The organism is Streptomyces axinellae (genome assembly GCF_039532135.1).
GTDB lineage: Bacteria > Actinomycetota > Actinomycetes > Streptomycetales > Streptomycetaceae > Streptomyces > Streptomyces axinellae.
The window spans coordinates 227,912-341,153 of record NZ_BAAARJ010000004.1 but is presented as its reverse complement, the minus strand read 5'-3'; the positions used below and the strand labels follow the sequence as shown (position 1 = coordinate 341,153).

Below are 113,242 nucleotides of genomic sequence, written 5' to 3'. Positions count from 1 at the left end.
GCCCCGGGACTCCGGCACAGGGGCTCGACCCGGGCGGACCCGGGAGAACCGAACGCCGAACAGCGACGGTCCCGGCGCCGGCCGGCGACAGACTCAGGCACCGGCCGGCGGCGGTCTCACCGAAGGGAGCCCCCGGCGCTCACGCGCCGACCGGCGCCGCGCCCTCCTCCTTGACCAGAGGGGCGACCTCGCGCGTGACCTTGCGCTCGACGAAGAACGCCGCCGTGGGCACGGTGCCCGCCAGCAGCACCCAGATCTGCTTGCCGAGGGGCCACTTCGCCTTCTGCCCCAGGTCGAACGCGAAGATCAGGTAGAGGATGTAGAGCCAGCCGTGCGCGATGCCGACCACGCTGGTGAAGCCGGCCGCGCCGTCCATGCCCAGCAGATACTTGCCGATCACGCCCAGGGTCAGCAGCACGAGGAGCACGGCGGTGACGTAGGCCATGACGCGGTAGCGCGTCAGCACGCTTCGTTTCATGCGATCGAGCGTAGCCGCATCCCCGGGGCGGTCTTCCGGCCCCCCTCGGTCCGCGGAAGCAGTCCTTCCGCTCGCTTTCCGCCCACTTTCGGGGCGGGGCCCGGGCCGCGGAGGGCGGCGGTCAGCGGCCGGAGGGCTCCGCGAAGTCCCCGGCCGCCACCCGCAAGGGGCGCAGCAGCGTGAAGACCTCGTCCAGCTCTTCGGTGTCGTAGGCGCCCAGCCCGAAGTCCATCGCCATCAGGTCCTCGGTGGCCGCCTCGCACACCTCGCGGCCCTTGGGCGTGATCGCGGCGAGCGTGCCCCGGCCGTCGTTCGGGTTGGGCCGCTTTTCCACGAACCCCGCCGACTGGAGCCGGTCGACGGTGTTGGTCACCGAGGTGGGGTGCACCATCAGCCGCTCACCGATCTTCGACATCGGCAGCTCGCCCGCCTTGGAGAAGGTGAGCAGCACCAGGGCCTCGTACCTGGCGAACGTCAGCCCGTAGGGCTTGACCACGGCATCGACCTCGGCGAGCAGGATCTGCTGAGCCCGCATGATGGAGGTGATCGCGGCCATGGACGGCACGGATCCCCATCGCTGCTTCCAGTGTTCGTCGGCGCGGGCGATCGGATCGAACGACAGACTGAGCGGCTTGGACACGCATCGACCCTACCGGCCGGTCGCATGCGGGCCGAAGGCGTCTCACGCTCCGGGCGCACCCCGGCGCGGAGGATCGGCGCGCAGGATCGGGGCCCGGCCCTCAGCTCTCGGACAGGTGGCGGTCCACGGTCTCGACCTTCGAGGTGAGGCCGTCGGTGACGCCGGGCCTGATGTCGGCCTTGAGGACGAGCGAGACGCGCGGTGCGCGTGCCTCCACGGCGGCCACCGCGCGCCGCACCACGTCCATGCACTCCTCCCACTCGCCTTCCAGCGAGGTGAACATGGCGTCCGTGCGGTGCGGCAGACCCGAGGCGCGGACCACGCGCACGGCGTCGGCGACGTACTCCCCCACATCCTCACCGACACCGAGCGGCGTGACGGAGAAGGCGACGATCACGAGGCGACCGTGCTCTGCCCGGGTGCGCCGGTCTGCTCCTTGCGGGCGCGCGCGGCGATGACGCCGGACTCCTCTTCCTTGCGCAGCATCTTGTCCGCGAAGAAGCCGCCGGTGGGCAGGACGGAGAGGACGAAGTAGAGGGCGGCGCGGCCGAAGGGCCACTTGATGCGGTTCCACGCGTCCGCCCAGAACACGACATAGAGGATGAAGAGCACGCCGTGGACAGCGCCCATGACCGGCACGGCATTGAAGTCCGTGGTCCGCTTCAGTACGGAGCAGACCAGCAGCAGGAGGAAGGAGACCCCCTCGGGAACGGAGGTCAGACGCAGACGGCGGAGGGCGGAGACGGCCTTGGGCGGCAGGCCGCTAGGGGTTTCCAGTATGGCCACGGCAGGTCCTCATATCGTTTGTGAAGGCACGCACAAGCGCTTTCCATTGTGGCAGCCCTCCTGTCGGTCACGCCCCACAGGGTAGGTTTCGCCGTGTGGCTCAGTTCCAACTCCACGGCACCAAGGTGCTGGCCGTCACACTCAGCGGCGGCGAATCGGTGAAGGCGAAGAACGGCTCCATGGTCGCCTACGAGGGCGAGATGTCGTTCAAGAAGATGAGCGGCGGCGGCGAGGGTATGCGCGGCATGCTCACCCGCCGGCTCACGGGCGAGCAGATGACGGTGATGGAGGTGAAGGGGCAGGGCGTCTGCTATTTCGCCGACCGCGCCAGCGACATCAGCCTGGTCCGGCTCAACGGCGAGAAGCTGCACGTCGAGGCGAGCAACCTGCTGTGCGTGGACGGCGGCCTGCGCACCGGGACGACCTTCACGGGGCTGCGCGGCGCCTCGCAGGGCAACGGCCTGTTCACCACCTCGGTGGAGGGCACCGGGCAGGCGGCGGTCATGTCGTCGGGGCCCGCCGTGCTGCTGCGGGTGACGCAGAACACCCCGCTCCAGGTCGATCCGGGCGCCTACGTGGCCCACCAGGGCAACCTGCGGCAGAGCCTCCAGTCGGGCGTCAACTTCCGCACGCTGATGGGCGAGGGCTCCGGCGAGTCCTTCCAGGTCCGCTTCGAGGGCGACGGCCTGGTCTACGTACAGCCGAGCGAGCGGAACACGCTGGGAGGCGAGGTCTGATGCCGTTCCGGGAGATCTCATCGAAGCTGGTCGAGGCCCAGGTCGTGCCGGGTCAGCGGATGTTCAGCCAGCGCGGCGCGATGGTCGGCTACAAGGGCGAGGTGCGCTTCACGCCCAACATGCAGGGCGGCCAGGGCGGCGTGATGTCCATGATCGGGCGCCGGGTCGCGGGGGAGGCCACCCCGCTGATGACGGTCGAGGGCAACGGCACCGTCATGTTCGGGCACGGCGGCCACCACGTCGAGGTGATCAACCTGGACGGCGACACCCTCTGCGTCGAGGCCGACCGCCTCCTCGCCTTCGACGGCAGCCTCCAGCAGGGCACCCTCTTCCTGGGCAAGGACGGCGGGATCATGGGCATGGTGCGCGGGCAGGTCTCCGGACAGGGGCTGTTCACCACGACGCTCACCGGCAAGGGCGCGGTGGCCGTCATGGCGCACGGCGGCATCATCCAGCTCCCCCTCACCCCCGGCCGCCCGGTCCACGTCGATCCGCAGGCATATGTCGCCCACTTCGGCGACGTCCGCAACAAGCTTTCCTCGGCCCTGGGCTGGCGCGACATGGTCGGCCGCGGCTCGGGCGAGGCGTTCCAGCTCGAACTGTCCGGGAACGGGGCAGTTTTCGTCCAGGCCAGCGAGGAGAAGCTGTGACGACCGACGCGCCCCTGATCTTCGACGCAACGACGCTCCCGTCGAACGACAACGTCAATCCGTACGCCTTCAGCGTGGACCTCAACGGCCAGTGGTTCCTCCAGAAGGGCAAGATGATCGCCTATTACGGGCAGATCGACTTCCAGGGGGTCGGCCACGGCCGGCTGGACAGGCTGATCGCCTCCAGCTTCCACTCCCCGCTGCACGCCGCGGACTGGGTGGTCGCCGAGGGGCACGGCAAACTGCTGCTCGCCGACCGGGCCTTCGACGTCAACTCCTACGACCTGGACGACGGCAATCTGACGGTCCGCTCCGGCAACCTCCTCGCCTTCGAGCCGTCGCTCTCGCTGAAGCAGTCGATCATCCCGGGCTTTCTGACGCTGATCGGCACGGGGAAGTTCGTGGCCGCCTCCAACGGCGAGGTGCACTTCGTGGAGCCGCCGGTGCGGGTGGACCCGCAGGCGCTGGTCGGCTGGGCGGACTGCCCCTCGCCCTGCCACCACTACGACCACGAGTACCTCAAGGGCGTGATGGGCGGTATCCGCGCGATGACGGGGATGGGAGGCGCCTCCGGCGAGGAGCACCAGTTCGAGTTCGTGGGCGCGGGCACCGTCCTGGTCCAGTCGACCGAGGTGCTGATGGCCGAGCGCGATACGGGCGCGGTGCCGCAGCAGGCGGGCGTGCCGGGCGGCGGGCCGGGGGGTCACGGCGGACAGGGCGGCCACGGCGGCCAGCAGTCCCCGCAGTTGCCCGGCCAGCTCGGCAGCCTCCAGCGCCGGTTCGGGCTCTGACTCCGTTCACGTACCGGTAACGCTCCCGCCACGGCAACGCTCCGGTGTTTTAACACCACACCGAGTAAGCACGTGTGTACGACGCTAGGTAGTCTCAGGGCATGGACACCGACAACGGCACCCGTTGGCTGACGGAGGACGAGCAGCGTGCGTGGCGTACTCACCTGGACGTCAGCAGGCTGCTCAGCTACCAGATGGAGCGCGACCTTCAGCCCTTCGGACTGACCCTCAACGACTACGAGATCCTCGTGAACCTCTCGGAGTCGGCGGACCGCCGCATGCGGATGAGCGACCTCGCCTCGGTGACGCTCCAGTCCAAGAGCCGCTTGTCGCACCAGATCACGCGCATGGAGAAAGCGGAACTGGTCCGGCGCGAGAGCTGTGAGTCCGACCGGCGCGGCCTGTTCGCCGTGCTGACCGAGCGGGGCTGGCAGACCGTGCGCGAGGTGGCCCCGCACCATGTCTCCTCTGTCCGCCGCCACTTCATCGACCGGATGGCCCCGGCGGATCTGAGCCGCCTGGAGGCGACCTTGCGCCCGGTCGCCGAAAAGCTCAGGGCCGAGCGGGGGCGGATCTGACCTCCGGGGACCGAGGAGTCCCGACGGGCCAGGAAGCACTGGGGGCAGGAGGCAGGGGCAGGACAAGAGCCGGGGCCGGGCCGGAGCATGGGGAGGAGGCTCCGGGGCCGGTCCGGTCTCACCCCTCGGCCGCCAACGGGAGCCGGAGCACGAAGCGGGCCCCCGCGCCGGGGACGCCTTCCTCGGTCAGCGAGCCGCCGTGGCGGACGGCCACATCCCGGGCGATGGCGAGCCCGAGCCCGGCGCCGCCCTCATCCCGGCTCCGCGCCCCGTCCAGGCGTACGAACCGCTCGAAGATGCGCTCCCGTTCCGCCTCGGGCACCCCTTCCCCGTCGTCGGCGACGGCGAGGACGAGGGCCCCGTCCTCCTCGGTGAGGGAGACGCGCACCTCGGTCGCCGCATGCCGCTGCGCGTTGTCCAGCAGGTTGCCCAGCACCCGGGCCAACTGTCCCTCGGACCCGCGCACTTCGCCCTGTGCCGGCACCCCCTCGATCCGCACCGGATGCGGGTCCCCGACGCGCTGCGCCATCTCCTCCCGCAGCAGCGCGGCCGGCGACAGCCGCGCCTGGGCCGGTCGCTCCCCGGCGTCGAGCCGGGCGAGCAGCAGCAGGTCCGTGGCGAGGGCCTGGAGTCGGATGGTGTCCTCCACCGCGCCCTCCAGGTCGAGCAGTTCGGGGTGCGCGGCGGCCACCTCCAGCTGGGTGCGCAACGAGGCGACGGGGCTGCGCAGTTCGTGGGAGGCGTCGGCGATGAAACGGCGCTGGCGCTCGACGGAACTCTCCAGCGCGGCGAGCGTCTCGTTGGTCGTACGGGCCAGCCGGGCGACCTCGTCGCGCGAGTCCGGTTCGGGCACGCGGCGGGAGAGGTCGGTGCTGGCGGTGATGGCGCCCATCTCCTGCCGGATGCCCTCGACCGGCCGCAGCGCCCGCCGGGTGACCAGCCAGGTGACCCCCGCGACGACGACGAGCAGCACCGGCAGTCCGAACAGCATGGAGCGGGTGACGGAGGAGACGGCCTCCTGCTGGGCGTCCAGCGAGGCGCCGGAGTAGACGGTGACGGGCGTCCCGTCGCGGGTGCGGCTCTGGACACCCGCGACGCGGAACTCCTGGGTACCGACGGTGTCGTCCTTGTCGTAGGTGACCTCGCCGTCGTCGTCCACGGGGAGGGTGACGACCTCGCTCTTCTCGTCCGTGTCGATGTCCTGCCGGCCGGCGTCGGCGTCGGCGGCGTCATCGGAGTCGTCGTCGGAATCCGAGTCCGCGTCCGCGTCGTCCGACCCGGCATGACCGCCCCGCTTGTCACCTCCGCCACCCGTGTCGTCCCTGGCGGGGCTGCCGGGCTTGTCGGGGCGGGCGAAACCGGCCATCGGGGGCCGCCCTTCCAGGGGGTCGCTGGCGCCGAGCACCTTGCCGTCGGCATCGACGACCTGCGAGGGATCGTCGCCACCCAGCCCGTCCACGTCCCGGACTTCACGGTCGGGAACGTCGCCGACCTGGGCGGCCGTCGCGCGGGCCGCGTTCTCCGCGTTCAGCTTCGCCGTGTCGGCGAGCCCGGCGCGCAGGGTGCTGACGACGAAGAACCCGGCGGCGACCAGCGCGAGGGCCACCACGAGGGTCGCGCCGAGTGCGGCACGGGCGCGCACCGACCCCTTACGCACCGCGGCCACCGGCGCCCGCGCCCGCGTCGGCCAGCCGGTATCCGGCGCCGCGCACCGTGCTGATCCAGCCGGCGCCCAGCTTGCGGCGCAGCGCGCTGACGTAGACCTCCACGATGTTGACGTCGCCCTCGTAGGCGAAGTCCCAGACGTGTTCGAGGATCTCGGACTTGGAGACGACCTCGCCGCCGCGCACCGCGAGATATTCCAGTACCGCGAACTCCTTGGCCGTCAGCTCCACTTCGCGCTCGCCGACCGCGACCCGCTGCGCCCCGGGATCCACGCTCAGCTCGCCGAGGCGCAGCACCGTCCGGGCGCCCCGCGTGCGGCGGCGCAGCAGGGCGCGCACCCGCGCGAGGAGGACGACGTAGGAGAACGGCTTGGTCAGATAGTCGTCGGCCCCGGTATCCAGGCCCTCCGCCTCGTCGTACTCCCCGTCCTTGGCGGTCAGCATCAGCACGGGCGTCTCGTCGCCCGCCGCCCGCAGCGCCGCGCAGACGCGGTAGCCGTTCATGCCCGGGAGCATGATGTCGAGCACGATCAGGTCGTACTCGCTTTCGACCGCCCGGTGGAGCCCTTCGGTGCCGTCGTGGACGACGTCCACCGCGAAGCCCTCGGCCATCAGTCCCCTGGCGAGCGACTGGGCCAGTCGGCGCTCGTCCTCCACGATCAGCAGGCGCATGGGCCCAAGCCTGCCAAATCGCAGCTGAAGACGGCTTCAGGTAGCTTCAGCTTACGTTCAGCAACGGCAAGCCACCGTGGAGTCATCGAAAGCGAGAACGCGAACGACCCGAGGAGTCGAACGTCATGAAGCGCAAGGTCATCATCGCCACTGTCGCCGCCGCCGCACTGGTCGGAGGGGGTACGGCAACCGCGTTCGGGGCCGCAGGCAGCAACAGCGACGGCGGCGCGCAGTCGCAGTCCCACTCGAACGTGCGGGCGGCGGACCACGACGACGACCAGAACGGCGACGACCGCGACAGCGACGACCGCAAGGACGACCGCGACGACGACGGCCGCGACGGGCATGACGGCCATGACGAAACCGGCAGCCGGGCCGACCGCGCCGAGGAGACCGGCTCGGCCGACGTCTCCCTGAGCCGCGCGATCCAGGCCGTGCACAAGGCCGCACCCGGCGACATCAGCGAACTGGAGCTGGACACCGACGGCAACCGGCTCGTGTGGGAGGCCGACGTCCTCGGCAAGGACAACAAGTGGCACGAGGTGAAGATCGACGCCACCAAGGGTCAGGTCGTCAAGAACCGGATCGACGCGCACAAGGACGACGACCGCTCGGCGCCGCGCGCCGCCAAGCTGGACGCCGCGGCTGCGGGCAAGAAGGCAGCCGCCGTGACCAAGGGCTCCGTCACCTCTCTCGACCTGGAGCGCAACGGCCAGTGGGAGGCCGAAGCGGTCGACAAGCAGGGCACCGAGCACGAGCTGAACATCGACGCCGCCTCCGGCAAGGTCACCCACCACGAGACCGAGACGGCCGACAGCGACGACTGAGCGGCCGGCCCGGCCGGGCAGCCACGGCCCGCCGGTCGCTGCCCGGCAGCACCCGAGCCCCGCACCGGACCGGCCCCCGTCCGGCCCGGTGCGCCCGTCGAAGGCGTCACCCCTCGGTGACGCCTTCGACCAGTTCATCGGCGGCGGCGTACGGGTCCAGCGAGCCACTGAGCACCCGCTCGGCCAGCACATCGAGGCGCTGGCCGCCCCGCAGCTCGCCCATCCGCTCGCGCAGCGCGGTCACCGCGATCGCCTCGATCTCCTTCGCGGCCCGCGCCGCGCGCCGCTCGCCCAGGACGCCGCGCTCCGCCATCCAGCCCCGGTGCTTGTCCAGCGCGGCGAGCATGTCCTCCACGCCCTCGCCCCGGGCCGCCACGGTCTTGACCACCGGGGGCCGCCAGTCCCCCGGGCCGCGGGCCTCCCCCAGACCCAGCATGTGGTTCAGCTCCCGCACGGTGGCGTCCGCGCCGTCCCGGTCGGCCTTGTTGACGACGTAGACGTCGCCGATCTCCAGGATTCCGGCCTTCGCCGCCTGGATCCCATCACCCATGCCGGGGGCGAGCAGCACCACGCTGGTGTCGGCCTGCGCGGCGATCTCCACCTCGGACTGGCCCACGCCCACCGTCTCCACCAAGATCACGTCGCATCCGGCGGCATCCAGCACTCGGATCGCCTGCGGCGCGGCCCATGCCAGGCCCCCCAGATGGCCCCGGGTGGCCATCGAACGGATGTAGACCCCCGGATCGGAGGCGTGATCACCCATCCGCACCCGGTCCCCGAGCAGCGCGCCGCCCGAGAACGGCGAGGAGGGGTCCACAGCGAGCACCCCGACCCGCCGCCCCTGCTTCCGGTAGGCGCTGACCAGCGCGGACGTGGTGGTGGACTTGCCGACTCCTGGTGAACCCGTCAGCCCCACGACGAAGGCGTTGCCGCAGCGCGGAGCGAGGGCCGCCATGACCTCGCGGAGCTGGGGGGAGGCACCCTCCACGAGTGAGATCAGGCGCGCGACGGCCCGCGGCCTCCCCTCCCTGGCCGCCGTCACCAATGCCGCGACATCCACCATTTGCGACGCTCCGATCCTCACGCTCTGCCCAGGGCCGGTAAGCCTCTTACGGGATCTCCTGCGGGGTGTTCTGCGGACGGCCCGAGGGCCACCCGGCGGTCGCCCGCGAATTCGCCTGCGAATTCACCTGCGAGTTCGCCCGCGGAACCGCTCGCGAGCCGAGGCGCTTACGGGCTGGGTCTCTTACGGGACGCGGACGATCAACGCGTCGCCCTGCCCGCCCCCGCCGCACAGGGCAGCCGCCCCCAGGCCGCCACCCCGCCGCTTCAGCTCCAGCGCGAGGTGCAGCACCAGCCGCGCCCCCGACATCCCGATCGGGTGGCCCAGCGCGATCGCACCACCGTTCACATTCACCTTTTCGGGTCCCACTCCGAGGTCCTTCATTGACTGGTGCGCCACCGCGGCGAACGCCTCGTTGATCTCGATCAGATCGAGGTCCGCCACCGAGCGCCCCTCCTTCTTCAGCGCGTGCGCAATGGCGTTGGAGGGCTGCGACTGAAGGGAGTTGTCCGGCCCGGCCACGTTTCCGTGGGCGCCGATCTCGGCGATCCACTCCAGGCCCAGTTCCTCGGCCCGCGCCTTGCTCATGACGACGACGGCCGCCGCGCCGTCGGAGATCTGCGAGGCCGAACCCGCCGTGATCGTCCCGTCCTTGGCGAAGGCGGGCCGCAGCTTGCCCAGCGACTCGGCCGTGGTCCCGGCGCGGATGCCCTCGTCCTGTGAGACGAGCACCGGCTCGCCCTTGCGCTGCGGGCCCTTCTGGTCCGGGTAGGTGGCGACCGGGGTGATCTCGGCCTCGAACAGCCCGTCGCGCTGCGCCCGGGCGGCCCGCTGGTGGGACTGTGCGGCGATCTCGTCCTGTTCGGCGCGCCCGATGCCCAGCCGGGTGTTGTGCTTCTCCGTCGAGGCGCCCATCGCGATGCCCTCGAAGGAGTCGGTCAGCCCGTCGTGCGCCATGGAGTCGAGCATCTCGATCGCGCCGTATTTGTGGCCCACGCGGGAGTTGGGCAGCAGGTGCGGCGCGTTGGTCATGGACTCCTGGCCGCCCGCGACGACGATGTCGAACTCGCCCGCGCGCACGAGCTGGTCGGCCAGCGCGATCGCGTCGAGGCCGGAGAGGCAGACCTTGTTGACCGTCAGCGCGGGAACGCTCATCGGAATACCCGCCCGCACGGCGGCCTGACGCGCCGGAATCTGACCCGCGCCGGCCTGGAGCACCTGACCCATGATCACGTACTCCACCTGGTCACCGGCCACCCCGGCACGCTCCAGCGCGGCCTTGATGGCGAATCCGCCCAAGTCGGCCCCGGAGAAGGACTTCAGGGAGCCGAGCAGCCGCCCCATGGGCGTGCGGGCACCGGCGACGATCACGGAGGTGGTGCTGCTGGACGTAGCAGTCATGCGGGGAATTCCCTTCGGGCGGGAAGTTAACGAGGGTTACCACTCAACATACTGAGCGGTACCAGTCCGGGTCACCGGTCGGTGAGTGTGACCGTGCGCACGTTGCGTAACCGCGCGCGGAGCGCTGCACTGTCTCCCATGCTGACGCGTATCGACCACATCGGAATCGCCTGCCGCGACCTTGAGGCGACCGTCGATTTCTACTCGCGCACCTACGGCTTCCAGGTGTTCCACACCGAGGTCAACCAGGAACAGGGCGTGCGCGAGGCCATGCTGCGGATCAACGGGACGGACGACGGCGGCGCGTCCTACCTCCAGCTCCTGGAGCCCATCCGGGAGGACTCGGCGGTGGCCAAGTGGCTGGCCAAGAACGGCGAGGGCGTCCACCACATCGCCTTCGGCACCGCCGATGTGGACGCCGACTCCGAGGCCATCCGCGACAAGGGCGTCCGAGTCCTCTACGACGAGCCCCGCCGCGGCTCGATGGACTCCCGCATCACCTTCTTGCACCCCAAGGACTGTCACGGCGTCCTCACCGAACTGGTCACCGCCGCGGACCCGGACACCGCGAGCCACTGACCGGCGACGGACAGCTCGATGGCGCGGTGGGGGCGTTGGCGCGGTGGCGTGGAAGCACCGGAATTCCGCGGCCCACGCCCGGGGAATTGTCACAAGTCCTCACCGGATTGGTGACCGCGGCCACTCCGGCCGGCGCACGCCAGATGCCCGCCGACGCACGCCGGACGCTCGCCCACGGGGGCCGGTGAGCCGCCGATGAGCCGCCGATGAGCAGGACGCGGTAGACACGGCCCCACAGCCTGGGGCGCGCACACAGAGTCGGCCGCGGCGACCACGGGGAGCAACGGGCCACGGCGCGCGGAGCGCTCGCCTCCGGCCCTCCTCCTCAACGGACCACTGACGTCCGCTTCCGGGCCCGGTAGAGTGGCCCCTCGGCCGGGGCGGGCCCTCCCCACCCGACGAGATCTCCGGGCTGGGGGCTCGGTCCACGTTCCGCCGATGATCTGACACCATTTCCGGGAGACGCCGTACACACGGAGTCCACGGAGGGATCTCGGATCATCTCCACGACGACCAGGGGACGGATGGGACCGCGCAGTGCGGGGCAACGACCGCTACGAGGCTGACGACCACCTCTCGCAGTTCGAAGCCGAGATGGATCGGCTCAAGAAGGAGCGCGAGAAGGCCGTCGAGCACGCCGACGACCTCGGCTATCAGGTCGAAGTGCTGCGCGCCAAGCTGCATGAGGCGCGCCGCGCTCTCGCCACGCGCCCGGCCGGTTACGACAACCTCTCCCACCAGGCCGAGCAGTTGCTGCGCAACGCGCAGTTGCAGGCCGACCAGATGCGCGCCGACGCCGAGCGCGAACTGCGCGAGGCACGAGCCCAGACCCAGCGCCTGCTCCAGGAGCAGGCCGAGCAGCAGGCCCGCCTGGAGTCGGAGCTGCACACCGAGGCCGTACGCCGCCGCCAGCAGCTCGACCAGGAGCTGGCCGAGCGCCGCACCACGGTCGAGAACCACGTCAACGAGAACGTCGCCTGGGCCGAGCAGCTGCGCGCCCGCACCGAGCAGCAGGCCCGCCGCCTCATGGAGGAGACCAGGGCCGAGTCCGAGCAGTCGCTCACCCAGGCCCGCGCGGAGGCCCAGCGACTGGCCGAGGAGTCCCGGCAGCGGCTCACCTCGGAGGCCGAGCACGCGCGGAGCGAGGCCGAGTCGATCTTGCGCAGGGCCAGGGCGGACGCCGAGCGCCTGCTCAACGCCGCCTCCTCGCAGGCCCAGGAGGCCACCGACCACGCCGAGCAGCTGCGCACCTCCACGGCAACCGAGTCCGAGGCCAGCAGGCGCGAAGCCGCCGAGCTGGTCCGCAAGGCCGAGGAGCGGATGCGCGAGGCGGACACCGCGCTGCGCGAGGCCCGCGCCGAGGCCGCCCAGAAGCTGGAGGAGGCCGAGGAGGAGGCCGGCAAGCGGCTGGCGGACTGCGAGTCGGAGAACGAGCAGCGCAGCCGTACCGCCAAGGCCGAGGTCGCCCGCCTGGTCGGCGCGGCCACCAAGGATTCCGAGGCGCTCAAGGCCGAGGCCGAGCAGCTGCGCGAGGACGCCCGCGCCGAGGCCGAGCGGCTGATCGCCGAGGCCCGCGAGAAGGCCCGCACCACCACCGCCGAGGAGTCGGCCAACCAGCTCGCCGAGGCCGCCCGTACCGCCGAGGACGTGCTGAACAAGGCGTCCGAAGAGGCTCAGGCCACCACCAAGGCGGCGGCCGAGGAGGCCGAGCGGCTGCGCCGGGAGGCCGAGGAGGGGGCCGACCGGCTGCGCGCCGAGGCCCACGATGTGGCCGAGCACCTCAAGGGCGCGGCCAAGGACGACACCAAGGAGTACCGCGCCAAGACCGTCGAGCTGCAGGAGGAGGCGCGCAGGCTGCGCGGCGAGGCCGAGCAGCTGCGCGCCGAGGCGGTCGAGGAGGGCGAGAAGATCCGCGGCGAGGCCCGCCGCGACGCCGTCCAGCAGATCGAGGAGGCCGCCAACCGGGCCGAGGAACTGCTGGCCAAGGCCAAGGCGGACGCCGAGGACACCCGCTCGGACGCCGCCACGGAGAGCGAGCGGGTGCGCACGGAGGCCATCGAGCGCGCCACGACGCTGCGCAGGCAGGCCGAGGAGGCGCTGGAGCGGGCCCGCACCGAGGCCGAGGAGCTGCGCTCGCAGGCCGAGGAGCAGGCCGAGCAGACCCGCGCGGAGGCCGACGAGGCCGGGGCGCGCACCCGCGAGGAGGCCGAGCAGGCGGCCCGCGAGCGGAGGACCGAGGCCGAGGCGGAGCTGACCCGGCTGCGCGAGAGGGCCGAGGCCAAGCTCGCCGAGGCCGAGACCGGGCTGTCCGAGGCGCGCACCGAGGCGGAGCGGCTGCGGGACGAGGCCAGGGCCGAGACGGAGCGGCTGCGCACCGAGACGGCCGAGCGGGTGCGGGCGCTGCACCAGCAGGCCGAGGAGGAGGCCGAGCGGCTGCGCACCGAGGCGGCGGCCGACGCCTCGCAGTCCCGCGCCGAGGGCGAGTCGGTGGCCGTCCAGCTGCGCAGCGAGGCCGCCGCCGAGGCCGAGCGGCTGCGCGAGGAGGCACAGACCACCGCCGACCGGGTGCGCGCCGAGGCGGACGCGGCGGCCGAGCGGACGAACGCGGAGGCGGCCGAGGCGCTCAGCGCCGCCCAGGAGGAGGCGGCCCGCCGCAGGCGCGAGGCCGAGGAACTACTGGCGTCGGCCCGCGAGGAGGCGCACCAGGAGCGTACGCAGGCGCGCGAGCAGAGCGAGGAGCTGCTGGCCGGGGCCCGCAAGCGGGTCGAAGAGGCGCACACCGAGGCGGAGCGGCTGACCGACGAGGCCGAGCGGCGCGCGGCCGAGCTGATCTCCTCCGCCGAGGAGACCGCGCAGCAGGTGCGCGACTCGGTGGCACACCTGCGCGAGGAGGCCGAGTCCGAGATCGCGGGCCTGCGGTCGGCCGCCGAGCACGCGGCGCAGACCGTGCGCAGGGAGGCGCAGGAGGAGACGGACGCTGCCAAGTCGCTGGCGGAGCGCACCGTTTCGGAGGCGATGGAGGAGGCCGAACGGCTCCGCGCCGACGCCGAGCGGATCAGGGACGAGGCCCGCGAGGAGGCGGCCACCAAGCGCACCGAGGCCGCCGAACAGGCCGACCAGCTGATCGCCAAGGCCCAGGAGGAGGCGCTGGCCACCCAGGCCGCCGCCGAGCAGCAGGCCGACCAGATGGTGGGCGCGGCGCGTGCCGAGTCCGAACGCCTGGTGACCGAGGGGCGCGCCGAGGGCCGGGAGTTGGTCGAGCAGTCCCGCGCCGACGCCGACCGGCTGCTGGAGGAGGCGCGCAGCGACTCCTCCGCGATCCGCGAGCGCACCGAGGAGCTGCGCACCCGCATCGAGTCGGAGGTCGAGGAGCTGCACGAGCGGGCCCGCCGGGAGGCGGCCGAGGCGATGCAGTCGGCGGGCGAGCGCTGCGACAAGCTGGTCAAGGCGGCCGAGGAGCAGCTGGCCGAGGCGCAGGCGCAGGCCGAGCAGCTGCGCTCGGACGCCGACGCGGAGGCAGGCAAGGTGCGTATCGCCGCGGTGAAGAAGGCCGAGGGCCTGCTCAAGGAGGCCGAGCAGAAGAAGGCCGAGACGCTGCGGGAGGCCGCGCGGCTGCGCGAGGAGGCCGACGAGGAGGCCCGGCACACGGTCGAGGCCGGCCAGCGCGAACTGGACGTGCTGGTGCGGCGCCAGAAGGACATCAACGCCGAGATCTCCCGTGTGCAGGACGTGTTGGAGGCGCTGGAGTCGTTCGAGGCACCGGGCGGCGGCTCCTCGGATCCGGGCCCGGCCGCGGGCTCCGGTCCGGGTCCCGGCTCAGGCTCCGGCGGCTCGGGCCGCGGCTCTGGATCGGGGGGCAAAAAGGGCGGTGGCGGACCCGGCGCAAACGGTGGTGTGACAGCGGGCGTTGGCGCTGGTACAACTCGTTCGAGTGGCAAGGGTACAGAGAGTTAGCCACTCGAAGGAGGGCACATTCTCCAGATCAAACGGGCATAAGCTCGATGACACGCCGCTTCGGCCCCTAGGATTCCCCTTATCACTCCCCGTCTGATAACCCGTCTGAATCGACAGGAACCCCATGAGCGACACTTCCTCCCCCTTCGGCTTCGAGCTCGTGCGGCGTGGCTACGACCGCGGGCAGGTGGACGACCGCATCACGAAGCTCGTCGCCGACCGTGACAGCGCACTGGCCCGTATCACCTCTCTGGAAAAGCGCATCGAGGAACTCCACCTCGAAACGCAGAACGCCCAGGCACAGGTCAACGACGCGGAGCCGTCGTACGCCGGGCTGGGTGCCCGCGTCGAGAAGATCCTCCGTCTCGCCGAGGAGGAGGCCAAGGACCTGCGCGAGGAGGCCCGCAGGGCCGCCGAGCAGCACCGCGAGCTGGCCGAGGGCGCGGCCCAGCAAGTGCGCAACGACGCCGAGGCGTTCGCCGCCGAGCGCAAGGCGAAGGCCGAGGACGAGGGCACCCGCATCGTCGAGAAGGCCCAGGGCGAGGCCACCGCGCTGCGCAACGAGGCGCAGAAGGACGCACAGTCCAAGCGCGAGGAAGCCGACTCCCTGTTCGAGGACACCCGCGCCAAGGCAGCCCAGGCGGCGGCCGACTTCGAGACGAACCTGGCCAAGCGCCGCGAGCAGTCCGAGCGTGACCTGGCATCCCGTCAGGCGAAGGCCGAGAAGCGGCTCGCCGAGATCGAGCACCGGGCCGAGCAGCTGCGGCTGGAGGCGGAGAAGCTGCGCACGGACGCGGAGCGCCGCGCCCGGCAGACCGTCGAGACCGCACAGCGCCAGGCCGAGGACATCGTCGCCGACGCGAACGCGAAGGCCGACCGGGTGCGCAGCGAGTCCGAGCGTGAGCTGGCGGCGCTCACCAACCGCCGTGACAGCATCAACGCGCAGCTGACGAATGTGCGCGAGATGCTGGCCACGCTCACTGGCGCCGCTGTGGCCGCCGCCGGTCAGCCGGGCGAGGAGGCGGCCGACGGCGACGAGCAGCTCGGCCGCGGCGTCCCCGCCCAGCAGTCCCGCTGAACGCAGACGGCGCTTACGCCGCGGTATCCGTACCGCGACGCGGCCCCGCACAGCACGGCACCGCATCACGCGGCACGCACCGCGTGGCACCGCATCACGCGGCGCGCGGAGCCCGGAGGATCCCGGGCTCCGCGCGCCGCGTTGTTTCCCGGGCGGCCGGGCGGGCACACGGGTGTGGTTTCCGGCCCGCCGGGGCGGGCACACGGGGTGGGCCGGGAGGGATCCGGGTGGCTCGGGCGAGTCCCGATGCCGCATGGCTCACAAGTGGCGGGGAGGTGCGCGCGCGCTTAGCGTCGAAGGCATGATCGAGCTGCGGGACCTGACCAAAAGGTACGGCGAGAAGACCGCCGTCGACGGTCTCAGCTTCACGGTGCGCCCGGGTATCGTCACGGGCTTTCTGGGGCCGAACGGCGCCGGCAAGTCGACGACCATGCGCATGGTGCTGGGGCTCGATACACCGACCCACGGGAGCGTGCGCATCGACGGCGAGCCCTACAACCACATGCGCGAGCCGCTGCACAGCATCGGAGCGCTCCTGGAGGCGAAGGGCGTACACCCCGGCCGCACGGCCTACAACCATTTGCTGTGCATGGCACAGTCCAACGGCATCCCCGAGCGCCGGGTCGGCGAAGTGCTGGAGATGGTGGGGCTCCAGGATGTGGCGCGCAAGCGGCCGAAGGGTTTCTCGCTGGGCATGGGGCAGCGGCTCGGCATCGCCGGAGCGCTGCTGGGCGATCCGCGGATCCTGATGTTCGACGAACCGGTCAACGGCCTCGACCCCGAGGGCATCCACTGGATCCGCACGCTCATGCAGCACTTGGCCCGCGAGGGCCGCACGGTGTTCGTCTCCAGCCATTTGATGAGCGAAATGGCGCAGACCGCACAGCATTTGGTCGTCATCGGACAGGGCAGGCTGCTGGCCGACACCACGATGTCGCAGTTCATCGCGGAGAACTCGCGTACCCGCGTGCGCATCCGGACGCCGGAGCCCGAGCGGATGCAGGATGTGCTGGTCGCCGAAGGGCTGCGGCCGGTGGCCGGCCATGAGGGGTCGCTGGAGGTCGAAGGCGGGGATGCGGCACGCATCGGTGAACTGGCGGCCTCGCACGGGCTGGTGCTGCACGAGCTGAGCCCGCAGCGCGCCTCGCTGGAAGAGGCGTTCATGCGGCTGACCGCGCAGAGCGTCGAATACCACGCCTTCGCCCCCTCCGACGGCCCGGACTCGGGCGGTCCCGCGGGACCCGGCGGGCCTGGGGAACCCGGCGGTCAAGCCCCGCAGCCCGGTGGTCCCGCCGCCCCGCCCGGCCGGCCGTCCCAGCCCGCCTGGGGGCAGAGCTGGAAGAAGGGGCGTGAGCGATGACCCACACGATGCGCGTGCTGAAGTCCGAGTGGACGAAGGTCCGTTCCGTACGCTCCACCCTGTGGACGCTGGCCACCGCCTTCATCGTCACGGTCGGCCTGGGCGCCCTGATCTGCGCGCTGACCGAGTCCGGCTTCGGCGACAGGTCGCCGGCCGACCGGCGCACCTTCGACGCCACATTCATCAGCTTCGCCGGAATGGGGCTCGGCCAGCTCGCGATGATCGCGTTCGGCGTCATGGTCGTCTCGGCCGAGTACAGCACCGGCATGATCCGCAACTCGCTGGCCGCGGTGCCGCAGCGCAGCACTTTCCTGTGGTGCAAGATGCTGGTGGTAGGGCCGTTGGTACTGGTCATCGGCATGATCACCAGCTTCGTCACCTTCTTCCTCGGCCAGGCGCTGCTCGGCTCGCACGGCGTGGGGATCGGCGATACCGGCGTCCTGCGCGCGGTGATCGGCGGCGGCATCTACATGGCGCTGATCTCGCTCTTCTCCGTCGGCATCACCTTCGTACTGCGCAGCCCACTGCTGGCGTTCGCGATCCTCATGCCGTGGTTCTTCCTGGTCTCCAACATCCTGGGGCAGGTCCACGCGACGAAGAAGGTCGCCGAGTACCTCCCCGACCAGGCGGGCACGGCCGTGATGTCGGTGGTGCCCGAAACGCTCAACCGCCCCTACGGCCCCTGGGAAGGGCTGTTGATCATGGCGGCCTGGACCGCCGCCGCACTCGTCGCCGGCTTCATCGTCCTCAAGGAGCGCGACGCCTGAGCCCCTTGACGGCTCGCCCCGGGCCTTCGTGCCCATGTCGGGCTCATGCCGTGCCAGATCCGCGTCATCGCTCTCGCCGGGTTCATCGCACCTTGACCGCGCTGCTCGGCTCGGGGCCGCCCAGCGACCGGACGCCTCCCTCATACGGGGCACCCCACGGCCTCGCGGGCTCCTTCGAAGGGGGGAAGATCGTCACCGACAGCGGCCGGCGGCCGGGCGCGGGTCTCCATGCAGGGCTGCTGGGGCTGCCCGGGCTGTCGGGCGGGCCGGCCGTGTTCCCGCTCGTGGTCCTCGCGTGGCGTACGCGCTGCTCCACAAGGAGGCTGTGCAGCCCCCGCCCGCCGGGACTGGTGCCCCGTCAGTAGCGCGGCGCGTTCCGGGAGCGCTGGAGTCTGACAGTCCGGCGGTCCCGCGCGTTCCAGCACGCGCGGTGCCAGTGTCGCCGGTCTGCCACATCCCCCTGGCTCGGCCAGGCCACCACATGCGGCACACCGGGTGGAATCTCCTGATCACAACCGGGGCAGCGGTAGTGCTTGGTCGCCGCACCGCCGCTTATCTGCCGGACCGACCACTCCTCTCCCTGCCAGTCCTCCGTGTGCTCCAGGCCGTAGCGCATCCGGGCCTCTCCCTCCTCCTCACCTCGTCGCGCCGCCGGAGCGAAGCGTGCGGCCTTGACCGAACGGGCAGCTCCGCCACGGGAGCGGTTACGTCGCGGGGACACTGGGGCACCTCGGGGGTCAACGGGGACGGGGGCGAACGGCCGGCGGAGAGGCCGTGATGTATTCCAGCCTACGCAAACGGGCCCGGGGGCCTGTCGGCTGTCCACAGGCGGGGGGAGATTGGCGTTCATCGGACCAATGCCATGCCGGACCGTGCCCTCGGCCCGGCTGAGGCGTTATTGCTGGATGGGATGCCACCTCGGCGCGGGCGCCGGGCCCAGGCCCCCCGGAGCGGCCCAGGAGCGGACTCGGAACGGTCGCGCGGGTGGCCACAAGGGCAGTCACAAAGGCGGTGAGGCATGCGAGTTGGGGCTTTTGTCCTGGGAGCCCAATTCCCGGGCCAGGGGCAGAGCGAGGCGCTGGAGCGGGTGGTACGCGCCACCGAGGCGGCGGAGGAGTCCGGCCTGGACGCCGTCTGGCTCGCGGAGCACCATTTCGTCCCGTACGGGGTGTGCCCCTCGGCGGTGACGCTCGCGGCGCTGCTGCTGGGGCGCACCCGGCGGATCGGCGTAGGGACGGCCGTCACCGTGCTGCCCAATGTGCACCCCGTCGCGCTGGGCGAGCAGGCGGCGCTGCTCCATCTCCTCTCCGAAGGCCGCTTCGCCCTCGGCGTCGGCAGGGGCGGACCCTGGGTGGATCTGGAGGTCTTCGGTGGCGGTCTGGCCGCCTTCGAGAAGGGCTTCCCGGAGGCGCTGGACCTGCTGCTGCGCTGGCTGTCGGAGGAACAGGTGGGCGCGGACGGTGAGCGGTACCGCTTCCGCCCCGTGTCCGTGGTGCCCCGCCCGCGCCGGGTGCCCGTAGCGCACGCCCCGGCCGGCCGCGCGGACGGGGACAGCGGCGCCGGCCCGCGCGTCGTGGTGGCCTGCACCTCCCCCGGCACGGTCCGGCTCGCCGCCGCACGCTGTTTGCCGATGCTGCTGGGCATGCACAGCGGGGACGAGGAGAAGGCGGAGATGGCCGCGATGTGGCGGCGCGAGGCGCTGGCCCGCGGCCATGGAGCGGATGCGGTGGAGGCGGCGGCGGACTGGCATGTGTCGGCCGGTCTCGTGCAGGTGGGTGACTCGCACGGGCAGGCGCGGGAAGAGCTGACGAGGGCGATGCCCGGCTGGCTGCACGAGGGGCTGGGCGCCCATGTGACGGTGGACGGGCGTGAGCGCAGCATGCGCGACCCGCTCGGCTACACCGAGCTGTTGTGCGACCTGCATCCGGTGGGCGCGCCGCAGCTGTGCGCCGACCGGCTCGCGGCGACCTCGGAGCGCACCGGGATCAGCCGCTTCGCTCTGCTGGTCGAGGGCACGGGCGAACTGGGCGGCACGGAGCGCAACATCCAGCGGCTGGGCGAGGATGTGCTGCCGCTGCTCGGACAGGGCGGGTAGGCGGGTGAGTCCGCAGGAGCGGCAGGACCAGCCGGACCGGCGGGTCCGGCAGACCGGTGGTCCCGCGTGCGGCTGAGGCGCGTTGCGACGGTGGCAGTCCACCGTCGCAACGGCGCATAGCGGAACAGCGCGGTCTCAGCAGTCCCGTAGCTCCGGAGACTGGTTGAGCAGTTGGCCCCTGATAGAGGTGAAGCGAGCGTGCCGCTCGTCAACGGACGGGTCGAGCGGGAAGACGGCTACCCGGTGGCAGTTCTGGAAGGCGAGCCGCACTCCGAAGTGCCGCTCCAGCGCCCCCCGGATCGCATCACTCGCCAGTGCGCGCAGCAGTTGTCCTCGGTGCTGCTCATCCGGCGGCGGCGTCTGGTTGTCGGCGAACTCGCCGCCGTCCACCTTCAGCTGCGCGACCAGCGAGCTGATCATCTCCCAGGCGTACGGCAAAGAAGTGCGGACGCAGTCGACGAACGCCGCCTCATCCACCTCGCCACGCTCAGCCTGTTCCAGAAGCGCAGGTGGGACGTCGAGCGACATGGGCTCTCCTCTCACGGACCCGGCCGGGGCCGGGGTCTCTTGGGGTGATGGGACCTCACCGTGTAGTCGCGCGACCTCAGACGGCAACGCCCTTCTTCACCGTAAGGCCCGCATGCCGTGGCCAGCATGAGAATGGGAATACTCGCGCCACTGTCGAACAGGTCCATCAAGGGGCGAATCGCGCGGAGCGCCGCGCGTCAAGTAGCGTGACCGACCATGCGTCTCGTCATCGCCCGATGCTCTGTCGACTACGCCGGCAGGCTCACCGCACACCTCCCGTCCGCCCCCCGGCTCATCCTGGTGAAGGCCGACGGATCAGTCTCCGTCCACGCCGACGACCGTGCGTACAAGCCCCTCAACTGGATGTCTCCGCCGTGCACTCTCAAAGAGGGAGACGATCAGCGCTGGACGGTGGAGAACAAGGCCGGCGAGAAGCTCATCATCACGATGGAGGAGATCCTCCACGACTCGTCGCACGAACTCGGGGTCGATCCCGGACTGATCAAGGATGGCGTGGAAGCACACCTTCAGGAGCTGCTCGCGGACCGCATGGAGACCCTGGGGGACGGCTGGACGCTGATCCGGCGCGAGTTCCCCACCGCCATCGGCCCCGTTGACATCCTGTGCCGGGACGCGGACGGCGTCACCGTCGCCATCGAGATCAAGCGGCGCGGCGAGATCGACGGTGTCGAACAGCTCACCCGCTATCTGGAGCTGCTCAACCGCGATCCCCATCTCGCGCCGGTCAAGGGCGTGTTCGCCGCGCAGGAGATCAAACCGCAGGCCCGCGTGCTGGCCACCGACCGCGGCATCGACTGCGTGACGCTGGACTACGACGCACTGCGCGGCATCGAGGACGACAAGCTCCGGCTGTTCTGAACCACCCTCCGGAGGGCCGGTCACCGTCTTCCGGCGGCTCGTCCTCCGGTGGGCGCGGCTACGCGGCCTCGCCCGGCGTTCCCTGCCCGCTCGGCGCGTCCCCGCGCCGGGTGCTGCCGGTCGGTCCGCCGCTGCCGCCCGCGTCGCCGCCCGACGGCCCGGGCGGCGGCTTCTGTGTCGTCGGCTCGTCCGTCGGCGTGGGCGTGGGGTCGGACGAGGAGGGCGGGTCCTCCGGGGTGGACGGCGGATCGTCGGGGGAAGAGGGCGGGTCGTGAGGCGAGGACGGCGGCGTGCCCGGGTCGTTCGAGGGGTCCTCCGAGGCGCTGGCGGAATCTCCGCCGCCGGGCGAACTCGGCTTCCGCGTATCGGGCTTGCTGCTCCCGGCCGGGCCCCCGCCGCCCTGGGGAGCGCGCGTGCCGGGGCCTGCCGCGGGCTGCCCCGACTGGCTTCCGGTGCCGCCGTCCTCCGGCGGGCGGTCGGCCGTGACACCGTCCTCGTCGTCGTCCTCCTGGGAGGTCGAGCGGTCGGGCCGTACCGTGTCCGGCTTGCCGTCGTCGGACGCGGCTCCCAGGGTGACGATCGTGCCGAGAACGGCGGCGAGCAGGGCACCGGCCCCTGCCGCCGCCACATTCCGCTTGCTGCTCGTGAAGGCCGACCAGCGCGAGGGGCCTCCGTGCGCCCCGCCGCGCTTCCCCGCGCCGTGACCCGCTGCTCCCTCCCCCGTGCCGCCTGAAGCGGCGACCAGCGTCTCGCCCTTCGCGGGCCGCGCGGTGGCGGCGGAGGCCACCGACGTTGTCGCTCCGGCCGGCACGGCCCCCGCCGTCACGACCCCGGTCGTCACCACCGGGGCGACCGGGGCGACCGGAGCGGAGGGCACGCCCTCGTGCGGCGTCGGGGCCACCTCTCCCGCGTTCGCCCCGCGACCGGCGTCGCGCCCCGGCGTGGCCGGGGACAGGGGCGCGGGCGCCGTCTCGGAGGCCGCCACCGACGGCGGGGGCACAGCCGCGCCGGAGGATGCCGGTGCCGGTCCTGCGGCGCGCGCGGCGCTCGTCCCGCCCGCGAGCCGGTCGGTCACCAGCGCCAGGGCCCGGCGCCCCGCGACGATGCCGCGCTGCTCCGAGAGCGTCCCGCGCAGGGCTATGGCGGCCTCCAGCTCGGCGTGGGCCCGGTGCGGGTTGCCGGTGGTCAGCGCGAGGACGCCCAACTCGTGGTGGAAGTACGCCTCTTCAGCGATCTCCCCGGAGGCCCTGGCCGACTCCTGGCCGCAGCGCAGCGCACGCTCCCAGGCGCTCCAGCGCAGCCCCGCCGCGAACACGGGTGCGGCGGTGCGGGACAGCAGCACGGCGGCGCTGGGGTTGCCGCTTCGCTGGACGCCCCGTATGGCGGCGAGGAGGGGCGCGGTCTCGATGGCGACGCGGCCCGCCGTGACCGAGGGGTGGCCCGCCCACCAGGTGTAGTGCTGGGCCGCGGAGAGTGCGTAGTCCTCCGCGCCTTCGGCGTATCCCGCCTCGGTGAGCTGCTCGGCGACTCCGGGGGCGAGCTTGAAGTGCTCCCCCTTCGGGGCGATGAGGCCGTGGGCCAGCAGGTCGGGGAGGCAGTCGTCGGCCTGCTGGTCGCCGGTGAGGGCGGGCAGGTGGGCGGGCTGCGGCAGTTCACCGTCGAGCGCGAGGGCCAGACGCAGGGTCTGAAGCCCGGATTCCGGCAGGGCGGCGGCCAGCAGGGGCGCGAGCGCGGTGTCGTCGGTCAGCGCGGGGATGACCCCGGAGCTGCCCTGGAGGCGCAGCAGCGCCCCGGCCTGTACGAAGCGCAGCGCCAGCCCTTCGGAGCCGAACCACAGGTCGCCCGCCCAGTCCGCCTCCTGGTCGGTGAGCGGGCGGTGCACGGCGTGCTCCAGCAGCTCCAGGCAGGCGGTGCGGCTCAGTCCGGCGAGGAAGACCTCCTCGATGTGGGACTCGGGCGCCGGCTGGGCCACCTCCGGGGTGGCGGCCAGCAGGAACGCGCATTCGGGCGTGGCGCGCAGCACCTCATCCAGGGCGGTGCCGCCGAACTCCAGGTCGTCCACGACCACGACGGCGCCCACGGTGCTCAGCGCCTGCCGCAGCTCGGCCTTGCCCGGCCGGTACAGGGGAGCACGGTGGACGGCGGAGAACAGCTCGTACATCAGGTCGCTGGGGGTGCGGTGGTATCCGTTCAGGCGCACGACGCCGTCGGGGGCGAGGGTGGCGACATCCTCGGCGACGGCGTCCAGCAGGGCGCTGCGCCCGGAGCCGGCCGGGCCGGTGAGCCGTACGGAGCGGCCCCGCGCGAGGAGCCTGGCGAGCCGTTCGCGCTCCTCGTCACGCTCCAGGAAGGGCGGGGGCGGCGGGGGCGAGGCGGAGGCGACGAGGTCACGGGCGCTGAAGGGGGCGGGGCGTTCGCCCGGGGAGAGCTTGACGGGGCGGTCCAGCTGTTCACCCGGCGGGCACGGCTCGACCTCGCTGCCGTCGATCGGGTTGACCGTCAGCAGGTATTCGTCAGCGACCAGCTGCACGGCCCGCGCGCGCCCCTGGCTGCCCGCGCCGTGCACGCCGCCTTGCACTCCGCCGTGCTCGTAGCGCTCACTGCCTTGTGGATCCATGGTGTCGCCCCCAGAGAACGGTGCCGCGCCTCAACAGCCGGGGCGGCGCAGCTCAAGGACCATTGTCCAGGAACCGGCGGCACGCGGTGCGGGCCCGTACGTCATGGCTTTGTGAGGATTCGGATGTCGGAATTCCGGGAACCGGACGCAACCGCTCCGGTGTCTTCCACGGGTTCCTCCGGCGCCGCGGTCTTTTCCGGCATCCTCCGGCCGGAGGGTACCGCCGCCGTTTCGATAGCGAGAATCCGGTGGAGCCGTGTGGCCATCAACAGGCGCTGCATCTGCGGGGGCACTTCACGCAGTACGAGCCTCCTGCCACAGCGTCCGGCGCGGCGGTGTGCGCCCATGATGACGCCGAGGCCCGTGGCATCCCACGAGTCCAGTTCGGCGAGGTCGAGCACGAGATCACCGTCACCCGAATCGACGGCGGCGTGCAGGACCGTTCGGGCGTCCGCCGCGCTGCGGACGTCGAGACGACCTCCGACGACCAGCTCGGCGTGGTCGCCCCTGATGTGCATATGCGCTCCTGGGTTGGTGTCCGGTGCGGTTGATCTCGGTGTCCGGTGCGTGAACTTTTACACAGTTTTTTCCATGGCTCCCCTAGCCCCCCATGGCCCGCATCGTCCCCGTGGTCCCCGCGTTTCCCACCACAACTGACTCCGGCGGCTGCGGCGAAGTTGCCGTCCGTTTCCCGACCGATACCGACTTTCACCCGGCCGGGCGAGAGCGGCGGACACAGGGGCGACGGTCGTACCGGCGGCGAGCGGAGAGGGCGGCCGGCCGGGGAGCCGGTGGACGGCGACGGGCGGACCCGGGATCGTCCCGCCGTATACACCGTCTCCCCGCGGAGCAGCAGTCGAACAGCCGGGTGCCGTGCGACCGGATGCCGAGAACTCCGCGCCGGCTCCGCGGTACTCGCCGCCCGGCGCTCGCCACCGCGTGCCCGGCACTCAACCCCTCAGTGCTCGTAGAAGCCCTGCCCGCTCTTGCGCCCCAGGTCACCCGCGTCCACCATCCGCCGCATCAGCTCGGGCGGCGCGAACTTGCCGTCCTTGGACTCGGTCCAGATGTTCTCGGCGGCGTGCAACAGGATGTCCACGCCGGTGAGGTCGGCTGTGGCCAGGGGGCCCATGGCGTGGCCGAAGCCGAGCCGGCAGGCCGTGTCGATGTCCTCGGCCGAGGCCACCCCGGATTCGTAGAGCTTGGCGGCCTCGACCACGAGTGCGGAGATGAGGCGGGTGGTGACAAAGCCCGCCACGTCACGGTTGACGACGACGCAGGTCTTGCCGACGGACTCGGCGAACTCCCGTGCGGTGGCGAGGGTTTCGTCGCTGGTCTTGTGGCCGCGCACCAGCTCGCACAGGCCCATCATGGGCACGGGCGAGAAGAAGTGTGTGCCGACGACACGTTCGGGGTGCGCGGTGGCCGCCGCGATCTTGGTGATGGGGATCGCGGAGGTGTTGGAGGCGAGGACGGTCCGCTCGTCCACGATCTTGTCGAGTGCCGCGAAGATCTCCCGCTTGACCTCGATCTTCTCGAAGACGGCCTCGACCACGAGGTCGGCACCGGCCACGGCATCCAGGTCCGTGGTGGTGGTGATGCGGGCGAGCGCGGCCTCGGCGTCGGCGGATTCCAGTTTGCCCTTGCTGACGAACTTGTCGTAGGACGCCTTGATTCCGCCGGTGCCCCGGGCGAGCGCCTCGTCCGTCACATCGCGGAGGACCACGTCCCAGCCCGCCTGTGCGGAGACCTGCGCGATTCCGGAGCCCATGAGTCCGGCCCCGATGACGGCGAGCTTCTTCGCCACGTTCTTCACCCTCACTTCGTCCCACCGGGCGGTCGCGCCCCCGCGCGTACCCGCTACGCGGTTTCCGCCGTACACACCCGTGAATAACCGTCCGTTGGGCGGACATTAGCGCTTTCAGGCAAGGCATGGGCGGCGAAGAGACACGTATCACGTCTCACATGGCGGACATCACACCGGGGGGCGCGCAGCGCGTGGGGCCGCATCACCCGGCCCTGGAAGCGTACTTGGGCAGTGCGCCCACGACCACCCCGGCCCGGCCCCCGCAGACGCCGTGCGCGTGGAGGCCGGCGCTGCCCCGGCGGGGCGCACCCGGGTTCCCGTCCCGGTACGCCCCCGCGCCCTTCTGCTGCCGCTCCGGCACTCTTCCGCGACCGGCTCGGACCCCTTCCGCGACCGGCTCGGCACCCTTCCCCGACCGGCCCGGCGGGCTACGCTCGCAGCATGGTTAACCTCACGCGGATCTACACCCGAACCGGCGACAAGGGCACCACCGCGCTCGGCGACATGAGCCGCACCGCCAAGACGGACGCCCGCATCGCGGCATACGCGGACGCCAATGAGGCCAACGCCGCGATCGGAGTGGCCCTCGCCCTCGGCGACCTCGGCGAGGAGATGCGCACGGTCTTGGTGCGCGTGCAGAACGACCTGTTCGACGTGGGTGCCGACCTGTCCACGCCGGTCGTCGAGAACCCGAAGTATCCGCCGCTGCGGGTCGAACAGAGCTACATCGACAAGCTGGAGGCGGACTGCGACCACTTCCTGGAGGACCTGGAGAAGCTCCGCTCCTTCATCCTGCCCGGCGGCACCCCCGGCGCGGCCCTGCTGCACCAGGCGTGCACAGTCGTGCGCAGGGCCGAGCGCTCCACCTGGGCCGCGCTGGAGGAGCACGGCGAGACGATGAACCCGCTGACCGCGACCTACCTCAACCGCCTCTCGGACCTGCTGTTCATCCTGGCCCGAACCGCCAACAAGGCCGTGGGCGACGTGCTGTGGGTGCCGGGGGGCGAACGGTGACGGCGGGACAGGGTGCGGCGCTGCTCATCGACCTGGGCGGCGTGCTCGTCGCGGACAAGCTGCCCGCCGCCGCTGCCAAGTGGGCCGCCCGCCTGCGCATCTCCGAGCGGGACTTCATCGCCGCCGTCTACGACGGCAACGACGAGCAGGTGCTCATCGGCCGGATGAGCAACGCCGAGTGGTGGGCGCTCGTCGGCGAGCGCCTCGGGCTGGACGAAGCGTCCGTGAGCGAGGTGCGCGCGGACCTGGCCGCCCGGCCCGAGTGGGACGAGGAGTTGCTGGCCGCCGTGGCGGGGCTGCGGGGCAGGGCCCGCACCGCGTTCGTCAGCAACGCGTGGCCGGATGCCCGGCCCAACCTCGCCGACCGGCTCGGGGCCGCCGACGCGGCCGTGCTCTCCTGCGAGGTGGGTTTCGCCAAACCGGATCCGCGCATCTACACCCACACGCTGGAGTTGCTGGGCGCCACCGCCGCCGGCTCACTGTTCGTGGACGACATGACCGCAAACGTCGAAGCCGCGCGCGAGCTGGGCATGTCGGGACATGTGCACACGGACACCGCCGGCACCCTGGCCGCCCTTGAGGCGTTCGCCGCGTCGCTGCCAGGAGGCCACTGATCAGCTCTGCGGGTGAGCGGCTAGATTTCCCCCATGTCGATACCGGGGGCCCAGCCGCAGCAGCCGTACTCGCAACTGCCGACCTCCACGGCGATGCCCGCGTACCCGTACCAGAACCCGTACGCCACCCCGCCGGGCCTGCCCGGTCCGCCCGCACCGCCCGGCCCGCCCCCCGCTCCCCCGGCCCCGCCCTCGCGCGGCGCCGGACCGCGCTGGCTGTGGGCGCTCGGCGGGGCCGTGCTCGCCTCGGTCACCTGGGCGGGGAGCCTGATGGCGACCGGCGCGCTGGACGGCAAGGGCTCCGGACCGTCGGCGTCGGAGGCCGACTTCCAGGGCTACCGCTTCCACCACGACATGTGCGAGACGGCGAAGATCAAGTCGTTCCTGGCCGAGTACGAGCTGTCCGAACCCTCGAACGACGAGCCGGACGGCTACTCCTCGCGGCAGAAGGGCCTCAACGTCAGCCAGTGCTCACGCACCCTGCTGCAACGCGGCGAGACCTCCAGCACACCCGCGACCACCTATGTGTCCACCACGGTCAGATGGCACAAACGCTCCGACCCCACCGGTGAGTTCGCCTCCGAGCAGCGCACCTGGAAGGATCAGGGCAGCGGCTCGTACAAGTACACGGTCACGCCGGTCGGGGGCTTCGGTGACGAGGCGTATCTCGTGCGCGAACAGCGCGGCTCGACGCTGGGGAGCGCGACGCTGGCCGTGCGCGCGGGGTGGCTGACGTACGAGATGCGGTGGAGCTGGTTCGCAGGCGGCCCGGACGAGAAGTTCAAGCCGCCGACCCCGGCGACCCTCGTCCGCATGCTGAAGACCGACACCCGCGCGACGCTGGCCGCCTTGAAAAAGCCGGACTCCAAACAGCCACCGACCCGCGACCCCGCCGCGTGACGGCCGGGGGGCCGTCTCGATGGCCTCGCCCAAGAAGTTCCTCCGCGCCCCGGACGGGCCCCTCGACGCCGGGGCGACCTGGTCTTTCCGTGCGGCCCGGATGACGAGCCGACGCTCGAACTCGCCGCTTACCGGAGGGACTTGGTGGACGAGGGCCGCTCGGTGTGCGGCTCGGACAAGGACCGCGCGCCCGGATCGTGCTCGTCCGCGGCGCCCTTGGCCCGCTTCGGCCAGATCGTGTAGCTCAGCGCGATGGCGATGAAGATCACGCACACCGCGCCCACCCGCGTCTGCCATTCGTGAAGCGGCGCGCTCTGGTCCGGGTCGCCCACATACCAGGCCGCGAGCTGGAGCAGCACGGCGGCGATGGCGCCGCCGCCGAGCATGCGCGCCGCCATCTTCCACTCGTGCCATGCGCGCGCCGCCCCGTAGCGCGGGGGTCCGGCCGGGCGCGGGCCGCCGCCGAGGCGGTGTGCGGCGTGCCCATCGGCCCACTTGACCATGTAGTGCCCGTAGGCGGCGGTGAAGCCCACATAGACGGCGGCCAGGCCGTGCTTCCAGTCCGGCTCGGCCCCGTTCCTCAAATCGATGGCCGTCACCACGAACAGCACGACCTCCAACAGAGGCTCGCACAACAACACGGCCGCACCCGCGCGCGGCATCCGCGCGAGATAGCGCAACGCGAGCCCTATCGCGAGCAGCACCCAGAAGGCGGCCTCGCAGATGATGATCAGCGTCACGATCACAGTGAGCGCCCTCCTGTTTTCTCCGGGAATCCGGTACGGCCGTGCGGCAGGGGCGAATCGAGCGGTATCCGGTGCGAGCGAGCCGGCCGGCGTCGGGGCGCGGTCGGCGTCGGGGCCGGGGCCAGGGCCGGGCGGCGTCGTATCGGACGAGCCCCACCAGCCTCGCCCGGGGGCGGCCCCCGCCGCCTCGTCGCGCATGACGATTCCCGGAGCCGCGCACTGCATCGAAAGGTGCAGTCGCGCCCTCCTCCGTCCGGCCGGACGGAGGACGAGTGCGGCACGGGCGGCGATCTAGTGTGGCCACGTCGTACTCCGGCCCGCCGGACGCGAGCCGCCCTGGGGCACGGGCCCGGGCCCGTGCCGGGCCTTCGCAGGAGAATGGGGCCATGACCACAGCCGCCGCAGGCGCGCCGGGCGCGCGCCGCCCCCACCGTGTCGATGTGCTGATCGCGCTCGCCGGTGCGGCGGGCGGCCTGCTGCTGTGGACGTTCGGCCTCACCAACGAGCCGCTGCTGGCCCGCGGCCCGCGCTGGCTGGCGCTCGTGCCGCTGGCGGCGATGTGCCTGGCGGTGCTCGGCCGACGTACGTGGCAGCCGTACGCGCTGGTGCTGGCCATCCTGGCGGAGGCCGCCGATCTGATGACGGGATCGCTGCTGGTGACGCTGGTGCTGTTCACGGACGTGCTGTACGCCGCCGTGCTCTACGGCTCGGCGCGGCTCTCCCGGGTGGCGCTGCGCGGCTCGGTGATCTTCGCCATCGTCGTCGCGGCGGGGCTGCTGGCGGTCTTCCAGCGGGCCGACATGCTGCTGATCGCGGGCGTCTGCGCCAGCCTCGTCCTCTTTCCCGCCTGGACCGGCCTCATCATCCGCGACCACCGGGACGAGGCGGCGGCGGAGCGGCTGCGGGCCGAACAGACCGCGCTGCTGGCCGAGATGGACCGGGTCCAGGCGATCAACGCCGAACGCTCCCGCATGGCCCGCGAACTGCACGATGTGGTCGCCAACCACCTCTCGGCGATCGCCATCCACTCCACGGCGGCGCTCTCCTTCCGGGATTCCCCGCCGGACGTCCGGGCCAAGCGGTCCGGCCCGAACGACGACGGTCCGCCCGACGGCGCGGGCGGCACGGGCGGCACGGGCGGCACGGGCGGCGATCCCACCCGGGAAGCGCTCGGCGTCATTCGCGAGAACAGCGTTCAGGGCCTCGCCGAGATGCGCCGTCTCATCGGGCTGCTGCGCGATGCCGAGGGCGTGCGGGAGCCCGTCGCCACGCCCTCCCTCGACGGGCTGGAGGCCCTGCTGGAGCGGGCTCGCGCCACCGCCGGGAGCGACCGCACCTTCACGCTGCGGGACCATCGGGCGCCGGACGGCGAACGGCTGCCCGCGCCCGTCGAACTGGCGGCCTACCGCGTCATCCAGGAGGCGGTCACCAACGCGCTCAAGCACGCCGCGCCCGGCCCCGTCACCGTCGAGCTCGACCGCGCCGACACGCTGCGCCTGAAGGTCACCAGCCCGCTGCCGGCGCGAGCCGGACGCGACAGCCCGCGCGCGCCGGGAGCGGGTGCGGGTCTCATCGGTATGCGCGAACGGGTCGAGCTGCTGCACGGGGAGTTGACGGCCGGTCCGGCGCCGGGCCCGGTCGCCGGGAAGGTGTGGGAGGTGCGGGCCGTACTCCCGGCGACGGCGGAGCCGGCCGACCGGAGCCGCCACCAATGACGCCGCTCAGGACCACCGCCGCGCACACGGAAGCGTCGGAACACCGGGCCACTCCGTGCGGCACCACATCCGCGAAGCACCAGCACCAGCACCAGCACCAGCACCAGCACCAGGAGGGCATCCGGTGACGAACTCCGGCGCCGTACACAACGGACCTGCCCGGGACCTCCGCGTCCTGGTCGCCGAGGACCAGCAGGCCGTACGCGCGGGCCTCGTCCTCATCCTCCGCAACGCGCCGGGGATCCAGGTGGTCGGCGAGGCGGGTGACGGCGAGGAGGCCGTACGGCTCGCGGGCGAACTCTGCCCCGATGTCGTGCTGATGGACATCCAGATGCCCCGTCTCGACGGGATGAGCGCCACCCGCCGCATCACCGGCGACGGCCTGGCCGATGTGCTGGTGCTGACCACCTTCGACCTGGACGAGTACGTCTTCGGGGCGCTGCGCGCCGGGGCCTCGGGCTTCCTCCTCAAGGACAGCGACGCCGCGACCGTGATCGAGGCGGTGCGTACGGTCGCCCGGGGCCAGGGCATGATCGCCCCCGCCGTCACCCGCCGCCTGATCGCCGAGTTCGCCTCGGGCGCCCCTGGTTCCGCACACGCTCCCGTCGAGGCGCCGCCCGGCCTCGGCGACCTGACGCGCCGGGAGCGCGAAGTGCTCGGCTGCCTGGGCGAGGGCCTGTCGAACGCCGACGTCGCCCGCCGCCTCAGCATGGCGGAGGCCACCGTCAAGACCCACGTCAGCAGGCTGCTCGCCAAGCTGGGGCTGCGCAGCAGGACCCAGGCGGCCGTGCTGGCCCAGGAGTTGGGCATCCCCGCTCCCTGACCGACGCCCGAGCGGCTCCGCTTCCCCCTCTCTCCCTGCGCCTCCCCCTCTCCCTCTCCGCTCCCCTTCTCTCTCCCCGGCTCTGCCTCCGCCTGGAACCGGCCCCGACGAACCGGCCCCAATTCACCACAACCCGGCCTTGACCAGGCAACATCCCGGGCCCCCTGCCACCTCGCCCGCCCCCGTGCGGACAATTGAGCGAGTCTCGTACACCGCACAGGGGGAGGTCAGCCGTGTCCGGCGTGATCACCGGCTTCGCCGTCATCGCCGTCGTCATCGGCACCGGCTACGTCCTCGGCCGCTACCGCTTGCTGGGCGACAACGGCCGCGAGGTCCTGACGAAGCTGGCCTTCCATGTCGCCAGCCCCGCGCTGATGTTCGAGACCCTGGCGCACGCCGACCTGTCGCTCCTGGTCTCCGCACCCCTGGCCATCACCGCACTGTGCACCTTCGCCATGGCCGGCCTCTACGCCGCGGTGGGCGCGATCCGCCGCTGGCCTCTGGGACAGACGACCGTGGGCGCGCTGTGCGCCAGCTATGTGAACGCGGGCAACCTCGGCATCCCCATCGCCGCCTATGTGCTGGGCGACGCCTCGCTCGTCGCCCCGGTGCTGCTGTTCCAACTGCTGGTGATGACGCCCATCGGGCTGACCGTCCTCGACGCCTCGGCCTCCAGCGGCGGCGACAGCGTGCTGCGCCGTATCACCAGCCCCTTCCGCAACCCGATCGTGCTGGGCTCCCTCAGCGGGGTGGCCGTAGCGGTGACCGGCCGCGAACTGCCGGACCCCGTCATGGAGCCCTTCCAGCTGATCGGCGCGATGTCGGTGCCGGCGGTGCTGCTCGCGTTCGGCATATCGCTGTACGGGAGCACGCTGCCGGGACGCGGCAGTGACCGGGGGCCGATGCTGCTGTCGGTCGCGCTCAAGGCCGCGGGCCAGCCGGCCACCGCGTGGCTGCTGGGGACGGCCTTGTTCGGGCTGCACGGCAGGGAGCTGTTCGCGGTGGTCGTCACCGCGGCACTGCCCTCGGCCCAGAACCTGTTCACCTACGCCAGCCGCTACAACGTGGCCACCCGCCTGGCCCGGGAGTCCATCCTGCTCTCGACGATCCTCGCGGTGCCCGTACTCGTGGTGATCGCGGCACTCCTCGGCTGAGCGCCGGGCGCCGCCCGCCATGCGCCATCCGCCGGGGGCCGTCCGCCAGCCGCCGGACGAGGCGGACGCCAGCCGCCGGGCCGAGAGCGTCCTGGCAACGGCGAGGAACAACCCGGATCGGGCGGGCTGCGGGCCGCTCAGGCCACGTTCACGCGCTGCCCCGGCGGCGCCGCCTCCAGCCAGGCCAGGAAGCCCGTCAGCGCGTCCTCGCTGAGCGCCAGCTCCACCCGCGTCCGCTCGGTCCCCACCGCGCACGCCAGCACGATGGCGTCCGACAACAGCGCCTGCTCCTCCTCGCCACGAGGCGACCTGCGCTCCAGAACGTCAATGGCCCCGCGCACAAGATGGCGGCGGGGCCTGGGGGCATAGGAGAAGACGCGGAACCACTCGATCCGGTCACCGTTGTAGCGGGCGATTCCATAGGCCCACCCTTTGCCGGAAGGTTCCTCCGCCTCCTGCTGGGACACCTCCCAGCGCAGGTTGCAGTCGAACGTACCTCCGGAGCGCTGGATGAGCCGCCTGCGTACCCCGAAGGCGAAGAGTCCCGCCAACACCAGCAGGACGACCGCGCCGCACAGCAACAGAGCGAGGACCATCTTCACCGACCTCCTCGCTTACTCCGAGACCCCGAACCTCGCGGGTCACTCCAACCGCTTCTGTATGGCGTCAGCCGCGGACGGCCCCGGAGAATTCCGGAACCACCCGCGGCTGAGTGTCATCGTGACGCGACAGTTATGCCGCGGCAAATGTCAGCGAACGGCCGTCACCGCTCGCAACCGGACATCGGCGCGCAGCTCCGCGTCGGCGTCCGCCTGGGACTTGGCCTGCTCCAGCGCGCGCTCCGCCCGCTCGACATCGATCTCGTCGGTCAGCTCCGCGATCTCGGCCAGCAAGGAGAGCTGGTTCTCGGCGAAGGAGATGAAGCCGCCGTGCACGGCGGCGACGACGGTGCCATCGCCGCTCTCACCTGTCGTACGGATGGTGACGGGGCCGGACTCCAGCACACCGAGCAGCGGCTGGTGGCCGGGCATGACGCCGATATCACCCGAGGAGGTGCGCGCGACGACCAGGCTGGCCTTGCCCGACCAGACCTTGCGGTCGGCGGCGACCAACTCGACGTGCAGCTCAGCCACTGTGGCTCCTCAGACTGGGATGGGGAAAGGATAAGGGGTGCGGCGCGGGGGCAGGTACGCATACCCGCCCCCGCTGCGGAGCACTGCCCGCGCACGACCGCACACAACGGCGCGCTGAGGCGCGCGGATGCACGGCCGTGCGCGGAGGGGAGTCAGGAGACGCCCAGCTCCTTCGCCTTGGCCTTGAGGTCGTCAAGACCACCGCACATGAAGAACGCCTGCTCCGGGAAGTGGTCGTACTCACCATCGGCGATCGCGTTGAAGGCCGTGATCGACTCGTCCAGCGGAACGTCGGATCCGTCGAGGCCGGTGAACTGCTTCGCCGCGTGGGTGTTCTGCGACAGGAAGCGCTCGATGCGGCGCGCACGGCTGACGGTGAGCTTGTCCTCCTCGGACAGCTCGTCGATACCGAGGATGGAGATGATGTCCTGGAGGTCCTTGTACTTCTGCAGGACCCCCTTGACCCGCTCGGCACAGTCGTAGTGCGCCTGCGAGACGAAGCGGGGGTCCAGGATCCGGGACGTCGAATCCAGCGGGTCCACCGCCGGGTAGATGCCCTTCTCCGAGATCGGCCGGGACAGGGTCGTGGTCGCGTCGAGGTGCGCGAACACGTTGGCCGGGGCCGGGTCGGTGAGGTCGTCCGCGGGCACGTAGATCGCCTGCATCGAGGTGATCGAGTTACCGCGGGTCGAGGTGATGCGCTCCTGGAGCACACCCATCTCGTCCGCCAGGTTCGGCTGGTAGCCCACCGCGGAGGGCATCCGGCCGAGCAGCGTGGAGACCTCGGAGCCGGCCTGGGTGAACCGGAAGATGTTGTCGATGAAGAACAGCACGTCCTGGTTCTGCACATCGCGGAAGTACTCCGCCATGGTCAGACCGGCCAGCGCGACCCGCAGACGGGTGCCCGGCGGCTCGTCCATCTGACCGAAGACCAGCGCGGTCTGCGGCAGCACGCCGGACTCGGCCATCTCCTCGATCAGGTCGTTGCCCTCACGGGTGCGCTCGCCGACCCCGGCGAACACGGAAACGCCCTCGTGCAGCTTGGCCACACGCATGATCATTTCCTGGATGAGCACCGTCTTGCCGACGCCGGCGCCGCCGAACAGGCCGATCTTGCCGCCCTTGACGTACGGGGTCAGCAGGTCGACGACCTTCAGGCCGGTCTCGAACATCTCGGTCTTGGACTCAAGCTGGTCGAAGGCGGGGGCCTTGCGGTGGATGGACCACCGCTCGGTGATCTCCGACTCGGCCTCCGGCTCGTTCAGGATCTTGCCCAGGGTGTTGAACACCCGGCCCTTGGTGACGTCGCCGACCGGCACGGTGATGCTCTCGCCGGTGTCGGTCACCACGGCCTGGCGGACCAGGCCGTCGGTGGGCTCCATGGAGATCGCCTTGACGAGGCCCTCGCCCAGGTGCTGCGCGACCTCCAGCGTCAGGGTCTTCTTCTTGCCCTCTTCCGCCGGGTCGGCGACCTCGACGTGCAGGGCGTTGTAGATCTCCGGCATGGCATCGACGGGGAATTCCACGTCGACGACCGGGCCGATGACCCGGGCTACGCGGCCCGTCGCAGCGGCCGTCTCAACTGTGGTGGTCATGGTTAGCGGTCACTCCCCGCGTTAGCGTCAGCCAGCGCGCTCGCCCCACCGACGATCTCGCTGATTTCCTGGGTGATGTCGGCCTGGCGGGCCGCGTTGGCAAGCCGCGTCAGCGACTTGATCAGATCTTCCGCGTTGTCGGTCGCCGACTTCATCGCCCGGCGCGTGGCGGCGTGCTTGGAGGCCGCCGCCTGGAGCAGGGCGTTGTAGATCCGCGATTCGACATAGCGCGGCAGCAGCGCGTCCAGCACGTCCTCGGCCGACGGCTCGAAGTCGTACAGCGGCATGACGGCGGAGCCGGGCTTGGCCGTCTCCGCGTCCGCCGCCTGGGCGTCCGTCCCGAGGTGCAGCGGCAGCATCCGGTTGTCCACCGGGGTCTGCGTGATCATCGAGATGAACTCGGTGTAGACGATGTGCAGCTCATCCACACCGCCCTCGCCGGTCTCCGCCGTGATCGCCTCGATCAGCGGCGCGGCGACGGCCTTGGCGTCCGCGTAGGTCGGGTTGTCCGTGAAGCCGGACCACGACTTCTCGACCTGCCGGCCGCGGAAGCCGTAGTAGGACACGCCCTTGGTGCCGACGATGAAGCTGACGACTTCCTTGCCCTCGCCGGCCAGCCGCTTGTTGAGCCGCTCGGCCGCCTTGATGGCGTTGGAGTTGTAGCCGCCCGCGAGACCCCGGTCGCTCGTGATGAGCAGCACGGCAGCCCGCGTGGGACGCTCCGCCTCGGTGGTCAGCGGGTGCTTGGCATCGGACCCCTGTGCGACGGCGGTGACCGCGCGGGTCAGCTCCGTCGCGTACGGCTCGGAGGCCGCCACCCTGCGCTGCGCCTTGACGATGCGCGAGGCGGCGATCATCTCCATCGCCCGGGTGATCTTCTTGGTCGCAGTGACGGACTTGATCCGCCGCTTGTAGACCCTGAGCTGGGCACCCATGCTCAGTCCTCGCCCAGGAGCTTGCCGTCCGAGGTCTCGAACTGGGTCTTGAACGCGTCCACCGCGTCGCCGAGGGTCTGGATGGTGTCGTCCGACATCTTCGCGCCCTCGCGGATGCTGGTCAGCAGCCCCTGGTGCTCCCGGTGCATGTAGTCCAGCAGCTCACGCTCGAAGCGGCGGATGTCCTCGACCGGCACGTCGTCCATCTTGCCGTTCGTACCGGACCACACGGACACGACCTGGTCCTCGGTGGCGAACGGCGCGTACTGCGACTGCTTGAGCAGCTCGACCATCCGCTTGCCGCGCTCCAGCGCGCCCTTGGAGGCGTCGTCGAGGTCGGAGCCGAAGGCGGCGAACGCCTCCAGCTCGCGGTACTGGGCCAGGTCCACCCGGAGCGAGCCGGTGATCTGCCGGATCGCCTTGTGCTGGGCCGAGCCGCCGACCCGGGAGACGGAGATACCGACGTTCAGCGCCGGGCGCTGGCCCGCGTTGAACAGGTCCGATTCCAAGAAGCACTGGCCGTCGGTGATGGAGATGACGTTGGTCGGAATGAACGCCGACACGTCGTTCGCCTTGGTCTCGACGATCGGCAGACCCGTCATCGAGCCCTTGCCCATGTCGTCGGAGAGCTTGGCGCAGCGCTCCAGCAGCCGGGAGTGCAGGTAGAAGACGTCGCCCGGGTACGCCTCACGGCCCGGCGGGCGGCGCAGCAGCAGGGAGACGGCGCGGTAGGCGTCGGCCTGCTTGGTGAGGTCGTCGAAGACGATCAGGACGTGCTGCCCCTGGTACATCCAGTGCTGGCCGATGGCCGAGCCGGTGTAGGGGGCGATGTACTTGAAGCCGGCCGGGTCGGACGCCGGGGCCGCCACGATGGTGGTGTACTCCAGCGCGCCCGCCTCCTCCAGCGCGCCGCGCACGGACGCGATGGTGGAGCCCTTCTGGCCGACGGCGACGTAGATGCAGCGGACCTGCTTTTCGGGGTCACCGGAGCGCCAGTTGTCGCGCTGGTTGATGATCGTGTCCACGCACATCGCGGTCTTGCCGGTCTGGCGGTCACCGATGACGAGCTGCCGCTGGCCGCGGCCGATCGGGGTCATGGTGTCCACAGCCTTGTAGCCCGTCTCCATCGGCTCATGGACGGACTTGCGCTGCATGACCGTGGGCGCCTGGAGCTCCAGGGCACGGCGGCCTTCGGCCTCGATCTCGCCGAGCCCGTCGATCGGGGCGCCCAGCGGGTCCACGACACGGCCGAGGTAGCCGTCGCCGACCGGGGCCGACAGGACCTCGCCGGTACGGTGCACCGGCTGGCCCTCTTCGATGCCGCTGAACTCACCGAGGACGACGGCACCGATCTCGCGCTCCTCGAGGTTGAGGGCGAGGCCGAGGGTGCCGTCCTCGAACTTCAGCAGCTCGTTCGCCATGACCGAGGGCAGCCCCTCGACCTTCGCGATGCCATCGCTGGCAGCGCTGACCGTACCGACCTCTTCGCGCGAGGCCGCGTCCGGCGTGTACGACTGGACAAAGTTCTCCAGCGCGTCCCGGATCTCATCCGGCCGGATCGTGAGCTCCGCCATCTGGGTTCCCTGCTCTCCTTGTTGGGCCCGTAAGTTCCTTCGGGCTCCGGGGGGCGTCTTCTCCCCCGTCATCCCTTGTACGGCCCAACTCGGGCCGCGTTCGTGCTTGTTGAGTTGGTGTTCAGCCGGCCATGCGCCGCTGAGCGTCGTCGAGACGGTCGGCGATGGAGCCGTTGATGACCTCATCGCCCACCCGCACCGTGATGCCGCCGAGGACCTGCGGGTCCACATCGAGGTTCAGGTGAACCTGGCGGCCGTACAGCGAGGCGAGTGCGTCGGCGAGACGCTGCCGCTGGCGGTCACTGAGCGGCACCGCGGAGGTGACGACGGCGACCGAACGGTTGCGGCGCTCGGCGGCGAGCTGGGTGAGGGCGTCGAACCCTCCCTCCAGGCTACGTCCCCGCGGCTGTGTCACAAGGCGCGTCACCAGCCGCTCCGTGGCCGGCTGGGCCCTGCCGCCCAGCAGCGTGTGCAGCAGGGCGGCCTTCGCCTCGCTCCGTGCCCTCTGGTCGGAGAGGGCGGAGCGCAGCTCGGCGGAGGAGGAGACCGTCCGGGCGAACCGGAACAGCTCGTCCTCCACGTCGTCCAGCGAGCCGTCCCGCTCGGCCGCCACGAGGTCGGCGGAGTCCGCCAGCACCTCGATGGCATCGACCAGGTCGCGGGGGGAGGACCAGCGGGAGCGCACCATGCCGGACACCAGATCGACGGCGGGCCCGCCGACCTGCTCGCCCAGCACACGGGAGGCGAGCCCGGCCTTGGACTCCCCGTCCCGCGCCGGGTCGGTGAGGACCCGGCGCAGCGAGACCTCGCGCTCCAGCAGCGTGGTCACGGCCGCCAGCTCGTCGGCGAGCGCGGCTGCGTCGACCGACGTGGAGTCGGTCAGCGCGGCCAGGCTCTCACGTGCGGCGGCAAGCGCCTCACGGCTCGCTCCATTCATCGGTCACGCTCCTCAGCTCGCTCGCTAGCGCTCGCTCGCTTCGTCGCCGTTCCGGCCTTCATCGGGCGGCCCCGTTGGCGTCCGCCCGCTCCTCGAGCTGGTCGAGGAAGCGGTCGATGGTGCGGCTCTGCCGGGCGTGGTCCTCAAGGGACTCGCCGACGAGCTTGCCCGCCAGGTCGGTCGCGAGCTTGCCCACGTCCTGGCGGAGCAGCTGCGCGGCCTGCTTGCGGTCGGCCTCGATCTGGGCGTGGCCGGCGGCGATGATCTCCTCACGCTGCCGCTGGCCCTCGGCGCGCATCTCAGCGATGAGGGTCGCGCCCTGCTCCTGCGCCTCGGCACGCAGCCGCGCCGCTTCGTGGCGGGCCTCCGAGAGCTGGTCCTTGTACTGCTGGAGTACGTCGGACGCTTCCTGCTGAGCCGCCTCGGCCTTCTCGATGCCGCCCTCAATGGCTTCACGACGCTCTTCCAGCACCTTGTTGATGGTGGGGAGGAGCTTCTTCCACAGGAAGAAGAAGACGATGGCGAAAGCGATCAGGCCGATGACCAGCTCTGGAATCGGCGGGACAAGCGGGTTCTGCGGAACCTCTGTCTCCGCCATGTGTACCAGGGCGTTCACGTCAGTGCCTTCCGTCGGGATTGGATCATTCGCTCCGGGCGTCAGCTCTTGAAGATGAAGCCCATGACGATGCCGATCAGGGCCAGCGCCTCACAGAAGGCGAAGCCGAGGATCTGGTTCTGCCTGATCAGACCGGCGGCCTCGGGCTGGCGGGCCAGGGCCTGGGTGCCGTTACCGAAAACGATGCCGACGCCGATGCCGGGGCCGATGGCGGCCAGACCGTAACCGACGGAACCGAGGTTGCCGGTCACGCCCTTGGTGGCGGCGAGGTTGACCATTTCGAGAGCAGCGGACATGCCGTTACTTCCTTCTCTGTACGGACCGGCGGGGATTGGTCGCCGGACATCTTGGGGGTGTGCGGGAGAGGCGGACTCAGTGTTCCTCAGCGAGCGCGCCCTGGAGATAGGTGCAGGTCAAGAGGACGAAGACATACGCCTGGATCACCTGGATGAAAAGCTCGAAGGCGATCATCACGACGGTCATCACGAAGGAGACGGCCGAGTAGGCGATCCCGATACCGTTGAGCATGTACCAGCTGGCGATGGTGAAGAGCGCCACGAGCATGTGCCCGGCAAACATGTTCGCGAAGAGCCGGACCGCGTGGGTGAAGGGGCGCACCAGCAGGTTGGAGAACAGCTCGATGAGCATGACCAGCGGCAGAACGGCCCCGAGCGACTTGTCGTAGCCGGTGAAGTTCTTCCAGGCGCCGACGAAACCGTTCCGCTTGAAGGTGAGCCCGACCCAGGTGACGTAGACAACCAGCGCGAGACCGAGCGGAATCGAGAAGATCGAGGTCACGGGGAACTGTGCGAGCGGGATGACCGCCCAGAGGTTCATCACCCACACGAAGAAGAAGAGGGCGACCACGAAGGGGACATACTTCTCGCCCTCCTTCTTGCCCATGGTCTCGTAGACGACGCCCCTGCGGATGAAGTCGTAGCCGGCCTCGCCGACCATCTGGAGCTTGCCGGGCACCAGCTTGGGCTTGTTGAAAGCGGCCCAGAAGAACCACACGATGGCGAGCGTGCCGACAAGGGCCAGCAGTATCGGCTTGTTGAAGGCGATACCGCCGACGGTGAACATCGGCTCGAAGACGAACGAGTGGAGCCCTGGAGCCTCGAAGCCGCAGCCACTGAAGAGGTGGCAGTCGGTCTTGAAGGCGAGCATCTGGTCAGCACTCACCGCGGGCTCCTTCTGCATGGCGCATGAAAACGGCTACCTCGTTGTGTCGGCGCGGCGTGCTGCCACGGAACGGCACTGGTCTTGGTCTTACGAATCGGGGGCGGCGGCTGATCAGGGTGCGAGGGTGTCCGATCCGTCCCGTGGAATCCGGAACCGTTGGAAACCCCGCGGCCCCCGTCTGCTGCGCCGCAGTTGGAACCGGACGATAGCAGTTGCTCGAACGAGCGCTTATCCCGCCCCTACGAGACCCTGGCGTCAGGGGCCTCACGAATTCGCCCCCGAGGCAGCGGTCTTTGCACCGCCGTCGGTCGCGTCCGCGGACTTGCCGCCGCTGCCGGAGTCCGGCTCCACGTACATGATCTTCGCCTTCAAATGCGCCCTGCCCTGGGCGGCAACCCATACGACGGTGCCACCGAGCAGTGTGAGAGCGAAGGTCTGGGTGTCGAAAAGGGTCGTATCCCTGAAGACCACCAGCACGATGAACAGCAGCAGGATCTGCGTCGTATAGAGCAGCAGACCCATCGCCTGAAAGAGGTGGGGAAAGGATTTGGCGGTCCGCTGGAGGACATAAAGACCCAGGCCCATGAAGAGGATGACCACCAGCGCTCCGGCCGCCGCGCCAATCGCTCCCTTACCGCCTGCGAACACACCGCTGAGGACTGCGGCCACGACACCGGCGACGGCGGTCGGGACGGCGCACTGCAGCAGCATGCGAGCGTCGTTCGACTGCATGTGGTGTACTCCGGGAAATCAGGGGTCGTCTGTCGTCGAGGGACGAGCGTAGCCCCGGCACTGAGGACAAACCTCCCGACGAAGCGACCGCGAGAGTGCGGGACTTCGGTTGGTCACCGGGTTTCGTGAACGGTATCACAAACTATTTGATGAGGTCTTTACCAAGTTCGTGTGCCCCCCGTCACACGCAGGTGTGAGGCTCATGTGCCCGGCTGACGCCAGCCGTTATGTCTGCTATCGCCGGAATGCGAGGGGCATTCCCCGTATCAGCGGCGGGTGTTGATCTTTTTCGGCCGGGTGAAGCCACGGCGGTCGCCCACGGCGGTGGCACCGTTCAGACCGGCCAGAGCGGGCTCCCGCTCCTCGCCGTCCGCGCCTTCCCCCGAGTCCCCGCCGTCCGCGTCCTTCCCCGCGCCGTCGCCCTCCTGGGCCTCGTCGGAGGCGTCGGCCGCGCGTTCTGATAGCACATCGCGCGGACGCCGGTACCTGGGCGGAAGCACCGCCTGGGCCCAGTGGGGCACCCGGGGCGTGAAGCGCGGCAGCAGCAGGACCACCAGCCCGGCGGCGCTGAGCAGCACGATGGTGAGCACGATCGCCAGGCTGGAGGAGCGCACCGAGAACGCGACGGCGCCGAAGGCGATCAGCGCCGACCAGAAGTACATGATCAGCACGGCACGGCTGTGCGAGTGCCCGATCTCCAGCAGCCGGTGGTGCAGGTGCCCCCGGTCCGCCGCGAACGGGGAACGGCCGTTCCAGGTGCGCCGTACGACCGCCATCACCAAGTCGGCGAAGGGCACCGCGATGATCGTCAACGGCAGCAGCAGCGGCATGTAGAGGGGCACCATCGTGTGCACGGCCGACTTCTCCGAGCCGGCGTGCTCGACCAGCAGATCGGGGTCCACCTGGCCTGTGATGGAGACCGCGCCGGCGGCCAGCACCAGCCCGATCAGCATCGATCCCGAGTCGCCCATGAAGATGCGCGCGGGGTGCATGTTGTGCGGCAGGAAGCCCAGGCACATGCCCATCAGCACCGCCGCGAACAGCGTCGCCGGGGCCGCCGCCTCGACGCCGTAGCCGTACCAGATGCGGTACGCGTACATGAAGAACGCTGCGGCGGCGATGCACACCATGCCCGCCGCCAGCCCGTCGAGACCATCGGCGAAGTTCACCGCGTTGATGGTGATCACCACCAGCGCGACGGTCAGCAGCGTGCCCTGGAGCGGGGTGAGGGAGACATTGCCCACGCCCGGCACCGGCAGCCACAAGATGGTCAGGCCCTGGAGCACCATGACACCGGCGGCGATCATCTGCCCGCCGAGCTTCACCAGGGCATCGACGCCCCATTTGTCGTCCAGGACACCGATCAGCCAGATCAGCCCGGCCCCGGACAGCAGCGCGCGGGGTTCGTCGGAAAGGGTGAACAGCTCGCCGATGTTGGTCAGTTGCGAGGCGACGAGCAACCCGGCGCACAGCCCGCCGAACATCGCGATACCGCCCAGCCGCGGCGTCGGCTCCCGGTGCACGTCGCGGGCCCGGACGGCCGGCATCGCACCCGCGGCGATGGCGAACTTCCGCACGGGCCCCGTCAGCAGATAGGTCACCGCAACCGTGACGCAGAGCGTCAGCAGATATTCACGCACGGGCTCCCCAGGGGTTTCGCGAATTGCTCAGGCCAACACGATAGGACACGGCGACCTGCTCAGCCGCTGTGCGGCGGACCACACAGTAGGACACGGGGATTCCTGTCCGCCGGTTCTGTTCCGCTGGTTCTACGTCCACGCCGGAACGCCCGTCAACGCGGTCACCACCGGGTCGAGCGCCCTGACGATTTCGTCGCCGACCGTGCGGAAGTACGGGATCGGGGCGCCGTAGGGATCGTAGATCTCGTCCGCCTCCGGACTGGGCGCCAGCAGCCAGCCGCGCAGCGCGGCGGCGGCCTGCACCAGGGCGCGGGCGCGCTCCACCACGTCCTCGGCGGTGTGTGCGTCGGGCAAGGTGGCTGGATCTATGGCGCGAACCAGCCGGGTGAATTCCTTCAGCGTGAAGGTGCGCAGTCCCGCCGAATGACCCATCGAGATGACCTGCGCCCGGTGATCGCGGGTGGCGGTCAGCACCAGATCGGCCCTGATCACGTGCTCGTCCAGCAGTTCGCGCCCGGTGAACCCGTCGGCGTCCGCGCCGTGTTCGAGCAGCACGGCCACGGCGTTCTCCTCCATGGGCGCGCCCTCGTGGCCCCACGTACCGGCGCTCTCCACCACGAGTCCGCCCGTGCGGCGGTCACCGAGTCTGGCGGCGAGGGCATGCCGGGTGAGCCGCTCGGTGAGGGGCGAGCGGCACACGTTGCCTGTCGAGACGTGGAGGATACGGAACGCGCCATCGGCGCTGCTTATGCCGCCGGACTCCGCCGGGCCACGCCCTTCGGGGGCGGTCACTACGGGGCCACCTCCAGGCCCGGTACGACCTTGCGCAGCTCGTCGGCCCCGATGGCGCCGGCCCGCAGCAGGACGGGGACCTCGCTGGTGACGTCCACGATCGAGGACGGCACGGAGTCGGGGGTCGGCCCGCCGTCGAGGTAGACGGCGACGGACTCGCCCAGCATCTCCTGTGCGGCGTCGCAGTCCATCGGCGCCGGGTGCCCCGTCAGGTTCGCCGAGGAGACGGCCATCGGTCCGAACTCGCTGAGCAGCTCGATGGCGACCGGGTGCAGCGGCATCCGTACGGCCACTGTGCCGTGGGTCTCCCCCAGGTCCCAGGTCAGCGACGGCTGGTGCTTTGCGACCAGGGTGAGCGCGCCGGGCCAGAAGGCGTCCACCAGCTCCCAGGCCATCTCGGAGAAGTCCGTGACCAGCCCGTGCAGGGTGTTGGGGGAGCCGACCAGCACGGGAGAGGGCATGCCCCGCCCCCGGCCCTTGGCCTCCAGCAGGTCGCCGACGGCGTCGGCGCTGAACGCGTCGGCGCCGATGCCGTAGACGGTGTCCGTCGGCAGCACGACGAGTTCCCCGCGCCGGACCGCCGAGGTGGCCTCACGAAGGCCGGTCCTGCGGTCGGTCGTGTCGGTGCAGTCGTATCGCCGTGCCATTACGGCACCTCCCTGCGTGCGGTGGCAAAACGGGGCCGGTTGTTCAGGTCGGGGTGGTCCGCGGCGTCAGCCCAGCCGCGGTCCTCGGTGAAGATCCAGGGCACCTGGCCGCCCTGGGTGTCGGCGTGCTCGATGACCACGACGCCGCCCGGCCGCAGCAGCCGGTGTGCCGCGCGCTCCAGGCCGCGGATGGTGTCGAGGCCGTCCTCGCCGGAGAACAGCGCCATGCCGGGGTCGTGGTCGCGAGCCTCGGGAGCCACATACTCCCACTCGGTGAGCGGGATGTAGGGCGGATTGGAGATCACGAGATCGACCTGGCCGTCCAGCTCGGGAAGCGCGGTGAGCGCGTCCGCGTGGTGCAGGGTGACCCGGGAGCCCTCGACGTTCTTGCGCGCCCACCCGTACGCGCCCTCGTCCAGCTCGACGGCGTGCACCCGCGAGCGCGGGACCTCCTGGGCGAGCGCCAGCGCGATGGCGCCGGAGCCGGTGCACAGATCGACGATCAGCGGCTCGACGACATCCATGGCCCGTACGGCGTCTATCGCCCAGCCGACCACCGACTCGGTCTCCGGACGCGGCACGAAGACCCCCGCGCCGACCTGGAGTTCGAGGTAGCGGAAGAAGGCGCGCCCGGTGATGTGCTGGAGCGGTTCGCGGGCCTCGCGGCGTGCCACGGCCTCCCAGTAGCGCGCGTCGAAGTCGGCGTCGGCCACCCGGTGCAGTTCCCCGCGTCCGACGCCGTGCACGAAGGAGGCCAGCTCCTCGGCGTCGAAGCGCGGCGAGGGCACGCCGGCGTCGGCCAGCCGCTGTGTGGCCTGGGCCACCTCGGCGAGCAGCACGTTCACTCCGATCCCCCTTCCGGGGCCAGCCGGGTCACTGTGCGGCGGCCAGCTTGGCGGCCGAGTCCGCGTCGACGCACGCCTGGATGACGGGATCCAGTTCGCCGTCGAGCACCTGGTCGAGGTTGTACGCCTTGAAGCCGACACGGTGGTCGGAGATCCGGTTCTCCGGGAAGTTGTAGGTGCGCACCCGCTCGGACCTGTCAACGGTGCGGACCTGACTGCGGCGCGCGTCGGACGCCTCACGCTCGGCCTCCTCCTGCGCCGCGGCCAGCAGCCGGGCGCGCAGGATGCGCAGGGCCTGCTCCTTGTTCTGGAGCTGGCTCTTCTCGTTCTGGCAGGAGACGACGATCCCGGTCGGCTCGTGGGTGATGCGCACGGCCGAGTCGGTGGTGTTGACCGACTGCCCGCCGGGCCCCGAGGAGCGGTAGACGTCGATGCGCAGGTCGTTGGGGTTGATCTCGACATCGACGTCCTCGGCCTCGGGGAGGACGAGGACACCGGCGGCCGAGGTGTGGATGCGGCCCTGCGACTCGGTCGCGGGCACCCGCTGCACGCGGTGCACTCCACCCTCGTACTTCAGCCGCGCCCACACGCCCTGACCGGGCTCCGAGGCGCCGCCGCCCTTGGTCTTGACGGCGACCTGGACGTCCTTGTACCCGCCGAGATCGGACTCGTTGGACTCGATCAGCTCGGTCTTCCAGCCGTGGCGCTCGGCGTAGCGCAGATACATCCGCAGCAGGTCACCGGCGAACAGCGCCGATTCGTCGCCGCCCTCGCCCGCCTTGATCTCCAGGATGACGTCCTTGTCGTCGCTGGGGTCCCGGGGGACGAGCAGCAGCCGCAGCTTCTCCGTCAGCTCCTCACGGCGCCGCTCCAGCTCCTTGACCTCGTCGGCGAACTCGGGGTCCTCGCCCGCCAGTTCGCGTGCGGTGCCGATGTCGTCCCCGGTCCGCTTCCACTCCTGGTACGTGGTGATGATCGGGGTCAGCTCGGCGTAGCGCTTGTTGAGCCGGCGCGCTCCCGCCTGGTCGGCGTGGATCGCAGGGTCCGCGAGCTGCTTTTCGAGGTCGGCGTGCTCGCCGATGAGTTCCTCGACCGCCTCGAACATCGTGGCCATCCTTAGAGAAGAAGTGAGACGCCCCGAACCGGAGGAACGGGCGCCGGAGCGCGGAACACCAAAAGAGCGCCGGCCGGGCTGCCCTGCCAGGGGCAGCCGCGGGCCGGCGCTGCGGTGTCGCTACTTCTTGCCGGTGCCGCTCTTGCCGAAGCGGGCCTCGAAGCGGGCCACACGGCCACCGGTGTCGAGGATCTTCTGCTTGCCGGTGTAGAAGGGGTGGCACGCGGAGCAGATGTCCGCGCGGATCTGGCCTTCCGGCATGGTGCTACGCGTGGTGAACGAGTTGCCGCAGGTGCAGCTGACCTGGGTCTCGTAGTACTCCGGGTGGATGTCGCGCTTCAAGGTCTCTCCTAGGTTCGGGAGGGCACCGGGTCGGGAGACGGGTTGTCACCCGTGAACCGGGGCCGACGGTCCAGTTTGCCACTGGTGGCCGCACCCCCCAAAACCGGGGGGAGAAGCCCGTTATTCCGGACTTCCCGCGCGCCCGCTCCCGGTCCCCTGCGTCTTCTTTCCGCCCTTGTCGCCCTTGTCCCCTTTGACCACGTTCCCTATGTCGGTCCGGTCCCCCGCCGAGCCCTTGGTCGCGGACTTCGGGACCGGCTTGTCGGCCTTGACGGCCTTCCACACCTGCGCCGACTTGGCCTCCAGCGGTATGACGCGGTTCGGGTCGTTGGGGTCGTACTGGACCGGCAGCGTCGTCATCTGGATGTCGTCGGACTTGATGCCCTTGAGCATCTGGGCCAGACCGCTCAGATCGCCGACCGAGTCCAGATCGGAGTCCGTGGTGAGCGCGGAGGTGGAGGTGTCGGCCAGGTCGTAGAGCTTCTTGGGGTTGCTGAAGAGGCCGACGTTGTTGACCTGGTCCATGAGCGCCTTCATGAACGCCTGCTGAAGCTGGATCCGGCCCAGGTCACTGCCGTCGCCCACGCCGTGCCGGGTGCGCACCAGGCCGAGGGCCTGCTCTCCGTTGAGGGTGTGGTGGCCCGCCTGGAGATCGAGGTGGCTGTCCTTGTCCTTGATCGACTTGTTCGTGGTCATCTCGACGCCGCCGAGCGTGTTGATCAGCTTCTTGAAGCCGGAGAAGTCGACCTCCATGTAGTGGTCCATGCGGACCCCGGAGAGGGACTCGACGGTCTTCACGGCGCAGGCGGGCCCGCCGACCTCGTAGGCGGAGTTGAACATCGCACGCTGCGCGGGCACCTTCTTGTTGCCGGCAGACTCGTCCCCCTGGCAGCTGGGCCGCTGTATGAGCGTGTCACGCGGTATCGAGATGACGCTGGCCCTGTCGTGCTTCTTGTTGATGTGCACGACCATCGCCGTGTCCGAGCGGGCGCCGCCCTGGTCCTTGCCGTACTTCGCGTTGTCACCCGCACGGCTGTCGGAGCCCATGACGAGTATGTCCATCGAGCCGTTCGGGACGTTGTGGGGGCGGTCGGTGCCCAGTGCGGCGTTGATATCGACGCCGGAGATGTTGCCGTCCAGCTTGAAGTAGACGAAGCCGAGGCTCGCGCCTCCGAGCACCACGGCGCCCGCGGCGGTCCAGGCGGCGGCGCGCATGACGCGCTGACGCCCGCTGCGTGGCTTGCGACGGCGGCCACTGGCACGTATGCCCCGGGCGCGGCGCTCCGCCGCCGTATCGCCGTCGTTGCTGTCGCCCGCCATGTCACTTCCCTCAGTCCTGCCGTTTGGCGCTGTTGTCCGGTGTGGACGCTGAATCCTCGCGGAAGGGTTGCACAGCAAGTCACCAGCTCGCGTGAGCCACGCGTCACGGGACACAGCCACTCCGACGGGGCCGCTACTCCGCACTGATCCCGTTCTACCTGCGACGACGTACCCGCGCCTGGCGAAAGCACACCGGCCCTCCGGCGCCCCGCCCTGTGGCCAAGCTCTCAGCAGGGAAAACAGGCGGCGAGGGCCGCTCCACCGTGTGTGGTGGAGCGGCCCTCGCCTGACCCGTCCGGGCGAGCGACCCCTGGGGGGTACGGCCATCCGGGGTCGTCGAGCCTCAGTCCTGCCCGTTGCCGGGAGTCGGCGTCGTCTTCTGGAACCTCTCCTCACCGCGCCGCTCGCAGTGCCCGGCCCCGGGGGGGCCTGACACGCTTCGCGCCGCCGCGCCGGGCTCCGCCCGTCGAGCCTCAGTCCTGCCCGTTGCCGGGAGTCGGCGTCGTCTTCTGGATCTGGAGCAGGAACTCCGCGTTCGACTTCGTCTGCTTCATCTTGTCCAGCAGCAGCTCGATGGCCTGCTGCTGGTCGAGGGCGTGCAGGACGCGGCGGAGCTTCCAGACGATCTGGAGCTCGTCGCTGCCCATGAGGATCTCTTCCTTACGGGTGCTGGAGGCATCCACGTCGACGGCGGGGAAGATCCGCTTGTCGGAGAGCTTGCGCTCCAGCTTCAGCTCCATGTTGCCGGTGCCCTTGAACTCCTCGAAGATCACGTCGTCCATGCGGGAGCCGGTCTCCACCATGGCCGTCGCGACGATCGTCAGGGAGCCGCCGTCCTCGATGTTGCGCGCGGCGCCGAAGAACTTCTTCGGCGGGTAGAGCGCCGTGGAGTCCACACCACCGGACAGGATCCGGCCCGAGGCCGGCGCCGCCAGGTTGTAGGCGCGACCCAGACGGGTGATCGAGTCGAGCAGCACGACCACGTCGTGCCCCAGCTCCACCAGCCGCTTGGCCCGCTCGATCGCCAGCTCCGCGACCGTGGTGTGGTCCTCGGCCGGGCGGTCGAAGGTCGAGGAGATGACCTCGCCCTTGACCGAGCGCTGCATGTCGGTGACCTCTTCGGGACGCTCGTCGACGAGGACGACCATCAGGTGGCACTCGGGGCTGTTGTGGGTGATCGCGTTGGCGATCGCCTGCATGATCATGGTCTTGCCGGTCTTCGGCGGGGCCACGATCAGACCGCGCTGCCCCTTGCCGATCGGCGAGACCAGGTCGATGATCCGCGTCGTCAGCTGACCGGGCTCGGTCTCCAGCCGCAGCCGCTCCTGCGGGTAAAGGGGAGTCAGCTTGGTGAACTCGGGCCGGGCCTTGCCGCCTTCGGGCGCCATGCCGTTGACCGAGTCGAGCCGCACCAGCGCGTTGAACTTCTCGCGGCGCTCGCCCTCCCGCGGCTGGCGCACCGCACCGGTGACGTGATCGCCCTTGCGCAGCCCGTTCTTGCGGACCTGCGCCAGCGAGACGTACACGTCGTTCGGTCCCGGCAGGTAGCCGGAGGTGCGCACGAACGCGTAGTTGTCGAGGATGTCGAGGATGCCCGCGACGGGGATCAGGACATCGTCCTCGGCGATCTGCGGCTCACCGCCGCCGCCGAAGTCCTCCCGGCCGCGCCGGCCGCGCCGGTCGCGGTAGCGGCCCCGACGGCCCCGGCGCCCGCCGGCCCCGTCGTCCTCGAAGTCGTCCCTGCGGTTGCCGCCGCCCTGGGCGTTGCCCTGGTTCTGCTGGCCGCCGCCACCGCCCGCGCCACCGCCGTCGTTCTTGCGACCGCGGTCACGGTCGCGGTCGCGGTCGCGGTCCCGCTGACGGTCGCGCTTGGACTGGCGGTCCTGCTGCTGCTTGCCGTCGGCCTGGCCGGCGCCCTTGTCGGAACGCTCGCCCCTGCCCTCGGACTTGCCGCCCTCGGACTTCCCGTCCGTGCGGCCCTCGGCCGTGTCCGCGGCGGCCTCAGCCTTGGCGCGGCGCGGGCGCCCCTCCTGGGCCTTGGCAGCGTCGGCGGCGCCCTCGTGCTGGCCGGGGATGTCGATCTGCTGCTGGCCGTCCTGCGCGTCCTGCTGGGGCTCGGCCTCGCCGGTACGGGCACGGGAGGTGCTGCGGCGCTTGGGCCGGGCCTCCTCGGCTCCCGCGTCCGTCTTGGCGGCGGAGGTCCTGGGCTCCTTGGCGCTCTTGGCTTCCTTTGCGTCCTTGGCCTCGGCGCCCCCGGCGGCCTTGCCGCCGTTCGCGTCCTTGGCGTCGCCGGAGGCGGCCTTGGTGCTCTTCGCGGACGCGGAAGTAGCGGCGGTGGAACCGGACTTGGGCTCCGCGCCGCCACCTGCCTGGCGCTCCTTGATGACCTCGATCAACTGGCTCTTGCGCATGCGCGCGGTGCCCTTGATACCGAGGCCGGAAGCGACCTGCTGCAGCTCGGCCAGAACCATGCCCTCAAGCCCCGTGCCGGAGCGCCGACGCCTGGGTGCGGCACCGGAGGCAGTCGAGGCGGAAGCGTCCGTAGCAGCAGGCGCCGCGGCACCGTCGGCTGCGGCATCGGCGTTCACGCCCATCAGATCGGTGGTGTCGCTCACGAAGGGTCCTTCCCTGGAGCGGACGTCGGCCAGTCTGGCTCGGCGACCGGTTGTGCTGTCCGGCTAGAGTCCTGTGCTCGCGGACCTGACCGGGGCGGTGGTCCCGCCTGGATGTATGGCGGGGAGATCAGTACATGGGTTCGGCGTGAAACATAGACAGGAGTGTCTTTCACGTCGGCTCCGGAGCGTGTTCGGCGCTGCCCGGCAGTAGTCCAAGCAGTATGGGAAGCTCCGGGGAGAAGAGGTGCTCCCAGCTGGGGCTACCAGGGGAACACGCAAACACCGCACTCTTCGGGCCGTCACACTTTTCCGCGTGCGACCCACGAGACTGCGAGTGCAGACTTGAGGTTAACACTACCGGATCCAACAAACATTCCCCCTCTCGAAGACCGGCAATCGGCTGTCACCAGGGCGCGCTGCCCGCGTCCCCCGGCGCGCTCCCGGCGCTGTCCGTCCCCCCGGAACGGCCTGCTCCGGAGCCCGCTCCGCCGCCGGGCCCGGCAGCTCCCGCCCCCGTTCCGGCCGCGGCCGGGCCGCCGCCACCTGCGGTGTTGAGCGGCAGCACGCTCGCGCCCGCGGTGTCGAGGGCCAGCGGATTCGCCGTCCAGCCCTCTCCTGCCAGCCGGGAGACCTTCTCGGCCTCGCCCTCGTTGCCGGCCAGCGCCAGCACCGTGGGACCGGCGCCGGAGATCACCGCGGGAACCCCGTCGGCGCGCAGCCGGCTCACCAGGTCGGCGCTCTCGGTCATCGCGGGGGCCCGGTACTCCTGGTGCAGCCGGTCCTCGGTGGCCGCCAGCAGCAGCTCGGGGCGGCGGGTCAGCGCCTCGACCAGCAGCGCGGCGCGGCCGGCGTTGAAGGCGGCATCGACGTGCGGCACGGTGCGCGGCAGCAGGCCCCGCGCGGTCTGCGTGAGCAGCGGTTTCGCTGGGACGAAGACCACCGGGACCAGCGATTCGGCCGGGTCCAGCCGCAGGGCGCGGGCCGCGCCCGCGTCCGTCCAGGCCAGGGTGAAGCCGCCCAGCAGACAGGCCGCCACGTTGTCAGGGTGGCCCTCGATCTCGGTGGCCAGCTCCAGCAGCGCGGTGTCGTCGAGCCTGGCCTCTCCCCCGGTGGTCACGGCGCGGGCCGCCATCACGCCCGCGCAGATAGCGGCGGAGGAGGAGCCCAGTCCGCGGCCGTGCGGAATGCGGTTGGCGCATACGACCTCAAGGCCGCGCGGCTGCCCGCCCAGCAGGTCGAAGGCGGTGCGCAGAGAGCGTACGAGCAGGTGGTTCTCGTCGCGGGGCAGGGTCTGGGCACCCTCGCCCGCGATGTCGACATGGAGTCCGGAGTCGGCGACGCGGACGACCACATCGTCGTAGAGCCCCAGGGCGAGGCCCAGGGCGTCGAAACCGGGGCCGAGGTTGGCGCTGGTGGCGGGGACGCGCACCCGGACGGCGGCGGCGCGGAACGCGGGACCGGCCATCTCTCGATGACTCTCCTTGGTTTGGTTTGCGGAGCACCCCTTTGACCGCGGCTGAGCCGGACCGGTCACCACTCCGCGCACGGCCCCAGGGCGGACGTACGGGAGCCGGGGGTGAAACTCAGCCTATCGAAGGTGGGTTCACTGGCGACATAGGGCGCACAGGAGGCGCACGATGCGTGTCGTGAGCCGCCCTGTGCCCCCCTTCTCCCTCCGCGCTCGCGCGGACCGGAAACAGCAGGTCACCCGGGCTGCCTGCCGCCGGGCGCCGGGGCGCGGCGGCCCCGGGCGTCCGGGTGCGGCGTCAGGCCAGGCCGAGGCGCTCGGCGGCGGAGTCCGCGTCCACGGGGACGGTGACCGGCTGCGGGGCGCCGGCGACGGCCCAGTCCGGGTCCTTGAGGCCGTTGCCGGTCACGGTGCACACGATGCACTGGCCGGGATCGACCTTGCCCTGCTCGGCCGCCTGGATGAGGCCGGCGACGGACGCGGCGGAGGCGGGCTCCACGAAGACACCCTCCTGCGCGGCCAACAGCCGGTAGGCACGCAGGATCTGACGGTCGGTCACCGAATCGATGAAGCCGCCGGACTGGTCGCGCGCCTCCTCGGCGAGCGTCCAGGAGGCCGGATTGCCGATGCGGATCGCGGTGGCGATGGTGCTCGGCTCCTTGACCGCCTCGCCCCGCACGATGGGCGCGGCGCCGGATGCCTGGTAGCCCCACATGCGGGGGGTACGGGTGGCGACCCCGTCCCGCGCGTATTCGCGGTAGCCCTTCCAGTAGGCCGTGATGTTGCCCGCGTTGCCGACCGGGAGGACGTGGACGTCGGGGGCGTCCCCGAGCATGTCGACGATCTCGAAGGCCGCGGTCTTCTGCCCCTCGATCCGGGCCGGGTTGACCGAATTGACCAGCGCCACCGGATACTTCTCCGACAGTCCGCGCGCGAGGCTGAGGCAGTCGTCGAAGTTGCCCTCGACCTGGAGGATCTTCGCGCCGTGCACCAGCGCCTGGCCCATCTTGCCGAGCGCGATCTTGCCCTGCGGCACGAGGACGGCGCAAACCATGCCGGCCCGTACGGCGTAGGCGGCGGCCGAGGCCGAGGTGTTGCCCGTGGAGGCGCAGATGACGGCCTTGGCGCCGTTCTCCTTGGCCTTGGTGATGGCCATCGTCATGCCCCGGTCCTTGAAGGAGCCGGTGGGGTTGGCGCCCTCGACCTTGAGGTGGACCTCGCAGCCGGTCAGCTCGCTCAGCACCTGCGCCGGCACCAACGGGGTGCCGCCCTCACGGAGCGTGACGGGGGCCGTGTCCGCGCTCACCGGGAGGCGGTCGCGGTACTCCTCGATGATGCCGCGCCACTGCGGGCGCCCGGCGGCGTGGCCGGAACGCGTTCCCACGTCGGACATCTGGGACATCGGAGGTTCCATGACGGTCACTTTCGTTGGCTCCCTTTACTCACCTGTGTCCGGTGCCGCTCGGTGCCGCTCACCGGCGTGCGCTCTCATTCGCCCTCGACGCGCATGAGGCTCGCGACCCCGCGTACGGTGTCGAGCCCGCGCAGCGCCTCGACCGTCGCGCTCAGCGCGGCGTCGGTGGCACGGTGGGTGACGACGACGAGCCAGGCCCCGTCGTTCGCTCCCCCCTTGCCGTCTTTGGCGTCTTTGGCGTCCTTGCCCTTCTGGCGCACGGTGTCGATGGAGACGCCGTGCTCGGCGAAGACCGTCGCGACCTGAGCGAGTACGCCCGGTTTGTCCGCGACGTCCAGGCTGATGTGGTAACGGGTGACCACCTCACCCATGGGGGAAACGGGCAGCTGGGCGTAGGCGGACTCGCCCGGCCCCCGGCCGCCGCTGAGCTTGTTGCGGCAGGCGGCCACGAGGTCGCCCAGCACCGCGGAGGCGGTGGGAGCGCCGCCGGCGCCCGGCCCGTAGAACATCAGTTGCCCTGCGGCCTCGGACTCGACGAAGACCGCGTTGTACGCCTCGCGCACGGAGGCAAGCGGGTGGCTGAGCGGGATCATCGCCGGATGCACCCGAGCGGTGACCGAGCGCCCGTCGGCGGCGCGCTCGCAGATGGCCAGCAGCTTGACGGTGCAGCCCATGCGCCGCGCGGAGGCGAGGTCGGAGGCGGTGACATCCGTGAGGCCCTCGCGGTGCACATCGTCCAGGCGTACGCGTGTGTGGAAGGCGATGCCCGCGAGGATGGCGGCCTTGGCGGCGGCGTCGAAGCCCTCGACGTCGGCCGTCGGGTCGGCCTCCGCGTAGCCGAGCGCGGTGGCCTCGTTCAGCGCCTCGCTGTACCCGGCGCCGGTGGAGTCCATGCGGTCCAGGATGAAGTTCGTGGTGCCGTTCACGATGCCCAGGACGCGGTTGACCGTGTCCCCGGCCAGCGACTCGCGCAGGGGCCGCACCAGCGGGATCGCGGCGGCCACGGCCGCCTCGTAGTAGAGGTCGGCGCCGTGTTTCTCGGCCGCCTCGTGCAAGGTGGCGCCGTCCTCGGCCAGCAGCGCCTTGTTGGCCGTCACCACACCGGCGCCGTGTTCGAAGGCCGAGGTGATCAGGGCGCGGGCCGGTTCGATGCCGCCGATGACCTCCACGACGACGTCGATGTCCTCGCGCGCGGCGAGCGCGGCGGCGTCGGTGGTCACCAGTTGCTGGTCGATGCCCGCGCGGACGCGGTCGGGACGCCGGACGGCGACCCCGGCCAGTTCGACCGGGGCGCCGATGCGCTGGGCGAGGTCCTCGGCGTGCGTCGTCATGATGCGTGCCACCTCTGAGCCGACAACCCCGCAGCCCAGCAGCGCCACCTTCAGCGGACGCGTACGCATCATCTGACCTCTTCTTCCGTCTGGCTCGTCACAGCGCTTCTGTCACAGCGTTTCGTGGTGTCAAGTCTCACTTACCGGAACGGAGATTCCACGCCTGGTCCAGTATGTGGGACATATATCTCGCTAACCGACATCGAGCCGCAGGAGATCTTCCTCCGTCTCGCGCCGCACGATCGTCCGCGCCTGCCCGTCCGCGACCGCCACGACGGGCGGGCGCAGCGCGTGGTTGTAGTTGCTGGCCATCGAACGGCAGTACGCGCCGGTAGCCGGTACGGCCAGCAGATCGCCGGGCGCCAGGTCCGCGGGCAAGAACGCGTCCCGCACGACGATGTCGCCGCTCTCGCAGTGCTTGCCGACCACCCGGCTGAGCATGGGCGGCGCGTCGGAGGCGCGGGAGACCAGCGCCACGCTGTACTCCGCGTCGTACAGCGCCGTGCGGATGTTGTCGGACATGCCGCCGTCCACGCTCACGTAAGTGCGCAGCCCCTCCAGCTCCTTGATGGTGCCCACCTCGTACAGCGTGAAGGCCGTCGGCCCGACGATGGCCCGGCCCGGCTCGACCGACAGCCGGGGGACGGCCAGCCCGGCCGCCTCGCACTCGCGCGCGACGATGTCGCCGAGCCTCTTGGCGATCTCGTGCGGCTCGCTCGGGTCGTCCTCCGGCGTGTAGGCGATGCCCAGGCCGCCGCCGAGGTCGATCTCGGGCAGCTCGACGCCGTGCTCGTCCCGGATCTGGCTCAGCAGCCCCACCACGCGGCGCGCCGAGACCTCGAAGCCCGCCATGTCGAAGATCTGCGAGCCGATGTGCGAGTGGATACCGGTCAGCTCCAGGCTGTCCAGCATCAGCACCCGGCGCACGGCCTCCGCGGCCGGACCGCCCCCGGTCTCCGGATGGGAGGAGCCCCCGGCCAGCGCGAGGCCGAACTTCTGGTCCTCGTGCGCCGTGGCGATGAACTCGTGCGTGTGCGCCTCCACGCCCACCGTGACCCGGATCTGCACGGGCTGCCGCCGCCCGAGCCCCTTGGCGATGTGCGCGACACGGGCGATCTCCTGGTACGAGTCGAGCACGATGCGCCCGACCCCCGCCTCGACGGCCCGGGTGATCTCCTCGGTGGACTTGTTGTTGCCGTGCAGCGCGATGCGCTCGGCGGGCATACCGGCGGCCAGCGCGGTCGCCAGCTCGCCGCCCGAGCACACGTCGAGGTTCAGTCCCTCTTCGTGCAGCCAGCGCACGACGGCACGGGAGAGGAACGCCTTGCCGGCGTAGAAGACGTCGGCGCCGGGCCCGAACGCCTCCCGCCAGGCCCGGCAGCGCGCCCGGAAGTCCGTCTCGTCCAGCACATAGGCCGGAGTGCCGAACTCCTCGGCCAGCTCCCGGACATCCAGGCCGCCGACGGTGACCGCGCCCTCGTCGCCCCGCCGGACGGTCCGGGCCCATACGCGGGGATCGAGCCCGTTGAGGTCGGCGGGCGGAGCGGTGTAGTGGCCCTCGGGAAGTACGTCGCCGTGACGGGGCCCGGCGGGGTGTGCGGAACGGCTCATTTCTGTTTCGTGTCCCTAGATGTGTGCGGGTGCGGTCACGCCGAGCTGGGACAGGCCGCCTGCCAGCACCGCTCCGGTGGCCTCGACGAGGGCCAGTCGGGCGCGGTGGGCGGCCCCGGGTTTCTCGTCGCCCCGGGGCAGCGGCGGACACGCGTCATGAAAGTCGGCGAAGGCGAGCGCGACGCCGTCGAGATGCCGCGCGAGCGGGCCGGGCGCGGTGATACGCGCCCGGTCGGCGAGGAGGGAGAGCAGCCGGCGAGGCGCGGGGTGCGCCGCCCCGGAGAAGGCGGCACCGGCCGCCGCAGGCTCGGGTGCGAGGCCGAGGCGCACGGCCCCGCGCAGCAGGGAACACGTACGGGCGTGCGCGTACTGCACCCGGAAGAGCGAGCCGGCACGCTCGGTACGTACGGCGAGAGCGGCCGGGTCCTCCCCGGTGAGGGCGGCCCAGCGGGGGATGTCACGGCCGGGCGCATCGAGCCCGGCGGAACGCACGCCCGGCGACCGCGCCGCCCCTCCATCCGGGCCCCCTGTACGGTCGGCCGACTCCCGCTCCGCGACGAGAGACCGGAGCAGCTCGGTGCGGGCACCCGCATCCAGCGTGACGTTCACGAACCCGCCCCCCACGACCTCGGCACGCTCGATCCCGAGCTCCCGGACGAGCCGCTCACACAGTACGGCGGCCACCTCACGCGACGGCCACCCGGTGTGCGCGGCGACCTGGAAGGCGACCCCGGTCGCGTAGTCCCCCCCGCCCCTGCGCGGCGGCGACTCGACCACGACACGTGCCTTCTCGGGAAGGCCCGACACCTTCCCTGCCGAAAGCGCGCACCCCAGCGTGTGCTGGACAGTGCGGGAGAGCTGTGCGGGGGTCACAAGAGCAAGCGTATGGGAGACGGGGTGGGTGCACGCGAACAGGTTTCGACTACTGGACGGCAACGGGTGTGAGGCACAGGTTCCGGGCCCCGGAGCGCGACCTCCCTTGGGTTCGAGCGGCCGATGCGGGACCGGAGGAAGGGGAGCCGAGGGAAGGGAGCCAAGGAGGGAAGCCGAGCGAAGGAAGCCGACGGAATGAGGGAGACGCCGGAACGAACGGAAGAACGGAACGATCCGGAACGAGCCGGAAAGAAGAGAGACGCTGGAACGAAGAGAAACGCCGGAACGGAGACGCAAGGGCCGACGCCCCGTGGCAGCGGGACTCAACGACCCCGGAACGGCCTCCGGGCGACCTCGGACGCTACGGCTCAACGACCTCCGACACGGCATCGCGGGCGTCGCCGGCGCCCAGGCAGCCCCCGGTCCGCGCGGAGTCCGCGGGGTCCGGGATATCCGTGGAACCTCTCAGCTCCGGCGTATCACCCGCGCCGAGGGAGACACCGGCCCCGCGCGGGCCCGAGGCCCCCGCCCTCTCCCCGCCGTCCTCCCGACCGCCACGCACCAGCCGCTGAACCATCCGCACCAGCTCAGCGGGCTCGAACGGCTTCGCGAGAAACGCGTCCACCCCGTGCGGCGAGCCGACCGCTCCCCCGCCGTCCAGCTCGGTGCACGCGCTCACGAGCGCCAACGGCAGATGCCGCGTACGCGGATCCGCCCGCAGCCGCTCCGCCGTCCGCAGCCCGTCCAGCCGGGGCATCATGGCATCGAGCGTGACGACATCGGGCCGGGCCCGATGCACCACGTCCAGGCACTCGGCACCGTCGACGGCGGTCACCACCTCGAAGCCCTCAAGCTCAAGGTTGACCCTGATCAACTGCCGGATGACCTTGCTGTCGTCGACGACAAGCACCCGGCCGGACATACCTGGCACGTCCCAAAGAGTAGGCGCGCCCCTCAACCCGCGTCCGGCTTTTGCCCATTTCCACCCCGCCCTCCCCCACCCCCCAAACCCGTTCCGGCCCACCCCCGATGAGCTGGTAGTGTTCTACCCGTCGCCGCCACAAACGGCCACGCCCCCGTAGCTCAGGGGATAGAGCAACGGCCTCCGGAGCCGTGTGCGCAGGTTCGAATCCTGCCGGGGGTACTTTTCTTCAAGTACCGGAACGCCTCGTGTCCAGCCTCTTCGCTGGTGCGGGGCGTTTTTGCGTGGTGCGACCGGACACGGCATCCGGGAGGCACACGATCAGGTGGCGGCCCGCTCATGTGCCGTCCCGCTCCACCTCATGTGTGGTCCCGCTCCAGGAGGGCGGCGATGTCGGCTGCCGGGTGGGCCGTGTGGAGGCTGAGCAGGTCGGCGAGCAGGGCGTTCAGGGGTGGCCAGGGGATGTCGCCGTGGTCGTTGTAGAGGCTGATCAGGCCGTGCATCGCGGTCCAGAGCAGGAGTCCGGCCTGCCACTGGTGCTCTGTCGTGGAACTCCGGTCCGTGTCGGTGACCGCCGCCAGGGAGGCGACGACGGACTCCAGTAGTTCGGCGCCGGCGCCGTGGGCGGATCCGGGGACGAGGTCGGCCGGCATGCGCCCGCCGAAGAGGGTGCGGTAGTGGCCGGGCTGCTCGACTCCCCAGTGCACGTAGGCGGCGCACCGGGCTACGAGGTCGGTCAGCGGATCGGGCGCGGAGTGGGCGGCCTGGTTCATCAGGCCGGCCAGTTCGTCGTAGCGCAGTCGCAGCACGTGCTCGATCAGTGCGCCCAGGTCCGGGAAGTGGCTGTAGATGCTGGCCGGGGCGACCCCGACCTCGCGCGCTACCTGTCGCAGCGTCAGCGTCTCCGGCTGGTCGAGGGTGGCCAGGAGTCTCGCTGCGGCATCCACCAGCTGAGCCTTGAGTACCTGGCCCTGCCCCCGCGGGTTGCGGCGGCGACGGGTGGCGGCTCCCTCGTCAGATGACACGTTGCCCCTTCCGACCAGCGTGAACCGTTGAGCAGCGGCCGTTCATGCTACAGCCCTCGCTCGCCTTGACACCGGTAACCAACAGTCGTTTACTTACATCACCAACAGTTGTTCAGTTAAAGGACGGCACATCATGCGCATCGCGATACTCGGCGCGTCCGGCAGGGTCGGCGGCCTGGTCACCACCCAGGCTCTTGAGCGGGGGCACGAGGTCGTGGCCCTCGTCCGCACCCCGGGCCGGGTCACCGTGCCGCCCTCGCGGGGGCGGGTCGAGGTACGGCAGGCGGACGTCTTCTCCCCGCAGACCTTTCCCGGACTGGACGATGTCGAGGCGGCCGTCTCGGCCATCGGCATCGGAAAGGGGGACGGGCCGGGCGCGCTGGCCGCCGGGGCCGGACTGCTCGCCGCGGCCCCTGTCCGCACGGTGTGGCTCGGCGCGCTGGGGTCGGGGGTTTCGACCGGCGCGGGCGGGCGGATCTACCAGGCCGTGATGCGGATGGCCGTCGGCAAGGAACTGGCGGAGAAGGCCGAGGCGGACCGGATCGCCCTGGCCGGGGGCGCCACCGTCTTCCACGCCCCGGACCTGACCGACGGGCCCGTCAGCCCCGAGCGCCGGCTCGTACCGCTCGCCGAGCTGCGCCGCCCCCTGCTGCCACCGAGAATGTCCCGCGCCACCGTGGCCACGCTCCTGCTGGACGAAGCGGAGACGGGTGCCCACGGTGGCGAAGTTGTCGTGCCGCTCGGCTGACCACGGCCGCGGGTGCTGCGGCTCCGGCGCGTCCGCCCCCGGCCGCCCGGCGGGGCGCGTCCTGCCGCGCGAGCCGTTCCCCCCTTCTGTCCCGTTCCCCTCCCGGCGACGAAGGGGGTACGGGCCAACTGGTGGTGTGCGGCGAGTAATTCGGACTCCCACTCGACGGTGCCGTGGGTGACGGACTGCCGTGCGACGTGGGTCCCGGTGACCACGCGGGCCCCCGGGCAGCTCCAGCGGGCGCTCCGGGGAGACGGTGATCACCGGAACCCCTGTTGCGGCGCGAAGATCGCCGGTCCTTTACCGACCAGCCGTGGCAGCGCCGCCCGCAGCACCCCGCTGCCTGCGCCGTACATCTCCTCCAGCACTTCCACCCGTGGCCGGGAGCCGGGCTCGTGCCGACGAAGGAGCCTTGTCATGACCTACATCGCGCTGGAAGAAGCCTTCATCATCCCGGAGCCGGCCGTGCGCCAGGCCCCGGCGCCCATGCGGATCCGGATCCGGGCCACCGACCAGTACGCCGGACATTGCGCGCGACGCCTGGGCGACTTCGAGGAACTCCGTCTTCCCGACATGGACGCGCACGGCATCGACATCCAGGTCCTGTCGCTGAGCGTGCCCGGCGTCCAAGCCGACACCGACGCCGCCACCGCCGTCGCCCACGCGCGCTTCGCCAACGACCACCTCGCCGAGACCGTCGCCCGGCACCCGACCCGGTTCCGCGGGTTCGCCGCCCTGCCGCTCCAGGATCCCGCGGCAGCCGTGGCCGAACTCGAACGCTGCGTCAGACAGCTCGGGTTCAGGGGAGCCCTGGTCAACGACCATACCCACGGCCGCTACCTGGACGACCGGGAGTATGACGAGGTGTGGAGCGCGCTCGAAGAACTCGGTGTGCCGCTGTATCTCCACCCCGGGTCGCTGCCGTACGACGAGTGGCACGTGATGCGCGGGCGACCCGAGATGTACGGGGCCAGTTGGAGCTGGCAGGCGGAGACCGGGGGCCACGCCATGCGGCTGATCTACTCCGGCGTCTTCGACCGGCACCCCGCCGCGACCCTGATCCTCGGGCACCTGGGCGAGTTCCTGCCGTTCCAGCGCTCCCGCCTCGACTCGCGCTACCGCACACTGCGGGTGGAGAAACCGCTCGAACGGATGCCGTCGCAGTACATCGGAAGCAACATCCTGATCACCACGAGCGGCGTGCCGGCCCCGGAGGCCGTGCAGGCCGCCGTGCTGACCGTCGGGGCCGACGCGGTCATGTTCGCGATCGACTACCCGTACGAGGAGACCGCCGAAGCGGTCGCCGCGATCGAGAAGGCGGACCTCACGCCCGAGGCCAGGGAGAAGATCGCCCACCTCAACGCCCGCCGCGTGCTGGGCATCTGACCGGAGGGGAGCGCGCCCGGCCGGCCTCCCCGGCCGACATCCCGGGTGTCCAGGGGCCGGCTCACCGGGCCCCTTCCGCGACGGCCCCGTGATTCGCCGGGCCGGCCGACACCTCCGGTTCCGCGCCGTCCGGGCGACTCACGTGCGAAGGGTTCACGTCCGGACGGCTCACGTGCGAACGGCTCACGTCCGAACGGCTCGCGTCCGAACGGCTCGCGTCCGAACGGCTCACGTCCGGACGACTCACCTGCGGGCGCTGCCCGAGCGCGGCGGCCACGAACGACGCGACCAGCGGACGACGGTCCTGCTCGTTCCAGGCGAGCACGAGGCGGCTGGGCGGCGCGTCGGTCACGGGGACGCGGACCAGTCCGGCGGGGGCCGGGTCGGCCAGGGAGCGGGGCAGCACCCCGATCATCCGGTTCATCCTGATCATGTGGAGCAGCTGGACCGCGTCGGCGACCTCGGGACCGGAACCGTCGCCTCCGGGCACGCCTTTCCAGCGGGGCAGCGTCTCTCCTGCCAGATCGGACATCCGCACCGTGGCGCGCCCGGCCAGCCGGTGTCCGGAGGGGAGGATGACCACGCGGTCCTCGATGTGCAGCGTCTCGTGGTCCAGGCCGTCGAGGTCGTCGAACGGCGCGTAGAGCAGGCCGACATCGGCCCGGCCGTCCCGCAGGAAGTCGGTGCGGTCGGCGGGGCCGCTGAAGAGGATGTCCACCCGGCGGGCGTCGGGCTGGTGGGCGTACTCGGCCAGGAGTCCGGAGAGCAGGCCGGCGTCGCCGCCGGGTTTGAGCACGAGCCGCAAGGGGGCTTCGGCATCACCAGCGCGCCGGGCCTTGCGGACGGCGGCGCCGACCGCGTTGAGCGCGTGCCGCCCGTGTTCCAGCAGCGCCTCCCCGGCCGGAGTCAGCTCGACGTGCCGGCTGGAGCGGATGAACAGCGCGACGCCGAGGCGGGTCTCGATCCGCCGGATCGCCTTCGACAGCGCCGGCTGGGCGATCGAGAGCCGGGCGGCGGCCCGGCCGAAGTGCAGCTCGTCGGCGACGGCGATGAAGTACTCAAGCTCTCGGGTCTCCAGTTCGGCCATGCCTACAGGTTATCGCCGGGTGCCGAATCGGTCTTGGACGCGGGCCGTTCAATTCGCCGAAGATTGCCACATGATTCACCACACAATGATTGTTTCCTTCGATCAGCCGCTACCTGATACCGCACTCGACCAATACCTCGCAGATATCAAACGGGTCATGCTCGACAGCGGTCTCGTGGAGTCTGCCGTAGCCAGTCGGCACCTCCCCGTCCCCGGCGAGGAGGCTATTCCGGCGCTGGTCGCGTCCGCGATCGTGCGGTTCACCGTGGCCGACACCGACACCCTGGCGAAGGCGTTCACCGCGCCCGGCCTGCACGAGGTCATCCAAGGCTGGCAGGCGCGGCACCCGTACAAGGTCGCCTGGGCGAACCACGAGGTGCTGGCGTGAGCGACGTCACCCGTAAGGCGGGGCTGGTCACCGGCGCCGGCAGCGGCATCGGCCGCGCGGCGGCGCTGGAGTTCGCCCGCAGCGGCGCCGCGGTCGCGGTACTCGACATCGACGGGAACTCGGCGGCCGAGACGGCAGAACTGATCAGGGCGGACGGCGGGGAGGCGCTGGCCGTCACCGCTGACATCGCCGACGAACGCGCGGTGCGGGAGGCCGTCGAGCGCACGGTCGCGGCGTTCGGCGGGCTGCACTTCGCCGTGAACAACGCGGGCCTGGACTCGCACCACCGGCAGCTCGATCAGATGACACTGGCGGAATTCGAGCGGGTGGTCCAGGTCAACCTGGCCGGAACCTTTCTGTGCATGAAGTACGAGCTGCCCCTGCTCGAAGGCGGCGGCGCGATCGTCAACGTCGCCTCCAACGGGGGCTTGTACGCGATCCCGACCGCCCCCGCCTATGTCGCCGCCAAGCACGGCATCGTCGGGCTCACCAAGGTCGCCGCGGTCGATTACGCACCACGGGGCGTCCGCGTCAACGCCGTCTGCCCCGGCCCGACCCGTACACCCGGGTTCGAGAGGGTGGCGGCCGGCACCGATCTGATCGCGATGCAGGAGTCGATCACTCCGCTCGGCCGGATGGCCGCACCGGAGGAGGCCGCAGCGGCAGCAGCCTGGCTCTGCTCGGACGCCGCCTCCTACGTCACCGGGATCGCGCTGTCGGTGGACGGCGGCCGACGGGCGTGAGCGTCAGCATGCTGTCCCGGGGCGTCGCGCCCCGGGACAGCATGCGGTCGGGCCGGGGCCCAACAGGCGTGTCGTGCGGCGGGGATGAGGAGGGCGATCAGCTCTTGCCGGCCGCGTGCCAGGTCATCCCCCAGCCGTACGCCAGATCCGCTGACTGCTGCTTGAGGATGCCGGGCGGGCGCACGAGGTACTTCGCCTCTCGACGGACGCCCAGTTCGCCGCCCACGTTCTCGATCAGGGCGATCGCGGCGACCTGCGAGGGGACGGTGCACTCGTCCAGGTGCATCTCGATCGGCGGGCCGGCCGGCGGGTACAGCGTGGCGACCCCGTCCAGGCCGGCGAAGTCCGACGCGCCCGCGTAGATGACCACGAACACGAGGATGCGCTTGATCTCGGCCGCGTGGTCGAGGTTGATGACGAGGTTCTCGCCGGTCGCACTTGAGCCGGTGCGGTCGTCCTGGTCCAGGCGGATGTAGGGCGGCTGGTCGTATGAGCCGAACTTGTTCTCGATGGGGTGGACGATGCCCGTCGCGCCGTTCTGCAACTCCCACAGGCAGGAGAGGTCCAGATCGACGTCCTCCAGCCGGACGGCGCCCTTCCCCTTTTTGAGCCAGCCACGGGGCGGCTTACGGGCGCTCCAGGTGAGGTTGACGCGCATGGCCCCTGACGTGGCGCCCTGCTTGGTCAGCGACACCGCGGGCGCTTCCTTCGTCAACGTGATCTTCGACAGCCGCACCGGTCGCGCCTGAGTCGGAGCCGGGGCCTGCGTCGGTGCCGGGGCCTGCGCGAAGGGCGGCGGCGAAGGCGGCGCAAGCGTGCCGGGGAGGGCCGGTGCGGGCGGCGCCTGCCGCGCGGGTGCGGAGGATGCGGGCGCGGAGGGGGTGACGGGTGCGGAGGGCGCGACGGACGGGGTGGGCGGGACGGGTGGCGCGGGCGAGGCGGGCTCGTCGACGGAGATGCCGAAGTCGGTGGCGAGCCCCGCCAGGCCGGAGGCGTACCCCTGGCCCACCGCGCGGAACTTCCACGCATCGTTTCGCCGGTACAGCTCCCCGAGCACGAACGCCGTCTCCGACGTGGCACCCGAGGCATCGAAGCGCGCCGCCTCCGCACCACTGTCCGCGTCCAGCACGCGTACGAACAGGCCGGACACCTGGCCGAAAGTGCCGTCGGTGGAAGCCGCGAGCACCACCGTCCCGATCTCCCGCTCCACCGCGGAAAGTTCCACTCCCAGCGTCTCGATCATGCCCGCGCCCGCGCCGTCCTGACGCTGCCGCTTGCCTTCGTGGCGTACGGCGCCGCCACGGTGCACCGGTTGGTTGTAGAACACGAAGTCGTCGTCCGACCGCACCTTCCCGGCCGCCGTGAGCAGCAGTGCGGACGCGTCCACATCAGGCGTCCCGGGCGCTGCCTGCCAGCCCAGCTCGACCCGGACCCTGGCATGCGGTATCGGCGCGTTGGCGCCCTTTTGCAACGACATATGAATCTCCCCCGTCATGACCTTCGCCCCCCGGAGCCTAGGTCTTCGGGCTCCGCTCAGCATCCGTCCGCCCGCATCTGTTGCCCGTCTGCGACCGCCCGGCACAGCGGTCGTAGCAACGGTACGAGCCGTCCGGCTGACGTGCGACCGCCGAGCGTCCGGCGCAGTCGAGCACGGGCTTGAGGGTGTACGCACGGTGATCGGCGGCAACCGTCAACAGCGCGCACAGGACGGCCGGGCAGCCGCCGGACGGCTCACCGCGAGCCCACCAGCGCGTACTTCGCGGCCAGCATCACCGGGGCACCGCGCGGGGGCAGCCGGACGAGGGCCTGGCCGTGGAAGGTGGTGACGATGACGGTGCGGGGCGCGGCGTCGTAGACAGCCTCTTCGGCGGAGGGGGTGAGTTGCAGCCCCGGACGGGTGACGCGCAGCCGCTGTTCGTGTGCGAGGGGCACGAGCGCGAGCACCCCTCCGTCGGCGGTGCGCAGCGCGTAGCTGTCGCCGTAGCGGGGCGCGCGCGGGATGAAGCGCTTGTGCGCCCCCTGCGCACCGAGTGCGTCATCGCGGTCCCGGTAGGTCGAACGCGCCTCCCGTGTCACGGGGTTCGGCGCCAGCGTCGCCGCCTCGTCCTTGCCGCCGGTCTGCCAGAGGTCTTCGTATGCCGCGGGTATGTCCTCCGCGCTCAGCTCGCCGCTCGTGGCGGCGGTGGAAACGGTGCGTGCCAGGCCCTCCGCGTCCTCGGCCAGCCGGGGCAGCCGCCCGGCCTGGAGTTCGAGCGCCGCGCGCAGCCGCCAGTGGCCGTTTCTGTTGGCGAACAGGAGCACGCCGGCGGGGCGCCGGGAGGCGGTGGACGCCTCGGGCGCACCGGGGGGCTCCCGAGGCGTCCGCGTGGCGGTGACCAGGAACCAGTCGGCACCGGCGGGTATATGGAAGATCCGGTTCCGATAGCTGAACGGCCGTGTCGCAGCCGCCCGTTCACGCCGCGAAAGGGCCTGGTACTGCTCGTATCCGGCCCGCGACCGTTCCAGCGCGTTGCCCGCCTCGGCCTGAGCGAGGAGGGCGATGTTCCGGGCCTTGTTGGCCTTGTTGACGAGCCGCTCGTAGCGGTCGAGGAGCCGCTCGGCCCGGGCGACGGTCACCGCCCCGCGCGCCTGGGGGCGGCCACCCGCGTGCGGCGTTCCTCGCTCACGGGCGCCCTGGCCGGACACGCTCCCCTCCGCCCGGCCCTCGGTACCACGGTCACAGGCGGCCGTCCCCAGAACGAGCGCAACCGCGAGGGCCATGGCGGGCGCGGGCAGGCATCGGCGCGGCATGGCGTAACTCCTGTGTCCGGACCGTGAGACGTGGGGCCGGAGTCGGGACCTGGAACGAGCGGGCCGGGGTAGGGAAGTGGGACGGGCCTGACCGTGGGGCTCCGGTTCCCGGAACCCCACGGTCCGCGTCCCGGCAGAATGCCCCACGCGTGCCGCCTGTTCACGGGATCAACGAGAAGTGACCTACTCGTGATCAACGCCTGCCCGCCCCCGCGCACCCGCCCCTCAGCCCTCCCCGCCTCCCCCATGGCGCCACAGGCCATGACCGTGCCCCTCCCCGCGCCCGTGCTCCCGGTGTGCGCGTACGACCACCACGGGGCAGTGCGCGTGGTGCAGGACCGCCTGGCTGACCGAGCCGAGCAGCAGCCCCGTGAACCCTCCCCTGCCGCGTGCGCCGACAACGACGAGCTGGGACTCCTCGCTGGCCTCGATCAGTGCCTGCCTGCTGTAGTCCTGCACGAGGCGGGGCGTGACGGTCACCTCCGGGTATTTCTCGCGCCACCCGGACAACGCCAGCGACAGGACCCGCTCCTGCTCCTCCCTGAGCTTGACGGGGTCGTAGACGGAAGGCACCTGCACGCCGGGGCCGAGCGCCACAGGTAGGCCGGTCCAGTTGTCCCAGCTGTGCAGCGCGACAAGTCCGGCCTTGCGCCGCGCGGCTTCGGCGAACGCCCAGCCCACCGCGGCGTCCCCGACCTCGGACCCGTCCACCCCCAGCAGCACCGGCCCCCCGGGCCCCTTCCGTCCCCGGGTCACCAGCACGGGGCAGGTGGCGTGCGCGGCGAGGTGCACCGCCACGGATCCGACGAGCAATCCGGTGAAGCCGCCCAGCCCCCGGGTGCCGACGACGACCAGGCAGGCGTCCCGCGACTCCTCGGTGAGCACGGAGACCGGCGCCCCCGGGACAACGGAGTAGGAGACCTCGATCTCGGGCTGGGCCTTCCTGGCACGCGCGGCGGCGTCCTGTGCGGTCTTGTCGGCGAGGGTGCGCATCCCGCCTTCGGGCGAGCCCATCACAGAGGGCCCCAGCGGCACTTTCAGCGTAGGCCATACGAACGCGTGCACGACGCGCAGCGAGGTTCCGCGAAGCCTTGCCTCACGGGCCGCCGCGTCCACCGCCTCCAGGCTCGAAGAGGAACCGTCCACGCCCACAACGACCGACGCGCTCATGACCGTCCTCCTCCCGTGCCCGTGCCCGCTCCCGCCGTACGTGCGCTCTCTCCGGCCTCTCCAGGCTTACAGCCCCTGGCTCACCCAGCAGGTACGGATGCGCCGAACGGGGCGGGCGGCTTCCCTCGCGGCCGGGAAGCGGTGCGGCGGGACCCGTGTCCGAATGCCCGAAGGGCCCCGCATCTGGTGAGTCACCAGGTGCGGGGCCCTTCGGGTCCGTCTGTTCCCTCGGCGGGAAGCACGGGCCGTCCCCCCGGCGGGGGACGGGGATCACTGGTCAGTTGTTGACCCCGGTGTTCCCGAAGGCGGGGTTCAGCAGCCCGACGATGTCGATGGTGTTGCCGACGACCTGGAGCGGGATGTTGATGGGTGCCTCGATGGCGTTGCCGGAGACCGCGCCGGCGGAGTTCTTGGCCCCCGCGGCAGCCCCCGCGTCGGCGGACGCGGCACCCGCACCGGCTCCCACCGCCATGCCCGCGGTTGCCATGACCAAAGCGGCCTTCTTCGTGGTCTTCACGGAGTGCTCCTCCAAAATCAATCGCGGCCCCGACCTGGCGCCGCGGACTGCTGAACGCGGCGCCTGGAATACGGGCACGGCCGCCCGTCCGCCTTCCGCCGATCGGCCCAGCCGCACGACGGAAAGCGGGCACGCGGCGCCGGATGCCAAAGGCCGGAGAGCCGAACCGGATTCCGGGCGCCGGATGCCGGATGCCGCGCATCGCGAGGCGCAACCGGATGCCGCGGGAAAACAGCTCCGCCACGCCAACAGCCCGTCGGCGGGGGGGCGATAGCGAAGGCCGGGGTGATGAGCGGATGCATCGGATCACCTCATGTCGTCCGGGTGAACCTGCGCAACCAACGGCGTCCGGCCGAGTTGTCCAGTGCGCTCCGCGTCTGAGCTCCACATCAGGAGGACTAAGTAATGATCAAGAACGCGCTGGCCACCGCAGCGGCGGCGACCGCCATTGTCGGCGTGGCCGCACCCCAGGCCATGGCCGTGGGCAATGACCACGGCACCACGACGGTCAACGGCAATGGCGCGGCCCAGGCATACGGCAACTCCGCCACGCACGGCAACATGAGCCCGCAGTTCGCGCTGATCCAGGGCTCGCTCAACAAGCCCTGCATCGGCCTGCCGGCCAAGGTCAACGCCGGTTCCCTCGTGGGCCTGGTGCCGATCGCAGTCCAGGACATCAATGTCCTGTCCAGCCCGCAGAACCAGCAGTGCACCGAGAACTCCACCCAGGCCAAGGGTGACGAGCCGCTCTCGCACATTCTGGACGACATCCCGATCCTCTCGGGCAACGGCGCCGGCAACCGCTGAGCCCACCCCGGCACAGGCCGGATCGAAACGCGGGCGAGGCCCGGAGTGCGTCAGGCACTCCGGGCCTTCCGCTGTTCCCGCGCGAATATTCCACCCACATCGCCCGGCAATATCACTATCCCAATTCGCGGTCATCCGCCGGGCGCTCCGCCTCACCCTGAGTAAGGCCCGGCAGAAATATCATTACGCCACCTGAGCGAGACCTGAGGGAATTCCGCATTATTCGTGTCGTACGGATCCTGGCCTCGTTACGAATGGCGACAGCGGAGTTGCGGGCGATCAGCCAGCACTCGTGGACCTGCGAAATCCGTGGTCCTACGAAACCCGCTCAAGAAAGGACTCCCCACGTGAAGTACACGAAGGTCGCGACCGTCGCCGCAGGTACGCTGATGGCTCTGGGTACCGCCGCTGCGCCGGCGCTCGCCGACTCCGGCGCGCAGGGTGGCGCCGCGAACTCGCCGGGCGTCATCTCGGGCAACGTCATCCAGGTTCCGGTGCACGTCCCGGTCAACGTCTGTGGCAACACCATCAACGTGATCGGCCTGCTCAACCCGGCGTTCGGCAACACCTGCGTCAACGACTGACGCTCCCCCGCCCCTCGTGCGCGGGACCAGCTCGGACCGGCTCCGGTGCGTGGGGCGTGGAGCCCACGCACCGGAGCCGTCCGGTTTCCTGAGACGCGGATACGGGATATCTGAGGATTCCGCGCCTTCCGCAACACACTGAGAGCAGGAAGAGACCATGCGAAAGGTCTTGAGCAGGAGCCTTTTGACCGCAGCGGCCACCACCGGTGTTCTCGCCGGGGTCGCCGGGTACGCACAGGCCGACTCCCAGGCCGACTCCGGCGCTGTGGGCTCCCCAGGGGTACTGTCGGGTAATTCCGTCCAAGCACCCGTGCATCTCCCGGCAAACGCCTGCGGGAATTCCGTGAGCGTGATCGGGCTGCTGAACCCGACATTCGGCAACGGCTGCGCCAACCACTCCGCACAGCGCACTCCCGAGCACCACAAGGGCGGGCACCACAAGGGCACGGAGAAGCCCGAGGAGAAGACGGCCCCGCGGCCCGCCGAAAAGCCGGCGGAAGCGCCGGAGCAGGCACCGGAGCGCGTGCGGGAGCAGCCGGCGGAAAAGCCCGCGGCGCAGTCCCCCGAACGTCCTGACACCGAGCGTGCCCCGGCCGCCCAGCCCGCACAGGAGCGCGCCGACGCCCCGGTCCGGGAAGCCGCGCCCCGCTCCGCCGAGCAGGCGGAAGAGGCGCACACCGCCGACGTCCTCGCCGAGACGGGCTCGTCGGGCACCGGCATTGCGGCGGCCCTCGGCGTCGGTGCGCTGCTGGGCGGGGTGGTGCTCTACCGCCGCTCCGCTACCCGCCGAAGCTGACCCCCTCCCCGGGCCCGGCCGCGATCGCGGCCGGGCCCGGGGACCGTTTCCCGTATCCCCATGTCCCCGCGCCTCCGGCTTTCCGCCGCGACCGGCTCGTCCGAGTCGGCTCCCCGACCGCTCGTCGGATTTGCGGAGTTCTGGCGCTGCCCGTATTCGAGCCCTCCCCCGCGTGGGGAGGTTCGGCCGAGAAAAAGCGTGGGCGCATAGTTGCCGGCACGCTGCGGGATCGTTAGCAAGGGCGACGCCGGAGATGCCGGGCCCTGCGAATTCCCGGGCCGTTCCGTCGTATTGCTGGCCACTCGACAACTCCTCCGGGGAGAAGCACCAACATGAAACACCAGAAGACCGCCGCCGTTGTCGTCGGGTCCGTAGTGGCTCTGGGCGGCGCGGCCCCCGCCTTCGCGAACGAGCCGGCCCCGGCACAGGGTTTCAGCCTCAACGGTGGTCTCGACCAGGCACTTCGGAGCGACACTCTGGATGTGGCACCGGTGGACGGGCCGCAGTTCGACGCTGCGGTGGACACCGTGAAGGGCGTCGCCAAGAGCGGCGAACTCAAATCCGGAAAGAGCCTGTTGGGCGCCGAAAAGCCCCCGCAGCTGCCCCTGCTGGGCGGTCTTCCGGTCAAGTTGTGAGACGTCCCGTCCGGCACTGATTTCCTGCGGTCACTGCACACATTCACCAATCAGGTGAAAAAGGAAAACCCCGCAAGCGGAAGATAGTTGAACCCGACGTTCCAGGCTTCCGCACCCTTCAAGGAAGAACGGTAGAACCCATGATGAAGAAGACGCTGTCCACCGCCACGGTGGCAGTTTCGCTCGTCGGCGTCTCCGCGATGGCTGCCCCGCAGGCGCTGGCCGTCGGCAACGACACCGGCACCACCTCGGTGAACGGCAACGGAGCCAGCCAGAGCTTCGGCAATGCCGTCACGCGCGGCAACGGCAGCCCGCAGTTCCAGGCCATCCAGGGCTCGCTCAACAAGCTCTGCCTCGGCCTGCCGGTCAAGGCCAACGTCGGTTCGCTCGTCGGCCTCGTGCCGATCGCGGTCCAGGACATCAACGTTCTGTCCAGCCCGCAGAACCAGCAGTGCGCCGACAACTCCTCGCAGGGCAAGGGTGACGAGCCGCTGTCCCACATCCTCAACGACATCCCGGTCCTGGCCGGGAACGGCGTGGGTAACCGCTGAGCACCCAGGGCTCTCCAGCCCGCATAGAGAAGCCACCGGCTCGCGCCGGTGGCTTCTTCGTGTGCGCTCGCGCCGCCCGCGCGCGAGCACGGCCGGGACTCAGTGGGGCAACGCGTCGATCAACGAGCCTGCCACCGGACCCGCCAGGGGCAGTTCGGTGAGCGACGCACCCCGGGCGAGGGGTCCGGTAAGGGCCGCGGTGCTCACCTCGCGGAAGTCGGCGACCTTGGTGGCGACGGCGTTGTTGAGCGGATCGGTACCGGTGCCCGCCATCGGGTTGAGGGGCATCTCCTTGGCCACGACCAGGGACTCGCCCAGCCCGCGCCCGAGGCCGTACACCGTGCCGGAGACCGGCGCCGTGAGGCCCTCGGCGGCGGCCTTGAATCCCGCCGCGGCGTCGGGTTTGCCGCCGCCCTGCTCAGCCGCCATGGCCGCCGGGCCACTGGAGGCGAAGGCGGCCCCGACGAGCGTGACGAGCAGTCCCGCGCGCACAAGTGCGCGCGGGGAGGGGGTTTTCTGAGATGCGGGGCGGGAGTTCGACATGTGTCACCACCGTGTACGAGTAAGGAGAACGCGGCAACACTACGTGTAGCCGTTTAACTCCATACCGTAGTCGAGCCCTCTGTGGGGTTCCAGCGCGCCGGGCCATCGGGGCAGCGCGGGGACACATCCGGGGAGAGAACGTCAGCCTGGTGGAGACGTACGGATGAGCGACTGTGCCCCCGGTGGCGTGCTCGCGTCGCGAGTGTGGTCATTGCGGGTGATTCGGGTGCGGCTGTCACCGTTGATCGCCGCTAGGGTGCCGGTCCATGACCATCCCCCAGACCGCCCAGGGCGGCCTCCGGCAGCAGCAGTTCGGCACTCTCACCGTGATCGGCTGGGCCGGCGCGTACGAGGACGGAAGGGACATGGCATTCCTGCTGGCCTACTCGCTCGGTGACGGGCCCGCGGGCCCCCAGGGCACCAGGGCGGCGACCAAGCAGGTCATCACCGAGGCGGGACTCCCCTTGGGCGGGGAGGTGGTGGACGGTTCGGCCCGGCGGGGGCTTCCGGTGACCCTGCTGGTCGAGGGCGGGCAGGCGGTGTTGACGATGCCGAAGCTCACCGTGCAGTATCCGGCGCCCCCCGAGTGGATCACCGCCGCGCGGCAGCGCGGGCAGGTCTACTTCATGTTCGCGACCGACCCCTGGCCCGAGGGCGCGCCCGGCGCCAACGTCGTTGAGGACGCGCTCCGGGAGTTCGTGAGCGAGGAGATGATGGCGTCCGCCGCTCACTGCCTGCTGCCCGTCCGCAGTCTGGCCGGCTGAACAGGCGCCGGTGCCGGGTGCCGAACCGGCTCCGCCGCAGGCTCCGGACCGGGCTCGGGCCCGTCGCTCCGGATCCGGAATCCGGCTTCCTTGCTCCGGATTCCGCATTCCTGGCTCCGGTTCTGGTTCCGGGCTCCGGTGAGGCTGTCGTCGCGGAGGGCCGGTCCCCTCAGGGAAACCTCTCGGCACTCGCACGTCCGGAGTCCTCCGTGACCGGGCGACTGTGCCGTTATGCCTGGCTCCTGCCCTCCTCGATGGCCTCGTCGACCTCGGCGGTGCGTTCCGCTTCTTCGGCGGCGAAGCGCTCGGCGTCCAGCTTCTCCGCCACCTCCTCATCCTGGGCCATGAGCAGGTCGAGGTTCTGGTCGCCCATCTCGAAGACGCCCATATCGACATAGGCGCGCTGGAGCCGTTCGCCCCACAGGCCGATGTCGCGGACGCAGGGCACGATGCGGCTGAAGAGGAGGCGGCGGAACAGCTGGAGATACTCGGACTGTTCGCTGAAGGTCTCGGCCTCGGCCTCGGGGATGCCGAAGCTCTCCAGCACCTCCGAGCCCTTGAGACGGTCGCGCATCAGGTAGCAGCCCTCGATGACGAACTCCTCGCGCTCGCGCAGTTCCGCCTCGGACAGCTGCTTGTAGTAGTCGCGCAGTGCCATCCGGCCGAAGGCGACGTGACGGGCCTCGTCCTGCATGACGTAGGCGAGGATCTGCTTGGGCAGCGGCTTGACCGTCGTGTCGCGGATCATGCCGAAGGCGGCCAGGGCCAGCCCCTCGATGAGTACCTGCATGCCCAGGTACGGCATGTCCCAGCGGGAGTCGCGCAGGGTATCCCCCAGCAGCGCCTGGAGGTTGTCGTTGATCGGATAGAGCATGCCGACCTTCTCGCGGAGAAAGCGGCCGTAGATCTCGGCGTGCCGGGCCTCGTCCATCGTCCGGGTGGCCGAGTAGAACTTCGTGTCCAGGTCCGGGACGGACTCCACGATGCGCGCGGCGCACACCATCGCGCCCTGTTCGCCGTGCAGGAACTGGCTGAACTGCCAGGAGGCGTAGTGCCGGCGAAGGTCACCGCGCTCGGCCTCGTTCATCTTGTCCCAGTACGAGGTGCCGTAGAGGGTCATGGCCTCGTCGGGGGTGCCCAGGGGGTCGTACGGATCGACCTCCAGGTCCCAGTCGATGCGGCGCCGGCCGTCCCACTGCTTGTCCTTGCCCTTCTGGTAGAGGGCGAGGAGATGGTCTCGGCCGGGACCGTTCCGCTGTCCCGGCCAGAGGGCTTTCCAGCTGAAACGCGCGCTTCCGGAGGCAGGCACCTGCCAGAGGGGCTGTCCGGCTGTTGCGTATAGAGGTCACGTGGGGACACGGACATCTCCTTCGACTCACGGACTGCCCGTCACGGGTGAGTAGTTGGCAGGCTCACACGCGTGTTACCGCACGGTCAACAAGCGGCGCGCGAGGGATTGACGTCCTTGCTGACAAGCAGTCTCATAAGAGTGAGCAGGAGACGTGACCGCCGGTAACACCGACAAAGAGGTGCCCCAGCATGACGACAGCGCCTGACATCGCCCCCGAGGAACGCGAGGTGCTCAGGGACGCCCTCGGCCTGCTCAAGGACCGTGAGCAGGTCGCCGAGCGGCTCCTCGAATCCTCAAGGAAGCACTCCTTCGACCCGGACACCGAGCTGGACTGGGACGCGCCGTTCGAGGACGGCAAGTGGTTCTGGCCCCCGGAGCTGGTCTCGCTCTACGACACACCGCTGTGGAAGCGGATGTCCCAGGAGCAGCGCTTCGACCTCGCCCGCCATGAGGCGGCCTCGCTCGCGTCGCTGGGCATCTGGTTCGAGGTGATCTTGATGCAGCTGCTGGTGCGGCACATCTACGACAAGCCGCTGACCAGCAATCATGTGCGCTACGCACTCACCGAGATCGCGGACGAGTGCCGGCACTCGATGATGTTCGCCCGCATGATCAAGACCGGCGGCGCGCCCGCCTATCCCGTCTCACGGCTGCACCACAATCTCGCGCGCGTCCTCAAGACCGTCTCCACGACGCCGGGTTCGTTCACCGCGACGCTGCTGGGCGAGGAGATACTCGACTGGATGCAGCGGCTGACCTTCCCCGACGAGCGGGTGCAGCCGCTGGTGCGGGGGGTGACGCGGATCCATGTCATCGAGGAGGCCCGGCATGTGCGCTACGCGCGCGAGGAGTTGCGCCGTCAGATGGTCAAGTGCCCCCGCTGGGAGGCCGAGCTGACCCGGATCAGCTCCGGTGAGGCGGCCCGGGTCTTCTCCATCTCCTTCGTCAATCCGCAGGTGTACGAGGACATCGGCCTGGACAAGCGGGATGCCATGGCCCAGGTGAAGGCCAGCGGCCACCGCCGCGAGGTCATGCAGTCCGGCGCCAGGCGTCTGACCGACTTCCTGGACGAGATAGGTGTCCTGCGGGGAGTGGGCCGCAAGCTGTGGGTCAGCTCCGGACTGCTGCCGAAGTGAGGCCGGTCAAGGGAAGTGAGGCGGGTCCATGGGAGAGCGCGGCAGGGGACGGATGAAGCGCTTCCGTTCCGGTGGCCGCGTGCGGTGACCGATTCCCGGCAGCATCCGGTGCGGGTGGTTTTCGGGGAGCATCCGGTGCGACGGGAGTTTTCAGGGAGCATCCGGTGAAGCACACGTGAGGGAGCCCTGGAGCGCACGGGAACACCTGTGCACCTCAACGGCGGATACGCTGCTTTCCATGAGCAGCAGCGGCACCGCCCCGGCCTACCGCAGACTGAGCGTGGACGAACGGCGCAGCCAACTGCTCCTGCACGCGCTCGACCTGTTCGCCCGCCGCCCGCCCGAGGACGTGTCGCTGGACGATGTGGCCACCTCGGCCGGGGTCTCCCGCCCGCTGGTGTACCGCTACTTCCCCGGCGGCAAGCAGCAGCTGTACGAGGCGGCACTGCGCAGCGCCGCCGACCATTTGGAGCGCTGCTTCGCCGAGCCGCACACCGGCCCCCTCACCACGCGCCTCGCCCGCGCGCTGGACCGCTATCTCGCTTTCGTGGACGAGCATGATGCGGGCTTCATGGCGCTCCTCCAGGGCGGCAGCGTGGTGGAGACCTCGCGTACGGACGCGATCGTGGACGAGGTGCGCCGGGACGCGGCGGAGCAGATCCTGACCCACCTGGGCGCGAGCGGACGCCCCCGCTCCCGCCTGCGGCTGACCGTGCGCACCTGGATAGCCGCGGTGGAGGCCGCGTCCTTGATCTGGCTGGACGAGGGGAAGCAGCCGCCGCTGCCCGAGCTGCGGGACTGGCTGGTGGACCACTTCGTGGCCGTACTGACCGCGACGGCGGCCGGGGACGCGGACGCCGCGGCGGTGACGCGGGCCGCGCTGGCGATGGAACCGCCGGAAGGCCCCGTGGGGAGTCTGGTGCGCAGAGTGCTGCCGGTCGTCGGGGACGCCACTCACCTGCTGTGACGGCGGTTCGCGGTACGGGCGGACCACCGGAGCCGCGCTGCTGGGCCTTGGGCCGCGTCGTCGTGTGCGGGCGTGTGGCCGGAGAATCCGAGAGCTCTGTGGCCGTGCATGCCGGGACGGGCCAGGGCGGGCGGCACTAGGGCAGGACTTAAAGGGCGCTTGAAGGCAGGGCTAGGCTGGGGCCCATGGCGACTCAACTGTCCTGGAAGGCCAAGGAAGCCACCGTCGGAGAGCTGGCGGAGCGTGCGGGCGTGGCCACCTCCGCGCTGCGTTTCTACGAGCGCGAGGGGCTGATCAAGAGCCGTCGGACCTCGGGCAATCAGCGCCGCTACAGCCGTGACACCTTGCGCCGCGTCGCCTTCATCCGGGCGTCCCAGCGGCTGGGCATACCCCTCGCCGCGATCCGGGACGCGCTCACACTGCTGCCGGAGGGCCGTACCCCCACGCGGGACGACTGGGCCGCCGTCTCCGAGTGCTGGCGCGAGGACCTCGACCAGCGCATCGCGCTCATGGAACAGCTGCGCGACCACCTCACGGACTGCATCGGGTGCGGCTGCCTGTCGCTGACGACCTGCGCCCTGGTCAACCACCAGGACCGTCTCGGCCGGGAAGGCCCCGGTGCCCGCGCGCTCGCACAGCCCTGCGGGCCCGGCATCGCGCGGACGGATGGCGGGCCCGCCTGTCTCGCCGGGGACGCCCGCGACGAACAGGCGGTCTGAGCGGATGCGCAGCGAGAACACCGCTTTCAGTGGCGGGCCGCTGGACGGGCGGACCCTGCCCGTACCCCTCGGCCCGACCGGCAGACCTCCGCGAAGCTATGAGGTTCCCGTCCCGGGCGCCGAAGGCGGGGCCCCGACGGTGTACGTGTACCGGCTGGAGCCCGCAAGGGTGAACCGGCTGGGCCTGCCGCGTGGTTGGAGGTACGTCTACGAACCGGACGGGCGTCCCGACGGGGGGCCGCTGTCGCGGCTGCCCTGGCGGATGCCGCGGTTCCGGGCGCGGGAGCGGCGCTCCTGAACGGCGGGCCGGGCCCCGGCCCGCCCCATTAGTCCATACCATTGACAACAGTGGTCTAGTCCGGTTTGCTCGCTGAGCGGGTGGCGCCGCCCCGGTCGCCTCCCCGGGCTCGTCACATCAATACGGGCGGCGCCCCTCTCTCCTGCCATGCCATGACCTGGACAAGGCGGCGTGTGACGCGTTTATCTGCTGGGCGTGATCGATCCCATCGCCCGCCTGAGCCGGACCGACCCCTCCCATCTGGGTCCGTACCGCCTGTACGGCGTCCTCGGCAGCGGCAGCGCGGGCACCGTCTACCTGGGCAGGGGCGCCCCCCGGCGGGGAGCGCGCAAGCAGCCGGCCGCCGTGCGCGCCGTCCGCCCCGAACTGCTGCGCGACCGGCAGTTGCGGGCGCGGGTGCGACAGGAGAGCACGCGGGTCGCCGACGCGGTGAGCAGCCCCTTTGTCGCCGGCGCGCTCGGCTGTGAGCTGGACAGCGAACAGCCCTGGATCGCGAGCACATTCGCGCCGGGACACTCGCTGGCGACGCTCGTGGCCCACTTCGGACCGCTGCCCGAGATGTCCGTACGCGCCCTCGGCGGCGCCCTCGCCCGCGCGCTGACCGCGCTGCACACGGCGGGAGTCGCCCACCGGGATCTGCGGGCCGCGAACGTGCTGCTGACAGCGGAGGGACCGCGTCTCGTCGACTACGGCACCGGACTGGGACGCCCGGCGGCCGGGCCGCCGCCAGGGGGAGCGCTCGCCGGGGGCTTCGGCGGTCTCGCACGTGCGGCCGACGATGTGTTCGAGCTGGGCGCGCTGCTGGTGCTGGCGGCCAGTGCCCGGCAGCCTTTCGCGGGGAGCCCGCTGCCCGCCGCGCGCGAGACTCCCGACCTGACGGACGTGCCGGATGCCCTGCACACCCCGCTGCTCTCCTGCCTCCACAAGACCCCGGAGGCGCGGCCGAGCCCCGAGGCTCTCGCCCGCGCCCTCGACCTGTCCGCAGCGGCGAACCGCCCGGCGACCGAGTGGCTTCCGGACTCCTACCTCCATGAGATCGGCAGCCGCGCGGACGAGGCCCGGTCACTGGCGGGACGGCGGCTCTTCGGGTGGTGAGGGCCGGGCGGTGCCGGGCTGGCGGGGTGACTCGGAGAGCGGGCGGGGCGCGGAGGAGGGGCGGGCTGCGGAGGAGGGGGAGGGGGCGGAAAGTGGGCGGGTGCGGAGGTGGGGGTTGGGTCGGCGGGCGCCTTCACACGTTCGGGTGACGCGGGTTGGGACGCGGCGGCCGAACCTTGGTACCTCGGGTCCGGCGGCAGACGTATGAACCCGCTTTCCGGGGCGCTGATGAGCCGCCGCCGACTCCGGAGCAGCTCGCGGGGCGCCCCGCGAGGCTTGCGCCCGGCCTTCGCCACGTCGCTGCCGCCGTCTGCGCACGAGCCGTCTCCGTGCGCGCCTCAGGCGGTCCAACTATCGGGTGAGAGCCGTGCACCCACCCGCTTCGCTCGCCCTGAGCAGGTGTGCTTGCCCGTGCCACGATCGCCACAGAGCGGCCGAGTACGGGGAGCCCGGCTACGGGAGCAGCCGCTCGGAAACGAGGTGTGTGGTGTCGAGGACGGAAGCGGTACGGGGAGCGGGGACGGCACGTCGCGCGGGACGTGGAGGGCGCGCGCGGCGTCCGGACCGTCCCGGGGGTATGGCGCGCGCGGGGGCCGAGGGACTGGCGCTTCTGGTCGCGGTGTGCGCGGTGCTGGGGGTGATGGCGCCGCCTGGGTCGGCGGCGCCGGGCACTCCGTCGCCTGAGCCCGGCCCCTCGCGGGGGGCGGACCCTCCGGAGCCTGGGCCGGCGACCCCGGGCGGCAGGTCGGTCAGTGCGCTGTTGGGTGAGCTGCGCTCGCTCTACCAGCGCACGGAGGCCGCCTCGGAGGCGTACAACGGGACGGAGGAGAAGCTCAAAGCCCAGCGCGCAGAGGTGCGCCGGAGGCAATCCGCACTCAAGCGGGCCCGGGGCGCGCTGGCGACGGGGCGCTCGCGGGCGGGTGAGCTGGCCCGTCAGCAGTACCGGGGCGACGGGGCAGGGCTGCCGCCCACGCTCCAGGTGCTGCTCGCACCCGACCCCTACCGTCTGATCGAACGGAGCCACCTGCTCAACCGAGCGGCCCAGGATCAGGCGGTAACGGTACGGCAGTTGGCCGGCGGGGAGCGTCGGCACGCGGCAGCAGTGCGGCGCGCGCGGCAGGCGCTGGACCGGCGGCGGGAGCTGACGGCACGCAAGAAGGGGCAGCGCGACCAGGTGCGGGAGCGGCTGAGCGAGGTCGAGCAGCTGCTCTCCTCCCTGTCCGGGGACCAGCTGACCCAGCTGCGGAGGATGGAGCGGGACCGCACGGACGCGGCGCAGCGGAAGCTGCTGGCCTCCGGCACCCTGGGGGGCCCGCAAAGCGGGGCCAGGGAGCCCTCGGCACTGGGGCAGCGGGCCCTGGAGTACGCGCTGGAACAGCTTGGGAAGCCGTATGTCTGGGGCGCGGAGGGGCCCGGCTCGTTCGACTGTTCGGGTCTCACCTCGAAGGCGTGGCAGCACGCGCACCGGGCCATTCCCCGTACCAGCCAGGAGCAGTGGCGGCGGCTCCCCCGGGTGCCGCTGAACAAGCTGCGACCGGGTGACCTGGTGATCTACTTCGCGGGCGCGACCCATGTGGGGATGTACGCGGGAGCCGGGCGTGTGGTGCAGGCGCCGAGGCCGGGAGGCGTCGTCAAGATCTCGCCGCTGGCGGACAATCCGCCGATCGGCGCGGTCCGTCCCGATGGCGCCCGGGCATGAGCCTCCCCGTCGTCACGCCGCCGGCGGCCCGGTGCTCGCCGCACACCCTGCTCCCGCTCTCAACCCGGTTCGGCCAGGAGGACGGTGGCGTCGTCGTGAGGCTTGCCCCGGGGCCGCTGGACCGCCGCCTCCGCCGTGCGGACCCGGGCCACCAGAGCGCGGGGGCCCTCCTTGCGGACGAGGCCGAAGAGGGCGGGCCAGTCGCCGAGGTGGAAGGTCTCGGTCCAGCGAGTGGCACCGTCCGTGAGGGCGAGCAGGGTCCGTACCGCAGACCGTGGGTGACTGCCCGTCACGGCGTGTGCGGCAACGGAGGGGTCGGCCGCCGCCGTGTAGAAACCACTGCCGTCGGGGGCGTTGCGCAGGCTCTCGACAGCGCGGACGTAGGCGGTGCGGTCGGCGGGGTCGCCGCTCGCGCGTACCCGGTCACGCAGGTCCTGTACGAACGGAGGGAGTTCGGCGAGTCGTCGGTCGAGGACGGGCAGCACGGTCCCGTCGTCGGTCTCGATGAGGAGCGCGGAGTCGGAGAGGACGAGATGTTCGACGTGGTGGTCGTCCCAGCGCGCGACGACCACGGTTGCCTGGGGAGTGCGCGGGTGAGAAAGATCACAGGTCTCTCGGTGAATATCGGCCACCCGTCCGATGGCGGCGGCGAGGCATTCGGCCAACGTCATGTCCCGGCGTGCACCGGACAGTTCGATCAAAGACCCGCCGAGCCGGGCCACGAACCAGGGGACTCCGTGTACGCAGCCGTCGTCACCCGCGGGCGGAGTGACCCCGTCGAGTACCACGAGCACTCCCCCGGTGCCGGAGGCCGGCAGTGCGGCCGATGCATAGTCCTCGTTGGGACGTTGGGGATCGCCGGGCTCGGAGATCATCTCTACGCGCATGGCAGCAGTCTGCCGGAGAGGCGGAGAACGGCTTCCCCCGCGTGGCATTCGGCGGACCGGACATCCGGAGCGAATGGCGCCGCACCGGGGGCCGCCGGTTCCCGCCCGCCTCGTCATCGCCGTTCGGTGGAAGGTGTATCGCCAGGCGGTCAGGGTCGCTCGACAACGACCGGAATCAGGCCCTCCGAAAATGTGCGGCGGGCATCCTGCCAGGACGCCGGAAGGATTTCCAACCCATGCCCGGGAGGCGGACAGCCCCCGTCTCAGGCTGAGTTGTTCCTCAACTGATGAGTGATGTTCACTCCTTCGGGTGGCCCCGCAGGGGATCAACACCCGCCTCGTGAGCGCGCTGCGATGGTCTGTCGTCGAGTCCGGCGGAAGGCCGAGCAGTGCCGGAGCAGGCGGGGGCCGATCTCTTGTCACACACGTTGGACTGTGCCCCCCGGGCCCTCCGGGACAGGCGGGACGAGATTGCGAGCACGGGTGCGGAAGAAGCAACTTCGGAAACCGGACGTTCTCCAGGCCACGGCGACCACGGCTGACGCGGCAAGCGTCCAGGAAGCCCAGGGCGCAGCGGGGGCCGACGAGGCGGCGGTCACCACGCGCACCACCGGAGTCACCGGCACCACCTCCGCCACACCTTCTCCGGACCCGAACACTCCGGATCTCACCTCCCCGACCGGCGCCACGCCGCTGAGCGATCCCGCGCACCCGGCCTCCGCCGCAGCTTCGTCCGAGTCCGAGTCCGCGCCCGCTTCGCAGGCGGCGTCCGCTTCCGGGAACGCGCCGTCGGCCGGGGCCACGTCCCCGGGTGATATCGCGCCGCCGCCCGCCGCGAGTGCGGGGGCAGGCGGGGATGGGGGTGGGGGTGCGCCGCCCCCGGCCGGTGGCGGCGTTCCGGAGTCGCCGGACGACCCGTCCGGTACTCCGGCCTCGGAAGGCTCGCCGGTCGCGGCCGGACGTAAGCGGTCGCGGGTGCGCAACAGGCTGCTCGGGTCCGTTTTGCTGTGTGCTGTCGCCGTCATCGCGGCGGGGACACCGGCTGTCGTCGCTGCCTCGCGTGACGCCACCGACGCACAGGAACTGGTCTCCCTCGCACGTCTCAACCAGCAGGCCATCGCGCTCTCCCACTCGCTGGCCGATGAGCGCGACGGGATGGTGGAGTACGTCGCGGCGGGCCGCACCAGCAAGGGCGGCGCAGGGGTGAGCGAGACCCAGCGGGCCCGGGTGGATCGCCAGGCGCGGGAGATCCGCGCCGCGTCGTCCCCCTCCTACGTCCGCAAGACCCTCAAGAAGCTGCCGGGGGCTCGGCAGCAGGCCATGACGGGGCACGGTGGCGCGTTCGATGTGTACGAGTCCTACACCGACGTGATCAAGGCCCTGCGCGGTGTCACCCAGCAGGTGGCCAACGATCTGCCCGCCCGTGCACAGGACCCCACGGCCGCCGCGCTGCCCGGTCTCGCGCGCGCCATCGACCAGGCATCCGCCACCCGGGGGCTGCTGCGCGGCGCGTTCGCCGGTCAGGGAACGCAGCGCGAGCTGACGGCGCAGGCACAGCAGGCGCGCGTACGCGAGGAGGCGGCGCTCGCCGACTTCGACGAGACAGCCGGCGCCAAGGCGCGCGACAGCTACAGCACGACCGTCAACGGCACGGATGTCAACGTGGCGGAGCGCTACCTCGAGCGCGTCACCGCACGGCCCTATCTCACGCCTTCGGTACGCGCGATGGATCAGGACAGGTTCGACACCTCGCTCTCGGCGCGTATCGCGCACATGCGCGGGGTCCAGTCGTCGTTCGCCGCCGAGGAGATCAAGCGGCTGGAGGGGCTGCGGGACGACGATGTGACGGCGTTGCAGCTGCGGGGGGCGCTGTTGGGTGTCTGCGTGCTGCTCGCGCTCGGCGTCAGCGTCTCGACAGCGCGTTCGCTCACCCGCCCGCTGTCCGTGCTCAGGCGGGGATCGCGGCGGCTGGCGGGCGACCCGGCCGGTGAGGAGCCGATCGCCTACAAGGGCAGGAACGACGAGTTCGCGGATGTCGTCAACGCGCTGAACTCGCTGCGCACTACGGCTGTCGGCCTGCGCCGCCGGGTCGCCGGTGCGGAGAGCGAGCAGGATCAGCTGGCCGTGGAGAAGGCCGAGCTGACCGAGCGCCACCAGCTGCTGGGCGACGACTACGCCGCGCTCCTGGCCGAGTTGGAGGAGGCGCGTGAGGAGCTGATCGCCGCGCTGGACGCCCCGCAGGGCACCTTCATCAACCTGGCCATGCGCGCCCAGGGTCTGGTGGAGCGGCAACTCGGTGTCATCGAGGAGCTGGAGGAGAAGGAGACCGACCCCGACCGGCTCGCCGCTCTCTTCAAGCTCGACCACCTGGCGACCCGGATGCGCCGGCACAGCGAGAACCTGCTGCTCCTCGCGGGCGCCGAGCACTCCGGCAGCCACCAGCAGGGCCCGGTGGCGCTGTTGGACGTCGTACGCGCCGCGATCAGCGAGATAGAGCGCTACGAGCGTGTCGAACTGGGTTCGCTGCCTCCGCACACCCAGATCAGCAGCTTCGCCGCGGACGACCTGAGCCACCTGATCGCCGAACTCCTCGACAACGCCGCGGCGTTCTCCGCGCCCGGCTCGGAGGTGCGGCTGTCCGGCTGGCGGCTGGAGAACGGGGAGGTCATGCTGTCCGTGCAGGACGACGGCATCGGGATGAGCGACGAGCGGCTCGCCGGGCTGAACGCACGCTTGAGCGAACCCGAGGCGCAGCGGTCCCCGTTCGCCCCGGACGGAAGCGCGACGGAGGCGGATGAGCCCAACGGGCTGGGCCTGGGGCTCTATGTGGTCGCCAAGCTGACGGCCCGGCACCGGCTGCGCGTGCAGTTGCGCAAGCAGAAGCAGGGTGGGCTCGCCGCCGTCGTCATCGTCCCGCGCACGATCCTCCCGGACCGTCCGGTGCCGGCCGCGGCTCCGGCGGAAGGTACGAAGCGGGCCGGCACGACTCGGCTGCCGGGCTCGATGGCAGAGGCCAACTCGAACGCGCTCCCGGGCGCCCGAAGGCGCCACGCGGCGCCGCCGGTCGATGCCGAAGGCGACCAGAGGCGGGAGGGTGCCCGGACTCGGGAGAGCGACCCGGCTCCGCAGCCGCACGAGGGACGCGAGTTCCACGAAGGGCGCGACGGGCACGGGGCCCGTGAGGGAGACGGTGGACACGGGGCCCGTGAGGGACGCGAGGAACGCGAAGGACTCAGCTCAGCCACCGGGGCGGGTGCTTTCGGCCCGGTCGGAGCCGGGCACGCGCCCAAGGCCGAGACCGAGATCGAGACCGAGCACGCACCCGAGGCCGGGACCGGGGCCGGGGCCGGAAGCGAGAGCGGAGCAGGGACCGGAAACGAGCCCAGGGGCGAGGTCGGGAGCCCCGGCGCCGACGCCGGAGACAAGCCCGTCGGCGAGCGCTCCAGGGCCGAGGGCGAGCAGGTCAAGGCAGCGGACGAGCATGCCCGGGCCGAGGACCGGGCTCCGGTGCAGGACGCCGGCCAGCGCTCCGTCCAGGACTCCGTTCACGCACCCGCGCCGACAGCAGGGGCGAGCGACGAGCGGGACGGCGTGCCGCCGGTCGTGACCGACAAGGGCCTGCCCAAGCGCACGCCCCGCGTCACCGCACCGGAAGCGGCGGCCCCGCGCCAGCGCAAGGCCGGGCCCAACGCAGAGGAACTGCGGCGCAGGCTCGGCGGCTTCCAGCAGGGCGCGCGAGAGGGGCTGCGGGAGGCGGCGGCGCAGGTCGCCGCCGGAACGGGCCCGGAAGCAGGCGCCCAGGCGGACAGCCACGCGGCGCTCGAAGCGGACGCTGAGACGGACGCGGCCGGGCCCGGTACGGAAGGTCGAGCAAGGACGCAGGTTGACGGTGGTACTGCCGAGGAGGCACGCAAGTGAACGCGCCCGCCACGCGTACGGCCAGCAGTTCTGAGGCGCGGAACCTGCGCTGGCTGCTGGACAGTCTGGTCGAAGAGGTGCCCGGGGTCCGCTCCGTGGCGGTCGTCTCATCCGACGGCCTGCTGCTGTTGGCTTCCGACCCGACGCTCGGTACGGAGTACGGCGACGTCGGTATGGGGCAGAGTCCGGCTCGGTCGGCCGCCAAGGCGTCCGCGCCCGCGTCCGGATCCGACCCCGCTCCCGCGTCCGCTGCGTCCGCTGCGTCCGCACCCTCCCCGGTAACGCCCCCCGGACCGGATGAGGCGGCGTCCAAGGAGAAGGCACCGACGAGACCGGCGGGCGACGGGCAGGCCGAGGCGGACGGCGGGCCGAAGGGCTCCAGCGCCGACCTGGCCACCATCGTCTCCGGCCTGGGCTCCCTGACGCTGGGCGCCGCGAAGCTGATCGACGCCGGGGAAGTGCGCCAGACGGTGGTCTCCATGGAGGAGGGCTCGCTCTTCGTCATGACCATCGGGGACGGCTCGCTGCTCGGGGTCCACGCCACTCCGGACTGTGACATGAGCGTCATCGGCTATCACATGGCACTCTTCGTCGGCCGCGCCGGACATGTCCTCACCCCCGAACTCCGCAGTGAGCTGCGCGAGTCCATGGAGCTGGAGCAGTGAAGCAGTGACATCGCATCCCCCCTTGCCGATACGCAAAGCCCCCGGCAGGGCGAAACGCGTCCGCCCGTACGCGCTGACGGGCGGGCGCACCGACTACGGCCCCGTGCTGCTGGTGGAGACGTTCGTCGCCGCCATCGAGGCCCCCGAAGAGCTGCCCGAGCTGACCTCGGGCGGGCTGCGCGACCGGGTGCTGCCCGAGATGCGGGCCATTGTGGAGCTGTGCCGCAAGATGCGCTCCGTCGCGGAGATATCGGCGCTGTTGAGGATGCCGCTCGGCGTGGTGCGCGTGCTGCTCAGCGACCTCGCCGAACAGGGAAGAATTCGGGTCTACGGCACCGGTCACGGCACCGACAGCCCCGATCGCGCGCTGCTGGAAAGGGTGCTTGGTGGACTTCGCAGGCTCTGAACCCGACCGGGGCCAGGCCCCAGCGTGGCAAACGGATCTGAGCCGCGCCCCCATATCCACGAAGATCGTGGTGGCCGGCGGCTTCGGAGTCGGCAAGACGACGTTCGTCGGTGCCGTCTCGGAGATCGAGCCGCTCAAGACCGAGGCGCTGATGACGCAGGCGAGCGAGGAAACGGACGACCTCACCTCGACGCCGGAAAAGACCACCACCACGGTCGCGATGGACTTCGGCAGGATCACCCTCGACGCCGACCTGGTGCTCTATCTCTTCGGCACCCCGGGCCAGCAGCGGTTCTGGTTCATGTGGGACGACCTGGTGCGCGGGGCGATCGGCGCGGTCGTGATGGCCGACACCCGCCGCCTTGAGGACTGTTTCCCCGCGCTGGACTACTTCGAGAGCTGCGGTCTGCCCTATGTCGTCGCGGTCAACAACTTCGAGGGAACGCCGGCCTACGACCCGCAGGACGTACGAGAGGCCCTCTCGGTGCCCGGCTACGCACCCATCGTGAACATCGACGCGCGGAAGCGGGAGAAGGTCACCGAGTCGCTCCTCTCCCTCGTCGCGCACGCGCTGGACGCCGCCCCTGCCTGAGCGGGTCGGACCCCCACCCGCGTACACGTACGAACCGACGAAGAGAGCGCCGCCATGCGGAAGATACTCATAGTGGGGGCCGGGCAGGCCGGCCTCCAGCTCGCCCTCGGACTCCAGCGGCACGGCTACAACGTGACCGTGATGTCCAACCGCACGGCGGACGAGATTCGGCACGGGCGGGTCATGTCGACCCAGTGCATGTTCGACATCGCGCTCCAGCACGAGCGGGACCTGGAGATCAACTTCTGGGAGAGCCAGGCCCCGAAGATCGGGAAACTCGGCGTCTCCGTCGCCGCGCCCGACCACTCCAAGGCCATCGGCTTCCTCGGCCGGCTGGACGGGTACGCGCAATCGGTGGACCAGCGGGTGAAGATGGCCGGCTGGATGGAGACCTTCGCGCAGCGCGGCGGCCAGTTGGTGATCCACGGCGCCGCCGCCTCCGACCTCGACTTCTTCGCCCGCAACTACGACCTGGTGCTCGTCGCGGCGGGCAAGGGCGAGTTGGTGTCACTGTTCGACCGGGATCCGGAGCGCTCTGCGTACACCTCGCCGCAGCGCGCGCTGGCAGTCTCGTACGTCAACGGTGTGGAGCCGCACCCCGAGAGCCCGGAGGCCGAGGCCGCGTTCTGCGGCATGGTCCCCGGCGTCGGCGAGTTGTTCGTGATTCCGGCACTCACGACGACGGGCCGGGCCGACATCCTCTTCTGGGAGGGCGTACCCGGTGGGCCGCTGGACGCGTTCCAGGACCTCAAGGACCCCCAGGAGCACCTGGCCAGGATGCTGGAGCTGATGGCGGAGTATCTGCCCTGGGAGTACGCGCGCGCCAAGAACGCCGAACTGACGGACGCGGGCGGCACGCTGGCGGGCCGCTACGCGCCGACCGTGCGCAAGCCGGTCGGGCGGCTGCCCGGTGGCGGCCTGGTGCTCGGGGTCGCCGACGTGGTCGTCGCCAACGATCCGATCACCGCCCAGGGCTCGAACGCCGCTTCCCGCTGCGCCGCCTCCTACCTCGGCTCCATCCTGGAGCGGGGAGAGGGCGACTTCGACGCGGAGTGGATGCGCGACGCGTTCGACCGGTACTGGGAGATGGCCCGGCACATCACGAAGTGGACCAACGCGATGCTGGCGCCGCCGCCCGAACATGTGCTGCGGGTCATCGGGGCCGCCGGGGAGATTCAAACTGTCGCCGACCGGTTCGCCAACGGCTTCAACGACCCCTCGGACTTCGAGGAGTGGTTCTTCGACCCGGAGAAAGCCGACGCGTACCTGTCGCAACTCGGCTGAGGCGCCGTCGCCCACGCCCGCCCCGCCCCGTCCTTACCCTCTGTCCGCCCCGCCCCATTCACTCTTCCCGGCTCCGCTCCCCCTCCTGGCTCGGCCTATTCCTCCTGCTCCGCCGTGACGTTGAGGCGATGCAGGAGGCGGGCGAGTTCGGCGATCTCTCCGCGGTCCCAGGCGGCGAGTTTGCGGGCGTAGGAGAGGCGGCGGGCGTCCCGTACGTGGGTGAAGCGGTCGCGCCCTTCCTCGGTGAGCCGCACCAGGGAGGCGCGCCGGTCGCCCGGGTCCGGTACGCGGTCCACGAGGCCGAGGGCCACGAGCGCGTGCAGTTGCCTGCTCATCGTCGCCTTGCCCACCCCGAAATACGCCGCCAGATCCGTCGCCCGCTGCGGGCCCGCGTCCTCCAGGCGTACGAGGAGGCCGTATGCGGCGGGCTCCAGGTCAGGGTGGACCTGCCGCGCCATCTCGCCGGAGGAGGCGCGGGCCCGGCGGAGGAAGACCGCCAATTCGCGCTCCACGTCCAGGCATTCGGGTCCGAAGAGCCCGGCGGGATCTGTGTCGGCCTTGTGCACGTCAGCGCCCTCTCCGGCGTTTTCGGTGAAGAAACTTTCTGTCAGCGTCCGCGATCGTCGCAGCTCTTCCAGTATTTCGCAGGATTAGACCAACGGCAGACGGCAGACCACCTTCCGCACGCCCGGTCTACGCGCGTACCTTCAGCCTGACATGACCACACCAGTGGGCATGACCCCTCCCGCGCGTCGCGGCATGTAACCCCCCACATAACGGCATACTTCGCACGTACGCACGTACCAGACCCCCACCACCAGAGGCTCCGGAGGCAGCAATGCCCAGCTTCAGATCCGGTACGGCCCGTCGCAGACGCGGAATCGCGGCTGTCCTCGGGATGATCGTCTCCCTGCTCGCCCTCGTCCTGGCCCTGCCGGGCGCCGCCTCCGCGGCCCCAGGGGACAGTTCCAAGGCCCAGCTCAAGCACGGTGAAGCCTGGATGGGCGCGGGCATTCAGATGCACGAGGGCGACAGGAGCGACGGCACCCCGCCCGACGAGGAGCGCGCGGGCCTGACCGCGACGGTCCACGGGGTGGATGTCAGCAGCCACCAGGGCAACGTGGCCTGGTCAACCCTGTGGAACAGCGGCGTCCGCTTCGCCTACGTCAAGGCCACCGAAGGCACCAGCTACAAGAACCCGTACTTCGCCCAGCAGTACAACGGCTCGTACAACCAGGGCATGATCAGGGGCGCTTACCACTTCGCCACCCCCAACTCCTCCAGCGGCGCCACGCAGGCGAACTACTTCGCCGGCAACGGCGGCGGCTGGAGCAAGGACGGCAAGACGCTGCCGGGGGTGCTCGACATCGAGTACAACCCCTACGGCGCGACCTGCTACGGCCTGAGCCAGAGCGCGATGGTCAACTGGATCAAGGACTTCACCAACACCTACAAGGCCAAGACCGGGCGCGACGCGGTGATCTACACCACCACGAGCTGGTGGACGCAGTGCACCGGCAACAGCGGCGCCTTCGGCAACACCAACCCCCTGTGGATCGCCCGCTACGCGTCCACGCCCGGCACGCTCCCGGCCGGCTGGGGCTTCTACACCTTCTGGCAGTACACCTCCACCGGCCCGACCGTGGGCGACCACAACTACTTCAACGGGGCAATGGACCGGCTGCAGGCCCTGGCCAACGGCTGAGCCCAGCCGCCCAGGTCACGAGTGGCCCCCGCCAGGAAGGCGGGGGCCACTCTCACTCACCGGGCGCGTCCGTCACGCCGCGACCGGTGTCTCCCGGGCGGGGGTCTGCGCGGGGGTCAGGGCCAGTTCCAGGACCTGGCGGACGTCGGAGACGGGGTGGACGTCGAGGCCGTCCAGCACCTCCGCGGGGACGTCGTCCAGGTCGGGCTCGTTCCGCTTGGGGATGATCACGGTGGTCACCCCGGCGCGGTGAGCCGCCAGGAGCTTCTGCTTGACGCCGCCGATGGGCAGCACCCGCCCCGTCAGTGAGACCTCGCCGGTCATCGCCACCTCGGGCCGCACCTGGCGTCCGCTGAGCAGCGAGGCCAGGGCCGTGGTCATGGTGACACCGGCGCTGGGTCCGTCCTTGGGCACGGCTCCCGCCGGAACGTGCAGGTGGATGCCGCGTTCCTTCAGGTCGCCGACCGGCAGTTCCAGTTCGGCGCCGCGCGAGCGCAGGTAGGAGAGCGCGATGTGCGCGGACTCCTTCATCACGTCGCCGAGCTGTCCGGTCAGGGTCAGGCCGGAGGCGCCCGTCTCGGGGTCGGCCAGGGACGCCTCGACGAAGAGCACGTCGCCGCCCGCGCCCGTGACGGCCAGGCCGGTGGCCACGCCCGGCACCGCGGTGCGGCGCTCGGCCGGGTCCTGCGCGGACTCGGGGGTGTGGTGCGGGCGGCCGATGAGGGCGCGCAGCTCTTCGGTGCCGACGAGGTAGGGCAGCTCCAGCTCACCGAGCTGCTGCTTTGCCGCCACCTTGCGCAGCACCCGCTGGACGGCGCGCTCCAGGCTCCGTACACCCGCCTCGCGGGTGTATTCGGCGGCCAGCTTGCGCAGGGCCTCCTCGTCGAAGGTCACCTCGCCGCTCTCCAGCCCCGCGCGTTCCAGCTGGCGGGGCAGCAGGTGGTCGCGGGCGATGGTGATCTTCTCGGGCTCGGTGTATCCGTCGAGCTGGACGACCTCCATACGGTCGAGCAGCGGCTGCGGGATGGATTCCAGGACGTTGGCCGTGGCGAGGAAGACCACGTCCGACAGGTCGAGTTCGACCTCCAGGTAGTGGTCACGGAAGGTGTGGTTCTGGGCCGGGTCCAGGACCTCCAGCAGCGCGGCTGCCGGGTCGCCGCGGAAGTCGGAGCCGACCTTGTCGACCTCGTCCAGCAGGACGACCGGGTTCATGGAACCCGCCTCCTTGATGGCGCGCACGATGCGGCCGGGCAGGGCTCCGACGTAGGTGCGCCGGTGGCCGCGGATCTCGGCTTCGTCGCGGACGCCGCCGAGCGCGACGCGCACGAACTTGCGGCCCATCGCGCGGGCCACGGACTCACCCAGCGAGGTCTTACCGACACCGGGCGGACCGGTCAGCGCGAGCACCGCTCCGCCGCGCCGCCCTCCGACGACGCCGAGACCCCGCTCCTCGCGCCGCTTGCGGACGGCGAGGTATTCGGTGATGCGCTCCTTGACGTCCTGGAGGCCGGCGTGGTCCTCATCCAGTACGGCCTGGGCGCCGGTGATGTCGTAGGCGTCCTCCGTGCGCTCGTTCCAGGGCAGTTCCAGGACGGTGTCGAGCCAGGTGCGGATCCAGCTGCCCTCGGGGGACTGGTCGCTGGAGCGCTCCAGCTTGTCCACTTCCTTGAGGGCGGCCTTGCGGACCTCCTCGGGCAGGTCGGCGGCCTCGACGCGGGCGCGGTAGTCCTCGCCCTCGGCTCCCTCGCCACCGGGGGCACCGTTCAGCTCGGCCAGTTCCTTGCGGACGGCTTCCATCTGACGGCGCAGCAGGAACTCGCGCTGCTGCTTGTCCACGCCCTCTTGGACGTCCTTGGCAATGGACTCCGCGACGTCCTGCTCGGCCAGGTGTTCGCGCAGTGCCTCGGTGGCGGCCTTGAGCCGCTCGACGGGGTCGGTGGTGCGCAGCAGCGTCAGCTTCTGCTCGGTGCTCAGGAACGGGGAGTACCCGGCGTTGTCCGCGAGCTGGGAGACATCGTCGATCTGCTGCACCCGGTCCACGACCTGCCAGGCCCCGCGCTTGCGGAGCCAGTCGGTGATGAGTGCCTTGTACTCCTTCATCAGCTCGGTCACGGCGCCGGGCAGGGGGTCGGGCACGGACTCGGAGATCTCGGTGCCCTCGACCCACAGCGCCGTTCCGGGACCGGTGGTACCCGCGCCGATGCGGACGCGGCGCAGGCCGCGGATGAGCGCACCGGGGTCGCCGTCGGCGAGCCGCCCGACCTGCTCCACGCGGCCGAGGACGCCGATGTCCGCGTACTCCCCGTTCACCCGGGGAACAAGCAGCACCCGCGGCTTGTCCCCCTGGGGTGCGGCGGTCCGCGCGGCCTCCACGGCCGCGCTCACGTCACTCTCCGAAAGGTCCAGCGGCACCACCATGCCCGGCAGCACGACGCCGTCTCCCTCGGCGTCCAGCGACAGCACGGGCAGGGTGAGAGGGGTGAACTCCGGGGACGCAGTAGCCATGATCTCTCCCTCGGCAAGCAACTTGAGTAATACCCACTCAATGCTTCTGAGGGCAGGGTTGTTCCCCGGACTGCGGCAGGGGGTGTTCGCCGTGAGCGATCAGCCCGCGACGGTACGGGCGAACCGCTGCCGGCCCCCGCGGAACGGGCGAACCGCTGCCGGCCGCCACGGTGCGGCGGCCGGCAGCGGCGAATCGGTCCGGCGGCGGGTGACCGGCCGGGCCGCGACCGCTACAGCGAGAGCAGCGCCCGGACCGGAACCCGGGAGTCCGAGAGCGGCCGGACGGCCATGCGGACCAGCGCCAGCGCGTTGTCGTCCCCCGCGATGCGATTGGCGCTCAACTCGCCGCAGGTGTGGCAAAGGTGGATCAGCATCCACTCGCCGTCGTCCCGCGCCGACAGACACAGCGCGGTCATCCGCCCCCGGCACCCGGCCGCCCGGTCGCCGGGCACCCGCCGGTCCACATGCAGGCTCGTCAGACAGTGCGGGCAGTGGTTGCGGTGCGCGGTGCCGGGTGCCGCCATGGGGACATCCAGGCGGCAGCCCACGCACCGGAACGTCCCGCCCTGCTCACCGGGCAGTTCGCGCGCGGGCGTCTTGCGCCGCTGGGGACGTGCGGGACGGGTGTGGCGTCTGGCCATCTCACACCTCGCCGAACACTTCGAGCGGGAAGGGCGGCTGGGCCAGCGGACGCACCGCCAGCCTCATCAGGATGAGGTGGTTGTCATCCGGTGAGACCGGGCTGGAGGTCAGCTCGTCACAGCGGACGCAGCGGTGGATGACCCGCCAGTCCCCGCCGCGCAGCACGGCGATGGCGATCGGACTCATCCGCGAACGGCAGTCCGAGGGCCCGCCCTCGACGTGGTCGGTGACGTGCTGGGAGTACAGACAGCTGGGGCAGTGATGACGCGGTTCGCCGTCGGGGCCGAACTGGGTGACGGTCAGCCCGCAGCGTACGCAGGTGAAGGTGTTGGTCCGCAGGGACGCCGCCGCCGTGGAGGCGGGGCGCGCGGAACCGGAGTCGCTGATGGACACCGGAGGTCTCCTTGCTGGGAGCGGATTCTCAGGGCAGCAAGGGAGCGCCGAGCGGTCCTCGATCGGATTCTGGCTCAGGCACCACGCCGGGTGGGGACCTGATGAGGCGCGCTCGGCGCTTGCCGGAACATCAACACCGACTTTCCAGGGTGCGGGCACCCGTGAGGGAGAAACGACAGAGGTACGGGAGGGATCGGCAGGACCGTAACAATGGGCCGTCCGACGGCGCGACGGGTTTTCCGCGCGCCCCCGGACCTCCGATCCCCGCCCCCTCCGCCCCCGCGCCCCCGCTCTCCGCCGAGCCCCACCGCGAGTCACCGTCACCCGTCGCGGGTCCCCCGGCACCCGGCACCCCTCACCCGAAGCCGATTGCCCCGCCGCCCCGCCCGGGCTCAGGATGGCGGCATGCCCGACCACGCGCACCATCCCGACCGGACCTGGCCGACGCGCCCTTCGTCCGGGGCCGAGCCCGTGCTGCTCGACCGCCGTGAGGGCCCGTACGGCGAGGTGGTGTTGCGCAGGCGGGGCGAGCAGCACGAGATCATCGCCAATGGGTGCTTCCTGATGGACACTTCCGACGGCCGCTCCGAGCGGCTGCTGGTCCGCGCCGCGCTGGCCGAGCTGAACAGCCCGGCCGAGCCCTCCGGCCCAAGGCGCCCGGGCAGGCGGGAGCGCCCGCATGTGCTGATCGGTGGGCTCGGCGTCGGCTTCTCGCTCGCCGAGGCGGCGGCCGAGCCCCACTGGGGCCGCATCACCGTGGTCGAGCGCGACCCCGCCATTCTCGACTGGCACCGCACGGGCCCGCTGGCCGCCGTCTCACGCGACGCGCTCGCCGACGATCGCACGGCGTTGGTCCGGGAGGACCTCGTCGCCCACCTGCGGCACATTTCCGGTACGGAGTGCCAGTACGACGCCATGTGCCTGGACATCGACAACGGCCCGGACTGGACGGTCACCGACGACAACGCCGGCCTCTACTCCCCCGAGGGCCTCGCCGCGTGTCTGCGGGCCCTCACTCCGGGGGGCGTACTGGCGCTCTGGTCGGCCCGGCCGTCGTCCGCATTCGAAGGTTCCCTGCGGAATGCGGGGTTCTGCCGTGTTCGGACCGATCAGATCCCGGTCGCCCGAGGCGTCCCCGACGTGGTTCATCTCGCTGTACGACCGGCGTAGCCGAGGCCCGTAGCAGGCCCTTACGCTGCATTCCGAAGAAGCCGGAAAGAGCCATAGGGCGGGGTCGCATGGACCAGAAGAACACCACTCAGACACCTGGCGGAGCTGCCGCCGCGACCACCCCCGGCGCCCAGCGGCGCATCCTGGTCGTGGAGGACGACCCGACCATCGTGGACGCCATCGCCCGACGGCTGCGCGCGGAGGGCTTCCAGGTGCAGACGGCCGGTGACGGGCCCGCCGCCGTGGACACCGCCGAGGCATGGCAGCCCGACCTGCTCGTGCTCGACGTCATGCTCCCCGGCTTCGACGGCCTGGAGGTCTGCCGCCGGGTCCAGGCCCAGCGCCCGGTGCCCGTGCTGATGCTGACCGCGCGGGACGACGAGACGGACATGCTGGTCGGCCTCGGGGTCGGCGCCGACGACTACATGACCAAGCCGTTCTCCATGCGGGAGGTGGCCGCCCGCGTGCACGTCCTGCTGCGCAGGGTCGAGCGCGCGACGCTGGCGGCGCACACCCCCCGCAGCGGGATACTCAGGCTCGGGGAGCTGGAGATCGACCACGCCCAGCGCCGGGTGCGGGTGACCGGCGAGGATGTCCACCTGACCCCGACGGAGTTCGACCTGCTGGTGTGCCTGGCCCACTCCCCGCGCGCCGTCCTCTCCCGTGAGCAGCTGCTGGCCGAGGTGTGGGACTGGGCCGACGCCTCGGGCACCCGCACGGTGGACAGCCACATCAAGGCCCTGCGCCGCAAGATCGGCGCCGAGCGCATCCGCACCGTCCACGGGGTGGGCTACGCGCTGGAGACCCCGGCTCCCGGCGGCGCCGCCGCGCCGGTGACCGGTGCCGCGGCCGACGGTTCCTGAAGGGCGGGGACGGACGGCGCGTGATGACCGTTTCCCAGGGTGGCTGGCAGCGCGCCGCGACCCGGCTGTGCAGCAACGCGTGGAACCGCCTGTGGGAGGGGCTGCGCCCGCTGGATCCCTACCGTTCCGTGAAGGCCGCGCTCGGCGCGCTGGTGATCCTCTCCGTGGTGATCACCACGCTGCTGGCGCTGTTCGCCATGCAGTCCGCGACCGAGCTGCGGGTCATCACGATCATCTCGATCGTCGCCTCGCTGCTGGTCACCCAGTTCGTGGCCCAGTCGCTGACCGCGCCACTGGATGAGATGACCGACGCCGCCAAGGCGATGGCGCACGGTGACTACTCGCGCCGGGTACGCGGCGGGCGGCGGGACGAGTTCGGGGAGCTGGCGGAGAACTTCAACCGGATGGCGGCCGACCTGGAGGCCGTGGACCAGCACCGCAAGGAGCTGGTGGCCAACGTCTCGCACGAGCTGCGCACCCCGATCGCCGCCCTGCGGGCCGTGCTGGAGAACGTCGTGGACGGCGTCTCGGACGCCGACCCGGAGACGATGCGCACGGCCCTCTCGCAGACGGAGCGGCTGGGCCGGCTGGTGGCCCACCTGCTGGACCTCTCCCGGCTGGACAACGGCGTGGTGCCGCTCCACTCGCGCCGCTTCGAGGTGTGGCCGTACCTTGCGGGCGTGCTCAAGGAGGCCAACATGAGCAAGGGCTCGGGGCACGCCCGCAAGGACGTCCATCTGCACCTGGACGTCTCCCCGCCGGAGCTGACCGCCTACGCGGACCCCGAACGGCTGCACCAGGTGGTGGCCAATCTCATCGACAACGCGGTCAAGCACAGCCCGCCGCACGGCCGTGTCACCGTCCGGGCCCGACCGAGTGAGGGGGCCGGGAGCGAGGGCAGCTTGGAGGTCGAGGTGCTCGACGAGGGGCCCGGCATCCCCGAAGCCGAGCGGCACCGGGTCTTCGAGCGGTTCAACGGCGCCCACAGTGCCGAGGCACTGGGCGGCGCGGGCGGCGGCACGGGGCTGGGCCTGGCCATCGCGCGCTGGGCGGTCGATCTGCACGGGGGCTCGATCCGGGTGGCCGAATCTCCCCGCGGCTGCCGCATCCAGCTCACCCTTCCGGGCGCGGACCGTCACCAGGGTTGACGTACGGTCACTGACGTAGAGTCGCTGGTGAGCCGCCTGGACGCGGAACGGGGGCACTCCGGTTGCACCGCAGGTGCAAAACCGTGAGTGATTCCCGCCAAATCCAGGGCTGAAACCGCGCCTTTGATGTGACTTGCGCGACCAAGAGGCGGCCCGGACTCCACCAATCGTCCGGAGACGAGTAGCCTTTATTTCCGCTGTCCACCATCTAAGGAAGCGGAAGAGGGCGGTTGCCGCCGTGTCGTCACAGTCCCCCAATAGCTCACCGAGCACCTCTGCGGAACGGAAGGACGCGCAGGGCACAGATCCTGCCGCCACGTTCGGACCCAATGAGTGGCTCGTCGACGAGATCTACCAGCAGTACCTCCAGGACCCCAACTCGGTAGACCGAGCCTGGTGGGACTTCTTCGCTGACTACCAGCCGGAGTCCTCCGACGGGGTCGCGGCGCCGGACGGCGCCGGTACCCCCCGGGACACCTCCCCGGCACCCGCGCCCAGCGCCGCCGCCAAGCCGGCTCCGGCTCCTGCCGCGGCCGGGCAGGGCGCCACCGAGGCCCCCGCGCAGCGGCAGGGCGCGCCCGCCCCGTCCGCGAGCGCTCCGGCCCAGCCGGCGCCCGCGAGCGGCGCACCGGCTGCCAAGCCCGCCGCCCAGGCCCCGGCCAAGCCGGCGCAGCCGGCTCCGTCCGGTGGCGCCAAGGCAGCACCGGCCAAGGCCGCCGGGGCGGGCGACAAGGCCGGAGAGACCCCCGCCGAGGGCCCCGAGTACGTGGCCCTGCGCGGCCCGTCGGCGGCCGTCGCGAAGAACATGAACGCCTCCCTGGAGCTGCCCACGGCCACGTCCGTGCGCGCCGTCCCGGTGAAGCTGCTGTTCGACAACCGCATCGTCATCAACAACCACCTCAAGCGCGCCCGCGGCGGCAAGGTGTCCTTCACGCACCTCATCGGCTACGCGATGGTGCAGGCGCTGAAGGCGATGCCCTCGATGAACCACTCGTTCACCGAGAAGGACGGCAAGCCCACCCTGGTCAAGCCGGACCATGTGAACCTGGGCCTGGCCATCGACCTGGTGAAGCCGAACGGGGACCGTCAGCTGGTCGTCGCCGGTATCAAGAAGGCCGAGACGCTCACGTTCTTCGAGTTCTGGCAGGCGTACGAGGACATCGTGCGGCGCGCGCGGAACAACAAGCTGACGATGGAGGACTTCTCCGGCGTCACCTGCTCGCTGACCAACCCGGGCGGCATCGGCACCGTGCACTCGGTGCCGCGTCTGATGCCGGGCCAGGGCCTGATCATGGGCGTCGGCGCGATGGAGTACCCGGCGGAGTTCCAGGGCACCTCCCAGGACACCCTCAACCGCCTGGGCGTCTCCAAGGTCATGACGCTGACCAGCACCTATGACCACCGCGTCATCCAGGGTGCCGCGTCGGGCGAATTCCTGCGCCAGGTGGCGAACCTGCTGCTGGGCCAGAACGAGTTCTATGACGAGATCTTCAAGGCGCTGCGCATCCCCTATGAGCCGGTCCGCTGGCTCCAGGACATCGACGCCTCGCACGACGACGACGTCACCAAGGCGGCCCGGGTCTTCGACCTGATCCACTCCTACCGGGTGCGCGGCCACATCATGGCCGACACCGACCCGCTGGAGTACAAGCAGCGCAAGCACCCCGACCTGGACATCACCGAGCACGGGCTCACCCTGTGGGACCTGGAGCGGGAGTTCGCGGTCGGCGGTTTCGCCGGCAAGTCGATGATGAAGCTGCGCGACATCCTGGGCGTGCTGCGCGACTCGTACTGCCGCACCACCGGCATCGAGTACATGCACATCCAGGACCCCAAGCAGCGCAAGTGGATCCAGGACCGGGTCGAGCGCTCCCACGCCAAGCCGGAGCGCGACGAGCAGCTGCGCATCCTGCGCCGCCTCAACGCGGCCGAGGCGTTCGAGACCTTCCTCCAGACGAAGTACGTCGGCCAGAAGCGCTTCTCGCTTGAGGGCGGCGAGTCCGTCATCCCCCTGCTGGACGCGGTCATCGACGCGGCGGCCGAGTCCCGGCTGGACGAGTGCGTGATCGGCATGGCCCACCGCGGCCGGCTGAACGTGCTCGCGAACATCGTGGGCAAGCCGTACGCGCAGATCTTCCGGGAGTTCGAGGGCAACCTCGACCCGAAGTCGATGCACGGCTCCGGCGACGTGAAGTACCACCTGGGCGCCGAGGGCACCTTCACCGGCCTGGACGGCGAGCAGATCAAGGTCTCGCTCACCGCCAACCCCTCCCACCTGGAGGCCGTGGACCCGGTCGTCGAGGGTGTCGCGCGGGCGAAGCAGGACATCATCGGCAAGGGCGGCACGGACTTCACCGTCCTGCCCGTCCAGCTGCACGGTGACGCGGCCTTCGCGGGCCAGGGCGTGGTGGCCGAGACGCTGAACATGTCGCAGCTGCGCGGCTACCGCACCGGCGGCACGGTCCACATCGTCATCAACAACCAGGTGGGCTACACCGCGGCGCCCGAGTCGGCGCGCTCGTCGATGTACTCCACCGACGTGGCCCGGATGATCGAGGCCCCGATCCTCCATGTGAACGGCGACGACCCCGAGGCCGTCGTGCGGGCGGGCCGGCTGGCCTTCGAGTACCGCCAGGCGTTCAACAAGGACGTGGTCATCGACCTGATCTGCTACCGCAGGCGCGGCCACAACGAGACCGACAACCCGTCCTTCACCCAGCCGCTGATGTACCACCTGATCGACAAGAAGCGCTCGGTGCGCAAGCTGTACACCGAGTCGCTGATCGGCCGGGGCGACATCACCCTGGAGGAGGCGGAGCAGGCGCTCCAGGACTTCCAGGGCCAGTTGGAGAAGGTCTTCACCGAGGTCCGGGACGCAGCCGCGACCCCGCTCCAGGCGGAGGTTCCGGTTCCGCAGGCCGAGTTCCCCGTGAGCCTGGACACCGCGATCTCCCAGGAGGTCGTCAAGCGGATCGCCGAGTCCCAGGTCAACCTCCCCGACCGGGTCACCGTCCACCCCCGGCTGCTGCCGCAGCTCCAGCGGCGGGCGCAGATGGTCGAGGACGGCACGATCGACTGGGCGATGGGCGAGACACTGGCCATCGGTTCCCTGCTGATGGAGGGCACCCCGGTCCGTCTGTCGGGCCAGGACTCCCGGCGCGGCACCTTCGGCCAGCGGCACGCGGTGCTCCTCGACCAGCAGTCCGGGGACGACTACACCCCGCTGCTGTACCTCTCGGACGACCAGGCGCGCTACAACGTCTACGACTCGCTGCTGAGCGAGTACGCGGCGATGGGCTTCGAGTACGGATACTCGCTGGCCCGGCCGGACGCGCTGGTCATGTGGGAGGCGCAGTTCGGCGACTTCATGAACGGCGCGCAGACGGTGATCGACGAGTTCATCTCGTCCGCCGAGCAGAAGTGGAACCAGACCTCTGGTGTCACCCTGCTGCTGCCCCACGGCTACGAGGGCCAGGGCCCGGACCACTCCTCGGCCCGGATCGAGCGCTTCCTCCAGCTGTGCGCGCAGAACAGCATGACGGTCGCGATGCCGTCCCTGCCGTCGAACTACTTCCACCTGCTGCGCTGGCAGGTCCACAACCCGCACCACAAGCCGCTGGTCGTCTTCACCCCGAAGTCGATGCTGCGGTCCAAGGCGGCGTCCTCGAAGGCGGAGGAGTTCACGGCCGGCGGCTTCCGCCCGGTCATCGGTGACGCGCTCGTGGACAGCGGCCAGATGGACCCGGCCGACGTCCGCAAGGTCGTCTTCTGCTCCGGCAAGGTCTACTACGACCTGGACGCCGAGCGGCAGAAGCGCGGTGTCACGGACACGGCCATCATCCGGCTGGAGCGGCTCTACCCGCTGCCCGGCAAGGAGATCCAGTCCGAGATGGCCCGCTTCAGCGGCGCGGAGAAGTTCGTCTGGGCCCAGGAGGAGCCGGCCAACCAGGGCGCGTGGCCGTTCATCGCGCTCAACCTGGTCGACCACCTCGACCTGATCATCGGCTCCGAGCCGGTGCCGAACGCGGACCGGCTGCGCCGGGTCTCGCGTCCGTCCTCGTCCTCGCCCGCCGTGGGCTCGGGCAAGCGGCACGCGGAGGAGCAGGCCGAACTGGTCCGGCAGGTCTTCGACATCTGAGGCCGCGGGGTGCCGACCGGCCGTCCGGCACCCCGGGACAACCGAATGAACCGGATGCCCCCGTCGCACGCGCGGCGGGGGCATCCGGCTGCCCGGGAGCGGGGGTACGGAGGGCCGGGAGCAGCCGGGCCCTCCCACGCGCGGCCGGGCCCGCGGTCGGCGGGGTCTTCACCTCCGGCTCGGCGCGGAGCTGGGGGACGGGCCTGAAGCGCGGAGTGTGGTACTTCGGGGCGGCCTTGCCGCCGCGGTGCGGCAGGTGCTTCCGGCGGGTGCTTCACAGGTGGGGCAGTCGAGCTGCTCGACGGCGGCGCCCGGGTGGGCGAGCTGTGGGCATGTCGCAGAACCTACCGTGCGACGCTTTACGGGAAGGCTGTTCTGCGAGAGGCCGCGAGAACGCGGTTCACGGGCACATCGGACACGATTCGGCGGGGCCGCGGCTTGTCGGAACTCCTCATTTCCGCGAAAGGAGTAGTTCCGACAAGCCGAGATGGCGGCGGAATTCCTGTCGGCCGAGGGGGGTGACTGCGACTGCGCGCCTGGAACCGACGGGAGTGATCCAGCCTGTGTCGAACGCGTGACTGCACAGGGCGGCACCCACGGCGCCGGCCAGGTGGGGGCGGCGTTCGGTCCAGTCCAGGCATGACCGTACCGACGGTCGGCGCGTGCCGGTCGGGACGGTGATGCCGAGGTCTTCGAGCCAGGTCGCTCCGGCGCTGGTGAGCCCGAGTCCGTGCTCCAGGTCCAGCAGCCTTCGTTCGATCATCGCATCGGTGATGGCGACCCCGACGGTCCCGGCAAGGTGGTCGTAGCAGGTGCGCGCGTGGGCGAGGGCCTGTCGGCGGCCGGCCGCCGACAGGGAACGGGGCGTCGGGGAACGCTCGGGCGCCATCGCGGCGAGGCTCTCGACCAGCTCGGCGACATGCGGACCGGCCAGACGCACGTAGCGGTGGCGGCCCTGCCGTTCCTCGGCCAGCAGGTTTCCGCGGACGAGCGCGTGCAAGTGCTCAGTCGCGGTTGAGGGCGCCACCCCTGCATGACGTGCCAATTCCGTCGCTGTCCAAGCCCGGCCGTCGAGGAGGGCCAGACAGAAGCCTGCCCGCGTGCCGTCGGCCAGAAGCTTCGCCACGGTAGCCAGGTCGGGACCGGCTACATGTGCGCGCTGCATGTCCATGCGGTCCATTGTCCCCGGTTTCACTTCGGCCCCGGCCGAAACAACCGGCCCCTAGGCTGCTCGCCATGAAGACGGCACCTCCCAGCACCCTGCCCGCACAGACAGTCGCCACCCACCTGGAGATCGAGCCGAGCATCCTGTACTTCGGGACGCCAGTGGTGCTCCTGTCAACGGAGAATCAGGACAGCTCGTTCAACCTCGCCCCGATATCCTCCGCATGGGCCCTCGGGCGGACGGTCGTGATCGGACTGGGCCGTGAGGGGCAGACCGCGTACAACCTCGGCAGCCGCCCCGATCTGGTCATCAGCCTGCCGGCCCCCGCCCAGTGGTCGGCGGTGGAGCGGCTGGCGCCACTGACCGGCCGGAATCCAGTACCCGCGACCAAGCCCAAGGGCTGCCGCTTCGAGCCGGACAAGTTCGCCGCAGCCGGCATGACCAGCGAACCGTCCCATCTGGTCCGGCCGCCTCGCGTCGCCGGATGCCCGATACAGCTGGAGGCCCGCGCCAAGCGGGTGCAGCCGGATGTCTCCGGGGATTTCGTCATCGTCGAGGCCGTCGTGTGCAAGGTGCACGCCGACTCCCGCATCGTCGTTCCGGGCACCGACCACATCGACCCCGCCGCGTGGAGCCCCCTCATTTACAACTTCCGCCACTACTTCGGACTCGGCTCGGAACTCGGCCACTCCTACCGCACCCAGACACCCCGCGACTTCGGGGGGCCTGCCGCAGAGCCCGCGCTCGCCGAGACAGCGCCCAACTGAGATCAGGCGGGCCTGGCCGAAGCCGGCGACGGTCAGGTCCTGCTCGCGCAGCGGGGGTCAGCCCTTCCGCGCGGTGCGGCTTCAGCGCAAGGAGGCCCGTCTCCGGGTCGATGACCGGGCTCTCGTGGTCCGGGTATCCGGCGTCCGCCGCGGCGGCGGCGGCGCGGAGCTTGTTCTCCAGCTGTCGGCGGAAGAACCGCGCGTCGAACTCGGCGGTCTCGCCCGGCTCGCACAGCCCGACCTCCACCAGGTAGTCGGTCGGCTTCTCCCGCACCACCTCCCAGGCCAGCAGATGCTCATCCCTGTCCGTCGCCCCGGCCGCCCACCCCAGCTCGTCACGAGCCGGTGAAAAGAACAGATGCGGCTCACGCGTGGTGATCAGCCGCTTGAACCGCGGCTACGCGGTCCTTTCGATCGAGGTCGCAACCCGCCCCCGGTCCCGAGGCGAGGGTCAACGTCGCCACCGACGACGCCGAGCCGATCGGGTGACGGGCCGGGCGCTCAGAGCTTCGAGATCAACTAATTGCCTCTTTGACGCGTATCCGGGTCACACCCCTAGAGCTTCAGCGTCGCGAGCAGGGGCTTGTTCATCGGGTTACCGCTCTGGTTGACCTGCATGAGCCCGGCCCCGATGACCTTCCGGGTGCCGGGGATCGGGGCGATCCGCTCGAACCAGAGCGACTGGCGGGCGTGTTCGGTGATGCCGCCGGTGCTGGGCAGCTTGCTCCAGGTGGTCCTGCGGCACTCGCCGTCGGCGGTGAAGTGCAGGCGGTTGAGGTAGATCAGTCCGCCGTGCCCGTCCTGTACGGGGTCCTGGCCTCCGGTGCAGCCCGCCGAGGGGCCCTTCTCCTCGCTCCAGCGGCTGCCGTTCCAGCGCAGGGCGAGGGACTTGTCGTCCGGCTCGTCCTCGGTCTCGCCATGGTTGAAGGACAGCTGTCCGTACGCGAACACCTTGTCCCTGGAGATGGCCACGACCCGCTTCAGACCTGCCTCGGCCTCCGCGGGCTGCGGGTCCGGGAAGCGGAAGGCCGGAAGGCCGGCGAGCTTCCAGCCGCGGCCGTCCCAGTGCATGGCGGCGGGCTGGGAGAGCTGGTCCCGGTCCACGCCGGAGCCGCTGTCGCGCCGGCCGACCGCCCACAGGTCGTCGCCCGAGGTGCCGTCGAGGTCCTCGGCCTGCGCGGGCATGGGGACGGTCCGCCACCGCTTGCCGTCCCAGTGTTCGGCCTTCCCCCCGGCCAGTACCCACACATCGTCGGGGCCGAGGACCTCAAGGTCTGCGACGATCCCCTCGGGCCCCGAGGGGATCCGCTGCCAGCGGGTGCCGTCCCAGCGGACGATGTGCGCGGCGCCGCGGTCGCTGTCGGGCGAGCCGACGAGCCACACGTTCTCGGAGCTTCCGGAGGTGCCGGGGCCGTCGGTGCCGGAGGTGCCGAGCCGGGCGTTGAAGACGCCGCCGTCCAGCTCCGGGGGCATCTCGCGGCGCTGCCAGTGGTGGCCGTCGTAGTGGAACAGGTGCTGCTGCGCGGCCGTGGAGGTGCCGTTCTCCTCATAACCGGCCGTCGCCCAGATGTCGTCCGCCGCCGGAGCCACCACATCGGTGAACTTGCCCTGGCCGCCACCGGCGACGTCCTCATAGGCCCAACGCGGCCCCTTCTTCGGCGAGGACGACGAAGCGGAACCTGAAGCGGAAGCAGATGCGGAGGCAGAATCGGAGGCCGACCCGCCGGAGGACTCCTCGGTGCCGCAGCCGGCCACCAGCCCGCCGACGAGCAGAGCGAGCAGGGCGAGCAGGGTGAACGGGCTGCGCCGGGCGGGCAGGCCGCGTACGGGTGGCGCGGCCGTGGTCCTTCTCACCGCTGTCCGCTCCCCCTGCCGCGTGGTCCCTTCCGGCCGCACCGGCCGAAGTCAGCAGCGTACTCCCGGGACAGGCGGCGTGACCCGGGCCCCAGGCCCACCGGCCCCCAGACCCATGTCCGCACCGGAGGGCCTGGGGCGCACAAGCGGCGTCCGGACTAGCCCAGGTACGGCTCGTAGTCCCAGTAGGGGCGGGCGCGTTGGCGGGCCGCCAGGGTGTGGTGGTGCTGGGCGCCCAGCGAGCGGGTGAGCCGGTCCAGAGCCTCGGCCTCCACCTCGTATGCCTCCTCGCGGCGGCGCAGGGAGCGCAGGTCGCAGGCCGTCGCGATCATGCAGGAGAGGGTGAGCGGGTGGTCCTCGCCCAGTGTGGCGCGGGCCCGGTGGAAGGCGTCCTGGCTCAACTCGTGGGCGGTATCCAGAGATTCGCTCATGTTGCGCCCGCCGCTGGTGTTCAGCGCGCAGCCCAAGGTGGCGGGGTGGTCGGGTCCCAGCAGCGAGGTGAGCCCGGCGAGGGCCTGTTCGAACATGGTGAGCGCGCCGTCCCGGTCGCCCTCGGCCTGGAGGATGAGGCCCACGTTGGACTGCATCGCGGTGGAGACCGGGTGGGCGGGACCCAGCAGCGCGCGGAAGCCGTCCTCGGCCTCGGTGAGCAGTTCGCGCGACAGCTCCAGATCGCCGTGCTCGCGCAGGAAGTTGCCGTAGTCGGTGAGCAGCGCCAGCGTGGAGTAGTGGCCGCGGCCGTGCACCTGCTCCTGCTGTTCGAGCAGGGCCGCCATGGCGGTGGCCATGTCCTGGCGCGAGGTGCCGGCCCGCCGCTGGCACAGCAGCAGGTTGTGCCGGGCCAGTAGGGTCTGCGGGTGCTGTGGGCCCAGCACTTGGAGGTGCAGCCGCATGCCCAGGTCCTGGCGGGCGACGGCCTCCTGGTAGCGGCCCATCATGCGCAGGTCACGGGCGCAGGCGTTGCCGGAGGAGAGGGTGTTGAGGTGACGGGCGCGCAGCACCTGTTCGCGCTTGCGGAGGGTGTCCAGGTCGGTCTCGTACGCGTCCTCGTAGCGGCCCAGCAGGCGCAGCCCGACGGCGAGGTTGTGCTGGGCCAGCAGACTCGTCCACTCTGCCGGCCCGTACAGACCTCGGGAGACTTCGACCACCTCCTCCTGGAGGGTGAGCGCCTCGTCGTACTGCCCCAGCAGACGCAGGTCGGAGGCCAGGCAGCTGGTGGCTTCCATGACGGCTTCCTCGTCGGCGCCCGGGGTCTCCCGCAGCCGCTCCAGGCGGGCGCTGTCGAGGCTCTGCGCCTCGCGGAAGCCCCCGGCCATGCGCAGCAGGTTGCCCTGGAGGGTGGTGAGGGTGTGCAGCGGCAGGTCGCCCGCGCCGAGGAAGCCCTCCCATTCCTCCCGGATGCTCTCGGCCAGCTCGATGCCCAGCGTGTATTCGCCGCTGGCGTAGCAGTACCGCAGGCAGTTGAGCAGCATTTCCTGGACGCGCCGCTCCTTGCTGGCGGGCGCCGCCGCGGCCAGCAGGTGCGGGAGGAGTTCGGCGTAGCGGCCCCACTGGCGGCTGTCGTTGGGCGCGCCGGGGTCGGCCTCGACCAGCAGGCGGTGGACGGAGTCGCGGTAGGCGTCGTTCTCCCGGCCCTGGGTCAGTTCGCTGATGACGCTGTGGACGACCTGGTGCATGTGCACTGAGTCCTCCTGGTCGTCGTCGCCGACGGAGGGGCCACGGGATTCGCGGGTGAGCACCGAGTAGTTGACCAGGGAGTCCAGGGCGCGGGCCCAGCCGGCCCGGTCGGTGCTGATCCACCGCAGGTGTTCGGGGAGTTCGGCGGAGGGGATGCCGCGCGCGAGGCCCAGCGGGATGCGTCCGGGTGAGAAGACCGCGCACAGGGAGAGGAGTTCGACGGCGCGCGGCTCCGACTTGCGCAGCTTGTTGAGCAGCAGCGACCAGGAGGTGAGGGAGGAGTAGGGGTAGTCGTCCGGCATGGAGCGGTTGTCGAGCCGGGTGAGCCCCACGCCGCGCACCATGCGCAGGTATTCGGACACCTCCATGCCCTCCTCGCCGAGCCAGGCGGCGGCCTGGGCGAGCTGGAGGGGCAGGTCCTGGAACTCGCCGGCGACCTGGTCGGCCTCCTCGACGGTGATGTGCGGGGCCCGGCGCATGAGGTAGCCGGTGGACTCGGCGCGGCGGAAGCCCGAGATGGCCCTGATGTCGGTGCTGGCACGCCAGTTCTGGTTGCGGGAGGTGATCAGTACGTGCCCCGTGCCGCCCTGGGGGAGGTAGGTGGCGGCTTCCTCCGGCTCCTCCCAGCCGTCGAAGATGAGCAGCCAGCGTCCGGAGGGTTCGTTTCTGCGCAGCGCGTCGCGCACGGCACGCACCCGTTCGCCGACCTCGGCCACCCCGCCGAGCCCCAGTTCCGAGGCGAGGGAGCTGAAGGTGTCGCGCTGGGTGTTGCGCTGGTCGCAGTTGACCCACCACACGACGTCGTAGTCCGGTGCGAAGCGGTGCGCGTACTCGGCGGCGATCTGGGTCTTGCCGATGCCGGCGGTACCGACGAGAGTGCACACGGCGGCGCCGTGCTCGGCGTCCATGAGCTGCTGCTGGAGGTCGCCGAGGATCACATCGCGGCCGGTGAAGCGGGCGTTGCGGCGGGGGATGTCGCCCCAGACACCGGGCGGGTCGTTGGGGTAGCGGCTGGCGTAGGCGGGCAGCGGGGTCCGGGAGCGGCGGGCGCGCAGCCCCAGCCGGTTGAGCAGCCGGCGTTCGGCCTCCTCCTCGCCGACGCCCCACAGGTTGACCGGCTCCAGCACGGCGGTCGCGGGCAGCAGTTCACGGTTGGTGAGGTTGACGGCGGCGAACCGGCCGGCGTTGTCCGCGACGTAGCCGCGCAGCACCGCGTTCCAGTCGGCCTCGGTGCGCGGACCGAGTTGGAGGAACACGTCGCTGATGACGAGCAGGACCCGCCCGCTGGCGAGCTGGAGGTCGCCGAGCGCCTCCGCGAGGGGCTGGTCGCGGTCGGGGTCCCAGCGCTGGAGGGTGGTGCGGTGGCCGTGGCTCTCCAGCCGGTGGGCGATCCAGGTGCCCCATGCCCGGTGGTAGCCGGGAAAGACCACCACGAAGTGCTCGGACTCGTGCCCGGCGCCGCCGCCCTGAGTCTGTTCCCGCTGAGCGACCATGCGTTCGTTCTCCCTCGTCCAGCAGCCGCGCCACCCGAGGATGGCTTTCTGCGGCAAGATTACCCAAAGTGACTGACTGTTAGGTGGCCGGCGAGGGTGTGGTGCCTCGCCGGGCGGGCGCGCACAGCCGCACGTGGTGACGGCGCATCCCCTTTACGAACTCTGTGCCCTCGACGGTCAGTTGGCCAGAGCCCAGCAGCAGGGAAAGTGCGTCCTCGACCTGTGCACGGTACTTCTCACGGCGCGCTCGCGCCGCCATACGCTCCCCGGCGCCCGCTCCGGCGCGCCGCGCGAGGCGGTCCCACAGGTCGGCCAGGGCCAGGTGCGCGTACGTCCCCTGGAGGACAGCGCCCAGTGGACGGGGATCAGCGCGCCAGCCGACGCGGAAGACGGCCTCGTCACCCTCGTGGTGCAGCCGCACGACATCGCCGAGGACGGCCAGTTTGCTGTGCTGCACCTCGTGGACGAGCACCTCGGCCATCTCCTCCGCCGTCTCCGGCAAGGTGGCCAGCACCGCCCAGGGCGCGGCCAGCCGGGTGGCGCTGGCCCGGCCCGAGGGCTTCCACCACACCGGGACGATGGCGCGGACCCGGCCGGTGACTTCGGCCGCCCGCTCGGGATCGGCGGTACCGAGAAGGCGGAGCGCGCGGGTCCACAGCTCACGCCAGGCGTGTGCTTCGCCGTCCGCCCTCAAGGTGGCGGGGCGCAGGCCCGCGATGCCCCCGGCGCCCCGCCCCAGGTGGGGGTCCTGGTCGTCGAGCAGGGCACGCGCCCCGGGCAGCGAGCGGACCGGCAGCCAGCCTTCCGCCCCGGCCCCCGGGCGGTGGCGGGGGATGCGGTGGTGCGGGAGCGGGAGCGTGACGGGCCCGCCGCCCTCGGGCGTCAGGGTGAGAGCGTAGGGCGTGGCCGCCAGGTGCAGCCGGGAGGCGGCGGTCGCGTACGATCCCAGGCCCGGCAGCGTCAACAGCCCTTCGCGCACCGGCAAGGTGAGCTGGAACGTACGTGCGGCCCGCACGGCCACCACGGCGGCGACGGCCCCGAGCCCCTCCAGCGCCCGCTCGAACCCGGCACCCTCCCCGGCGGCGAGCGCGTGGACCAGCCAGTTGCCGACGGCCGGGTAGCCCAGTGCCTCCTGCGCGGCGGCCGGGGCCTGTGACTCGGCCTCCTCCAGCAGCCGCCAGTCGCGCCGCAGGGCGCGGGCGGCCTCGTCGCTCAGGGGTGCGCGCCCGGCCCTCGTCAGCAAGGTCTTGAGGAGGACGAGGCGTCTGCTGTGCAGTCCGGCGCGCAGGAGCGCCGGCTCCCCGGGCAGCGGGCGGGTCTCCCCCATGGCGCACAGTGCCGGGCCGGTCAGCTCAAAGGGCTGCATCGTGGCCCGTGCCGTCGCCTCTCGGGCCGCAGGTTGACCGGAACACGCCCTGCCTTTCGGGGGCTTCGTGCCGTCCGCCGGAGCGCTCGCCGCCGTTCGCCTGCGCGCCACCGGGCTGCCGGTTCGCGATCCCGCCCTGGCCACCGGTCGAGCGCCATACGCGCGACAGCGCCTCGGGTGTGTGCAGGGTGCTCTCCACCGCAGCGGCGACAGCCGCGTCGTCGCAGGTCCTGAGCATGCGCAGGGACACGCCCCGCAGATCGGGCAGGGGCGGTGCGGCGGTCTCCTGACCCGGGCTGTGGGACGTGCCATCGGTCCGCTTCGGCACGCTCTTCTCCTCCCTCGAACCCCGCCCGGGGGCGGTAACCACGGATGTCTTCTCTTTCCCGGGGGCTGTAACCGGAAACACGTTCGGAGTTCGGGGCTGTCGCATTCGGCCGCCTCTCCGCCCGTCACGGACAGCCGCACCTCACCCCACGCCCGCCGCCCCCTCGTTATGCCTTCTCTCCCCCCTGTCACCCCGCCAGTTCGGCCACCCGGGCGCGGGTCTCGCGGACCTCGGCCCAGGGCACATCGGCCAGGTAGTTGGCCAGCACCTGCCATTCGGCCGCGGCGGCACGGTAGTCGGCCAGCGCCTCGGCGGTACGCCCCTGGGAACGGTGGAAGTCACCGCGCGCGTGCAGGGCGCGCGCTGCCGTGACCGAGCCGCCCTCGCGCTCCTCGCGCCGCTGCTCCTCCATCTCCAGCGCCCTGGTCAGCTCGGCACCCGCCTGCTGGGACTGCGGAGTGTCCGGGGGGAAGAGCGCGCGGGCGCGGCCGAGGCTGAGCCACGCCTGCGCGCGGCGCCCGGGGTCCTCGTCCTGCCGGGCCGCCTGTTCCAGCAGATGACAGCCCTCGTACAGGTCGGGCCGGAAGCGTTCGCGTTCGTAGCGCAGCAGCAGGAGGCGGCCCAGCAGCGCGGCGGCTTTGGCCACCACCGGACCGGAAGGGGCACGGGTGAGGGCTTCGCGCAGGATGCTCTCGGCACGCGGTAGGTCGGCGACGTCGGTGAGCAGCATCTCGCCCCATTCGGTGAGCAGTTCGCCGCGCTGTGCGCCGTCGGGAGCGGTGAGCCGTACGGCGTCGGCGTACGCCTCGGCGGCGCCTTCCCGCTCGCCGCTCTCCCGCAGCGTTCTGGCCCGCTCGCGGGAGCAGCGCAGCCGCAGCGCGGGCCGCTCGCCCGCCGCCTCGGCCGCCTCCTGGAGAACGTCCAGCCGCTCTTGGGCCGTCGCCCCGGTCAGCCGCAGCGCGGCGGCCAGGTCGAGGAGGGCGGTGCAGCGCTGTGCGGCGGCGCCGGCCGGGTGGCCGACGGTCCGCCGGTTGGTCATGGTCGTGGTTGCGCCGGAGGAGGTGTGGCCTCTGGACGCGCGGTCTGCCAGCATGTCGCTCGCCTCGCGGAGTTCGCTGACGGCCTCGGGGGCCGCCCTGGGGCGGTGTTCGGGTGCGGCGTGGGCGAGCGCGAGCAGCACCCGGCCAAGCCGGAGTTTACGGGTGGTTTCGGCGTCCTCGGGGAGCGTGACCCCACCCGTGTCCCCGGGGTATCCGGCGTCCCCGCTGCCTCCGTAGCCCCTGTCGGCCCCGCCGTCCCCTCCGTCTGCGTGGCCCCCGGCGTCCCGGCTGTCCGCGTCACCCGTTCCGCCCGCGCCTTCGCGCTCGCGAGGGCCCCCGCCTTCGCTCTCGTCCCCGTTGCCGTCCCCCTCCGCGTGCCCGCTCCCGACGTCCAGGCGGCCTTCGAGGGAGCGCAGCAGGCGTTCGGCGCGCAGCAGGCGGTCCGTTCCGCCCTGTACCTGCCACAGGTCGTGCTCGACGGCGGCGCGCTCCAGCACGGTGGCGGGCGCCTCACCGGTCAGCAGGACCGCCGCGTCCCGCAGCAGCGACTCGGCGCCCTTGGGGGTACGCCGCACCGCCGCCGTGCCCGCGAGGGCGTGCAGCACCTGGGCCAGCGCGAACCTGGCGCGCTCGCTGTCGCCCTCGGACGCGCGGGCGGCCTCGGCCACCGAGCGGGCCTGGTGGAGCAGTTGGGCGTCGCCCTGGGCATGCCACTGCCGCAGCAGCCGCTCGGCCTCGCCCACCTGATCGGCCGCGCTCTGTTCGGGCAGATAGAAGCGGACGACCTCGGCGGGGATCTCGGCGAACAGCTCGTCGCCGCCCTCGTCGCCCTCCTCGTATTCCTCGCCACCGCCCCGGCCGCCGTCCCCGGAGCCCGGCTCGCGGACGCCCGGCGTCCGCTCGGCGCGGCCGGTCAGCTGGGCGACGGCCACCGCCGCGAAGTTGCGGGTGCCCTTGCCGAAGCGCTGTGTCACATACCCGGAAAGGTGTTTGAGGATGAGAACGGCGGCGCCCTGGTCCAGGGACTGGAGCAGCAGCTCGCGCACGCCCGGCGCGAAGGCGTAGCGCGGCCCGGCGCCGGGTGGATCGTCCCGGTCGGGCAGCCGCTCCAGCAGCCCGGACAGCAGCACCTCCGCCAGCTCCATGGGGCCGGTGTCGGGGAGCATCGCCTCCTGGACGAGGTGGATGACCGGCAGCAGCAGCGGCACGACCGCCAGATGCACGGCCAGCTCCAGGGCGCCCGGCGAGGCGGTGTTGCGGAACTCCCGCAGCAGCGCGCGCGGCGGCACCGTACCCGGCACGGTGCGCGGCGGCGGCATCGCGGGATGGCGGGGCAGCACCCAAGCGGCGGCCCCGGGGACGGCCCGCTCACCGCCGCCCAGCAGCCGTGCCCAGTTGCCCAGCGCCTCGGGGCTGGGCAACAGGACCGGGACCGGCACGGCTTCCGCCGCCGGGCGCGGCCCGTACTCGTCCGTCTGGAAACCGATCCGGCCGCCGGCGCCGCGCTCCCGCACGAGCGTTCCGGCCTCTGCGGGCAGCGCCGTACGGGGCCACAGCCGGGGCGGCAGCGGCTGGATGACGGCCAGCGGGCTGCTGCCCGACCAGTGGTGCAGCAGGCGCTGGGCGCGGCCGTCCTGCCACAGCGGGCCCACGCAGTCGCTGACGACCAGGGTGAGGCGGCGGCCCGTGGTGTCGCGGTACTCGTCGGCGGGGCGCAGCCGGGTGGTGCCGTCGGCCGGACCCGTGCCGATGAGCGGGGAGCCGTCCTTGGCGCGGTGCAGGTAGCGCACCTGCACATCGCGGAAGGCGCCGAGCTGTTCGAAGGTCTGGCGCAGCCGCTCCAGGATCGGCTGCCATACGGAGGCGGTCGCCGAGGCGTCCATGAGGAGCTGGATCTCGCTGTAGCGGCGGGCCTCGGTACCGAAGACCGGGCGGACGGTGGCGCTGCGGGCGCTGAGGTCCGCCGTGGCGGCCTCGTCCAGCGCCCCGGCGGAGGGCGGCAGCGGCGGGTGGTAGCGGTGCAGGGGGCGCAGCGCGTGCTGGAGCTGGAGCAGGCCGGACAGGGCGCCGGCGGCGGGCGCGCGCACCGGGAAGCCGCCCCGGGTGGCCCCGCCGTGCCGGCGCGGTGCGTACAGCGATACGGGCGTGGTCCGCTCGGGGCCCACCGACGGCGTCTCCGCTGGGCCTTGGGGGTCGGCGGGTGGGGGCATGGCGGGCTCCGCGTGAGGCGTCCGGATCCCGGGATACCGCGGGCCGGTGGAGTCCTGTTCGCGTTCCTCCTGAGCGGGCCGGCCCGGGCTCGCCCAGCGGGCCAGCCACACGGCCTCGGCGATCTCCTCGGAGGAGAGTTCCCACCCCCCTGCGCGCAGGCGTGCGACCAGCTCCGTCAGGTCCTCGTCCGGCTTGGTGCGCCGAGGGCTCGCGGAGGACCGCTCGCGGCGGGGGCGGCGCGGCGGAGGCGGGGCGGGGGAAGACCGGCTCATGAGCTCGCTACCTCGGCCGGTCGAGGGGGCGCAGCAGCATCTCGGCGAGCCGTTCGCGGGTGACGCGCTCGACGCCCGAGGCACGCTGGGTCAAGAACAGTGCGTTGAGCAGCTGGTCGGTGGCGATGACCTGTCCCGGCTCGCGCCGCAGGAAGCGCCGGACCAGCTCGGCGCCCTCCTCCAGCGACTCTTCCCCCAGGTGCGCGGAGACCATGGCCGCGAGCTGCTTGTCGCCCGGCGGTTTGAGTTCGAGCTGGATGCAGCGGCGCAGCAGCGCGGCCGGGAAGTCCCGCTCGCCGTTGGAGGTGAGCACGATGAACGGGAAGACCGTGCAGCGCACCTTGCCGCCGTGGACGGGCACTTTTGCCCCGTCCTCGGTGAGCACTTCGGTGACCGGTT

104 protein-coding genes, 1 tRNA gene and 2 pseudogenes (1 of these 107 only partly in view) are annotated in these 113,242 nt (G+C 71.3%); 48 read left to right on the top strand and 59 right to left on the bottom strand.

What is annotated here, in order from left to right:
* Positions 1-139: 139 nt before the first annotated feature.
* From ABD339_RS08020 to ABD339_RS08005, 4 genes are all read right to left on the bottom strand, one after another.
* Positions 140-478, bottom strand: coding sequence for a DUF3817 domain-containing protein (locus ABD339_RS08020; RefSeq protein WP_344563642.1), 339 nt, complete (start codon positions 476-478; stop codon positions 140-142).
* A gap of 121 nt (positions 479-599) precedes the next feature.
* Positions 600-1,118, bottom strand: coding sequence for a MarR family winged helix-turn-helix transcriptional regulator (locus ABD339_RS08015; protein ID WP_344563641.1), 519 nt, complete (start codon positions 1,116-1,118; stop codon positions 600-602).
* A 100-nt stretch (positions 1,119-1,218) separates the two neighbouring features.
* Complete coding sequence (locus tag ABD339_RS08010; RefSeq protein WP_344563639.1) at positions 1,219-1,515, bottom strand: MTH1187 family thiamine-binding protein; 297 nt, start codon at positions 1,513-1,515, stop codon at positions 1,219-1,221.
* A complete protein-coding gene (locus ABD339_RS08005; RefSeq protein ID WP_344563637.1) occupies positions 1,512-1,904 on the bottom strand; it encodes a DUF3817 domain-containing protein in 393 nt (130 codons plus the stop codon). The genes ABD339_RS08010 and ABD339_RS08005 overlap by 4 nt, the downstream gene beginning before the upstream one ends.
* A gap of 95 nt (positions 1,905-1,999) precedes the next feature.
* On the opposite strand from ABD339_RS08005, the gene ABD339_RS08000 reads away from it, so the two are divergent.
* From ABD339_RS08000 to ABD339_RS07985, 4 genes are all read left to right on the top strand, one after another.
* On the top strand, positions 2,000-2,641 hold the full coding sequence (locus tag ABD339_RS08000; RefSeq protein WP_344563635.1) for an AIM24 family protein: 642 nt from the start codon (positions 2,000-2,002) through the stop codon (positions 2,639-2,641).
* The gene (locus ABD339_RS07995; RefSeq protein WP_344563633.1) at positions 2,641-3,291 is read left to right on the top strand and encodes an AIM24 family protein; all 651 of its coding nucleotides are present in this window, start codon (positions 2,641-2,643) and stop codon (positions 3,289-3,291) included. Before ABD339_RS08000 ends, ABD339_RS07995 begins: the two co-directional genes overlap by 1 nt.
* A complete protein-coding gene (locus ABD339_RS07990) occupies positions 3,288-4,082 on the top strand; it encodes an AIM24 family protein (RefSeq protein ID WP_344563631.1) in 795 nt (264 codons plus the stop codon). Before ABD339_RS07995 ends, ABD339_RS07990 begins: the two co-directional genes overlap by 4 nt.
* A 101-nt stretch (positions 4,083-4,183) precedes the next feature.
* Positions 4,184-4,660, top strand: coding sequence for a MarR family winged helix-turn-helix transcriptional regulator (locus ABD339_RS07985; RefSeq protein ID WP_344563629.1), 477 nt, complete (start codon positions 4,184-4,186; stop codon positions 4,658-4,660).
* A gap of 118 nt (positions 4,661-4,778) precedes the next feature.
* Here the strand turns inward: ABD339_RS07985 and ABD339_RS07980 are convergent, their stop codons facing one another.
* Together ABD339_RS07980 and ABD339_RS07975 are read right to left on the bottom strand one after the other, a co-directional pair.
* Entirely contained in the window at positions 4,779-6,317 is a 1,539-nt protein-coding gene (locus ABD339_RS07980; RefSeq protein WP_344563627.1) for a sensor histidine kinase, read from the bottom strand.
* Positions 6,310-6,996: a response regulator transcription factor gene (locus ABD339_RS07975; RefSeq protein WP_344563625.1), complete on the bottom strand. Its 687-nt coding sequence runs from the start codon at positions 6,994-6,996 to the stop codon at positions 6,310-6,312. The genes ABD339_RS07980 and ABD339_RS07975 overlap by 8 nt, the downstream gene beginning before the upstream one ends.
* 125 nt (positions 6,997-7,121) lie before the next feature.
* Between ABD339_RS07975 and ABD339_RS07970 the strand changes: the two genes are divergently transcribed.
* Positions 7,122-7,823, top strand: a complete 702-nt coding sequence (locus ABD339_RS07970; RefSeq protein WP_344563623.1) for a PepSY domain-containing protein — start codon at positions 7,122-7,124, stop codon at positions 7,821-7,823.
* 106 nt (positions 7,824-7,929) lie between these two features.
* On the opposite strand, the gene meaB is transcribed toward ABD339_RS07970, so the two are convergent.
* Positions 7,930-8,886: a methylmalonyl Co-A mutase-associated GTPase MeaB gene (meaB, locus tag ABD339_RS07965; protein WP_344563621.1), complete on the bottom strand. Its 957-nt coding sequence runs from the start codon at positions 8,884-8,886 to the stop codon at positions 7,930-7,932.
* Positions 8,887-9,069: 183 nt separating this feature from the next.
* Complete coding sequence (locus ABD339_RS07960; RefSeq protein WP_344563619.1) at positions 9,070-10,287, bottom strand: acetyl-CoA C-acetyltransferase; 1,218 nt, start codon at positions 10,285-10,287, stop codon at positions 9,070-9,072.
* 138 nt (positions 10,288-10,425) lie between these two features.
* On the opposite strand from ABD339_RS07960, the gene mce reads away from it, so the two are divergent.
* From mce to ABD339_RS07935, 5 genes are all read left to right on the top strand, one after another.
* Positions 10,426-10,866, top strand: a complete 441-nt coding sequence (gene mce / locus ABD339_RS07955) for a methylmalonyl-CoA epimerase (protein WP_344563617.1) — start codon at positions 10,426-10,428, stop codon at positions 10,864-10,866.
* Positions 10,867-11,403: 537 nt separating this feature from the next.
* Complete coding sequence (gene scy / locus ABD339_RS07950; RefSeq protein WP_344563615.1) at positions 11,404-14,820, top strand: polarized growth protein Scy; 3,417 nt, start codon at positions 11,404-11,406, stop codon at positions 14,818-14,820.
* Positions 14,821-14,944: 124 nt separating this feature from the next.
* On the top strand, positions 14,945-15,898 hold the full coding sequence (locus tag ABD339_RS07945) for a coiled-coil domain-containing protein (RefSeq protein WP_344563613.1): 954 nt from the start codon (positions 14,945-14,947) through the stop codon (positions 15,896-15,898).
* 301 nt (positions 15,899-16,199) lie between these two features.
* A complete protein-coding gene (locus ABD339_RS07940) occupies positions 16,200-17,258 on the top strand; it encodes an ABC transporter ATP-binding protein (protein ID WP_344563611.1) in 1,059 nt (352 codons plus the stop codon).
* Positions 17,255-18,025, top strand: coding sequence for an ABC transporter permease (locus ABD339_RS07935; protein ID WP_344563609.1), 771 nt, complete (start codon positions 17,255-17,257; stop codon positions 18,023-18,025). The genes ABD339_RS07940 and ABD339_RS07935 overlap by 4 nt, the downstream gene beginning before the upstream one ends.
* 358 nt (positions 18,026-18,383) lie before the next feature.
* Here ABD339_RS07935 and ABD339_RS07930 read toward each other — a convergent pair whose 3' ends face one another.
* Positions 18,384-18,746 (bottom strand): ATP/GTP-binding protein, encoded by a 363-nt coding sequence (locus ABD339_RS07930; protein WP_344563607.1) that lies wholly within the window; start codon positions 18,744-18,746, stop codon positions 18,384-18,386.
* Positions 18,747-19,043: 297 nt separating this feature from the next.
* Here ABD339_RS07930 and ABD339_RS07925 point away from each other — a divergent pair, with 297 nt between their 5' ends.
* The gene (locus ABD339_RS07925; protein WP_344563605.1) at positions 19,044-20,120 is read left to right on the top strand and encodes an LLM class flavin-dependent oxidoreductase; all 1,077 of its coding nucleotides are present in this window, start codon (positions 19,044-19,046) and stop codon (positions 20,118-20,120) included.
* A 135-nt stretch (positions 20,121-20,255) separates the two neighbouring features.
* On the opposite strand, the gene ABD339_RS07920 is transcribed toward ABD339_RS07925, so the two are convergent.
* Positions 20,256-20,648, bottom strand: coding sequence for an SCO5389 family protein (locus tag ABD339_RS07920; protein ID WP_344563603.1), 393 nt, complete (start codon positions 20,646-20,648; stop codon positions 20,256-20,258).
* Between the two features lie 216 nt (positions 20,649-20,864).
* On the opposite strand from ABD339_RS07920, the gene nucS reads away from it, so the two are divergent.
* On the top strand, positions 20,865-21,527 hold the full coding sequence (gene nucS / locus ABD339_RS07915; protein WP_344563601.1) for an endonuclease NucS: 663 nt from the start codon (positions 20,865-20,867) through the stop codon (positions 21,525-21,527).
* Between the two features lie 58 nt (positions 21,528-21,585).
* Here the strand turns inward: nucS and ABD339_RS07910 are convergent, their stop codons facing one another.
* The 3 genes from ABD339_RS07910 to ABD339_RS07900 all read right to left on the bottom strand — a co-directional run bounded on the left by ABD339_RS07910 (position 21,586) and on the right by ABD339_RS07900 (position 25,951).
* Positions 21,586-24,144, bottom strand: a complete 2,559-nt coding sequence (locus ABD339_RS07910; RefSeq protein WP_344563599.1) for an ATP-binding protein — start codon at positions 24,142-24,144, stop codon at positions 21,586-21,588.
* Between the two features lie 101 nt (positions 24,145-24,245).
* Positions 24,246-24,662: an STAS domain-containing protein gene (locus ABD339_RS07905; RefSeq protein ID WP_425575922.1), complete on the bottom strand. Its 417-nt coding sequence runs from the start codon at positions 24,660-24,662 to the stop codon at positions 24,246-24,248.
* A 440-nt stretch (positions 24,663-25,102) separates the two neighbouring features.
* Positions 25,103-25,951: a 3-hydroxyacyl-CoA dehydrogenase family protein gene (locus ABD339_RS07900; RefSeq protein WP_344563597.1), complete on the bottom strand. Its 849-nt coding sequence runs from the start codon at positions 25,949-25,951 to the stop codon at positions 25,103-25,105.
* 441 nt (positions 25,952-26,392) lie between these two features.
* Between ABD339_RS07900 and ABD339_RS07895 the strand changes: the two genes are divergently transcribed.
* The 3 genes from ABD339_RS07895 to ABD339_RS07885 are packed head-to-tail and all read left to right on the top strand — an operon-like array spanning position 26,393 to position 28,479.
* Positions 26,393-26,965, top strand: coding sequence for a cob(I)yrinic acid a,c-diamide adenosyltransferase (locus ABD339_RS07895; protein ID WP_344563595.1), 573 nt, complete (start codon positions 26,393-26,395; stop codon positions 26,963-26,965).
* The gene (locus tag ABD339_RS07890; RefSeq protein WP_344563593.1) at positions 26,962-27,579 is read left to right on the top strand and encodes an HAD-IA family hydrolase; all 618 of its coding nucleotides are present in this window, start codon (positions 26,962-26,964) and stop codon (positions 27,577-27,579) included. Before ABD339_RS07895 ends, ABD339_RS07890 begins: the two co-directional genes overlap by 4 nt.
* 33 nt (positions 27,580-27,612) lie before the next feature.
* Complete coding sequence (locus ABD339_RS07885) at positions 27,613-28,479, top strand: hypothetical protein (protein ID WP_344563592.1); 867 nt, start codon at positions 27,613-27,615, stop codon at positions 28,477-28,479.
* Between the two features lie 128 nt (positions 28,480-28,607).
* Here ABD339_RS07885 and ABD339_RS07880 read toward each other — a convergent pair whose 3' ends face one another.
* Positions 28,608-29,225, bottom strand: a complete 618-nt coding sequence (locus tag ABD339_RS07880) for a hypothetical protein (protein WP_344563590.1) — start codon at positions 29,223-29,225, stop codon at positions 28,608-28,610.
* A 386-nt stretch (positions 29,226-29,611) separates the two neighbouring features.
* Here ABD339_RS07880 and ABD339_RS07875 point away from each other — a divergent pair, with 386 nt between their 5' ends.
* The 4 genes from ABD339_RS07875 to ABD339_RS07860 all read left to right on the top strand — a co-directional run bounded on the left by ABD339_RS07875 (position 29,612) and on the right by ABD339_RS07860 (position 32,917).
* Positions 29,612-30,940, top strand: a complete 1,329-nt coding sequence (locus ABD339_RS07875; RefSeq protein ID WP_344563589.1) for a sensor histidine kinase — start codon at positions 29,612-29,614, stop codon at positions 30,938-30,940.
* Complete coding sequence (locus tag ABD339_RS07870) at positions 30,937-31,068, top strand: hypothetical protein (protein ID WP_344563587.1); 132 nt, start codon at positions 30,937-30,939, stop codon at positions 31,066-31,068. The genes ABD339_RS07875 and ABD339_RS07870 overlap by 4 nt, the downstream gene beginning before the upstream one ends.
* Complete coding sequence (locus ABD339_RS07865) at positions 31,065-31,763, top strand: response regulator (protein WP_344563585.1); 699 nt, start codon at positions 31,065-31,067, stop codon at positions 31,761-31,763. Before ABD339_RS07870 ends, ABD339_RS07865 begins: the two co-directional genes overlap by 4 nt.
* Before the next feature lie 233 nt (positions 31,764-31,996).
* Complete coding sequence (locus tag ABD339_RS07860) at positions 31,997-32,917, top strand: AEC family transporter (protein ID WP_344563583.1); 921 nt, start codon at positions 31,997-31,999, stop codon at positions 32,915-32,917.
* Positions 32,918-33,054: 137 nt separating this feature from the next.
* Here the strand turns inward: ABD339_RS07860 and ABD339_RS07855 are convergent, their stop codons facing one another.
* The 24 genes from ABD339_RS07855 to ABD339_RS07740 all read right to left on the bottom strand — a co-directional run bounded on the left by ABD339_RS07855 (position 33,055) and on the right by ABD339_RS07740 (position 58,555).
* Positions 33,055-33,513: a DUF2550 domain-containing protein gene (locus tag ABD339_RS07855; RefSeq protein WP_344563581.1), complete on the bottom strand. Its 459-nt coding sequence runs from the start codon at positions 33,511-33,513 to the stop codon at positions 33,055-33,057.
* Between the two features lie 153 nt (positions 33,514-33,666).
* On the bottom strand, positions 33,667-34,050 hold the full coding sequence (locus tag ABD339_RS07850) for a F0F1 ATP synthase subunit epsilon (protein ID WP_344563579.1): 384 nt from the start codon (positions 34,048-34,050) through the stop codon (positions 33,667-33,669).
* A 152-nt stretch (positions 34,051-34,202) separates the two neighbouring features.
* Positions 34,203-35,645 carry a F0F1 ATP synthase subunit beta gene (gene atpD, locus ABD339_RS07845; protein ID WP_344563577.1) on the bottom strand — a complete coding sequence of 481 codons (1,443 nt, stop codon included), beginning with the start codon at positions 35,643-35,645 and terminating at the stop codon, positions 34,203-34,205.
* A gap of 2 nt (positions 35,646-35,647) precedes the next feature.
* Positions 35,648-36,580 carry a F0F1 ATP synthase subunit gamma gene (locus ABD339_RS07840; RefSeq protein WP_344563575.1) on the bottom strand — a complete coding sequence of 311 codons (933 nt, stop codon included), beginning with the start codon at positions 36,578-36,580 and terminating at the stop codon, positions 35,648-35,650.
* Between the two features lie 2 nt (positions 36,581-36,582).
* Positions 36,583-38,154 (bottom strand): F0F1 ATP synthase subunit alpha, encoded by a 1,572-nt coding sequence (atpA, locus tag ABD339_RS07835; protein WP_344563573.1) that lies wholly within the window; start codon positions 38,152-38,154, stop codon positions 36,583-36,585.
* A gap of 121 nt (positions 38,155-38,275) precedes the next feature.
* Entirely contained in the window at positions 38,276-39,091 is an 816-nt protein-coding gene (locus ABD339_RS07830) for a F0F1 ATP synthase subunit delta (RefSeq protein ID WP_344563571.1), read from the bottom strand.
* A 58-nt stretch (positions 39,092-39,149) separates the two neighbouring features.
* Positions 39,150-39,689, bottom strand: a complete 540-nt coding sequence (locus tag ABD339_RS07825) for a F0F1 ATP synthase subunit B (protein ID WP_425575933.1) — start codon at positions 39,687-39,689, stop codon at positions 39,150-39,152.
* Positions 39,690-39,748: 59 nt separating this feature from the next.
* Positions 39,749-40,003: an ATP synthase F0 subunit C gene (gene atpE, locus ABD339_RS07820; RefSeq protein WP_344563567.1), complete on the bottom strand. Its 255-nt coding sequence runs from the start codon at positions 40,001-40,003 to the stop codon at positions 39,749-39,751.
* Positions 40,004-40,079: 76 nt separating this feature from the next.
* Positions 40,080-40,907, bottom strand: coding sequence for a F0F1 ATP synthase subunit A (atpB, locus tag ABD339_RS07815; protein ID WP_344563565.1), 828 nt, complete (start codon positions 40,905-40,907; stop codon positions 40,080-40,082).
* 246 nt (positions 40,908-41,153) lie between these two features.
* On the bottom strand, positions 41,154-41,621 hold the full coding sequence (locus ABD339_RS07810) for a Cg1360 family ATP-synthase-associated protein (RefSeq protein ID WP_344563563.1): 468 nt from the start codon (positions 41,619-41,621) through the stop codon (positions 41,154-41,156).
* 266 nt (positions 41,622-41,887) lie between these two features.
* Positions 41,888-43,261: an MraY family glycosyltransferase gene (locus ABD339_RS07805; RefSeq protein ID WP_344563562.1), complete on the bottom strand. Its 1,374-nt coding sequence runs from the start codon at positions 43,259-43,261 to the stop codon at positions 41,888-41,890.
* 129 nt (positions 43,262-43,390) lie between these two features.
* On the bottom strand, positions 43,391-44,053 hold the full coding sequence (locus ABD339_RS07800; protein ID WP_344563560.1) for an arsenate reductase/protein-tyrosine-phosphatase family protein: 663 nt from the start codon (positions 44,051-44,053) through the stop codon (positions 43,391-43,393).
* Complete coding sequence (locus tag ABD339_RS07795; protein ID WP_344563557.1) at positions 44,053-44,700, bottom strand: L-threonylcarbamoyladenylate synthase; 648 nt, start codon at positions 44,698-44,700, stop codon at positions 44,053-44,055. The genes ABD339_RS07800 and ABD339_RS07795 overlap by 1 nt, the downstream gene beginning before the upstream one ends.
* Complete coding sequence (gene prmC / locus ABD339_RS07790) at positions 44,700-45,545, bottom strand: peptide chain release factor N(5)-glutamine methyltransferase (RefSeq protein ID WP_344563555.1); 846 nt, start codon at positions 45,543-45,545, stop codon at positions 44,700-44,702. Before prmC ends, ABD339_RS07795 begins: the two co-directional genes overlap by 1 nt.
* Positions 45,546-45,573: 28 nt before the next feature.
* Positions 45,574-46,650 carry a peptide chain release factor 1 gene (gene prfA / locus ABD339_RS07785; RefSeq protein ID WP_344563801.1) on the bottom strand — a complete coding sequence of 359 codons (1,077 nt, stop codon included), beginning with the start codon at positions 46,648-46,650 and terminating at the stop codon, positions 45,574-45,576.
* Between the two features lie 129 nt (positions 46,651-46,779).
* The gene (gene rpmE / locus ABD339_RS07780; RefSeq protein WP_344563551.1) at positions 46,780-47,001 is read right to left on the bottom strand and encodes a 50S ribosomal protein L31; all 222 of its coding nucleotides are present in this window, start codon (positions 46,999-47,001) and stop codon (positions 46,780-46,782) included.
* Between the two features lie 120 nt (positions 47,002-47,121).
* On the bottom strand, positions 47,122-48,321 hold the full coding sequence (locus ABD339_RS07775) for an LCP family protein (protein ID WP_344563549.1): 1,200 nt from the start codon (positions 48,319-48,321) through the stop codon (positions 47,122-47,124).
* A 473-nt stretch (positions 48,322-48,794) separates the two neighbouring features.
* The gene (gene rho, locus ABD339_RS07770; protein ID WP_344563547.1) at positions 48,795-50,936 is read right to left on the bottom strand and encodes a transcription termination factor Rho; all 2,142 of its coding nucleotides are present in this window, start codon (positions 50,934-50,936) and stop codon (positions 48,795-48,797) included.
* 403 nt (positions 50,937-51,339) lie between these two features.
* Positions 51,340-52,401, bottom strand: coding sequence for a homoserine kinase (gene thrB / locus ABD339_RS07765; RefSeq protein WP_344563546.1), 1,062 nt, complete (start codon positions 52,399-52,401; stop codon positions 51,340-51,342).
* A 301-nt stretch (positions 52,402-52,702) separates the two neighbouring features.
* Complete coding sequence (gene thrC, locus ABD339_RS07760) at positions 52,703-53,806, bottom strand: threonine synthase (protein ID WP_344563545.1); 1,104 nt, start codon at positions 53,804-53,806, stop codon at positions 52,703-52,705.
* Positions 53,807-53,892: 86 nt separating this feature from the next.
* Positions 53,893-55,218, bottom strand: a complete 1,326-nt coding sequence (locus ABD339_RS07755; protein WP_344563800.1) for a homoserine dehydrogenase — start codon at positions 55,216-55,218, stop codon at positions 53,893-53,895.
* A gap of 123 nt (positions 55,219-55,341) precedes the next feature.
* Positions 55,342-56,760, bottom strand: a complete 1,419-nt coding sequence (gene lysA, locus ABD339_RS07750; RefSeq protein WP_344563543.1) for a diaminopimelate decarboxylase — start codon at positions 56,758-56,760, stop codon at positions 55,342-55,344.
* A gap of 15 nt (positions 56,761-56,775) precedes the next feature.
* The gene (locus tag ABD339_RS07745) at positions 56,776-57,633 is read right to left on the bottom strand and encodes a DALR anticodon-binding domain-containing protein (RefSeq protein WP_344563542.1); all 858 of its coding nucleotides are present in this window, start codon (positions 57,631-57,633) and stop codon (positions 56,776-56,778) included.
* 361 nt (positions 57,634-57,994) lie between these two features.
* Positions 57,995-58,555 (bottom strand): response regulator, encoded by a 561-nt coding sequence (locus tag ABD339_RS07740; protein ID WP_425575932.1) that lies wholly within the window; start codon positions 58,553-58,555, stop codon positions 57,995-57,997.
* A 150-nt stretch (positions 58,556-58,705) separates the two neighbouring features.
* Between ABD339_RS07740 and ABD339_RS07735 the strand changes: the two genes are divergently transcribed.
* A tRNA-Arg gene (locus ABD339_RS07735) sits at positions 58,706-58,777 on the top strand.
* Positions 58,778-58,914: 137 nt separating this feature from the next.
* Here ABD339_RS07735 and ABD339_RS07730 read toward each other — a convergent pair.
* The gene (locus ABD339_RS07730; protein WP_344563540.1) at positions 58,915-59,580 is read right to left on the bottom strand and encodes a TetR/AcrR family transcriptional regulator; all 666 of its coding nucleotides are present in this window, start codon (positions 59,578-59,580) and stop codon (positions 58,915-58,917) included.
* Between the two features lie 133 nt (positions 59,581-59,713).
* On the opposite strand from ABD339_RS07730, the gene ABD339_RS07725 reads away from it, so the two are divergent.
* On the top strand, positions 59,714-60,328 hold the full coding sequence (locus ABD339_RS07725; protein WP_344563539.1) for an NAD(P)-dependent oxidoreductase: 615 nt from the start codon (positions 59,714-59,716) through the stop codon (positions 60,326-60,328).
* 260 nt (positions 60,329-60,588) lie between these two features.
* Here ABD339_RS07725 and ABD339_RS07720 read toward each other — a convergent pair whose 3' ends face one another.
* Positions 60,589-60,747 carry a hypothetical protein gene (locus tag ABD339_RS07720; protein WP_344563537.1) on the bottom strand — a complete coding sequence of 53 codons (159 nt, stop codon included), beginning with the start codon at positions 60,745-60,747 and terminating at the stop codon, positions 60,589-60,591.
* Between ABD339_RS07720 and ABD339_RS07715 the strand changes: the two genes are divergently transcribed.
* Positions 60,746-61,714, top strand: a complete 969-nt coding sequence (locus tag ABD339_RS07715; RefSeq protein ID WP_344563535.1) for an amidohydrolase family protein — start codon at positions 60,746-60,748, stop codon at positions 61,712-61,714. The two genes, ABD339_RS07720 and ABD339_RS07715, sit on opposite strands and share 2 nt — an antisense overlap.
* Before the next feature lie 256 nt (positions 61,715-61,970).
* On the opposite strand, the pseudogene ABD339_RS07710 reads toward ABD339_RS07715, so the two are convergent.
* Positions 61,971-62,801: pseudogene (locus ABD339_RS07710) on the bottom strand (LysR family transcriptional regulator); the annotation flags it as partial.
* A 70-nt stretch (positions 62,802-62,871) separates the two neighbouring features.
* On the opposite strand from ABD339_RS07710, the gene ABD339_RS07705 reads away from it, so the two are divergent.
* Positions 62,872-63,189 carry a hypothetical protein gene (locus ABD339_RS07705; RefSeq protein WP_344563533.1) on the top strand — a complete coding sequence of 106 codons (318 nt, stop codon included), beginning with the start codon at positions 62,872-62,874 and terminating at the stop codon, positions 63,187-63,189.
* Complete coding sequence (locus ABD339_RS07700) at positions 63,186-63,932, top strand: SDR family NAD(P)-dependent oxidoreductase (protein ID WP_344563531.1); 747 nt, start codon at positions 63,186-63,188, stop codon at positions 63,930-63,932. The genes ABD339_RS07705 and ABD339_RS07700 overlap by 4 nt, the downstream gene beginning before the upstream one ends.
* A 97-nt stretch (positions 63,933-64,029) precedes the next feature.
* Here the strand turns inward: ABD339_RS07700 and ABD339_RS07695 are convergent, their stop codons facing one another.
* The 4 genes from ABD339_RS07695 to ABD339_RS07680 form a co-directional block, all read right to left on the bottom strand.
* A complete protein-coding gene (locus ABD339_RS07695) occupies positions 64,030-65,409 on the bottom strand; it encodes a TerD family protein (RefSeq protein WP_344563529.1) in 1,380 nt (459 codons plus the stop codon).
* A 254-nt stretch (positions 65,410-65,663) separates the two neighbouring features.
* A complete protein-coding gene (locus ABD339_RS07690) occupies positions 65,664-66,722 on the bottom strand; it encodes a DUF8094 domain-containing protein (protein WP_344563527.1) in 1,059 nt (352 codons plus the stop codon).
* Between the two features lie 225 nt (positions 66,723-66,947).
* Positions 66,948-67,892, bottom strand: coding sequence for a universal stress protein (locus ABD339_RS07685; protein WP_344563525.1), 945 nt, complete (start codon positions 67,890-67,892; stop codon positions 66,948-66,950).
* 277 nt (positions 67,893-68,169) lie between these two features.
* Complete coding sequence (locus ABD339_RS07680) at positions 68,170-68,409, bottom strand: chaplin (protein WP_344563523.1); 240 nt, start codon at positions 68,407-68,409, stop codon at positions 68,170-68,172.
* A 405-nt stretch (positions 68,410-68,814) separates the two neighbouring features.
* On the opposite strand from ABD339_RS07680, the gene ABD339_RS07675 reads away from it, so the two are divergent.
* From ABD339_RS07675 to ABD339_RS07655, 6 genes and pseudogenes are all read left to right on the top strand, one after another.
* On the top strand, positions 68,815-69,216 hold the full coding sequence (locus ABD339_RS07675) for a rodlin (RefSeq protein WP_344563521.1): 402 nt from the start codon (positions 68,815-68,817) through the stop codon (positions 69,214-69,216).
* Positions 69,217-69,563: 347 nt separating this feature from the next.
* The gene (locus ABD339_RS07670) at positions 69,564-69,800 is read left to right on the top strand and encodes a chaplin (protein ID WP_344563519.1); all 237 of its coding nucleotides are present in this window, start codon (positions 69,564-69,566) and stop codon (positions 69,798-69,800) included.
* 157 nt (positions 69,801-69,957) lie between these two features.
* A pseudogene (locus tag ABD339_RS33725) lies at positions 69,958-70,134 on the top strand (chaplin); the annotation flags it as partial.
* 9 nt (positions 70,135-70,143) lie between these two features.
* Positions 70,144-70,596 (top strand): LPXTG cell wall anchor domain-containing protein, encoded by a 453-nt coding sequence (locus ABD339_RS07665; protein ID WP_425575934.1) that lies wholly within the window; start codon positions 70,144-70,146, stop codon positions 70,594-70,596.
* Between the two features lie 332 nt (positions 70,597-70,928).
* Complete coding sequence (locus ABD339_RS07660) at positions 70,929-71,231, top strand: hypothetical protein (protein WP_344563515.1); 303 nt, start codon at positions 70,929-70,931, stop codon at positions 71,229-71,231.
* A 140-nt stretch (positions 71,232-71,371) separates the two neighbouring features.
* Entirely contained in the window at positions 71,372-71,782 is a 411-nt protein-coding gene (locus ABD339_RS07655; RefSeq protein ID WP_425575921.1) for a rodlin, read from the top strand.
* Positions 71,783-71,881: 99 nt separating this feature from the next.
* Here ABD339_RS07655 and ABD339_RS07650 read toward each other — a convergent pair whose 3' ends face one another.
* Entirely contained in the window at positions 71,882-72,325 is a 444-nt protein-coding gene (locus tag ABD339_RS07650; RefSeq protein ID WP_344563513.1) for a hypothetical protein, read from the bottom strand.
* Positions 72,326-72,591: 266 nt separating this feature from the next.
* Here ABD339_RS07650 and ABD339_RS07645 point away from each other — a divergent pair, with 266 nt between their 5' ends.
* The gene (locus ABD339_RS07645) at positions 72,592-73,089 is read left to right on the top strand and encodes a DUF5949 family protein (protein ID WP_344563511.1); all 498 of its coding nucleotides are present in this window, start codon (positions 72,592-72,594) and stop codon (positions 73,087-73,089) included.
* Positions 73,090-73,318: 229 nt separating this feature from the next.
* Here the strand turns inward: ABD339_RS07645 and ABD339_RS07640 are convergent, their stop codons facing one another.
* The gene (locus ABD339_RS07640) at positions 73,319-74,398 is read right to left on the bottom strand and encodes a ferritin-like domain-containing protein (RefSeq protein ID WP_344563509.1); all 1,080 of its coding nucleotides are present in this window, start codon (positions 74,396-74,398) and stop codon (positions 73,319-73,321) included.
* A 230-nt stretch (positions 74,399-74,628) separates the two neighbouring features.
* Between ABD339_RS07640 and ABD339_RS07635 the strand changes: the two genes are divergently transcribed.
* The 6 genes from ABD339_RS07635 (at position 74,629) to ABD339_RS07615 (ending at position 80,354) form a co-directional block, all read left to right on the top strand.
* A complete protein-coding gene (locus ABD339_RS07635) occupies positions 74,629-75,576 on the top strand; it encodes an AurF N-oxygenase family protein (RefSeq protein ID WP_344563507.1) in 948 nt (315 codons plus the stop codon).
* A gap of 238 nt (positions 75,577-75,814) precedes the next feature.
* Positions 75,815-76,543, top strand: a complete 729-nt coding sequence (locus tag ABD339_RS07630; protein ID WP_344563505.1) for a TetR/AcrR family transcriptional regulator — start codon at positions 75,815-75,817, stop codon at positions 76,541-76,543.
* Between the two features lie 185 nt (positions 76,544-76,728).
* Positions 76,729-77,262 (top strand): redox-sensitive transcriptional activator SoxR, encoded by a 534-nt coding sequence (soxR, locus tag ABD339_RS07625; RefSeq protein WP_344563503.1) that lies wholly within the window; start codon positions 76,729-76,731, stop codon positions 77,260-77,262.
* Positions 77,263-77,266: 4 nt separating this feature from the next.
* On the top strand, positions 77,267-77,560 hold the full coding sequence (locus tag ABD339_RS33720; protein ID WP_425575920.1) for a hypothetical protein: 294 nt from the start codon (positions 77,267-77,269) through the stop codon (positions 77,558-77,560).
* A gap of 195 nt (positions 77,561-77,755) precedes the next feature.
* The gene (locus tag ABD339_RS07620) at positions 77,756-78,655 is read left to right on the top strand and encodes a protein kinase domain-containing protein (protein WP_344563501.1); all 900 of its coding nucleotides are present in this window, start codon (positions 77,756-77,758) and stop codon (positions 78,653-78,655) included.
* A 760-nt stretch (positions 78,656-79,415) separates the two neighbouring features.
* Entirely contained in the window at positions 79,416-80,354 is a 939-nt protein-coding gene (locus tag ABD339_RS07615) for a C40 family peptidase (protein ID WP_344563499.1), read from the top strand.
* 59 nt (positions 80,355-80,413) lie between these two features.
* Here the strand turns inward: ABD339_RS07615 and ABD339_RS07610 are convergent, their stop codons facing one another.
* Positions 80,414-81,241: a hypothetical protein gene (locus ABD339_RS07610; protein WP_344563498.1), complete on the bottom strand. Its 828-nt coding sequence runs from the start codon at positions 81,239-81,241 to the stop codon at positions 80,414-80,416.
* Between the two features lie 483 nt (positions 81,242-81,724).
* Here ABD339_RS07610 and ABD339_RS07605 point away from each other — a divergent pair, with 483 nt between their 5' ends.
* Genes ABD339_RS07605 through ABD339_RS07580 form a run of 5 tightly spaced genes read left to right on the top strand, consistent with a single transcriptional unit; the run spans position 81,725 to position 88,106 of the window.
* A complete protein-coding gene (locus ABD339_RS07605; RefSeq protein ID WP_344563496.1) occupies positions 81,725-85,159 on the top strand; it encodes a sensor histidine kinase in 3,435 nt (1,144 codons plus the stop codon).
* Entirely contained in the window at positions 85,156-85,824 is a 669-nt protein-coding gene (locus ABD339_RS33715) for a roadblock/LC7 domain-containing protein (RefSeq protein WP_425575919.1), read from the top strand. The genes ABD339_RS07605 and ABD339_RS33715 overlap by 4 nt, the downstream gene beginning before the upstream one ends.
* Positions 85,766-86,230 (top strand): DUF742 domain-containing protein, encoded by a 465-nt coding sequence (locus ABD339_RS07590; protein WP_425575918.1) that lies wholly within the window; start codon positions 85,766-85,768, stop codon positions 86,228-86,230. The genes ABD339_RS33715 and ABD339_RS07590 overlap by 59 nt, the downstream gene beginning before the upstream one ends.
* Positions 86,211-86,822, top strand: coding sequence for a GTP-binding protein (locus ABD339_RS07585; protein WP_344563493.1), 612 nt, complete (start codon positions 86,211-86,213; stop codon positions 86,820-86,822). Before ABD339_RS07590 ends, ABD339_RS07585 begins: the two co-directional genes overlap by 20 nt.
* 54 nt (positions 86,823-86,876) lie before the next feature.
* Positions 86,877-88,106 carry a styrene monooxygenase/indole monooxygenase family protein gene (locus ABD339_RS07580; RefSeq protein WP_344563491.1) on the top strand — a complete coding sequence of 410 codons (1,230 nt, stop codon included), beginning with the start codon at positions 86,877-86,879 and terminating at the stop codon, positions 88,104-88,106.
* 95 nt (positions 88,107-88,201) lie between these two features.
* Here ABD339_RS07580 and ABD339_RS07575 read toward each other — a convergent pair whose 3' ends face one another.
* Entirely contained in the window at positions 88,202-88,672 is a 471-nt protein-coding gene (locus tag ABD339_RS07575; protein ID WP_344563489.1) for a MarR family winged helix-turn-helix transcriptional regulator, read from the bottom strand.
* A 272-nt stretch (positions 88,673-88,944) separates the two neighbouring features.
* Between ABD339_RS07575 and ABD339_RS07570 the strand changes: the two genes are divergently transcribed.
* Positions 88,945-89,811: a lysozyme gene (locus ABD339_RS07570; RefSeq protein WP_344563487.1), complete on the top strand. Its 867-nt coding sequence runs from the start codon at positions 88,945-88,947 to the stop codon at positions 89,809-89,811.
* A gap of 72 nt (positions 89,812-89,883) precedes the next feature.
* On the opposite strand, the gene lon is transcribed toward ABD339_RS07570, so the two are convergent.
* From lon to ABD339_RS07555, 3 genes are all read right to left on the bottom strand, one after another.
* Positions 89,884-92,316 (bottom strand): endopeptidase La, encoded by a 2,433-nt coding sequence (gene lon, locus ABD339_RS07565; protein WP_344563485.1) that lies wholly within the window; start codon positions 92,314-92,316, stop codon positions 89,884-89,886.
* Positions 92,317-92,546: 230 nt separating this feature from the next.
* Entirely contained in the window at positions 92,547-92,957 is a 411-nt protein-coding gene (locus tag ABD339_RS07560) for an RNHCP domain-containing protein (RefSeq protein ID WP_344563484.1), read from the bottom strand.
* A 1-nt stretch (position 92,958) separates the two neighbouring features.
* Positions 92,959-93,345, bottom strand: coding sequence for an RNHCP domain-containing protein (locus tag ABD339_RS07555; RefSeq protein WP_344563797.1), 387 nt, complete (start codon positions 93,343-93,345; stop codon positions 92,959-92,961).
* Positions 93,346-93,756: 411 nt separating this feature from the next.
* On the opposite strand from ABD339_RS07555, the gene ABD339_RS07550 reads away from it, so the two are divergent.
* The 4 genes from ABD339_RS07550 to ABD339_RS07535 all read left to right on the top strand — a co-directional run bounded on the left by ABD339_RS07550 (position 93,757) and on the right by ABD339_RS07535 (position 100,670).
* Positions 93,757-94,521, top strand: coding sequence for a spermidine synthase family protein (locus ABD339_RS07550; RefSeq protein ID WP_344563483.1), 765 nt, complete (start codon positions 93,757-93,759; stop codon positions 94,519-94,521).
* A 68-nt stretch (positions 94,522-94,589) separates the two neighbouring features.
* Positions 94,590-95,384: a response regulator transcription factor gene (locus ABD339_RS07545; RefSeq protein WP_344563481.1), complete on the top strand. Its 795-nt coding sequence runs from the start codon at positions 94,590-94,592 to the stop codon at positions 95,382-95,384.
* Positions 95,385-95,407: 23 nt separating this feature from the next.
* Entirely contained in the window at positions 95,408-96,532 is a 1,125-nt protein-coding gene (locus ABD339_RS07540; RefSeq protein ID WP_344563479.1) for a HAMP domain-containing sensor histidine kinase, read from the top strand.
* 238 nt (positions 96,533-96,770) lie between these two features.
* The gene (locus tag ABD339_RS07535) at positions 96,771-100,670 is read left to right on the top strand and encodes a multifunctional oxoglutarate decarboxylase/oxoglutarate dehydrogenase thiamine pyrophosphate-binding subunit/dihydrolipoyllysine-residue succinyltransferase subunit (protein WP_344563477.1); all 3,900 of its coding nucleotides are present in this window, start codon (positions 96,771-96,773) and stop codon (positions 100,668-100,670) included.
* Positions 100,671-101,121: 451 nt separating this feature from the next.
* Here ABD339_RS07535 and ABD339_RS07530 read toward each other — a convergent pair whose 3' ends face one another.
* On the bottom strand, positions 101,122-101,850 hold the full coding sequence (locus tag ABD339_RS07530) for an ArsR/SmtB family transcription factor (RefSeq protein WP_344563475.1): 729 nt from the start codon (positions 101,848-101,850) through the stop codon (positions 101,122-101,124).
* A gap of 56 nt (positions 101,851-101,906) precedes the next feature.
* Between ABD339_RS07530 and ABD339_RS07525 the strand changes: the two genes are divergently transcribed.
* Positions 101,907-102,602 (top strand): flavin reductase family protein, encoded by a 696-nt coding sequence (locus ABD339_RS07525; RefSeq protein WP_344563473.1) that lies wholly within the window; start codon positions 101,907-101,909, stop codon positions 102,600-102,602.
* Positions 102,603-103,157: 555 nt separating this feature from the next.
* Here the strand turns inward: ABD339_RS07525 and ABD339_RS07520 are convergent.
* The 6 genes from ABD339_RS07520 to ABD339_RS07495 form a co-directional block, all read right to left on the bottom strand.
* A complete protein-coding gene (locus tag ABD339_RS07520; RefSeq protein WP_344563471.1) occupies positions 103,158-104,456 on the bottom strand; it encodes a hypothetical protein in 1,299 nt (432 codons plus the stop codon).
* A 158-nt stretch (positions 104,457-104,614) separates the two neighbouring features.
* Complete coding sequence (gene fxsT, locus ABD339_RS07515) at positions 104,615-107,626, bottom strand: FxSxx-COOH system tetratricopeptide repeat protein (RefSeq protein WP_344563469.1); 3,012 nt, start codon at positions 107,624-107,626, stop codon at positions 104,615-104,617.
* A gap of 79 nt (positions 107,627-107,705) precedes the next feature.
* Entirely contained in the window at positions 107,706-108,992 is a 1,287-nt protein-coding gene (locus tag ABD339_RS07510; RefSeq protein ID WP_344563467.1) for an aKG-HExxH-type peptide beta-hydroxylase, read from the bottom strand.
* Positions 108,979-109,320, bottom strand: coding sequence for a hypothetical protein (locus ABD339_RS07505; protein WP_344563465.1), 342 nt, complete (start codon positions 109,318-109,320; stop codon positions 108,979-108,981). The genes ABD339_RS07510 and ABD339_RS07505 overlap by 14 nt, the downstream gene beginning before the upstream one ends.
* A 187-nt stretch (positions 109,321-109,507) precedes the next feature.
* Entirely contained in the window at positions 109,508-112,843 is a 3,336-nt protein-coding gene (locus ABD339_RS07500; protein ID WP_344563463.1) for an SAV_2336 N-terminal domain-related protein, read from the bottom strand.
* 7 nt (positions 112,844-112,850) lie between these two features.
* Positions 112,851-113,242: the final stretch of an AAA family ATPase gene (locus ABD339_RS07495; protein ID WP_344563462.1), read on the bottom strand. The gene runs 694 nt beyond the window's last position; the window shows 392 of its 1,086 coding nt (coding positions 695-1,086); its start codon lies off the right edge, out of view — the gene reads right to left on this strand; it ends in the stop codon at positions 112,851-112,853.

Excerpts from the sequence above, each read along its gene's own strand:
- nucS (WP_344563601.1), top strand. The coding sequence starts at position 20,865 with ATGCGTCTCGTCATCGCCCGATGCTCTGTCGACTACGCCGGCAGGCTC.
- ABD339_RS07975 (WP_344563625.1), bottom strand. The coding sequence starts at position 6,996 with ATGCGCCTGCTGATCGTGGAGGACGAGCGCCGACTGGCCCAGTCGCTC.
- ABD339_RS07840 (WP_344563575.1), bottom strand. The coding sequence starts at position 36,580 with ATGGGTGCCCAGCTCAGGGTCTACAAGCGGCGGATCAAGTCCGTCACT.
- ABD339_RS07660 (WP_344563515.1), top strand. The coding sequence starts at position 70,929 with ATGAAACACCAGAAGACCGCCGCCGTTGTCGTCGGGTCCGTAGTGGCT.
- ABD339_RS08020 (WP_344563642.1), bottom strand. The coding sequence starts at position 478 with ATGAAACGAAGCGTGCTGACGCGCTACCGCGTCATGGCCTACGTCACC.
- ABD339_RS07645 (WP_344563511.1), top strand. The coding sequence starts at position 72,592 with ATGACCATCCCCCAGACCGCCCAGGGCGGCCTCCGGCAGCAGCAGTTC.
- ABD339_RS07570 (WP_344563487.1), top strand. The coding sequence starts at position 88,945 with ATGCCCAGCTTCAGATCCGGTACGGCCCGTCGCAGACGCGGAATCGCG.
- ABD339_RS07925 (WP_344563605.1), top strand. The coding sequence starts at position 19,044 with ATGCGAGTTGGGGCTTTTGTCCTGGGAGCCCAATTCCCGGGCCAGGGG.
- ABD339_RS33720 (WP_425575920.1), top strand. The coding sequence starts at position 77,267 with ATGCGCAGCGAGAACACCGCTTTCAGTGGCGGGCCGCTGGACGGGCGG.
- ABD339_RS07720 (WP_344563537.1), bottom strand. The coding sequence starts at position 60,747 with ATGACAAGGCTCCTTCGTCGGCACGAGCCCGGCTCCCGGCCACGGGTG.
- ABD339_RS07525 (WP_344563473.1), top strand. The coding sequence starts at position 101,907 with ATGAAGACGGCACCTCCCAGCACCCTGCCCGCACAGACAGTCGCCACC.
- ABD339_RS07985 (WP_344563629.1), top strand. The coding sequence starts at position 4,184 with ATGGACACCGACAACGGCACCCGTTGGCTGACGGAGGACGAGCAGCGT.
- atpE (WP_344563567.1), bottom strand. The coding sequence starts at position 40,003 with ATGTCCGCTGCTCTCGAAATGGTCAACCTCGCCGCCACCAAGGGCGTG.
- lon (WP_344563485.1), bottom strand. The coding sequence starts at position 92,316 with ATGGCTACTGCGTCCCCGGAGTTCACCCCTCTCACCCTGCCCGTGCTG.
- atpB (WP_344563565.1), bottom strand. The coding sequence starts at position 40,907 with ATGCAGAAGGAGCCCGCGGTGAGTGCTGACCAGATGCTCGCCTTCAAG.
- ABD339_RS07970 (WP_344563623.1), top strand. The coding sequence starts at position 7,122 with ATGAAGCGCAAGGTCATCATCGCCACTGTCGCCGCCGCCGCACTGGTC.
- ABD339_RS07635 (WP_344563507.1), top strand. The coding sequence starts at position 74,629 with ATGACGACAGCGCCTGACATCGCCCCCGAGGAACGCGAGGTGCTCAGG.
- ABD339_RS07560 (WP_344563484.1), bottom strand. The coding sequence starts at position 92,957 with ATGGCCAGACGCCACACCCGTCCCGCACGTCCCCAGCGGCGCAAGACG.
- ABD339_RS07960 (WP_344563619.1), bottom strand. The coding sequence starts at position 10,287 with ATGACTGCTACGTCCAGCAGCACCACCTCCGTGATCGTCGCCGGTGCC.
- mce (WP_344563617.1), top strand. The coding sequence starts at position 10,426 with ATGCTGACGCGTATCGACCACATCGGAATCGCCTGCCGCGACCTTGAG.
- ABD339_RS07545 (WP_344563481.1), top strand. The coding sequence starts at position 94,590 with ATGGACCAGAAGAACACCACTCAGACACCTGGCGGAGCTGCCGCCGCG.
- thrB (WP_344563546.1), bottom strand. The coding sequence starts at position 52,401 with ATGGCCGGTCCCGCGTTCCGCGCCGCCGCCGTCCGGGTGCGCGTCCCC.
- ABD339_RS07830 (WP_344563571.1), bottom strand. The coding sequence starts at position 39,091 with ATGAATGGAGCGAGCCGTGAGGCGCTTGCCGCCGCACGTGAGAGCCTG.
- ABD339_RS07685 (WP_344563525.1), bottom strand. The coding sequence starts at position 67,892 with ATGAGCGCGTCGGTCGTTGTGGGCGTGGACGGTTCCTCTTCGAGCCTG.
- ABD339_RS07875 (WP_344563589.1), top strand. The coding sequence starts at position 29,612 with ATGACCACAGCCGCCGCAGGCGCGCCGGGCGCGCGCCGCCCCCACCGT.
- ABD339_RS07590 (WP_425575918.1), top strand. The coding sequence starts at position 85,766 with ATGTCCTCACCCCCGAACTCCGCAGTGAGCTGCGCGAGTCCATGGAGC.
- lysA (WP_344563543.1), bottom strand. The coding sequence starts at position 56,760 with ATGAGCCGTTCCGCACACCCCGCCGGGCCCCGTCACGGCGACGTACTT.
- ABD339_RS07885 (WP_344563592.1), top strand. The coding sequence starts at position 27,613 with ATGTCGATACCGGGGGCCCAGCCGCAGCAGCCGTACTCGCAACTGCCG.
- ABD339_RS07655 (WP_425575921.1), top strand. The coding sequence starts at position 71,372 with ATGATGAAGAAGACGCTGTCCACCGCCACGGTGGCAGTTTCGCTCGTC.
- ABD339_RS07630 (WP_344563505.1), top strand. The coding sequence starts at position 75,815 with ATGAGCAGCAGCGGCACCGCCCCGGCCTACCGCAGACTGAGCGTGGAC.
- ABD339_RS07580 (WP_344563491.1), top strand. The coding sequence starts at position 86,877 with ATGCGGAAGATACTCATAGTGGGGGCCGGGCAGGCCGGCCTCCAGCTC.
- ABD339_RS07695 (WP_344563529.1), bottom strand. The coding sequence starts at position 65,409 with ATGTCGTTGCAAAAGGGCGCCAACGCGCCGATACCGCATGCCAGGGTC.
- ABD339_RS07510 (WP_344563467.1), bottom strand. The coding sequence starts at position 108,992 with ATGCAGCCCTTTGAGCTGACCGGCCCGGCACTGTGCGCCATGGGGGAG.
- ABD339_RS07910 (WP_344563599.1), bottom strand. The coding sequence starts at position 24,144 with ATGGATCCACAAGGCAGTGAGCGCTACGAGCACGGCGGAGTGCAAGGC.
- ABD339_RS07775 (WP_344563549.1), bottom strand. The coding sequence starts at position 48,321 with ATGGCGGGCGACAGCAACGACGGCGATACGGCGGCGGAGCGCCGCGCC.
- ABD339_RS07610 (WP_344563498.1), bottom strand. The coding sequence starts at position 81,241 with ATGCGCGTAGAGATGATCTCCGAGCCCGGCGATCCCCAACGTCCCAAC.
- ABD339_RS07675 (WP_344563521.1), top strand. The coding sequence starts at position 68,815 with ATGATCAAGAACGCGCTGGCCACCGCAGCGGCGGCGACCGCCATTGTC.
- ABD339_RS07935 (WP_344563609.1), top strand. The coding sequence starts at position 17,255 with ATGACCCACACGATGCGCGTGCTGAAGTCCGAGTGGACGAAGGTCCGT.
- ABD339_RS07705 (WP_344563533.1), top strand. The coding sequence starts at position 62,872 with ATGATTCACCACACAATGATTGTTTCCTTCGATCAGCCGCTACCTGAT.
- ABD339_RS07795 (WP_344563557.1), bottom strand. The coding sequence starts at position 44,700 with ATGGCACGGCGATACGACTGCACCGACACGACCGACCGCAGGACCGGC.
- ABD339_RS07690 (WP_344563527.1), bottom strand. The coding sequence starts at position 66,722 with ATGCCGCGCCGATGCCTGCCCGCGCCCGCCATGGCCCTCGCGGTTGCG.
- ABD339_RS07995 (WP_344563633.1), top strand. The coding sequence starts at position 2,641 with ATGCCGTTCCGGGAGATCTCATCGAAGCTGGTCGAGGCCCAGGTCGTG.
- soxR (WP_344563503.1), top strand. The coding sequence starts at position 76,729 with ATGGCGACTCAACTGTCCTGGAAGGCCAAGGAAGCCACCGTCGGAGAG.
- ABD339_RS07755 (WP_344563800.1), bottom strand. The coding sequence starts at position 55,218 with ATGCGTACGCGTCCGCTGAAGGTGGCGCTGCTGGGCTGCGGGGTTGTC.
- meaB (WP_344563621.1), bottom strand. The coding sequence starts at position 8,886 with ATGGTGGATGTCGCGGCATTGGTGACGGCGGCCAGGGAGGGGAGGCCG.
- ABD339_RS07540 (WP_344563479.1), top strand. The coding sequence starts at position 95,408 with ATGACCGTTTCCCAGGGTGGCTGGCAGCGCGCCGCGACCCGGCTGTGC.
- thrC (WP_344563545.1), bottom strand. The coding sequence starts at position 53,806 with ATGTCCCAGATGTCCGACGTGGGAACGCGTTCCGGCCACGCCGCCGGG.
- ABD339_RS07905 (WP_425575922.1), bottom strand. The coding sequence starts at position 24,662 with ATGCACATCAGGGGCGACCACGCCGAGCTGGTCGTCGGAGGTCGTCTC.
- fxsT (WP_344563469.1), bottom strand. The coding sequence starts at position 107,626 with ATGGTCGCTCAGCGGGAACAGACTCAGGGCGGCGGCGCCGGGCACGAG.
- ABD339_RS07650 (WP_344563513.1), bottom strand. The coding sequence starts at position 72,325 with ATGTCGAACTCCCGCCCCGCATCTCAGAAAACCCCCTCCCCGCGCGCA.
- ABD339_RS07895 (WP_344563595.1), top strand. The coding sequence starts at position 26,393 with ATGGTTAACCTCACGCGGATCTACACCCGAACCGGCGACAAGGGCACC.
- ABD339_RS07940 (WP_344563611.1), top strand. The coding sequence starts at position 16,200 with ATGATCGAGCTGCGGGACCTGACCAAAAGGTACGGCGAGAAGACCGCC.
- ABD339_RS07920 (WP_344563603.1), bottom strand. The coding sequence starts at position 20,648 with ATGTCGCTCGACGTCCCACCTGCGCTTCTGGAACAGGCTGAGCGTGGC.
- prfA (WP_344563801.1), bottom strand. The coding sequence starts at position 46,650 with ATGTTCGAGGCGGTCGAGGAACTCATCGGCGAGCACGCCGACCTCGAA.
- ABD339_RS07550 (WP_344563483.1), top strand. The coding sequence starts at position 93,757 with ATGCCCGACCACGCGCACCATCCCGACCGGACCTGGCCGACGCGCCCT.
- ABD339_RS07945 (WP_344563613.1), top strand. The coding sequence starts at position 14,945 with ATGAGCGACACTTCCTCCCCCTTCGGCTTCGAGCTCGTGCGGCGTGGC.
- ABD339_RS07740 (WP_425575932.1), bottom strand. The coding sequence starts at position 58,555 with ATGTCCGGCCGGGTGCTTGTCGTCGACGACAGCAAGGTCATCCGGCAG.
- ABD339_RS07715 (WP_344563535.1), top strand. The coding sequence starts at position 60,746 with ATGACCTACATCGCGCTGGAAGAAGCCTTCATCATCCCGGAGCCGGCC.
- ABD339_RS07725 (WP_344563539.1), top strand. The coding sequence starts at position 59,714 with ATGCGCATCGCGATACTCGGCGCGTCCGGCAGGGTCGGCGGCCTGGTC.
- ABD339_RS07530 (WP_344563475.1), bottom strand. The coding sequence starts at position 101,850 with ATGGACCGCATGGACATGCAGCGCGCACATGTAGCCGGTCCCGACCTG.
- ABD339_RS07810 (WP_344563563.1), bottom strand. The coding sequence starts at position 41,621 with ATGCAGTCGAACGACGCTCGCATGCTGCTGCAGTGCGCCGTCCCGACC.
- atpD (WP_344563577.1), bottom strand. The coding sequence starts at position 35,645 with ATGACCACCACAGTTGAGACGGCCGCTGCGACGGGCCGCGTAGCCCGG.
- ABD339_RS07855 (WP_344563581.1), bottom strand. The coding sequence starts at position 33,513 with ATGGTCCTCGCTCTGTTGCTGTGCGGCGCGGTCGTCCTGCTGGTGTTG.
- atpA (WP_344563573.1), bottom strand. The coding sequence starts at position 38,154 with ATGGCGGAGCTCACGATCCGGCCGGATGAGATCCGGGACGCGCTGGAG.
- ABD339_RS07825 (WP_425575933.1), bottom strand. The coding sequence starts at position 39,689 with ATGGCGGAGACAGAGGTTCCGCAGAACCCGCTTGTCCCGCCGATTCCA.
- ABD339_RS07870 (WP_344563587.1), top strand. The coding sequence starts at position 30,937 with ATGACGCCGCTCAGGACCACCGCCGCGCACACGGAAGCGTCGGAACAC.
- ABD339_RS07500 (WP_344563463.1), bottom strand. The coding sequence starts at position 112,843 with ATGAGCCGGTCTTCCCCCGCCCCGCCTCCGCCGCGCCGCCCCCGCCGC.